Genomic DNA, 113,924 nt, shown 5'->3' on the forward strand with positions numbered 1-113,924 from the left:
TCCCGGGGTAACAGTGACCACCCGCCTCCGGGCACGTGCAGCCGCCCTGACGGTTCCGGAGCGGATGCGCCGGAAAGTGGTGGCCGGCAGGCTCACGGCGGCATGGATCTACGGCTGCGCCAACCCTCCGGAGCGCTTGTCGCTCCTGGTGGACGCAAAGCATCGTATCTCCAGCCTGCGGGGCGCGGGCGGATGCAGTCTCCACGAAGTCCGGCTCGGCCAAATGGATGTCGTAAGTCTCGGCGGCATGCTGGTGAGCAGCCCGCTGCGGACGGCTGCTGATATCGCGTTACACGTCGAGGCACCACGGGCGCTGCCCGCGCTCAAGCGCCTGCTGGATCGTCAGGACCTCGGAGTCAGGCTGCGGCTGCTGACGCTAGCCGTTGAAGCCGCCCCGAGGGTACCCCACAAGAAGCGTGCGCTGGCTACGCTCGCGCAACTGGCTTCGGCGGAAAACCGGCCGCCAACAGTGCTGGAAGGCAGGCCCTAGTTGCGGCGCCGGTTTCCCGTGGTTCGGTATACATCGAAGACCCCGTCGATCCTGCGTACTGCGCTCAGGACGTGGTGCAGGTATTTGGGATCGCCCATTTCGAAGGCGAACTTGGAGATCGCCACCCTGTCGCTTGAGGTGTGCACCGAGGCCGCAAGGATGTTGACGTGGTTCTCGGACAGAACCCTTGTCACGTCGGACAGAAGGGACTTGCGGTCCAGGGCTTCCACCTGGATTTCCACGAGAAAAACGCTGGATTGCGTGGGTGCCCACTGAACCTCGACGATCCTGTCCGGCTGGTCACGCAGTCCGGAAACGTTGGTGCAGTCTGTCCTATGCACCGATACGCCCGATCCCCGGGTGACAAAACCAAGGATAGGGTCCGGTGGCACCGGAGTGCAGCACCGGGCGAGCTTGACCCACACGTCCCCTACACCGCGGACGATGACCCCGGAATCGGAGAACTTGGATTTCGCCACTTGCGTGGGGATGCTGACCTCGTCAAGGTCTTCGTCAGGCGTCTCCTGGCCACCGAGGTGCTCCATGAGCTTTTCCATGACCGACTGGGCGGAAGTGTGGCCGTCCCCAACGCCTGCATAGAGCCCTGAGATGTCGACGTAGTGGAAGTCCTCAGCCACCGCTGACAGAGCATCGTGCGTCATGAGCCGCTGCAACGGGAGGTTCTGCTTCCGCATCGCCCGCGTCAGCATGTCCTTGCCGCGATCTATGGCTTCCTCGCGGCGTTCCTTGGTGAACCACTGGCGGATCTTGTTGCGGGCACGTGCCGATTTAACGAAGTGCTGCCAGTCTTGGCTGGGGCCGGCTCCCTCTGCCTTGGAGGTGAAAATTTCCACCCAGTCGCCGTGGTTCAGCTCGCTGTTAAGCGGAACGAGCTTGCCGTTGACGCGGGCGCCTATTGTCCGGTGTCCCACCTCCGTATGCACGGCGTAGGCGAAGTCCACCGGAGTCGACCCGGCGGGAAGGGCCATCACCTCACCCTTGGGCGTGAAGACGAACACTTCACGGGCATTGATCTCATAGCGCAATGAATCCAGGAACTCGCCCGGATCGGATGTCTCCTGCTGCCAATCCACCAAGGAGCGCAGCCATCCCATGTCGCCATCACGCGGGCTTCCGGGACCCACTGCCGTCCGGTTGGGCTGGTCCTTGTACTTCCAGTGTGCTGCAACGCCGTACTCTGCCCGGCGGTGCATCTCGTGTGTGCGGATCTGGATTTCCACGGGCTTGCCGCCCGGACCGATCACCGTGGTGTGAAGCGATTGGTACATGTTGAACTTGGGCATGGCGATGTAATCCTTGAACCGGCCCGGAAGCGGGTTCCAACGGGAATGCAGGGTGCCAAGCGCCGCATAACAGTCGCGCACGGAATCAACCAGGACGCGGACACCCATAAGGTCGTTGATGTCGTCGAAGTCTTTGTCCCGGACGATCATCTTTTGGTAGATCGAGTAGTAGTGCTTGGGCCTGCCCGTGATGGTGGCCTTGATCCGCGCAGTCCTCAGATCATCGGCAATTTGGTTGCGGATGACGCTGAGGCTCTTTTCGCGCTCGGGCGTCCGATCACCCACCATACGCACGATTTCCTCATACACCTTGGGGTAAAGAGCCGCGAAGGAAAGATCCTCAAGCTCCCACTTAATGGTGTTCATGCCCAGGCGGTGTGCCAAAGGGGCGAAGATCTCCAAAGTCTCCCGGGCCTTACGCGACGACGACTCAGCAGAAACGAAACGCCAGGTGCGGGCGTTGTGGAGACGGTCAGCCAACTTGATCATCAGGACACGGATGTCCTTCGCCATGGCGACCACCATCTTGCGGACAGTTTCCGACTGCGCTGCCTCGCCGAAACTGACTTTGTCCAGTTTGGTGACACCATCCACCAGCATGGCAACTTCAGGGCCGAAGTCACGGGTCAGGTCCGCGAGCGTATAGGGCGTGTCTTCCACGGTGTCGTGCAGCAACGCAGCAGCCAGCGTGGTTCCGGTCATACCGAGTTCCGCCAAGATCGTTGCCACGGCCACAGGATGGGTGATGTAAGGATCACCGCTCTTGCGCTTTTGCCCCTGGTGGCTGCGCTCCGCCACAGCGAACGCGCGCTGGATCAGGTCGAAGTCCTCTTTGGGGTTGTTTGCCCGCACCGTGCGGAGCAGGGGTTCCAGGATCGGCGAATACGGCGCAACGCCGCGCCCCGTCAAACGGGCAAGCCGCGAACGGGTGCGTTCCCTTCGTCCCGGAAAGGTCGGACGCACGCCGGGAGTGTCCAACGGGACGGCAGCAGCCCGTCCAGCCACACTCGTTGCCGGAACAGCCACGCCCTTGTGACTGTCCTCCCCGCCCGTCGGTGGTGCCGACGTCGCACGTTCTTCCACAGAAGTACCCCTCACGACCGATTTAATTCTCCCAGTCTATTCCCGGAAGTGAATGCTTCCGCAACCGGGCTGCACATGACGGACAAGAGTGGCAAGTCAAAGAGCCGGCCTCCGCTGTGATACGGAGACCGGCTCTTTGTCGCATGAGGTGCGTCCAGCCCCTAAACAGTGGCCCCCGACTTGCGGTGGGCGACTTTCCTGGCTTGCTTGACGAGCTCAGGTTCGCCTTGGCGCAGCCAGGCATACAGCGGCGCCGCAATGAAAATCGTGGCGGCCGTGCCGATGAGGATACCCACGAACAACGCCAGCGAAAGATCCCGCAGGGTGCCGGCACCCAGCAGCCCTGCGCCAATGAACAGGATGGCAGCTACGGGGAGGACAGCCACCATCATGGTGTTGATGGAGCGGACCAGCGTTTGGTTAACCGCCAGGTTAACCTCCTGACCGAAGGTCCGCCGGGTGGATGTTGCAATGTCAGCCGTGTTTTCCCTGATCTTGTCGAAGACCACCACGGTGTCGTAAAGCGAATAGCTGAGGACGGTCAGGAAGCCGATAATGGCCGACGGCGTCACCTCGAAATCGCTGAGGGCGTACACGCCCGCGGTGGTGAACATGGTGACGATCATTCCGGCCAAGGCCGACAAAGACATCTTCCACGTCCTGAAGTACAGCGCCATCAAGACGGCAGCTATGCCAACGAACACCACGAGACCGATGAGAGCTTGACGGGTCACGTCCTGGCCCCACGTCGGACCGACGAAGGTGGACGTCACTTCGTTGTCGGTGACGCCGTAGGCACTGGTGAGGCCTTCCTTGATCCGAAGGGTTTCCTCGTCCGTCAATTGATCCGTCTGGATCCGCATGGTGTTGCCCGCAACGTTCGCCACGCGCGGTACGGCGCCTGCTACGACGTCGTGCACAGCCTTCTCGCCGAGGCCGGCATCGGTGGTCTTGACATTGGACACTGTGAATTCCGAGCCACCGCGGAATTCGATCCCAAGGTTGAAACCGCCCTTCAGGACGGGAATCAGGATGGAGAGGGCAACAGCGACGGCGGCAATGATGAACCAGATTTTCTTGGAGTCAACAAAGTTGTACGATCTCTTACCCGTGTAGAGCTCGTTGCCAAAGGTAGCGAAGCTCGTAGTCATTACTTCTCCTCCTTGGTGCCGTTGGAGGTGCCCGTCAATTGGCCCTTCTCGGCAAGTCGCCTTTCGGCGATGGTCATCCGGCGTTCAGCTTCCGCTGCCGCTCCGGCGTTTCGGGTGCGGACAGTGGCGGGCCTTTCAGCAGGCGTACGAAGCCGGCCCGCGCCCCTGTACAGAGGCACAGCGCCGAGTCGGTCAGGTGAGAGACCCGAGAACCGGTGACCGTCGCCGAAGAACTTGGTACGCGCAAGGAGCTGCAGCATGGGGTGTGTGAACATGAAGACGACAATGAGGTCGGCCACAGCCGTCAGGCCGAGCGTGAACGCGAAACCGCGGACGTTGCCGACGGCCACGAAGTAAAGGACGAGGGCAGCCAGCAGGTTGACGGCCTTCGAGGCCAGAACGGTCCTCTTGGCCCGCTTCCAGCCGTTCTCGACAGCTGAAACGAGGCCGCGGCCTTCACGAAGCTCGTCGCGAATACGTTCGAAGTACACGATGAAAGAGTCCGCCGTCTGGCCGATGGCCACAATCAAACCTGCGACGCCGGCAAGGGACAGCCTGTAGTTTTCCGTCCAGCCCAGAATGGCGATGGCCAAATAGGTCAAGGCGCCGGCCACCACGAGGGAAGCAATCGTGACGAAGCCCAGGGCCCGGTATTGGAACAGCGAGTACACAACAACCAGGAGGAGGCCAATGAGGCCTGCCAAGAGGCCGAGGCGGAGCTGGTCACCACCGAGTGTGGCCGAGATCTGCTCCTGTGACTGGATCTCGAACGAGATAGGCAAGGCGCCGTACCGAAGCTGATCGGACAAGGCCTTCGCCGTCGCCTGGGTGAAGTTGCCGGTGATCTGCGGCTTGCCATCCGTAATGACGGCCAAGGCCCGCGGCGCGGAAATGACTTTGTCGTCCAGGACGATGGCGAACTGGGCCTTCGGATCATCTGTTCCCTGCGCTTGTGCAGCGGCGTAGAACTGGTTCAGGCGCTCGGTGACCTGTTTGAACTTCTCCGTGGCCTCGCCGTTGAAGACGATGTTCACGCCCCACGAGTTGGTGACGGAACCCTGCGCACCCTGAACCTGCGAGAACGTGGAGTCGCTGATGTCCTGGCCCTTGACCTCAACGGGGCCAAGAATGTACTTGATCGCAGGAGTCGTGGCAGTGGCGGCCTCACACGTTACCAACGGCTTGGCCGGATCCGAGCGTTCGCGCTTTTCGGTCGAAGGATTGACGCAGTCGAGTGCTTCGAATTCCTTCTGGACCTCGGGCGTGATCCAGTTGGTGTCGCTCGCGTTGGTCGGTTCAGCCGTGGGCTTGTTCAGTTGATCGTCAGGGGTACGTGACTCGGCAGGGACGGCTGCAGGATCGCCGTAGGTGATAACAGGCCGGAAGTTCATATCCGCAGATGCCTGGATCAGGTCACGGGTTTCCTTGGAAGGAGTTCCGGGAAGGCTGACTACGACGTTCCTGCCCGACTGCGTGCTGATTTCCGCTTCCGCAACACCGGAGCCGTCCACGCGCTGGCGGATGATGGCCACCGCTTGGTTAAGCTGTTCCTCGTTGATCTCGCTGGAACCCTCCACCCTGGGAGCCAGGATCATCTGGGTTCCGCCTTCAAGGTCCAAAGCAAGTTTGGGAGCCCAACTGGCATTGCCACTCATGACTCCACCACCCAGGACGGCGGTGAGTACGACGAATATTGCTCCAAGCCAAGTCAGCACCCTGCGGGCTGGGTTTTTAGGGCCGGTCCGTGCCATTATCGATCTTCCTGTTATCGCCGGACAGCCGCCGGCGGACGCTGGTAAGCGTCTGCCGGCGGCTCTCCGCTGCCGTAGAAGTTATCTTGCGCGGTGTTGCCGCGACTGACGGTGCTAGTTGTCCTTCTTGTCCTCTTTGTTGAGGCGCGCGATGGTCTCCTCCGGAGTCTCAGTCGCAGCAGGCTTCTCGGTGTCAGCAACAGTCAGCGAGGAAGCGTCATCCGGAACAACCGGGGCTTCCTCTTCGGTCTGTTCGATGACCTTGGTGACAGCCTGGCGGTGGACCGTGGCTTCGTTGCCCGGGGAGAGTTCAAGAACGACCTTGTTCTCGGCGTCATCGATGGACACGATGCGGCCGAAGAGACCAAAACTGGTCATAACGTCGACGCCCGGGGCAAACTTGGCCTGCATTTCGGCCTGCTGCTGCTGGGTCTTCTTGTTTTTGCGGAACATCATGAAGACAAAGAGTCCAAGCATGACGAACAGCAATATGGTCATTGGATCCACAGGGAAGTTCCGTTCTGTACTTACGTTGTGTTCACGGCAACATCCTGTGCCGAGCGTCATACCAGTCTAGAGGGAAAAGCTGAACACAGCGTGTTAACCGACGGTATCTACGCTTTCGGCGTGGTTTTCGTCCTGGTCAAAGAGGGACAACGTCTCCTGTCCAAAGACTCCGGCGGGCACGGCGTAACCCAAATGCGTCCACGCAGCGGCCATCGCGATGCGTCCACGCGGCGTCCGGCCCAACAGTCCTTCCCGCACCAGGTACGGCTCCGCTACGGTTTCAACAGTCTCCGGCTCCTCGCCAACGGCGATCGCCAACGTTGACAAACCTACGGGGCCACCGTTGAACTTGGTGATCAGGGCCTCCAGCACCGAACGGTCAAGGCGATCCAGTCCCCGCTCGTCCACCTCGTACATGTCAAGGGCGGCCGAAGCCGACCGCGCGTCGATTTGGTCGATCCCGTGGACAAGCGCCCAGTCACGGACGCGGCGAAGCAGTCGGTTCGCGATACGGGGCGTACCACGCGACCGGCCCGCGATCTCGGTAAAGCCCGCGGAATTCACTTTCAAGTCCAGAAGACCGGCGGAGCGGCGAAGGACAAGTTCAAGCTCGGCAACGGAATAGAACTCCAGGTGGCCGGTGAATCCAAACCGGTCGCGCAAAGGACCCGGCAAGAGTCCTGCACGGGTGGTTGCGCCCACGAGGGTGAACGGAGGCAGCTCGAGGGGGATCGCAGTGGCCCCGGCGCCCTTTCCTACAACGATATCCACCCGGAAGTCTTCCATGGCCATGTAGAGCATCTCTTCGGCCGGGCGCGACATGCGGTGAATCTCGTCCAGGAACAATACTTCACCTTCGGACAGCGAAGAGAGGATTGCGGCGAGGTCGCCGGCGTGCTGGATGGCGGGCCCACTGCTGATCCGCAACGGGGCATTCATCTCCGCAGCAATGATCATGGCCAGCGTGGTCTTTCCCAGCCCCGGAGGACCGGAAAGGAGGACGTGGTCAGCGCTGCGGCCCCGGAGACGCGACGCTTCGAGGACCAGCGAAAGCTGTTTCCGGACCCGATGCTGACCAACGAAGTCGTGCAGGTTCTTGGGCCTGAGGGCGGCCTCGATGACCCGCTCCTCCGGCTCCTCTCCCCCGGCTACAAGTGACTGCTCAGCCACGGCTGCCTACGCGGCTTCCCGCACGCGCACCGTCCTGGCCGAGCCAGCGCAACGTTGCCCGAAGGATTTGGGCGACGTTTCCTGCATCAACCAGCTCAGGAGAATCGGCCATGGCTTTGTCGATGCTCCCGTTTGCGTCTTTCTCGGACCAACCGAGGCTGGTCATGGCGGCAACCACCTGGGGCTTCCACTCCGTATTCGCGGCAGCAGCGGGAGCGGCACCGGTGGACGTACCGTGAGGTACCAGCTTCCCCGCCAGTTCAAGGACTATCCGGCCGGCGACCTTGGGTCCGATCCCCGGCACCTTGGTGAACGCCTTGCCGTCGCCGGTATGGGCGGCAACGCGGATCGCCTCGGGTTCATGCACGGCAAGCACCGCCAGGGCAAGCCGGGGGCCAACGCCGCTGACGCTGAGCAGGACATCGAAGACGTCACGTTCGTCGTCGTCGGCGAAACCGAAAAGAGTCAGGGAATCTTCACGAACGATCATGGAGGTGAAGAGCTTGGCTTCAGTGCCGACTTTGAGGTGGCTCAAGGTCTGGGGAGTTGCATAGACACTCATGCCTGCCCCGTTGAGGTCGATCACTGCGGTGGACAGACCAACGTGGGCGACTGTTCCACGAAGAAAACTGATCAAAACCCGGCTCCTGAATTCATGCCTGCCGCCTGCACCTGGCGGCGAAGGAGACGGGCGATCCGAACATATCTACGAATACCCTAGCAAGGGCCCGCGGGATTCACCGTGCGCGGCGCGCTTTCGCTTCGGCTTCAGCCCATGCTCTTTGCGCGGGAGTCAACGCATCCTTCGCGGAAGAGCCGTTCCCTGCGCCCATGCTGTTACCCGCCCGCCAAGCATGTGTAAGGGCAAGCGCCAAAGCGTCTGCGGCATCGGCAGGCTTTGGCGGAGCATCCAAGCGGAGGATCTTGGTGACGAGTTTGGTGACTGCGTCCTTGTTCGCGCTGCCGCTACCGGTCACCGCTGCTTTCACCTCGGAGGGCGTATGCAGCGCGACCGGAATGCCCCGGCGCGCGGCCGCGGCAATCACGACGCCCGAAGCCTGGGCGACGCCCATCACGGTGCTGACGTTCATCTGGGAAAAAACCCGTTCAACTGCAACGACGTCCGGTTTGTGCAGGTCAAGCCATTCATCAATGGCTTTGGCAATGACCAGCAGTCGTTTATCCAACGTCAGTTCAGCCGAAGTCCCAACCACACCTACCGCCACCATCGTTGCCCGGCGGTTGCGTTCAATATCGACTACGCCGATGCCGCAACGGGTGAGGCCCGGATCGACTCCCAATACGCGAAGAGTCAAGTCCGGGCCTCCTTGTTTGATGTCAAATGTTCTCTGCCCGGCCTACTCGGCGTCGAGGGCAGCCTGCACTTCCTCGCTGAAGTCGGCATTGCTGTAGACGTTCTGGACATCGTCCAGGTCTTCCAGGGCGTCCACAAGCTTCATGAACTTCTTGGCGCCGTCAAGGTCGAGCTCCACCTGCATGGACGGCACAAACTCGGCTTCATCCGATTCGTATTCGATGCCTGCTTCCTTCAAGGCGTCGCGGATGGCCTGCAGGTCCGAGGGTTCGGAGTGAATTTCCCAGTTCTCGCCGCTGTCCTTGACTTCTTCGGCGCCGGCTTCCAGGACGGCCATCAGGATGTCGTCTTCGCTGAGACCGTTCTTGGGCAGCGCTACGACGCCCTTACGGGTAAACAGGTAACTGACCGAGCCGGGGTCTGCGATGGTTCCGCCGTTGCGGGAAATGGCAAGCCGGACTTCGGAGGCTGCGCGGTTCTTGTTGTCGGTCAGACACTCGATCAGCAGCGCCGATCCCTGGGGACCGCGGGCTTCATACATGATCTCCGTGTAGTCGACGACCTCGCCGGTCAGGCCCGCGCCGCGCTTGATGGCGCGGTCGATATTGTCGTTGGGTACCGAGGTCTTCTTTGCCTTGGTGACCGCCAGTTCCAGGCCAGGGTTGCCGGCAAGGTCCGGGCCACCCATGCGGGCCGCTACTTCGATGTTCTTGATCAGCTTTGCGAACGACTTTGCACGCCGCGCGTCAATGACGGCTTTCTTGTGCTTGGTGGTCGCCCATTTGGAGTGGCCTGACATGCTTTACGCTTCTCCTCTGATCATTCGAATAAAGAGTTCATGCACGCGCTTCTCGCCCGTCACTTCCGGATGGAAGGAGGTAGCCAACAGGTGGCCGGAGCGCACTGCAACAATTCTAGCCAATCCATGCAAAGTGGCCGTGTGGCTCGCATGGTCCGGATCCACCTGCGCCAGGACGTCAACGCCCGGCCCAACGCGTTCCACCCATGGGCCACGGATGAAGACGGCGTGCACGGGATCAACCCCGGACTCGCCCGCACTGAAGTCAAGGCCCTTGAAGTCGAGGTCGATTTCAAAGGACTCGCGCTGGCGTCCAAATGCGTTGCGGCGCACAGTGATGTCCAGCCCGCCGAAGGTCTGCTGCGGGTTCCCCTCCAGGTCGGTTGCCGGATCTGCGATCTCGTCGGCCAGGAGAATCATTCCGGCACACGATCCATACACGGGTAGGCCATCGGCTATGCGCTTGCGGAGCGGGTCAGCCAGCTCGAAGATCCTGGCAAGCTTGTCAATGGTGGTGGATTCGCCACCCGGAATTATCAGGCCGTCAACGTCATCGAGCTCTGCCGGGCGACGGATGCCTACGCCAGTGGCGCCGGCCGCCTCCACGGCATGGAGGTGCTCACGGAAATCGCCTTGAAGCGCCAGCACGCCGATCCGGAGTCCGGCACCCACGCGTGATGAAGCGTCGGAAAGGGGGTTGGTCATTCGACCATCATAGTGGCCCGCTCCCCCAAACACCTCCCGCGGACAGCCCCGGAGGTGCCCGGACGGGGTTCCATGCGCCGACTGGGATATATTACAGAGCATGTTTTCCTTCAGCGTTCCCCTCGGCAAGCTGGTCCGGTCGCTGACGCGGCTCCGCGGTGGAGGTTCAGCTTTCCCTGGTCTGGTGGTCGAGAAAATCGACCCGGGTTTCATGCAACGAACGCTGGCCTCGCTTCCCTATGGCGTGGCTGTGGTCAGTGGCACTAATGGCAAGACCACCACAACCAAGATGGTCGTGGAACTGCTGGAAAGCCAGGGACTGAAGGTCTTTACCAACCGGACGGGCAGCAACTTCACCCGCGGGGTGGCGGCTTCCCTTCTGGGCGACGTGGACTGGCGCGGACAACTCGATGCCGACGTTGCGGTTCTGGAACTCGATGAAGCCCACGCTGTGCATTTCGTGAACAAGGTCGAACCGCGGTTCAGCCTCCTGCTCAACGTCCTGCGCGACCAATTGGACCGCTTCGGTGAAATCGACAAGACAGCACGCTTGCTCGAGCACATCGCAGTCAAAACCACGGACACCGTGGTCCTGAACCGGGAAGATCCGCGTGTGGCAAGGATCGCCGACACACTGAACGGCCCTACCGCCGTTCATGCCCCAACCGTCCGCTACTTCGGGCTGGACGAATCACTCCGCAATACTTTCCCCAACGATGACGACATGCGGACCGCCACCGGCACCGCCTCACCCGGAACAACGGTGGGTGGCAGCGCCGCTGAGCTTCCAGACGCCCCGGCCGCCGACGTCGTACTTCGTCGCGTAGGTGCGCAGGACGCGGACTTTGAGTTCGACGGCGAGACGACCACCACCACCATGAAACTGCGCGGCGTGTACAACATCTTCAATGCCGCGGCGGCGCTTTCGCTGGCCCGGTCCATCCTGGGTACCGGCGCCATTGACACACCCAAGCTCGTGGAGGCACTTGGTAACGTCGCCCCCGCGTTCGGCCGCGGCGAAAGCCTCACAGTCGACGGCCAGCCCTTGGAGTTGGTCCTCGTCAAGAATCCCAGCGGCTTCCGGCTGGGACTGAAGTCCTTTCCTGCCGGTGGATATGCCACCATGATCGCCATCAACGACAATTACGCAGACGGCAGGGACATGTCCTGGCTGTGGGACGTTGAGTTCGATTCCCTCCGGGAAGGCGGCGTTGAGGTCCTCACGGGGGTCCGGGCCTATGATATGGCACTGCGCCTGCAATACGACGACGTGCCCTTCGGCGCCGTCGAGACTGACATCACCTCAGCCCTGGGCACGTTCATCGACGGTTCGCGGGGAAAGCCCAAGCGCATCTTCTGCACCTACACAGCCATGCTCGCCATCCGCCGCGAACTGGCCAAAATCACCATAGTTGAGGTGGTCTCATGACCTCGGAAGCACAGCCCGCCAAGGGAACCATCCGGGTACTCCAGCTGTACCCGAAGGACATGAACATCTACGGGGATTGGGGCAATGCCTTGGTCCTCCAGCAACGCATCAAGTGGCACGGCTACACACCCGAGCTCCTGGAATACAACGTGGGTGACGACTTCCCCGAGGACATCGACATTTTTGTTGGTGGCGGCGGCCAGGACAGCGGGCAGCTGGTCATCCAGGAAGACCTTCAGGCACGCGCGGACCTCTTCCGTGGACTCGCGGACGGCGGCGCACCCATGCTCGCCATCTGCGGCCTGTATCAGTTGTTCGGGAAGTTCTTCAAGACAAGCGCCGGACGCGTCATCCCGGGCATCAGCATCCTCGACGTCGAGACGCATGGGACTGACGAACGGTTGATCGGGAACGTGATCCTGAAGTCCCCGGAGTTTGGAGAAATCCTGGGCTACGAAAACCACAGCGGGCAGACCACTCTGGGCCCCGGCGTCGAACCTCTCGGGACAGTCACCAAAGGTGCCGGCAATAACAGCAAGGACGGCCACGAGGGCGCCCGGTATCGGAATGTCGTTGCCAGTTACCTCCACGGCTCGTTGCTGCCCAAGAATCCGGCAATCGCCGACTTCCTGATCAGGACAGCGGCGGAACGCAAGTTCGGCAGCTTCGTACCGGGAACGCCCGACGACGAATACGCCCGCCTCGCGCGCGAACACGCAGCCCGCCGGCCGCGATAGGCGCTATTTCTCCTTCGTGATCAATAGTTCATGGGCTCCCGCGGCGGCGGCGCCCATCGATTCAACAACGCTCTGGGTGCGTAGCCGGGTTTCAGCGTCTGCCGCAGGTGACGCGCAGACGCCCTGTGGTGCATCGCTGGCTACAGAGCACCAGCGGTAGGGATCGCGGACAATGACGGACGGCGCCCAGGCCAAATCCGATGCTGTCCACACTCCTGCAGCGTTCTCGCTGAACTGCGCCCGCACCAGCAGGCCCTCATTGTTCACCACATACCACGGCGAAAGTTCCGTCACACCGTTGCCCAGCCCGTAGACAATCCACGTGCCCTTGTAATTTTCGATGGGCAAAACCGAGTGCGTGTGGTGTCCGTAGATCATGGTGAACTGGCCGCTGTCCACCAACGCATGCGCCACTTCCTGCTGCTGCGCATTAGGCTCGCTGGCATACTCGTCACCGGCGTGCATGACGCCAAGGACGATATCTGCTCCCGCGGCACGGGCCTGGGCCGCCTTCGCGATCATCACGGCCGGATCCAATTCATCCACAAGCCACGGGTATTCGGGGATCTGGCCGTTGTGGCCGTAGGTGCCAATAATGACGGCGACCGTGGCGGCCTCAGTCTTGAGCATCAGAATCTCTTTGGACGCAGCTTCCGTACGGTATGAACCCGTGTGCTTCAGCCCGGCAGCATCCAGCGTGTCAAGCGTCCGGAGCAGACCCTCGGTGCCGCGGTCAATGGTGTGGTTGCTCGCCGTAGTGCAGGCTTGGTAGCCAACGTCCTTGGCCGCAGTGATGATCTGCGGCGGCACATTGAAGGAGGGGTACGCGGAGAAAGGGCCATCGGGAACGGCAACCGGCGTTTCCTGATGGCAGATACCAAGATCACTGTTGCTGATGTAGCGCCGCTGCCCTTCAAGCAGGGGCACAAAGGTATAACCCGGTTGTCCCGCAGCGGCGGCATCAGCGCGGGCTTGCTGCCACAATTGCGTGTGGACCAACATGTCCCCCGTTACCGTGATCGACGTACAACGCAGCCCGGGACATGCCGGTCCCTTTCCAGGCGTAGGGGTTGGTGCAGGCGTTGGTATGGGCGTCGCCGTCGGGGACGTTATAGCAGCGCTGCTTTGTTCACGGGATTCGTTTTCGGCGATGACCCCGCAGGCATTAACGGACAGAAGCAGGGTTAGTGCTGTCAGCAGGACTGCGGTTCTGCTGCGAAACGCGCTAGCAGCCGAAGGTGTGATCTTGCCCATAACGGCAATCCTACGGCGCCAAGCCCGAGGAAAGCCGCACGGCTCTCCAGGCAAGGAGAATATCTTGAGCCCCGGGAAAACGACGTCGGGCGCTGATCCTGGAGAGGATCAGCGCCCGACATCCTAGGGCTGCCTTTTACCAGCCGCGTTCTGCGAGGCGGTGGGGTTCGGGGATTTCGTCGACGTTGATGCCGACCATCGCTTCACCGAGGCCGCGGGAGACCTTCGCGATGACATCCGGGTCGTCGTGGAACGTGGTGGCCTTCACGACGGCGGCGGCCCGCTGGGCGGGGTTGCCGGACTTGAAGATCCCGGACCCGACAAAGACGCCGTCGGCGCCGAGCTGCATCATCATCGCAGCATCGGCCGGGGTGGCGATGCCACCGGCGGTGAACAGCACCACCGGGAGCTTGCCCGTCGCGGCGACTTCCTTGACCAGTTCGTACGGCGCCTGCAGTTCCTTCGCGGCGACGTACAGCTCGTCCTCCGGGAGGGAGGAGAGTTTGGCGATCTCGGCACGGATCTTGCGCATGTGCCCGGTCGCGTTGGACACGTCCCCGGTGCCGGCCTCGCCCTTGGAGCGGATCATCGCAGCACCTTCGTTGATGCGCCGCAACGCCTCACCGAGGTTGGTGGCACCACACACGAACGGGACGGTGAAGTTCCACTTGTCGATGTGGTTGATGTAATCGGCCGGGGTCAGGACCTCGGACTCGTCGATGTAGTCCACGCCGAGGGACTGCAGGACCTGGGCTTCGACGAAGTGGCCGATGCGGGCCTTGGCCATCACGGGGATGGACACGGCGGCGATGATCTGATCGATCATGTCCGGATCGGACATGCGGGACACGCCGCCTTGGGCGCGGATATCGGCCGGGACGCGTTCGAGGGCCATGACGGCGACGGCACCGGCGTCCTCGGCGATGCGGGCCTGCTCGACGTTGACGACGTCCATGATGACGCCGCCCTTGAGCATCTCAGCCATGCCCCGCTTAACGCGGCTGCTGCCCGTGACGCTGTTCGCGGACGAACCGGCTTCGTTGCTTACATCTGGTGTAGACACAAAAACCCCTATGGGTAGATAAACGACCTTCTTGCCGGAGGCACACGCAGCCACACGACCGCTATCAGCGCACACCGGATTTTCAGGTCAAGGTGACCAAGTACTAGTAATAGTAGTCGCACGCCGCCACGTGGCAGTACTTTCGTTACCGTCTATCGGGAGCAGGAAGAGGCTCTGGTAGGACACCTGCACAACTGGCTTTCACCAACTCTGGTCAGATGGCAGTTCCCTGGTCTGGGAACGGGTCCAGTGGCTTACGCTCCGGCCGTTCCCGCGGCACCGGCCCCGTTTGCCTCCGCCATGGCTTGCCTGCGGACCGCGGCTACTCGCTGGACTATCGTGACCAGGCTCGCGAGTGCCAGAAGGACCAACGTAGCGAAGAGCACCACCGGCGGAAGTCCCAATCCTGTGAGCCCCGCGACAAGGAGCACGGATGCCAGCCGTTCGGCCCGTTCAGCAATACCTACGCTGGCTTGATAGCCCAGGGACTCGGCTTTTGCGCGCGCGTACGAGACCACCATGCCCAGCACAAGGCACACGACGGCCGCCGAACCAATGGCGTGGTCCGCCCCGCCTGTGAAGAACCAGATGGTGAGGCCGGCGAAGATTGCGCCGTCTGCCAAGCGGTCCAGGGTGGAATCGAGAAAGTTTCCCCAACCGCCCACGCGGCCTTGAAGCCGGGCCATGATGCCATCCACGACGTCGGAAAACGCGAAGAAGGCCACTATCACCGAACCCCACCATAGGTGTCCCAACGGATAGAGAACCAAGCCACCCAAAATGACGCCGGCCGTCCCTGCAATGGTTACGGCGTCGGGGGAAACGCCGATCTTCAGGAGCCAACGTGCCAGGGGTGTGAAAAGGGAAGTGAAAAAACCGCGCGCATGCCTATTGAGCATTCGTCTCCCCAGGCCAGGCTTCGGCCACCAGCTTGCGGACTTCGTCGAGCGTCTGCGTGATGGCCTTGGTCTGCGCGATGATGGGGAAGAAGTTCCCGTCTCCACCCCACCGCGGAACCACATGTTGGTGCAGGTGTGCTGCGATTCCGGCCCCACCGGTGACGCCCTGGTTCATACCAAGATTGAAACCGCTCGGGTTGGAAACCTTGCGTAAAACACGCATGGCAGTCTGCGTGAGATCGGCAAACTCCATGGTCTCTTCCGCAGTGATGTCCGTGTAATCCGGTACATGGCGATAGGGGCAGATGAGCAGATGGCCCGGGTTATACGGAAAAAGGTTGAGGACCACATAGCATGTCCGCCCACGGTAAACGATGAGCGATTCTTCGTCGGTTCGTGTTGGACCTACACAGAACGGGCAGTCGTCCTTGTTCTTGAACTGGTCCTGCCCGCCCTTGATGTAAGCCATGCGGTGCGGAGTCCACAGGCGCTGAAACGCGTCCGGAACGCCTGCAAGGCCGAAGTCGTCGGTTACTTCGGCATCGCCCGGAAAGTCAGCTGCGCCTGTGTTCTCCTGCACCGTGATGTCCGTTCCGTCAGCTCTCGCGGTTCTTGACGGCGTCGACGATCCTGCGTACTGCCTCTTCCACCGGCACACCGTTATCCTGGCTGCCGTCGCGGAACCGGAACGAGACGGCACCCGCCTCGGCATCTTCACCGCCGGCAATCAGGACGAAGGGAATCTTGTCCTTGCTTGCTGTCCGGATCTTTTTCGGGAAGCGGTCCGAGGAGATGTCTACCTCCGCGCGGATACCTGCTGCCTTCAGGCGGTCCACGACGTCGAACATGTAGTCGTTGAATGCCTCGGCAACAGGGATACCCACCACCTGGACCGGAGCCAGCCACGCCGGAAAAGCACCGGCGTAGTGTTCGGTCAGGACGCCCATAAAGCGTTCAACGGAACCGAAAAGGGCGCGGTGGATCATGACGGGGCGCTGCCGCGTTCCATCTGCCGCCTGGTACTCCAGTTCGAAGCGCTCCGGAAGGTTGAAGTCGAGCTGGATGGTGGACATCTGCCAGGTCCGGCCGAGGGCATCCTTTGCCTGCACGGAAATCTTGGGGCCATAGAAGGCTGCTCCACCCGGATCCGGGACGAGTTCCAAGCCTGACGCGGCAGCGACCTCGGAAAGTGTCCGGGTTGCTTCCTCCCATGCGGCGTCGTCTCCCACGAACTTTTCTTCGTTCTTGGTCGAAAGTTCCAGGTAGAAATCATCCAGGCCGTAATCCTTGAGCAGGCCGAGCACAAAGTTGAGCGTAGTGGTGAGCTCGTCCTTCATCTGTTCACGGGTGCAGTAGATGTGCGCGTCGTCCTGGGTCATGCCCCGAACGCGGGTGAGTCCATGAACAACGCCGGACTTCTCGTAGCGGTACACCGAGCCGAATTCGAAGAGGCGCAGCGGCAGTTCGCGGTAGGAACGCCCCCGGGAACGGAAGATCAGGTTGTGCATGGGGCAGTTCATCGGCTTCAGGTAATAGTCCTGGGCAGGCTTGCGAACTGTGCCGTCTTCGTTGAGCTCGGCATCCACCTGCATCGCGGGGAACATGCCGTCCTTGTACCAGTCAAGGTGGCCGGAAACTTCGTAGAGGTGGCCCTTGGTGATGTGCGGCGTGTAGACAAACTCATAGCCGGCATCCACGTGGCGCTGGCGGGAGTAGTCCTCCATGGCCTTGCGGATGATTCCGCCCTTGGGGTGGAAGACAGGCAGGCCGGATCCAAGTTCGTCGGGGAACGAGAAGAGGTCCAACTCGACACCCAGCTTGCGGTGGTCCCGGCGCTCGGCTTCGGCAATGCGCTCCTGGTACGCCTTGAGGGCTTCCTTGGTGGGCCACGCCGTGCCGTAGATACGCTGCAGCTGCTGGTTGTTCTGGTTGCCAAGCCAGTATGCGGAGGAAGAGCGGGTCAACGCGAAAGCGTTGGAGATGATCTTGGTGTTGGGCAGGTGCGGTCCCCGGCAAAGGTCGCACCAGACGCTGTCACCGCTCTTGCGGTCCACGTTGTCGTAGATTGTGATATCACCCGCGCCAACCTCGACATTGACGCCTTCAGCGGCGTCGGTGGCGTCATTCTTCTTGCCCAGCAGCTCCAGCTTGTATGGCTCGTTGGCCATGGCGTCGCGGGCTTCGGCTTCGGTAACCACGCGGCGAACGAACTTCTGGTTCTGGTTGATGATCTTTTGCATCATCTTTTCCAGCTGGCGCAGGTCTTCCGGAGTGAACGGGTCCGCGACATCAAAGTCGAAGTAGAAGCCGTCTGTGATGTAGGGGCCGATGCCAAGCTTCGCGTCAGGTCGCAACTGTTGCACTGCCTGGGCCATGACATGCGCGGTGGAGTGCCGCAGGACGTTGAGGCCGTCGGGCGATTCAATGGTGACACCTTCGACATTTGCACCCTCGGTGAGGACTTGGTCCAGGTCCTTGAGGACACCGTCAACCCGGGCAACAACAACATCGCGGCGCTCGAAGAAGAGTTCCGCGCCGGTAGTCCCTTCCGTCACCTTTGTCTCTTCGCCATCGACGATGAGGGTGATCTGTTGGGCATCTGACACGGGTGTCTCCTATTCATAGTTAAGGCTTCATAGCTTGTGGCATACGGGGACCACAGCCAGCCACCGTCAATCGTATCTGCTTCGGCGAGGGCGGCCAAAGCAGCCCGCCGCGCCCGTGATCCTGCTGCCTGAACCCGCGAATCAGCTGCCCAAACCAGTAATTGCCAGGTTCCTTGAGATGCCGTCCAAGGGACCGGCGTGGGCGGATTCCTGCGGGAGATCCGCCCCGGGAGGGAGGAACTCCGCGTATGGCAAAGTCTCCGGCCGGCTGAGATCCCACGCTTTGCTTGCGCTCAGGCTGATGCCCTTGGGTCCTGTCCTACGGGTAGTTCCACGGATAAGCAGCAATCGGGTACCGAACAGGAGGGACCCCGATTCTTCCTGGGCTTCATGGAAGAAGACACTGTCCACGCAGCCTGTTCCGTCGTCGATGCTGATGAAGACCACCCGGCGACCACCCCGCATCGGCGGTGTCTGCGTGGCAACCCGCACCCCCGCCACGAGGACCTCAGTACCGTTACGCAACCCCAGGAGCTTGTCGGCCGTAGTGACACCAAGCTTGTCCAGTAGCGGACGGTGGCTCTCCATCAGGTGTTCACTGACATCCACAGCCATGAGGTCAAGCTCCGCCCTGACGTTGTCAACGCTGCTAGGCTCCGGCAATTCCGGGACCAGGTTGCGCAGTTCAACATCACCGAACTGGAAGGCGAGCTGGCCTTCGATTACTTCGGTGGTTTTCCTGGAGGGACTGCTTTGCAGCGCCTGGAGGTGGTGGACCAGATCGGCACGGTTCGCGGCTCCCCCGGAATCCTTATGCAAGGCATCAAAGGCTCCAAGTTGGGCAAGCCTCTTGATATTCGGTTTGCTGACCTTGGCCCTGGCCCTGAGGTCTGCCAAGGAATCATAAGGCTGCCCCGAAACTATCCGCTTTAATTCGGCACCCGATAAACCATAGATACCTGCGAGGCTGAGGCGGATGCCAAGCTTGCCGGCGTTCTGCCCTTCCTGGATTTTTTCCACCCTGTACTCCGATTGGCTTCGATTGATGTCCAGCGGAAGGATCGGGATGCCTAAGCGCCGCGCCTCGGCCACCAGCAGTCGTTTGGGGTACATGCCGGGATCGTGCTCCCACAGACCTGCCAGGAAAGCTTCCGGGTGGTGCGCTTTGAGCCAGGCCGATTGATAGGTGGGTACGGCAAAAGCAGCCCCGTGGGCTTTGCAAAAGCCAAAACTGCCAAAGGCCTTGAGGGTTCCCCAAACCTTATCCACTACATCGGGCGGATAGTTCTTGATCGCTTCCTTGCGGAAGAACGTCTCTACTTCCGGTTCATGGACTTCGTCCCCCAAGGCCCGGCGGAATTCGTCGGCCATGGCCAAGCCGCACTTGGTCATCACGTCAAAAGTCTTCAGGATTTGCTCATGGAAAACCGTGACCCCATGGGTCTCTTGAAGCACGGGTTTCAGGTCCGGATGGGGATAGATTTCAGGGGCGAAACCATGGCGGTGTTCCAGGAAAGGCCGCACCATGTCGGACTTCATGGGGCCCGGCCTGAACAAGGAAATGTCGATGATGAGGTCGTTGAATTCCCGGGGGGCCATTTTCCCGATGAGCTCCCGCTGGCCCGGGGACTCGATCTGGAAGCAACCGAGGGTATGGGTGCTTCGGATCAGCTCGAAGGTGGGCTCGTCGTCGAAAGGAACTGCGTTGAGATCAATCCTGCCATCAGGTGCAATGTAGTCCGGCCCGGCACTTCCCGGCTCCACGGGATGATGACCCGCTGCTACAACCTCCGCTTTGGAAGGGTGCAGCCGAATGACTTCACGAACGGCAAAAGCCATGGCACTTTGCATCCGGACGCCCAGCACATCCAGCTTGAGCATGCCCATGGGATCCATGTCATGTTTGTCGAACTGGCTCATGGGAAGCCCCAGCCCACTGGGTTGCACAGGTGTTCTATCCAGAAGCGTGGCATCCCCCAGGATCACGCCGCAAGGATGCATGGAGATGTGCCTTGGCAGGCGATCCAACCTTTCGGTAAGGTCCACCAGCAAGTCCAGTTGCTGGTGATCCCCCTCAGCGCCCGGTTCTGTACGTGCAGCTTCAACACGCCCGGCAAAATCGCGAAGTTCAGGTTTCTCCACCAACGCCTCACGAAACTTTCGGGCTGAAAAGCGCCACAACTGTTTGGCGATTTCGCCGATCTCCGTGTCATCCATACCCAGCGCCAATCCGGCGTCCCGGACAGCACCCCTGGCCCTGTAACCGTTCTGCATGCTCATGAGGGTGACCCGCTCGGCACCAAAGCGTTCGAAAATCTTCCTGTATACGTTGTGCCGCTCAGCACTTTCAACGTCAATATCAATATCGGGAAGGGTGGAACGGTGCCCTGAGAGGAAGCGTTCAAAAATGAGGTCGTGCCGGATCGGATCCACTTGGCTGATGTCAATCAGGTAGTTCACCAGGCTTGAGGCTCCCGAGCCGCGTGCTGCAACCCTGACTCCCATGTCGATGATCATCCGGGATACTTCAGCCACGGTCAGAAAGTACGACGCAAAGCCCAAGCGCGCGATGATTCCCAACTCGTGCTCCAGCCGCGAGCGCACCCGTTGTTCGGCTTTGCCGTTGATGCCGGGGAACCGCCGGATGATTCCGGCTTCGCATCGTTGGGTGAGTTCCATCATGGGGTCTTGGTCGATTCCAATGATGGATGCTTCAGGGACTACCGGTTTCTTCCATCCCATGTCCAGCACGGGATCCATCCGGCATTTGTCGGCCAGTGCTTCGGTGTTGGCGAGCAGTTTGTTCAGGTCCGCCGCTCCCTGGCCTGCTGCGTTCATGATTTCTTTTCCGAGTTGCAGCATGTGCGGGGCGCTTTTAAGCCAGCCTTGCCCGGTGGGCTGAAGCATAGGAGCTGTTGAGAGTTCAGGGAGTGACTTCAGGGTACGTGCGGAGTCCAGGACGTCGGCGGTGGGCGCACCGTCCTGCGCGCAGTATCTGACGGCGTTGCTGAGGATGGCCGGGATGTTGTATTCGAGGGCGAGCTTGAGCATCCGGACTGCGTGGGATGTGCTCAGTGGCTCTCCGGGTGCGCTGAGGTGGGAGACGATTTCCGTGACGATCGTCCCGGGGGGCATGGCGTCGATCCATTGTTTGAAGAGGGTCCGTGGCCGGAGGTATTTCCGTCCTCCCATGGCGACGCCGACGTCGGAGTCCGGACCGATCAGGACGGTGAGTACGGGTTTGAGGGTTTTTGGATCGAGGGTCCGTGAAGCAAGCTCTCCCCTTGTGACGGCTGCGGGTACAACACCACCGGCTTTGCCCGTGGTGCGGGCGTGGGCGTCCGAGACAAGACGACACAGGGCGCGGTAGCCGGCTCCGTTGTTGTTGCCGTGGGCGAGTACGACGACGCGGCCCGCTACCTGGGTGCGGTGGTCGCCGTCATCGTCGAAAACGGCGAGGTCGACGCCGACGATGGGGTCTATCCCGGCGTCCATGCACGCTTTGAGGTGTTTGACGGTTCCATAGAGGCCATCCCTGTCAGTGCATGCGAGCGCAGTGGCGCCGTCTGCTGCTGCTGTTTGGGCAAGCTCGTCAGGCCAGGAGACTCCGTAGTGGGCGCTGAAGGCAGTGGAAACGTGCAGGTGTGTAAAGCTCAAGGTTAGGCGGCTTCGTCGGGTTCAACGGCGCGGGCTGGTGCTGCGTCATGGATTCGGAGCAGCCTCCAACGTCCGCTGCCGAGGTGCCTTGCAAGGTCAAGGGTGATGCATTGTGCGTCGTCTTGTGTGGCCTGGAGTTGAACGCGCCAAATTTCATGATCAACGAGCCCTGCACCGCTTCCCAAGGGTGCACGGCTTTCTTCGACCCACCATTGGCGGCGTTCGTACCATCGGACAGGTTCGTTGCAGACGAAGTAGCTTTGTCCTTTCCAATTGATGGTCCGCGGCTGTCCTGCGTCTGTGCAGGTGACTTCCACCGACTCGCTGAACAAGCCCATTTTCACGCTCCTCACCGGCGGATAACTATTCGAAGATATATTCGAATAGTTCCAGTTTACGACGGTGGGGCATCAAAACCTACTCCGGAGTTCATGCTCCCTTACGCTTGCCTGCCACACGCTTTCCGACCTGCTTGAGCAGTCCGTCCCTGACGGGTTGCATGGTTTCTGCGAGCGCCACTTTGCCCATCATCGAGGAGGCCAACCGGAGCTGCTGGGTTCGCAGGACCCGTTGTCGGTTGTACTTGTGGAGCGCTTCTTGGCGTGGCAGGTCGTTGATGAGTCTTCCCAGGGTTACTGCATCCACCAGGGTCTCGCACGCGCCGCGCCCCAGGTTGGGGGTCATGGCGTGGGCGGCGTCGCCCAGCAGTACAACGTTTCCGCGGGTGTACTTGGCCAATGGAGGGGCGGTCCAGATCCGCTGCGCGAGGCTTATGTCGGGGGTGGCTTGGGCGAGGACGCCTTGCACGGCTGCCGAATGATGGGAGTAATGTTGCTGCGCTTCTTTCAAGGCCTCGGCGACATCAACACGTTCCGGACCGAGTTGGGAGCGGTAGGAGGCATACCAGTTGGTGCCTCCTTCGGTCGGTGCCAGGCCGAAGAGGGTTCCCCGCCCCCAGTACTCCCCCACATCTTCAGGCGAGGGCCGGCTGGGCACTACTCCCCTGACGGCGAGGAAGGGGGTGGGTCGTGCCGCAGCCCGCGCACCCCAACAGGTCCTTCGAACGGTGCTGTGGACGCCGTCGGCTCCCACCACCAGCCAGGAGTCCGACGGCAGCAGCTCAACCCGTTCCCGCTTGCGTCGCACACTCACTGGAACGGCCGAGTCCAGCAGCCGCAACAGCGCGGGTCGGGTGACACCCACCAGGCCGCCGCCTTCCATGGTCAACATGGGCTGACCGGAGGGTTTGCGGAGCGCGCCGGCGGCGAGGAAGGTCCCCTGCTCGTTGATGGATTCCAGGAGGCCGAGTTCTGCCAGTGCTTCTCTGGCTCCTGGCCACATCGCCAGGGTTGTTCCCACCGTTGGAAGTTCCGGGCGCTGCTCATGGACGGTGACGTCGAATTGTGCTGGATCCAGTTTCGCGGCCAGCGCCAGGCCGGCTATTCCGCCGCCGATGATGTCGACTTTTTTCATGAGCCAACAGTATTACTACATTTGTAGTAGTGCCAGGGGTTGGAGCTAAAATTTCGCCATGCCTGACAGACGAACTGAACTAGCCGATGCCGCGCTCGCGGTCGTCGCGGCGAAGGGCCTCAAGGGCCTCACCCACAGGGCAGTCGACGCGGAGGCCGGTGTTGCCATCGGAACCACATCCAACTATTTCCGCAACCGTGCCGCGCTGGTGGCTGCCGCAGTCGATCGCGTTGAACAGCGCGATAGCCTTCTGCTTCAACACCAGGCAGACGCAAGGGTCCCGACGTCGGTCGCGGAGTTATCGGAGCAGCTCGCCGGAGCCCTGCTTGCACTCGCGGATGACCACGAAGGCCTCACGAGGGCCCGATTCGCCTTCGCCTTGGACCAACCCGACGTTGTGGCGCCCGGGCACGAGAGGATGCTGTCCGCTTTGGAGCAACTCCTGCGTGCCATGGGAATCAGCGATGCCCGGGCACGTGCGGAGGCGGTATCGGACTACGGGGACGGCCTCGCGCTGCACCTCCTGACCGCCCGACGCGGACAGCAAGCCAAACGGACAGCAGTGGCAGCCAGCATTCAACGGCTCCTTGAAGGATGATCCCCAAGGGGTGGACGGCGGCGGGTCCACAGAGCAGGATTGTGGCATGAGCAACCATGACGCACTCCTGAAGCAGGTCAGCATCACCGCCACGGATGACAACCTCGTGGCAAGGTTCGAGATCGAAGGCAACATCCCCGGCTCCGGCGCTTACGTCGTGGGCCTTGTTGCTGCCAGCGAGGACTATTCCTCACAGCGCAGGCTCGGCATCGAGTTCATGAACGGCGAGGCGATCTCGTTCTACTCCTTCAACCATTCCCTCAGCGCCGAGGAAAACTACGACGTCAAAGGCGTAGAGCACTCGGGCAACGTCATCACCGGCAATTTCCCCAAATCAGCCATCCACGGACTCAGCGAAGGCCACGTCATGACGGCCTTCAGCGAAGCGGACGGCCGCGACTTCCAGTCGGGCGTACCGGTCAACGAATCCCTTTAGATTTCCGGTACGACGGCCGTTAGAACAGGCCCTCCACCGGTTCAATGAGTTCCGGGCCATTATTGCGGACATTCCCGACGGCGGCACCCACCGCGTCGAGCGTCCAGTCGGCTGCGGCGTCATGCGCCTTTGACCGTACGAGGTCCACGAGGCCGGCCGCATCGTCGTGGCGCGGATCCAACCAGGTCTCCATCGTCTCCTTGCTCATGGGCAGGGGAACACGGTCATGCAGCGCAGTCAACTCGTCGAATACCGAGGCACTCCGCCGGGTCTTGGCCGACTCCGCCGTGGGGGTGTCTGCCGTGAGGATCGACATGGACAGCAACCAACGGGCCGGATCGTCAGGGGACGCCGCCTGGTCCCGCCACCATTCGTACAGCCCGGCGAATACTACGCCCCCGCCATCTCCGGGATGCACGTAATAGGGCTGCTTGCTTTTCCCCTCGCCCTTTTTCCACTCGTAGTAACCGTCAGCCGGGACGGCACACCTGCGGGCAACCGCGGCCTTGCGGAAGGACGGCTTCTCCAACAGCGTTTCGCTACGGGCATTGATGAGGCGGGCACCGCCTGAGGGATCCTTCGCCCACGAGGGCACCAAACCCCAACGCGCCACGTGCAGCTGACGCTTCAACGCGTCGTCGACAAGCCTCTCCAGAACGATCGGAACAGCGTCTGTCGGCGCGACATTCCACGATTTTTCGAGGGCGATCTCGTTTTCAAGTTCGGCATCGAAGTCGGCCAACAGGTCTCCCACGGCACGCGCCATGACATAGCGTCCACACATGGGAACAGTCTGCCGTGTCCGTGCAGAAGGCACCAGTGCGGTGCATGTGACGTAACGCTGGTTCGCCTTCCCACGGGAATTATTGGGCGGCAGGTTACCGTTGGTACCAACGAAACACCCGTAAGAACACCAAGCTTAAGGAGAGCTCTGTGGACTTCACTCCCGAATCCGGCACCATCACCATGTTCTCGACCACCTGGTGCGGTTACTGCAACCGGCTGAAGAAGCAACTGGACGCCAAGGGCATTGGCTACACCGAGATCAACATCGAAGAAATCGATGGCACTGCCGAGCTCGTCGAGCAGCTCAACGGAGGCAACCGCACCGTCCCCACCGTCCTTTTCCCGGACGGAACGGCAGCGACCAACCCATCTGCCTCCGAAGTGGAGAGCCGCCTCGCCGCCTAGGCATCGCGGACGCCGGAAAAGGGTCTGCCCCGTGTGATAGACAGAATGGGAATGCCGTTGCGGGCTCCGGCCTGCAACGGCATGTCCTGCTATCCGCGAGCCCGAAGGGGAATATCCATGGCCCATGCAGTCAAAGGCGTTGTCGTACGCTCCAAAGGGGCACCAGCAACCCTCGAAACCATCCTGGTTCCCGAACCTGGTCCCGGCGAGGCCCTCGTCGACATCCTCACCAGTGGCGTCTGCCACACGGACCTGCACTACAAACTCGGTGGCATCAGCGACGATTTTCCGTTCCTGTTGGGCCACGAAGCCACCGGCGTCGTCAGCGCTGTCGGCCCTGACGTCACGGACATCGCCCCCGGCGATCGCGTCGTCCTCAACTGGCGAGCCGTGTGCGGTAACTGCCGCGCGTGCAATCGCGGCGAAGCCCAGTACTGCTTCAACACCCACAACGCCACGCAGAGGATGACCCTTGAGGACGGCACGGAATTGTCGCCCGCCCTCGGCATCGGCGCCTTTATCGAAAAGACCCTCGTCGCCGCCGGCCAATGCACCAAGGTAGACCCCGACGCCGATCCCGCCGCCGTCGGCCTGCTCGGCTGCGGCGTCATGGCAGGTCTGGGTGCCGCCCTGAACACCGGCGGAGTCAAGCGCGGCGACTCCGTGGCCGTGATTGGTTGCGGCGGAGTTGGTGTCGCGGCAATCGCCGGGGCCGCCTTGGCCGGTGCCACCACCATCATCGCCGTCGACATCGATGCCAAGAAGCTCGAACGCGCCAAGGAACTCGGAGCCACGCATATTGTGGACTCTTTGTCCACGGACCCCGTCGAGGAGATCCGTGCCCTGACGGGCGGCTTCGGCGCGGACGTCGTCATCGACGCCGTGGGACGGCCTGAAACCTACAAGCAGGCTTTCTACGCCCGCGACCTCGCCGGAACCGTCGTCCTTGTGGGCGTTCCCACCCCCGACATGACCCTCGAACTTCCCCTGCTGGACGTCTTTGGCCGTGGGGGATCACTCAAATCATCCTGGTATGGCGACTGCTTGCCTTCCCGGGACTTCCCCATGCTCGTGGACCTCTACAAGCAGGGCAAGCTGGACCTGGACGCGTTCGTCACCGAACGCATCACCATTGACCAGGTGGAAGAAGCCTTCGACAAGATGCACCATGGCGCCGTCCTGCGATCGGTGGTTGAACTGTGAGCCTCGCAATTGATCGCGTTGTCACGTCGGGGACGTTTTCCCTAGACGGAGGCACCTGGGACGTCGACAACAACGTTTGGATCGTTGGCGACGACAAAGAATGCTTCGTGATCGACCCGGCACACAACCCGGGGGCGATCTCCGAGGCCGTCAAGGGACGGACGGTGCGGGCGATCCTTCTGACGCACGGCCATGACGACCATATCCGCTCTGCCGTGGAATTCCGTGACCTCGTATCCGCACCGATATACCTGCACAAGGACGACTGGATGCTGTGGCGCGACGTCCATCCGGACGCCGATCCTGATCAGGCGATTGCCGACGGCGACGAATTCGTTGTTGGCGGAGTGGCGATCAAGGTGCTGCACACCCCGGGGCACTCACCCGGTTCCGTCTCGTTCCACGTGCCCGGCGAGGGGACCATCTTCAGTGGCGATACGTTGTTCCAAGGCGGGCCCGGTGCCACGGGACGCTCCTACAGCGACTTCCCCACCATCATCGAATCCATCCGCACGCGCCTCCTGACGCTGCCGCCGGAGACGGTGGTACGGACGGGCCACGGTGACACCACCACCGTTGGCGAGGAAGCGCCGCACCTTGACGAGTGGATCGCCCGGGGACACTAGAACCACTCAAGACTCTGGAACGCCGGGCTCAACCGGCTGCCGCAGCGAAATCGGGTGCGGCAGCCGGTTCCAGCCTGACTATCACGGCTTTCGAGACGGGCGTGTTGCTTCCTTCGGCCGTCGAGTCCAGCGGAACCAGGACGTTCGCCTCCGGAAAGTACGCGGCCGCACAGCCCCTCGCGCTGGGGTACGCGACCAAACGCAACTGAGGCAGGACCCGGTCCACGCCGTCGTCGGCTTCGCCATGGACATCAACGTACTGGCCGTCCGCGAAACCCAACTCAGCCAGATCGGCGGGGTTCACCAGCAACACCATGCGGCCCTTCTTGATGCCCCGGTAGCGGTCGTTCATGGTGTAGGTAGTGGTGTTGAACTGGTCGTGGGCCCGGATGGTTTGCAGGAGCAGGCGACCCCTCGGCACGCCGATGGTTTCCAGCTCATTGACCGTGAACATGGCCTTCCCTGTGGACGTAGGGAACGTGCGCGAGTCCCGTGGGGCATGAGGAAGAACAAACCCGTCGCGGGCCCGGATCCGGGCATTGAAGTCCTCGAACCCGGGCACCACCCGGGAGATGTGCTCACGTATGGTGTCGTAATGACGTCCCAGCCCGGACCAATCCACCGGTACCTTGCCATTGAGAACCGTTTGGGCGAGCCGACTGATGATCGCCACTTCGGACAGGACACCCGGCGCGATGGGTTCAAGGGGACCTGCCGAGCGATGAACCGCGCAGACGGTGTCCTCCACCGTCACAAACTGCTCAACGCCGTCCTGCCTGTCGATTTCCGTTCGACCGAGTGTTGGAAGGATCAGCGCCTGCTCGCCCGGGACTACATGTGACCGGTTCAGCTTGGTGGAGATCTGAACCGACAGTCGGGTTTTCCTCACGGCTGCCTCCGCAACAGACGTGTCCGACATCGCGTGAACCAGGTTGCCGCCCAGCGCCACCAGGACCTTGATCCTGCCGTCCCGCATCCCCCGGATGCTGTCCACCGAATCTGCCCCTGGCTCACGTGGCGGATCGAAGCCGAATTCCCGCTGCAAGGCGTCCAGGAAGCGCGGGGGCATCTTCTCCCAAATGCCCATGGTCCGATCTCCCTGCACGTTGCTGTGGCCACGGATCGGGGATGGCCCGGCGCCCGGCTTGCCTATATTTCCACGCAACAGCAGGAGGTTGATGATCTCCTTGATGGTGGGCACGGCTTTCTTGTGCTGAGTCAGTCCCATGGCCCAGGTAATGATGACACTGTTGGCCCGGATGTACCGTTCCGCGAGCTCGTCTATTTCGGCGCTGGTCAGCCCGGTAGCGGCGAGGACATCCCGTTCCTGGAGGGTTGCCAGGTGCGCAGCGAATCCCACGAATCCCTGGCAGTGTTCTTCGATGAAGCCGCGGTCCAGGACGCTACCGGGTGCCCTGCGTTCTGCGTCGAGAACGCGTTTGGAGACGGCCTGCAGGAGAGCCATGTCCCCGGCCAGCCGGATTTGGAGGAACTGGTCTGCCAGATCCGTGCCCTTGCCTGCCAGCCCCCGGACTTTCTGCGGGTTACGGAAGTTCATCAGACCGGCTTCGGGCAGCGGGTTCACTGCGACGATCGACGCCCCTGCCCGCTTGGCTTCTTCCAGGGCCGTGAGCATCCGTGGGTGGCAGGTGCCGGGATTCTGGCCCATGACGATGATCAGCTCGGACTTGGCGAAATCCGTGTAGGTGATGGCGGACTTTCCCACGCCGATGGTCTCCCCCATGGCAACGCCTGTGGACTCGTGGCACATGTTGGAGCAATCGGGCAGGTTGTTTGTCCCGAAGGCACGGACGAAGAGCTGGTACAGGAAGGCCGCCTCGTTGCTGGTCCTGCCGCTCGTGTAGAACGTGGCTTCGTTCGGATCATCAAGGAGATTCAGTTCCTTGGCCATGATCTCGAAGGCACGGTCCCAGTTGATGGGCGCGTAGTGGTCCGACCCTGCTGCCTTGTACACGGGTTCCACCAAACGACCCTGCTGGCCAAGCCAGTGCTCTGACCTTGTCTCCAGGGAGCTTAGCGGGTTTTCGGCCCAGAACCTGGAGTCGATCCGCAGAGGCTCGGCCTCCCAGCCGATAGCCTTGGCGCCGTTCTCACAGAATTCGGCCGCCTTGCGCTCCGGCGGGTCAGGCCAAGCGCAGCTCATGCAGTCGAAGCCGTCTTTTTGGTTGACGGCCTTGAGCGTCTTCCACGTCCGGGATGGCCCCATGCCCGCCAAAGCATGAGGCAAGGTCTCGCTGATGCTGGGCAGGCCTGCAGCAAACCGCTTGGGTTCGCTGACGGTCAACTCCGCCTCTGACTCCTGAACTGGGTGCTTCTTTTTCCGGTTCACTGGCCCACCACGATTCACTGTCCCGCCACGACTTCGGCATTGGGGATGCTATGTTTTTCACCCTATGCCTTCACGAGTCAGGGCAGAAGTGTTCGGAAGTCGCCGTCGATGACATCCGCATACCCGCGGTACGCCTCAACCACAGCTTTCTCCACCGTCTCCACGTCCAAGTGCGGAAGGAGGTCGTTGGCGGCTCCGGCCGTTGCCGGGTCCCAGTCCAGTCCGAGCGCGGCGTAGCTTGCGGTGAGGACGTCCCGGATAGGCGCTGAATCCTCCACAACAATGACGGAACTGAAAAGCCAGCCGCCCGAAACCACACGCTGGGCCGTGCCGATCAGCTTGATGCGGTGGGCGGGAAAGTCGGGGTCCTCCCCGTGGACACTGAACTCGCCAGGGCAATACTCCCCCGGGATTTCCCCGACGGCGGCATGGACGCCCACGCTGCGGAGCGCACCGGCCAGCAACTCACCAAACTCGGAAAAACGGGCCTTCGCCCGGACGATCGCATCCGGATGCGGTTCAATATGGTCGATGACCAAGGTGCCCTGGTGGTAGGCGGCTGCCCTGCCTCCGGCTTTCCGGACCAGCGGTTCAAACCCTCTCTCGCGGCAAGCGTCCGCTGCCGCGCTGAAGCCCGGCAGGTTTGCGTCCCGCTGGCCAAAGGCCACCGTAGCCTGGGGCCTGTAAAGCCGGAGCGAGGGGCCCAGTTGTCCGGTGCGGGCGCGCTTGAGCAACTCCAAGGCGAAATCAAGATCCTCCGCGGCACCCAGTGATTCCAGTTGGCGATACACAGTAAGGCCAGGATGGGAGGCACTGCCTGTGGTCATCAGCTTTTCCTCAGCGTCAGGATCTGCTCGGCCCTGCCGAAGGGTCCTTCAACGTCATGGAGGACGCTGGACGTCAAGCCGATGCCGTCGGCCCCGAAGGACACCTTGTTGTCGAGGCCGAGCCATTCTCCGGAAGGCGCCCTGTACATGTGGATCTGCAAGTCGACGTTGGGAAAGATGTAGCTGTTTTCACCCGGTGGTACGCGGGCGGCGATGCCGTTGGCTGTATCCACCAGCCCCATGAGGCGCGCGAGGTCGCCGCTGTCTTCCCTGTCAGTCAGAGGATGCATGGTACGGATCCACACCTTGCCCGATCCGGGGCGATGTCCTTCCGCCATCCTCATTTCCAGGGACCGGATGTAGCCGCCCGGCCATACGCTCGCACCATCCCAGGGCTTGCATTCATCCGGCGCGGGCATCGGGTCGTCCTCCACGGCAGCGACGGCGCTTGTATCGCTGGTGATCATGCGCCAGGCCGTGGCCCGGATGGCAACGCGGCCTCCTGCGGAGAGCTCAGCCTGGATGAGCTCGATGGTCCTGCCGGGCCTCAACGTTGAGGTGGCAACCTGGAACTCTCCGCCGGGAATCAGGCCGAGGATCTCGTAGCTGATCCTCGCCAGGCGGACGTCCTTGCGGGGCTCGTGCCGAACGAGGGCGTCGGCGATGATGCCCGAGGCCGGGGCCATGTGTTGCTCGTGCGGATTCCAGGCGCCTTGGGCGTGGATCGTGGAGCGGTAGCGGCCTTCCCCCAGGGTTTCGTAGTAGAAGTTGCCTTCCGCAAGTTCCGGTAATGCAGTAGTCAACCCGAGCCTTTCGCCGATCCAGCAGTAGAACTCAGACCACTGTATCCGCTGATTTGACCGCTGCCCGACGACGCCGGGCCACAATGACCCAGACGACCACCAAAGCCACCACAGCGACACCCACAGTCGCTCCCACAGGCGACGCTGCAGCAACAGCCAACCAGGCCTCCAACGCGGCGAGCCCGATAGTTGCGTAGAGCAAGGCCCAGAGGACAGATCCAATGGTGGCGGCCGGCAGATACCGGCGCAAAGGCATCCGGCCGGCACCGGCAGCCAGGTTTACTGCAGTCTGAAGGCCCACGGTCAGGAACGAAAGAACGACGGCGTACGGCCCCCAGCGCTGGATCAGGGCCTGCGCGCGGGCTGCTTTGGGACGTTCCAAAGCATTGCCGAAGCGGGTGTGGGAAAAGCCGGCCACGGCTCCGCGGCCCAGCCAATACGTCACGTTCACGCGGATCATGACAATGGCGAAAAGCGCCGCCAGCGCGACGCCAAAAGGCAAGCTCATGATCTGGTCCACGTGACTTAGGCTACCCTAAGAACCAGTGCGCCGCCGACGGCGCCCTCTGCTGCCAGGCCAAAGTCCCGCTGCCCGTCGGGTGCCCCTCTAGGATGAAGGCATGGATCTGCGCGATGCCGCCCAACAGCTGTATGCGGTGCTGCCGCGCGACTTCACCTCCGAACGGACTGCTCTTGCCCGCCGTGCCAAAGACTCCGGTGACAAGGATCTCGCCAAGGAGATTACAGGCCTGCCAAAGCCTGCCGCAGGAGCTTGGGCGATCAACATGCTCGCCGTTCACAAGCCCGAGGTGATCGACGCCGTCGTGCGTTTTGGCGCTTCCCTCCGCGCTGCGCAAGAAGACGGTGACGCAGAGGCCTTCCGCGAACTTGGCCAGCAGCGCCAAGGCCAGTTGACGTCGGCTGTCCATTCAGCCAAGGACTTGGCCAGTGAGCTGGGAGCTGTGCTAAGCGCGGCGGCCGCTGCCGACGTCGAGCAGACCTTCAGGGCGGTAATGGCCGACGCCGGTGCTGCCGCCGCTGTTGGTACCGGCCGCCTGGTACGGGCGTTGAGCGGGAGCGGTTTTGAGTCCGTGGACCTAACGGACGCCGTGGCTGCCGCAAGTCCCGAAGACACGGAGGTCAGCGAAGCGCCGACGGCTGGGAAGTCGGTCCCCCGGGCCGAACGTCAACCGTCAGTACGCGCGAGCAAGAAAAAAGCTCCGGAGCCGGTGCAGAAGAAAGAACCCGAAGAAGCCGCTACCTCCTTGGCTGAGCGTCGCGCAGAAAAGCGCCGGGCTGCCTTGGAGGAAGCCCGCAATGAGTTCGAGGCAGCCGACACCGAGGCACGGGATGCGGAGAACGCCGCAGCCCGCGTCTGGGACGACGTCAAAGAACTGGCTGAACGGCGATCCGAACTGGAGGCCGGGATCGCCGACGTCAAGAAGCGCCTGGCCGCCATGGAGGCCGAGCTGATCGGAATCACCAGGGACGCCGAAGCTGCCGAGTCGAAAAAGAAACTCGCGGTCCGGGCAGCCACACAACAACGACGCGCCGCGGACCAAGCCCGGCGGCGCGTCGATCGTCTGTCCTAGTCCTTCTTCTTTCCGGGAGACTTTTGCAGATTGTGCGTTGCCGGCCCTTCCAGGTATTTGCCGTCAGGCGCAAACCTGGATCCGTGCAACGGGCAGTCCCAGGACTTTTCAGCGTCGTTCCAGCTCAGCAGCCCACCCAAGTGGGCGCAACTCGCAGACACCATGCAAACATTGCCGTCCACCGTCGAGACAGCTGCAGGCTCACCTTGATAAAGCCCGACAACTCCGCTGCCCTCGGGCGGGCGCGTCTGGTCAGTAATTTCCGGGTTGCTCCTGACCCTGGCTTTATCCTCGACCATGCGCTTGGCCACACTGGCGTTCAGGCGAATGGTCTGGGCAGCGCCTTGGGGTGATGTGACGCGGTGATGGATGACGCGGGCCCAGTCGGAATGTCCTCCGAGGATGTCGGAGGTAATGGACAAGGCCGCGGCTACGCCGTTGCTCATTCCCCACTTGTTGTAACCCGTGCCAAAGAAGATCCGGCCGTGCCCCCTGGGGAGCTTGCCGAAGAAGGGAACCAGGTTGGTCGCCTGGTAGTCCTGGGCAGACCACGTGTGCGTAACTTCTGCCCCGGGATAGTGCTGGTTGGCCCAACCAAGGAGGTCATCCAGATGCGCCTGTGGCGACTTCGCCCTGCCGCCGGGATGCCCGTAGCCGCCGACGAGCAGCAACTCACCATCGGGCGCCGGGTACGTGCGCTGCGAACGGGTAGGTGGATCGATACTCAGGTACATTCCGCTTGGAATCGTGGCTTCGGCGGGAAGCCGGAGCGCGGCCGCGTAGGAACGGTTGGGTTCAAGTTTGGCGAAGTAAAGGCCGCGGTCGAGGATCGGTGTGCCGGTGGCTATGACTACCGTGTCTGCCGTAAAAGAGCCCTTACGGGTGGAAACCTCCAGCGGCTGCTCCGACCCCACGTTTTGCACCTGCACACCTTCGACAACCAGCCCGCCATGTTCCCGGATATCCCTGGCCAACGTATCCAGGACTTCCATCGGGTGTATCTGGGCCTGGTCCTCAAGTTCCAGTGCCTCCACCACGGAAAAGGGCAGTCCCGCGTCCCGGCTGAAGTGGACATCCAAACCTGCGTCCCGCGAAACCGCAGCTTCCTTGCGAAGCCGCTGCGCGCCGTCGTCGCTGGTTGCGAAAGTGACGGCAGTCCTGCGCTGGAACGGGATGCCTTGCTGCTCCATGTACTGCATCAGCCACGCCTGCCCGGTTCTGTTGGCCTCCACATAGGCTTGCACAACCTTCAGGGAGTACTGGCCGCGCAGGGCTGACAAGGCGCCTCCCTGCAGGAGGCTCAGCTTGCCGGTGGTGTGGCCTGTGGTGACGGCGCCCAGGGTCCTGGCCTCGAAGACCACAACACGTTGCCCGGACCTGGACAAGAGCAAGGCGGTAACCATGCCGGTCAGGCCGGCACCGACAACAATCGTGTCAAAATGCTTCTCGTCGGGGATTGCGTCGGACGTAAAGCGGGATTCGCGATCCAACCAGAGCGACTTCATCAAGACAACCTGCCTCTCAATTCACGGAATTGGCATGTGGCATGCGTTGCTGGAAACGCTAGGCGCGTCTGTGATGCTAATCAAGGGGTGGGGCCACCGGTAGCCAAGGCCGCAGCGCGTCGGAGCCAGGGATCCGGATCATTGGACCAACGCTCCAGGACCCTGTCTGCGCGCTCCCTTGCCTGTCCTTCCAGCCGCCCCAGCAAGGGTGCCACGACGTCAACCGCCAAGGGATCAACCAGTTGCTCAGTCCCCGATTGCCGGATGAAACCCTCGAGTCGGGTCAGGTCCGTGTTGACCAGGATCTTCACCTTGGTCTGCAGCAGGACCACTGCGGCGAGACGCCGCTCGAAAACAGGTTCTGACCAAAGTTCCGAGCTCAGGGCTGTGACATCGTCATGGCTGAGACCCTTATGCCGTTTCAGCGCGTCCCTGATGGTTCCCCGGACGGCACCCACCGAGGCACCGTACACCTTCAATCCGCCGAGGTGTTCGTTTGCTTCTGCGGCCTTCTCCCATGAGGACTCACGCTGAAGCGTGTAGTCCACAAATTCGCCGGCGTCACTCATCCGCCTATTTTGTCAGTGCCTCCGCATAGCGTGCTGCCATCAGCAATCGATAGGAGTCACATGCCCTCGCAGGAACTCTCAACCGACACCTCGGCATCATTCCCGGGCGTACCGGCGGCCTCATCCATGCCGGAGTGGTACCCCACCCTGCTCAACACGGTGGCGCAAGAGGTTCGTGTTGGCCGCACCCGGGCGCTCGCGGCGGCCAACAGCGAGTTGCTGAATTCGTATTGGAGTATCGGCCGCCGGCTGGCCGAGCGGGAATCCGAGGAGGGGTGGGGCGCCAAGGTTGTCACCCGGTTGTCAGCGGACATCCGCACGCGCTTTCCCGGCGCGAAAGGCTTCTCCCCCAGGAACCTTCGGTACATGAAGAGCTTCGCCCAGGCATGGCCGGAGTTCCCGATGTTGCAAGCGCCGCTTGCAACATTGCCGTGGTACCACCAGATAGCGCTGCTCGAGAAGCTCGACGACGCCGCCACACGACTTTGGTACGCTGCGGCGGCTGCCGAACACGGCTGGTCGCGCAACGTCCTGACGCACCAGATACAGACCCGGCTTCATGAACGCTCCGGGCAGGCCATCACGAATTTCAAGTCCACCATGGTGCGTGCTGATTCGGATCTCGCGCAGCAGGCTACCAAGGATCCGTACGTCTTTGATTTCCTGGCCATGTCCGAGCGGCACACCGAGCGGGAATTGGAGCTGCAATTGGTGAAGCACGTGGAGAAGTTCCTGTTGGAACTGGGACAAGGTTTTGCGTTTGTTGGCGAACAGGTGCGGTTGGAGATTGCCGGTGACGAGTTCTTCGCCGACCTGCTTTTCTATCATTTGAAGTTACGTTGCTACATGGTGATCGAGCTGAAGGCAGTCAAGTTTGAGCCGGGCTTCCTGGGGCAATTGGGCATGTATATGGCAGCAGTGGATGACCTCATGGCGCACCCCGACGATAAACCCACCATCGGCCTGCTGCTGTGCAAAGAGAAGAACAGCGTGGTGGCCGAATACGCCTTGCGTGGATTCAATACACCAATTGGCATAGCAGAATGGCGCACCTCATTGGCCGACTCACTGCCTGATGAACTGGTCTCAAGCCTGCCCAGTATTGAAACCCTCGAAGCCGAGTTGGCAAGTGAGGCGGAGCGGCTGGGCGGATAGGGTTCAGACGTTCACACGTTCGCTTTGAACCACGCCAAGGTGTCGTTCCACGCCGCCGTTGCCTGGACTTCGACGTACCGCTCGCTGGTGTCGTTGTGGAAGGCATGGTCAACGCCGGGATACACCTTGAGTTCGTGTTTGACGCTCGTCGCGTCCAGGGCTTCTTTGAGCTGCGGCATCGGGCCCGTGATCCGCGCGTCGTTTTCGGCGTAGACCCCGAAAACCGCGGGCTTGATGGTGGGCACTTTGGCCAGCTCCGGGGCAGGGCCATAGAACGCGGACGTGACTTTGAGTCCGGGGATATCGGTGGCCGCCTGCCAGGTGATGCCGCCGCCGAAGCAGAAACCGACCATGCCTATCCGGCTTTCCTCTACGAAGTCTTGTCCGTTGAGGTACTCGAAGGCGGCTGCGAAGTCGGAGACGTGCCGTTGCGCACCCGCCTGGGTCAGAGCCCCGGAGACTGCATCCGGGTCAAGTGAAGCCGTGCCGCCCTCCCTGCTGAGGAGGTCCAGGGCCAACGCGGCGTAGCCCTCCTTGGCGTAACGCCGGGCTACATCCTGGATATGTGGAGTGAGCCCGCGATTTTCGTGACAGATCAAAATGCCCGGTCCTCGCTGGCTGCCTTCCGGCCGGGCCAAATAGCCGCTGATCTCGGTGCCCCCGGAGTCGAATTTCACCGTTTCCGTGACTAGCCCCGCGGCGCCCTCAGGTACGGACAAAGGGCTCTTGGCATTGGGGACAGCCGTAGTCGCCGTCCCGGGTGATGTTGCCGCGGACGTGGGCGAAGGCGTGGGCATCGGATCCGTGCTCCTGGGGACTTCATCCGGTGTGCAGCCGACCAGAGTCATGGCTGCCGCGGCTGCGGTCATGCTTCCCATGATGAACGCGACGCGTCGGGTGAACGTCTTGTGGGACATATCGCCGGAGCGGTAATCGTCGTAGAACTCTTCGATCAGGTACTTTTCGAACTTGCCGAGCTGAGTCATGGTCGCTGTCCTTCCCGGAAAGATGGCAGATATCGCCCTCTGATGTAAGGACGTGTGGCAGGGCTGGAAGGTTCAGCCGGCTGCCCAAGGAGACCAATGTCAGCTCGCCGGATCGTACTGGAACTCCCTCAGTTCCTGCGGGCACCGGCACGCCACTGCAATTTTTGCTGCCCACTCCACTGCGTCGTCGCGGGACGGCAATTCGAGGATCGTGTACCCGCCGTTAGGTACGTTGTGCCCTGGATATGTACCCCGTTCCACTTTGCCATCACCCGCTACGCGCACGGGCTTCACGTCTTCGTTGATTCCGCCACCGAAGACGTATACACCGGCTGCTTTGGCTTCCTCGATCACGGCATGGGCGGCATCTGCCACCGCTTGGAACTGCCCTTCCGGAATGACCATGGCTTCGCTGGGGAAGGAGATCAAGTACTTGGTCATGCGGCACTCCAGTATCTACTCGGTTCGGCTCTACGTGGGTTACAAGCAAAACCCTACTCTCGCTTTTCCGCCCCGCAGAGCGCGAGCGACCAACTTCCCGCTTCAGTCTGTGTTTCTCAAGCAGGTTACGGCGGGACGCTAAATTGTCGGTGCCCCCTGACAGAGTGGAAGCATGAGCCGAAGTCAGCAAGTCCAAGCCGCCAAAGCGGATGTCTCATTGCCTGCTCGCGCTCCCGCCAAGGGTTCATCTGTCGCCGAGTATCAACCCGTTCCGGCAAAGCACGCTGCTCTCGCACCAAGCGGCAGTGTGAGCACCGACCTCATCAAGCAGTTGCGCATGCTTGAGGACATGAAGTCGGCCATTTCAAGTTTGCAGGCCAAGATCGCGGTGGCCTTTGACCTGGCTCAACGTGAGGAACAGACATCAGCCGGAATTCCGGCCTCGGAGCGAGGCCAAGGCGTAGCGGCGCAGGTGGCCTTGGCCAGGCGTGAATCTCCGAACAAGGGCTCGCGGCTCCTTGGCCTCGCCAGAGCCTTGGTGACCGAGATGCCCCACACCATGGCTGCATTGCAGAACGGCCGGCTTAACGAATGGCGGGCAACGCTGCTGGTGAAGGAAACAGCCTGCCTCTCGATCGAAGACCGCTGTGCTGTCGACGAAGAACTCTCCGCCGATACCGGAACCTTCGACGGCGCTGGCGACCGCGCCATCATCGCCGCTGCTAAGGCGGCCGCCTACCGCAGGGACCCGCGTTCCGTCACCCAACGCGCCGCCCACGCCGCCTCGGAACGTCACGTCAGCCTCCGCCCCGCCCCGGACACCATGACCTACCTCACCGCACTCCTACCCGTCGCCCAAGGCGTCGCCGCGTACGCTGCCCTCACCCGGGACGCCGACACCGCCCGCTCCCGCGGCGATGACCGCTCCCGGGGCCAAGTCATGGCCGACACCCTCGTCGAACGCATCACCGGCACGCCCAACGGCTACACCGGCATTGACCTACAGATCGTCATGACCGACCGCACCTTGTTCCAAGGCGACACCGAACCGGCACGCCTCGCAGGCTACGGAATCGTCCCGGCCGGCTGGGCACGGTCATTCATCGGAGCCGCAGGAACTGACCCCGGACCCGAGCCAGGCAACGCAACGCAGCTTGAAGCCGCGTCCGTAGCTCCCCAGGAGCCGGGCTTTGACGTCTGGTTACGCCGCCTCTACACCGCACCAGGGACCGGCGAACTAGTGGCCGCCGACTCGAAAGCGCGTCTGTTCCCGGCAGGCATGCGCCAATTCATCGAAACCCGCGACCATACCTGCCGCACCCCGTACTGCGACGCACCCATCCGGCACATCGACCACATCCTCCCCTGGGCCAACAGCGGACCGACAAGCCTGAGCAACGGCGCCGGACTCTGCGAACGCTGCAACCACACCAAAGAAAACCCAGGCTGGAATGCGAAACCTGCAGCTGGGAGCAGACACACAATCCACGTCACAACCCCCACCGGACACACCTACCAATCCAAAGCCCCACCCCTACCCGGGCACATACGTACCACTACTGCACAAGCCTCTGCCGGCACCCCCTCACCTCCAAGGACTGCACCGACGTAGGCTGACCTTCCCCTGGAGCGTTGCCGTGCATGCATCCGTTTGCCGGAAAAACACAGAAAAGGCGGGCAGCTATACGCTGCCCGCCTGATCAAAGGTGGCTTAATGCCGGAAGTCCTTAGAACTCCCAGTCCTCATCCTCCGTGTTCACGGCCTTGCCGATCACGTAGGAAGAGCCCGAGCCGGAGAAGAAGTCGTGGTTCTCGTCAGCGTTCGGGGAAAGCGCTGAAAGGATCGCCGGGTTCACGTCGGTGACGGATGCCGGGAACATGGCCTCGTAGCCGAGGTTCATGAGGGCCTTGTTGGCGTTGTAGTGGAGGAATTTCTTGACGTCCTCGGCCAGGCCAACACCGTCGTAGAGGTCGTGCGTGTACTGGACCTCGTTTTCGTACAGCTCGAAGAGCAACTCGAACGTGTAGTCCTTGATTTCCTGCTTACGGGCCTCGGAAACCTTTTCCAAGCCCTTCTGGAACTTGTAGCCGATGTAGTAGCCGTGCACGGCCTCGTCGCGAATGATCAGGCGGATGAGGTCGGCAGTGTTCGTGAGCTTGGCACGGGAAGACCAGTACATGGGCAGGTAGAAGCCCGAGTAGAACAGGAAGCTTTCCAGCAGCGTGGAGGCAACCTTGCGCTTCAAGGGATCGTCGCCCTGGTAGTAGTCCATGACGATCTGCGCCTTCTTCTGCAGGTTCTCGTTCTCGAGCGACCAGCGGAAAGCGTCGTCAATCTCCTTGGTGGAGCACAACGTGGAGAAGATGGACGAGTACGACTTCGCGTGCACCGATTCCATGAAAGCGATGTTGGTGTACACAGCTTCTTCGTGCGGGGTCAGCGCGTCCGGAATGAGGGAGACAGCGCCCACGGTGCCCTGGATGGTGTCCAGCAGGGTCAGGCCGGTGAAGACGCGCATGGTCAGCTGCTGCTCTTCCGGCGTCAGCGTGTGCCACGACTGGACGTCGTTGGACAGCGGCACCTTCTCCGGAAGCCAGAAGTTGTTAACCAGGCGGTTCCAGACTTCCACGTCTTTGTCATCCTGGATCTTGTTCCAGTTGATGGCTTCGACGTGGCTCAGCAGCTTGACCTTCTCGGTCATGTCATCCCCTTTAGCGTTGGGTTCTTTAAGGTAAGCGTACGACGGCGGGTGGGAACCCGCCGTCGTAATCTTCAGTTTTGTGTGCGGCAGTGGCCGCAATACATCAACCGCTTTCGGTTGATTAGAGCATGCAGCTGACGCAGCCCTCCACCTCAGTCCCTTCCAGCGCGAGCTGGCGGAGACGGATGTAGTAGAGCGTCTTGATGCCCTTGCGCCATGCGTAGATCTGCGCCTTGTTGATATCGCGGGTGGTGGCGGTGTCCTTGAAGAACAGCGTCAGGGACAGGCCCTGGTCCACGTGCTGCGTGGCGGCGGCGTAGGTGTCGATGATCTTCTCGTAGCCGATCTCGTACGCGTCCTGGTAGTACTCCAGGTTGTCGTTGGTCAGGTAAGGAGCCGGGTAGTACACGCGGCCGATCTTGCCTTCCTTGCGGATCTCGATCTTCGCGGCCACCGGGTGGATGGACGACGTGGAGTTGTTGATGTAGCTGATCGAACCGGTGGGCGGAACGGCCTGGAGGTTCTGGTTGTAGATGCCGTGCTCCATGACGGAAGCCTTGAGCTCGCGCCAGTCGTCCTGCGTAGGAATGTGGTGACCGGCAAACAGCTCACGCACGCGCTCCGTTTCCGGAGCCCATTCCTGCTCGGTGTACTTGTCAAAGAACTCGCCGCTTGCGTAAGCGGACTTCTCAAAGCCACCGAACTTCTGGCCCGTCTCGATTGCGAGCTTGTTGGAAGCACGCAAAGCGTGGAACAACACCGTGTAGAAGTAAATGTTGGTGAAGTCCAGGCCCTCTTCGGAACCGTAGTGGACCCGCTCACGGGCAAGGTACCCGTGGAGGTTCATCTGGCCCAGGCCGATGGCGTGGCTCTGTGCGTTGCCCTGCGCAATGGAGGGAACCGAGTTGATGTAGGACATGTCCGACACAGCGCTGAGTGCACGGATGGACGTCTCAATGGAGAGACCGAAGTCCGGCGAGTCCATGGTCTTGGCGATGTTCATGGAACCGAGGTTGCAGGAAATGTCCTTGCCCACGGTTTCGTAGCTCAGGTCCTCGGCGTAGATGGACGGCGAGGAAACTTGCAGGATCTCCGAGCAAAGGTTGCTCATGGTGATCTTGCCGTCAATCGGATTGGCCCGGTTCACGGTGTCCTCGAACATGATGTACGGGTAGCCGGACTCGAACTGGATCTCGGCGAGGGTCTGGAAGAACTCGCGGGCGTTGATCTTGGTCTTCTTGATCCGGGAATCATCCACCATCTCGTAGTACTTCTCGGTGACGGAGACGTCGGAGAAGGGGATGCCATACACGCGCTCGACGTCGTACGGCGAGAAGAGGTACATGTCCTCGTTCTTCTTGGCCAGCTCGAACGTGATGTCCGGGATCACGACTCCAAGAGACAGCGTCTTGATGCGGATCTTCTCGTCCGCGTTTTCACGCTTGGTGTCCAGGAAGCGGTAGATGTCCGGGTGGTGCGCGTGCAGGTACACGGCACCGGCACCCTGGCGGGCACCGAGCTGGTTGGCGTAGGAGAAGCTGTCTTCGAGGAGCTTCATCACAGGGATGACGCCCGAGGACTGGTTCTCGATCTGCTTGATCGGTGCGCCATGCTCGCGGATATTGGTGAGGGACAGTGCCACACCGCCACCGCGCTTGGAGAGCTGCAGTGCGGAGTTAATGGCACGCGCGATCGATTCCATATTGTCCTCGATACGCAGCAGGAAGCACGAAACGAGCTCACCGCGCTGGGCCTTGCCGGCATTGAGGAAGGTGGGGGTGGCCGGCTGGAAGCGACCGTCGATGATCTCGTCCACCAGGCGGGTGGCGAGCTCTTCGTTGCCGCGGCCGAGGTGCAGCGCAACCATGCAAACGCGGTCTTCGTAGCGCTCAAGGAAACGCTTGCCGTCGAACGTCTTCAGGGTGTACGAGGTGTAGAACTTGAAGGCACCGAGGAAGGTCTCGAAGCGGAACTTCTTCTTGTACGCCCGGTTGAAGAGGTCCCGGATGAAGTTCATCGTGTACTGGTCGAGGGTTTCGCGCTCGTAGTACTGGTTCTTCACCAAGTAATCGAGCTTCTCTTCCAGGTCGTGGAAGAACACGGTGTTGTTGTTCACGTGCTGCAGGAAGTACTGGTGCGCGGCCTCGCGGTCGGCCTCGAACTGGATCTCGCCGTTTGGACCGTAAAGGTTCAGCATGGCGTTCAGTTCGTGATAGCCAAGACCTTTATAGGCCTCCGGCAGTGGCTTCTTGGCCGTGTCCACAGTGCCCCCGGCTACTTCTGATTCTGCGACAGTCGTGTCCAAAACTTTTCCAATCCGTCGTTGACACGGATGACGTCTTCCGGCGTCCCCATGAGTTCAAACCTGTAGAGATGCGGAACTTTGCATTTCACGGAGATGATGTCTCCGGCTGCGCAGTAGTTGTCCGCGAAGTTGGTGTTCCCCGCACCGATCACACCACGGATCAGTTCCCTGTTCCCGGGGTTGTTCAGAAACCTGATGACCTGTTTAGGCACGGAACCCTCCCCGTTGGTGCCGCCGTAGGTAGGCAAGACGAGGACGAAGGGTTCAAGAGCCTGAAGCGGTGCATCCTGGGCGTAGAGAGGGATGCGCGCCGCATCCCTGCCCAGTTTCTGGACAAAGCGCTTGGTGTTCTCGGAGGTGGAGGAAAAGTAGATGAGGTGACTCCTCGTGGTGACAGCTTCCGTCTCATTGCGAGCGGTTGCCGCTGCCAGCGGTGCCATGGGAGTCACCTCGACTACATAGGAATTCTTGCTTGATGTGGTGGCGGAGTCAGTTAACGAAAACTAGGCCACGGAGGAAGCGGCCTGTGCCAGTTCCTCGATCTTGTCCGGGCGGAATCCAGACCAGTGATCCTGCTCGGTCACGACGACAGGAGCCTGCATGTAACCCAGTGCCTTGAGGCGCTCGAGGGCCTCGGCGTCCTGGGAGATATCGACACTCTGGTAGGCAATGCCCTTCTTGTCGAGTGCGCGGTAGGTTGCGTTGCACTGAACACAGGCCGGCTTCGTGTAAACCGTTACGGTCATGATCCCTGTCCCCTTAGTTGAAGTCTGTAGCTCTTCGTATCTGGCGGGCTCAACCGGAACTAATTACTGAATCCGATAACGGCCCGCAGGCTGCTGTGGCAGCCAACACGCTCTGTTTGGTCTTGGGCTGGTTTCCCGCTCAATCCGTAAATCGATACTACATGTAGTGCAAGCTTCTCTCCGGAACCCCAAGATGATGTATTACAAGTATGTCATTCAATCCACCGTCCGTCCACAGGTGAGGGCCCTCAAAATGTCCGTGATTCCGCCAAAGTGAGAGATGAAATCCACACCCTGTGGACTACTTAGCCACATTTAATCTCCAGCGTGTCGCCCGTTTCCGGCGTGTCGCGACACTTTGAAAATGTGGCGTGGCGAACAGTACGGTGTGCTGATGGTCAACCTTCTCCACCTCCGTACATTGATGGAGGTCACCCGGTTGGGTTCGTTCGCGGCAGCGGCAGCCCAACTCGGTTACACCGCCTCGGCCGTGTCCCAGCAAATGGCAGCCTTAGAACGGGACACCGGCGTCGAATTGTTCCTGCGCTCCGCAAGAAGCGTGGTACCGACCGAGGCGGCCGTCACCATGACGCGGCACGCATCCAAAGTGCTGACAGACGTCGAAGCGCTCCTCGCCGCAGCATCAAGGACCAACGATGCCCCCGCACAGGAACTGCGGCTGGGGATCTTTCCCAGTCTCGCCACGTACGTACTGCCCGATATCCTGCGCAATGAGCGATGGAACGGCCTCGGCATTGAACTGAAGGTGTCCGTGGCTGAGCCGGCGCAGACCATTCAGGGCCTGCGCAGCGGCGGCGAGCTGGATGTGGCCCTCGTGTACCAGGTGGGCCAATCCGGATTGGCGTGGCCGCACTCGCTGGAGCGGCAATGGATCGGCGACGACGACTTCCGTGTGGTGCTCCCTGCTTCCTGGAAGATCCGGGAGGATGCCGAAATCGAGGCTGCGCATCTTTCGGACATGCCGTGGATCATCCACCATCCCGGTACCAGTGACGCCTTGGTCATCGAGCGACTTTTCGCCAGCTGCAACCTGCACCCCCGCGTCGTTGCCTACAGTGACGACTTCCACGCCAGCCTGGAGATGACGGCGGCGGGTCTTGGTGCGTCGCTGGTGCCGGAACTGGCGCTGCGGAACCGGCCACCCGGCGTCGTGGTCCTTGACGTTCCGGACATCCGGCTGGCACGAAACGTGTTCGCCCTGCTCATCAATGAAAAGCGCACGGCCCAGGTGCAACTGTTCACGCAGTTGCTCGCTGACACGCTTCGGGGCACGACCGAAAAGAGCGGCCTGCATCCCCTGAAAGCCACGCCCGTCAAGGGTCCGCAGCGGAGGAAGTGAAATATCCCCAATTGCTGGAACACGCCGGAGGTTGGGGTTAGATTGATCACATGGGCAAGGTAGCGAGCAAACATTTTGGGGAGATCGAGCTCAACCACGGGCGTGAACACTGCTTCGTCGCCCAGCATGAACTCGGCGGGAACCAGCTTGAGTTGGACCTCAACGTCACGGCACATGACCATTTCGACGAGGCCGCCATGCACAAGGTGGACTACCGCTTGAGATTCCTCCCGGAGCTGGTTGACCAGGTCCGGGAGATGATCGCCGACGAACTGGACCAGGACGGGACGAACCCCCAGCAGTTCCTGCATTTCCATAGTTCGCAGCTGAAGGAAGAACAACTGGAATCGGTCTTCGGCGTGAGGGACAAATCCCAGCTCACCAATGATGTGTTCCTGAATGCCCTCAAGCTCGGTCATGTTGCCATCTACCCTGGCCAACCCGAACGCTACTTCGTGCTGGACTTTACCCTCGGCTCGCATTTCACCGACGAGACACTCGTGGTCGCCGCAGACGAAGACGGCGTAGTGGACGACGAAATCCTTTGGGAGTAGCACCCACCCGTAGAACCACGACGCCGGCCGGTCACCTTTTCAGGTAACCGGCCGGCGTCGTTTATGCCTGGCCTACTTGGCGGTTTCAGCCAACGAATTCCTGGGGGCGGGCCATGGTGCTCACCCGGTTCGTTGGGCGGGCAGGCCGCAGAAGCGCCAGTTTGTCCAGCACATCCAGGGCATGCGCGTGCTCATTGAACGTGTAAACGTGGATGCCGGGGGCGCCGGCGTCCAATGCCGCGTTGGCGATGTCAACCGTTGCGGCCACGCCAAGGTTGCGGCGCTCGGCTTCGGTGTCCGCGGCAGCCAGGCGCTCCATGAGAACAGGTGAAGGGTCGACGTCGGCCAGCTCGCCAAGGCGCTTAAGGCGCCGGACGCTGGTGAGCGGCATGACGCCGGGGATGATCGGGATGGTCACTCCTGCACGGCGCGCCCTTGTGACCAGGTCCGAATACTCGTGGGCGTGGAAGAAGACCTGGGTGATGGCAAAGTCCGCACCGGAGCGCTGCTTGGCCAGGAGGACTTCCACATCGTGCCCGATGCTGGGCAATCGGTGAACTTTCTTTGCCGAACCCCACCGGGAGTCGCACGCACATTACCCCTACCAAGGACGGTCCACGCCGGTACCCTGATCGGGGCTCCGCAAGTATTCTTCCCGTTCCTGGCCCTCGGCCCGTTCCTGTTGGGCTTTGTGCGCACTCTCCTGGAGCTTGTGGAGTTGTTCCTGCTGGGCGGGAGGAGGTGCTTCCGCAGAATCTCGTCCACCCTCGCCGGGCGTGGAATCGTTGCCGATCTTGGCTGTGAGGCGCTCCCGTGCCGCGTCCAGCCGGTCACCCTCACCGGCAGCGTTCGCAGGCCCCTCGTCACGGCATTGAACCGGAGACGCTTGGCCGGCGTCCAGCGCTTCCCGGAACAGGCCATCCGCCGTAGCGCTCCCGGCAGCTTCAGCGGCATCGCCCAGTTTTTCGATGGTGAGGACCAGGTTCACCCTCACCTTGCACTCGTCCATGCCCGGGCTTGCTGCGAGCGCCGCCTCAAAGTCGCTTCGTGCCGCTTCGAAGTCCCCCGCAAGCACGTGGGCGTCGCCTGATGCGAAGTGTGCTTTGTGGGGTTCAACGATGTTCGCGATCTCCAGCCAGGCAGCTGCCGCGGCCACGCCGCCTTGGTTCCCTGATTCAAAAGCGTGAAGTGCAGAGCCGCCAAAGCCTGCCACTGTGAGGAGCTTGGCTGCCAGGGCGAGAGCAGCCAGCGATGGCAGGGCGGACCACAGCGCAAGTTGGCGTCTCCGCCGTCGGGCTTGGTCCATTCGGCGCGTGTGGCCGCCCGGTTGGTCGAAGCTCATCGAACGGAAGCCTTGCCATCGTGGGACTGGTGCAGGGCAGGTGTCCCCCGCAAGTCCCTTAGGGCTGCCAGCTGCCGGAGCGGTTCATGCATGGCCAGGAGGAATGCCGCCAGTGCAAGTAGCCAGTAAAGTTCGGCGCGGCCCGTTGCGTCGTCGTGAGTTGCTGCCAGCGTGCCGGGTTGTGCCTTGCCGAGCATCGCTGCTGTCGTTTCCGTTCCGCTCCGGTGGACGTACGGCACGTTGAGCTGCGAGGCAATGGTCCGCAGTTGACCTTCATCGATCCGCGACACGGCATCCTGCGAGGAGTCACCGCTCCTGTCCTGCACGTAATCACCGTCGTCCTTGGCCGGGTCTTTCATCCGTCCGCCTTGGGAACTGCCGTACCCCAGCACCGCTCCCCCGGCCACAGTGGCAGGGTTGATGGGCAGGGGCATAGGTGTGCCGGAGCTGGTGTTCTCACCGTCGCCGGCGTAGAACACCAGTGCCGGACGCCCGGGGTGCTGTTCCTGGGCGGCGGCCAGCCTTTCCTGGAGTATCTCCCCGGCACCGGTCACGCTGCTGCCGTTGGCGTAGCGCGGATTCTGCGGCTGGAGTGTGACAATGGCGGTCTGCAGGGCGGTGGCGTCCTGGCTCAGTGGCATGCGGACGGTCGCTTTGCTGTCGAAAGTGATCAAGGAGAACTTCGCACCCGCCAACTCTTTGGCAACTGCCATCACGTCCTGCTTGACCCCGGAAAGCCGGGTGTGGGTTCCGTTGTAGTCTTCCGCCGCCATGCTGGTGCTCGTATCAACCACGAAGAAAACGTCCAGGTCTGCCACGGCGCCCCTTGCGTCGTTGCCCGCCCAACCGGGGCGGAGCGCCGCCAGGACAACAAGCACGACGGCGGCACCCCGGAAGGCTGCGGATCGGGAGGCCCGCTTGGGCTGGCGGCCCCGAACCATGAGCCAGACGGTAAAGGTAACCACGGCCAAGGCAAGTGCAGCCAGGAACGGCCAGGGAAGAAGCGGCGCGATGGTCACGTTGTTCATGGCTGCGCCCTCCATCCGAGCAGCACTATTCCCGTCCCTGAAATCAGGGCAATGCCGATGGGCCACGCCGGGGCGTCCGCAACAACTACCTGGGGTGCGGCAAGATAGCTTGTGGCCTCGGTCTCCTGCACCTTACGGACAATGCCGGGAACGGTTTCCGGGCTGTCCAGGGTGTAGTAGCTGCCGCCCGTCATCTCCGCTGCCGCCCTGAGCCGCGCACCTGGCTGCTCAGGATCGTCACCATAGTCCAAATCTCCGGGGTTCAGCGCATAGACCCTCACATCCTTGCTCTTGGCCAAGGCGCCGGCCTGCTCCAAGGTGAAGATCGGGTTGCCGGAAAGGAAGTTGTCCGTAGCCAGCACCACAGACCGCGAGCGCTTGGCGTCATTGGTGGCGGGTCCGACGTCGGGGAAGCTTTGGACACAGGACACAAGGCCGTCACCGATCAGTGACGAGCCGCCTCCGTTCCAGGTGCCGTCGAAGAAGGACCCGGCGCCGCTGTCCAAGGCCTCTTGTGCTGCCGTCAGTTGCTCGGCGGCGTACTCGTAGTCGTCCGTGAGCGGGAAGAGGTGGACGCTGCTGCTGTCGAAGATCACCATGCCGATGCGCTCGCCGTCGAATTCGCGGGCAAGGTCCTTGAACACCCCGGTGATGGCGGCGTCAGTGCTGGTCATGGAGCCGGAAACATCCAGGCACAGCATGATGTCCCGGTTACGGATCTCAGGTTGATCGGTGGTCCTCTGGGAGGGCCTCGCTGCGGCTGTTGCCGTGGCTGCGAGGAACACGGCTCCCAGGGCAACAGCAAGGATCAATCTTTTCCGATGCCGGCGGAGTGCCTGCTGGTACGCGGGAAGATCGGTGAGCCGCTCCCCGTGTGCCACCGGCCTTGTTGTTGGGCGAACCCTGCGGCGGAACAGCCATGCGGCCAAGAGCAGGGCTGCCAGCGCGAGTGGAAGAACCCACCAATAGGTCAATTCCACGCCTCTACCGCCTCTCGTGCTGCGTTCGCAGAATCACGAACCGATTGAACTGCGACAGGAGCGAACTCGTTCGGGTAGATTCGGGCGATCCGCACAGCAAAATGATCCAGGCCGTGACGCCGTAATTCCTCCAGGGTCATGGAAGCGGCCGGCAGGCCCGTCGCCGCGGCTGCGAACTCCCGCACGAGGAGACTCAGCCTCTGGTGGGCGTCGCGCTCAAGCATACGGCCGCCGTCGACGTCCAACTCGATGGCGCCAATGGCGCGCAGGCAGGCTGCCCGGACTGATTCCAGGTCGTGCGTCGTCTCGGACAGTATGGCTGACCGCTTTATTGCACGCGGCAACAGGAGCCACGCATACCAGCCGGTAACGATCAGGAGAAGTGCCAACCCCAGCCACAGCCAGTGCTGCTGGTACACGAGGGGCGCGTAGAACGAAGCCTCATCATCCATGGCGTCCACCCCTGCGAGCGCCTGAAGACGAGGGTCCACCGGATCTATGCTTATCCAGGAGTGCGAAGACAGCAGGAAGCAGGTCCGCGGTGCCCCGCGTTTGCAACTCTGCGATTCCAAGCCTGCGGAAAATCGCTTGGCGGTCTTCTTCCCTGTGCTGCATGGCGTCCGCGTAGGCGTCGCGTACCGTGACGTCCGTCGCTAAAGCAGCAGGAATGGAAAACCCGCTTCCGACGTCCGTGCTGTCCGGATCCGAAGCCAGCTCCGCGTCCCGGATGGTGAGCCAAAGGACCTCGTGGCGGACGCGCAGCCGCCGCAGCAGATGTTCCGCATGGGCGTCGGGCATGAACTCGTCCGCGATAACAACGATCAGCAGGCGCCCCTTCACATACCGCAGCGCATAGTTGAGTTGTTGCGTGATCGCGCTCGCAGGGCCATCAAGGGAAATGGTCGCATCCAGTTCGCGGAGCAGCCGTTCCAGGTTCTCCTCGCCGCCACGCGGTGCCAGGTATCGGGAGGCAGTGGCCGAACCGTGCAGGAGTCCTACGTCGTCGCCGTGCCGGCAGGCGAGGTACCCAAGAACTCCGGCGGCTTCGATGGCTATGTCCTTCTTGGCTTCACCGGAGGCAGCCTGGGCTGCCATGGTCCGTCCGGTATCGACGAGCAGCAGGACGGAATGGCGGCGTACAGCAACGTAGCGCTTGACCAAGGGCGAACCATGACGCGCGGTGGCCTTCCAATCAATGTCCCGCACTTCATCCCCGGGGACGTAGGCCCGCAGTTCGTCGAAATCCAGGCTGCGGCCCTTGAATACGGATCCATACTCGCCATCCAGCAGGGTAAGGGTCCTGCGATGCGCGAAGATGAACATCCTGGACTTGACGCGGTGGAGGAGGCTGGGCACCTGCGGCCCCCGCTACGGCGTCTGTACGGATGCAAGGACGGCGTCGATCACCGTTTCCACAGGAACTCCCTCCACCACAGCGTCGAAACCGAGGACGATGCGGTGGCGAAGGACGCGGTGGGCGAGTTTCTTGACGTCCTCCGGAATGACGTGGTCCCGGCCATTGAGCAAGGCGAGAGCCCTGGCCGCCTGGCTGAAAGCGATGCTCGCCCTGGGGCTTGCACCAAATTCGATGAGGTTGGCCAAGCGCGGTTCGAGGTACTGGGAGGCGTTGCGGGTGACGTAGGCCAGGCCCACGATGTACCTCACGATCGCCGGGTCGATGTAGACCCGCCGTACGAGTTCCTGGACTTGGACAACAGCATCCAGGGAGGCAGCCGCGGGTGGTTTTTGAGCTGCGCTGAACACACCGGCATCTATCCGCCGGATCACTTCGGCTTCCTCGGCCGGGCTGGGATAATCGAGGACGTCCTTGAGCATGAAGCGATCCATTTGGGCCTCAGGCAAGCGGTAGGTGCCCTCCTGCTCAATGGGGTTCTGGGTTGCCAGCACCAGGAACGGCTCGGGTAGTGGATACGATTCGCCACCGATCGAAGTTTGCCTCTCCTGCATGGCCTCCAGCATGGCGCTTTGCGTCTTGGCGCTGGACCGGTTGATCTCGTCGAGCAGCACGATGTTGGCGTGGACGGGACCCAACTGGGTGACGAAGGTGCCCTTGGCCGCATCGAAAATCTGTGTCCCGGCGATATCGCTGGGCAGGAGGTCCGGGGTGCACTGGATGCGGCGGAACTCGGCACTCACCGACTCCGCTATGGTCTGCGCGGCCGTGGTCTTCGCCAGGCCGGGAACGCTTTCCAGGAGGACGTGTCCGCCCGTCAAAAGTCCGATGAGCAGTGTCTCCCGGAGCCGGCCCTGGCCCACCACCTTGGCCTCGAAACTACGGATGATGCTGCCAACGAGTTGCTGGGCACGGGCCATGTCCGGTGCGTCGATTCCGGCCGTGGCTGTGGTCTGCTGCACTCGTGGTCCCCTCGCTGGTGTTTGTTTCGCCGCTGCCGGGACCCGGCGTCCTGCGCCCCGGCCCTGCAACGGCCACTCTATCCAAGCCTCCCCCGTTTAAGGACGCAATGGGGAGCCCTCCCCATGGAGGCTTCCGAGGTCTATCCTTTTGCCATGCCACAGCTACCAGCCCGTTACCAGGAGTACCTCGCCGGCCAGACAGAGCATGTCGCCTTGGCCGTCCGGCCCGTCTTGCAGCAGTCCGCTGCGGAACAACGGCACGGTGTCCGGATCACGTATAACCCCGGCCCCACGGGCCATCAGGCCCACCTTGATGAATCGATTCCCTACGGCGAAATCGTCGAGGACATCGACTAGCCTCGCATGGCTCCAATCAGCCCTTCATAGCTCCGGACAGGGCAAACGAGCTGCCCATGCTCCTCGACACCACGGCGTAGAGCACCAGTACCGGCAACGAGTACAGAATCGAGAACGCCGCGAGCTGTCCGTAGGCGATCGCCCCGTGCTGGCCGAAGAAGCTGAAAATGGTGACCGCGGCGGGCTGCTTCGCGGTGGAAAGCAGCAGGATGAAGGGCACGAAGAAGTTGCCCCATGCCTGGATGAACACGAAAATAAACACCACGCCCAAGCCCTGCCTCATCAGTGGCAACACAACGGTCCGCAACGCCGCCATCCCCGAGGCACCGTCCACCCATGCGGCTTCCTCCAAATCCAACGGCACGGAATCCATGAAGTTTTTCGTCATCCAGATCGCCATGGGCAACGTCGTGGTGGCCATGAAAAAAATGGTGGCCGCCATCGAGTCCAACAGGTCCAACTGGACGAACAATCCATACACGGGCACCATGATCGCCGTCACGGGCAACGAGGTCCCAAACAGCACGGAGTACATGAAAGGCTTATTGAATCTGGACTGGTACCGGGATAACGGATAAGCCGCGAGCACGGCCGCCAAGAGGTTGACCACCGCCGTTCCAGCGGACAGCACAAAACTGTTGGCAAGGGGCTGGAAGAGTAACTCCGGCGTGAAAACCGCAGTGAAGTTCAGCATCGACGGCGCCGCCGGCACCTTGGTCTGGTACCCGGCTTGAGGGTCGACGGCGGCCAGCAGCAGCCAGAGCAGGGGCGCCACGAAGCAGAAGCCAATCAAAGCCAGGGAAACGTCGGCGCCGAGCCTTGCCCTTGATTTCCGGTTCCATGACGTCACAGCCGCCGCTCCCGTGATGCCAATGCCCGGGGTTCCTGCTCCCTGAGAAGCCGGACGTACACCCCGCCAAAGACCAGACCGAGGACAATCAGCACCGAAGCAACCGCAGTGCCGTAGCCGATGTCGCCAAACTTGAACGCCTCCTGGTAGGCCAGCACCGGCAGCGTCGTACTGGCATTGGCCGGTCCGCCGGCCGTCATCACCCAAATCAGGGTGAACACGGCCAAAGTCTGAAGCGTGATCAGCATCAGGTTCGTGGCAATGCTGCTCCTGATCAACGGCAAAGTAATGAACGCCAGCCGCTGCCACCCCCGGGCACCATCCATCAAGGCAGCCTCGGAGACATCGCGCGGCACATCGGACAGGGCGGCACGGTAAACCAACATCGAAAACGCCGTCCCACGCCACGTGTTGGCCAGGACGATGGCCACCAAGGGAAACGAATACAGCCAGTCCGGCCCCTGGCCACCGAACAGGCCAACAGCCTGGTTCAACGTCCCATCGCGGTTGAAATAGGCGTAGGCGGCAAAAGCCGCCACGATCTCCGGCAGAACCCAGGCGGCCACTACGGCCGTTCCAACCCATGAGGACACTGCCCGTCGCGACCTCGTCATGAGCAGCGCGATCAACAAGCCCAAAACGTTCTGGCCCACCACCGCCGAGGCCACCACAAACACCACAGTCAGCCATGCAGCCACCGGAAACGAGTCGTCGCCGAGCATCCGCGCATAGTTCTCCGCCCCCACCCAGCGGGGGTCCCGGGCAGCACGGCCGGATAGGGCAGCGTCGGTGAACGAAGCATAGAAAGACCACACCACCGGCGCCAGCATGAAGAGGAGCAACAGGAGGATCGCCGGTACTACCGGTAACAGCCGCAGGTAGCGGCGGATACTCATTTCTCGATGACCTTGTCCTCACCCACCAGTTTGCGGACAGTGGCGTCGTACTCGGCCGCCGCGTCCTCGGGGCTCTGCGTGCCAGTGATCACGGACTCAGTAGCAACCTGGACTGCTGTTGAAATCCGCGGATAGTCGGCTGTGGCCGGACGGTAGTGGGTTACTTTGACAAGCTCCGAGACGTCCTTCACGAACGGATTGGCGGCAAGGTAGCTCGGTTCGGATGCGACGTCGGAACGAACAGCGATCTGTGAGTTGTTGATGTCGAAAGCCAAGGCGTTTTTCTTGTTCAAGGCAGTGGTAAGGAACTGGAAGGCCAGGTCCGGGTTCTTGCTCTTTGCGCCGACAGCCAAGGTCCAGCCGCCGGACATGCTCACACCGCCGGGCTCCTGCCCGTTCCTGGTGGGAAACATGGCAACGCCCATGTCCTGCTCGTAGCCCGCCCACTCGTAGGCTCCACCTTTTTGCCAGAACGACGGCGAGTAGGAGCCTTCCACGGTCGCCGCGAGTTTGCCCTGCGGGAACCACTCGCCAAACACCTTCTTCCACACGTTGGGATCAAGGGCTTCAGCGGGGCTCACAGCGAGCTTCTCGTCATAGAGGGTTTTCAGGAAGGCCAGGGAATCAGTGAAACCTTGGGATCCGACTACCCACTTCTTCTCGTTCTCGTCGTAAAGGGTACTGTCCGTCCCGTAGAGGAGTTCGTAAAAGCTCTGCATGACAGTGCCCTCGCCGGTCCCCTTGCCCGCATACATGTTGAAGGGAATGACCCCGGGATCCGAGGCCTTTATGGCTCGGGCCGTGGAAAGTATGTCCTCCCACGTTTTGGGCTGCCAGGGAACGGGAATCCCGGCCTTCTGGAAAACCACCTTGTTGTACCAGATGGCGCGGGTGTCGGTACCCAGCGGGACGGCGTAGATGCCGCCGTCATCGGCGCGGCCGGCAGCCTTGGCGGCTTCGTCGAATTTCGCCCAGTCGTCCCAATTGCCCAGGTAACTGTCGAGCTTGAGGAGGTAGCCGGCGTCGACGTCGGAACGCACCTTGAAGGTGTCCTCATAGAAAACGTCGGGAGCGGTATCTGCGGAGCGCTGGGCCAAAGCCAGCTTCGTACCGTAATCGTCATCGTTCGCCTGAATGGGCTCAAGGTTGACGGTCACCGACGAGTTAGCCGCTTCGAACTCCTTTTTGGCCTCCTGCATCACGGCGTCCAGGGCCGTAAACGAGTCCGTCTTCTGGTAGACGATCTTCAGCGTCTTGTCCCCGGGCGACTCTGGCGTGGATGAACAAGCTGATGCGGCGAGAAGCACGGCGACGATCGGAATGACGGTGGCAAACCTCGGCGGGCGGCGCATGATGATCCCTTCGGTGAGCGTTGGTGAGTTGCTAGCCCTCCAGCAGGAGCCGTTGGGCACGTGGCGCCAGCGTGTGTTCCAGGACGAGGCATGCCGCACCGATGGCGCCCACATCTTCGCCCACACCGGAACCCACAACATCGATTCCATGGATCATGCGTGCAGCACTGTTCTCGGCAATCAAGCCGGGAACCCGGTCCAGGAAGTACTTGGACATCCGACCCCAGAACGGGCCACCAAAAACCACCCGCTCCACGTCCAGGGTGTTGGTGACCACCGAGACCGCACGTGCTACGAGGGTGGCGGATTTATCGAGAATGGCAATCGCCTTCTCATCCCCCGCGTCGGCTTTGTCGCACAACAGGGCGTAGCGCTCCTGCACCTCGGGACCGTCAGCGTCGTCGCCATGGCCGTCCAACACCCCCGCGGCTTCGGCTTCGGCAACCAGCACCTGTGGAATACACGAGGACTTCACACAGCCTCGAAGTCCACAGTCGCACTGCGGCCCTTGGGGATCAACAATGATGTGGCCGATCTCGCCGGCGTTTCCCGACGTCCCGCGGACCACTTCGTCGTTCAGGACAATGCCGCAGCCAATACCGGTGCCCATGTACATGAAAACAAAACTGCCGGCGCCGCTTGCGCCACCGGCCCAGGTTTCAGCCACCGCTGCACTCGTGACATCCTTGTCCACCAGCGTTTCAAGTCCAGTGGCTTCCGTCAGTGCCTCACGGATGCGAACCCGGTTCCAGCGGGTCAGCAGGGGCGGCTCCACAACAGAACCTTCATCAAGGTCGATCGGGCCCGGAACCGCCACACCGAGTCCCGCGATTTTTGACGAATCGACGCCCGACTCTTCAATGAGGACCGTAATCTGCTCGGCAATGCTCTTGATCACGGCTGCCGGTTCCCCGCCGGGGGTAGCCATGCGTGAATGCCGGACGACATCCCCGAGGAGATCCAGGACAACAAACGTGATAACCGCAGGATCAAGATGAACGCCGACTGCGTACATCCCGGAAGGATTGAGCCGCAGGATGGTGCGTGGCTTACCCGGGCCGCTGCCCTCTTTGCCTGCCTCGATGATCAACTGCTGGTCGAGAAGCCGACGGGAAATGTTGGAAATGGTTTGGGGGGACAAGCCGACGATCTGGGCCAACTCCACCCTGCTCAGTCCACCGGAAGACCGCCGGATCGCTTCCAGGATGACGGTCAGATTGAAGTCCCCCATTCGGGGTAGATTCGTTCCGCGCCTCATGGTCGGCTGCCGGATCTCAGTCACTGAATCCCCTCGTCATTCGGAAATACTCCATCGAACTTCATATGTGTCTGAATCGTACGATACCTACGACCCCACGCCTACGCGCACACGCAGCCATCAGGGTCAGGGCTTGGTAACGATGCCAATGAATTGTATGCGACACCGTCCGCACTACTTCCCCGCGCGTCGGCTCCTCGTCACGGTGAACTTCGGATTACGGCCCTCCACCACCGTGGGTCCGATGATCTTTTCCAGCGCCGTCCGGTACTGCAAGTGGCTGTTGTACACGGTCCACAGTTCGCCGCCCGGTGCCAGGACTGTCGCTGCGGCCTGGAACATTTTCAGCGCAGCCCCTGCATGCACGCTGGACCCCAGATGGAAAGGCGGGTTCAGCATGATGAGCTCCGCGCTGGCCGGCTCGAGCGTGGACATGGCGTCGTCGTGGACCACGCTGATCCTGTCCTCAAGACCGTTGGCCAAGGCGGTGCCTAGGGCGGACGCCACAGCTGCGGCCGACTGGTCGGTTGCCACGACGCGCGCGGCAGGCCGCTGGCGGGCATACATTGCTGCGAGGATACCGGTACCGCACCCAAGGTCCACAACCCGGGTGGCATCGGGCATGCTGTCCAGGAAAGTCAACAGAAAGCGGGTGCCGATGTCCAGGCGCGCTCCGGAGAACGCGGCGCCGTGAGCGCACACGCTCAGGCCGAGTTCCGGAAGGTAGTCGAGGAGGGGGTAGGGAGCCATTCCTGTAGTCGGGATGGGGTTCCGTGCTACCAGCACCCTCGACTTCTGCCGCGCGAGTTGCGGTTGTACCGACTCGAAGTATCGTGCGAGCACTGCATTCATGCCCAGGGACATGTGCTTGACGCGACCGCCTGCAAGCAGGACCGCATCCGGCCCGGCATGCCGGGCAACGGCGTCGACAATTTCCTCCAACTCAGCCAGCGACTTAGGCAGCTGCAGAAGTACTGCATCTGCACCCTCCAACAGCTCCCTGCCGAGTTCATGTGCCGTGAAAGAGGTTTCCAGCCCCGCCCTCGAGGCGTTGCGCTGCAACGCAAGCCTTCCGGTATACAGGTCCTGGTGGACGCGGACATTTTCGACGCCGAGCCCCGCCACAGTGCCAAGCGTTAGGGCTCCGTAGCGGTCGCCGATAATAACCACCTTGGCACCGGACCCAATGATGTCCCTGGCGGTCTCCAGAAGGAGCCCGTCCGTGGCGTCATAGGCATGCAGGTTGTCCGCTTCGACGTCCGGAATCCTGCTGAGCGTGCCGAACAGTGTATCCAGGTCCTGTACGATCACGATGCGGGCTCTCGCTTTCCTTGGTTCAGTTCTCCGGGGGCGGTACACCCCTCTAAGAGTTTCCCGCAGAAACAGAAAAACCCCGCTCTACCGAGCGGGGTTCTCATCCGAAGTGGAGCTGAGGGGACTCGAACCCCTGACCCCCTGCATGCCATGCAGGTGCGCTACCAGCTGCGCCACAGCCCCGGAAAGTTGCTGGTCCGGTGAGGAAGACTTCCCTTCCTGCCGAAGCAACTCGTCAATACTAACCACATTCCCTCGAGAAGCGAAATCGAGGCAGAGTGAACTGCATCACGCATCCGGGTGAGCTCGAAGTGCCTCTGCGCCGCCCGGATATGCGTGGAAACGACAAAGGTCCTGCTTTCCGGATGACATGTCTTCATCACGAAAGCAGGACCTCAAAGTGGAGCTGAGGGGACTCGAACCCCTGACCCCCTGCATGCCATGCAGGTGCGCTACCAGCTGCGCCACAGCCCCATATCCTTGCCGTTTCACCGGGAGTTTTTCTACTATTCCCGCCGAAGCAACTCAAATATCTTAGAACAGCGAATCCGATAATTCCAAATCGGGCATATTCGGACGCCGCGCTCCTGCTACTGCTCAATATCCTCGGCAGAAACAGCATTGGCGGAGGCTTCGTCACCCAGTTCAAGGTCTACCACCGGGCAGTCCTTCCACAACCGCTCAAGCGCGTAGAAGACACGGTCTTCCGCATGCTGGACGTGGATGACGATGTCGGCATAGTCCAACAGAACCCAGCGGCCTTCCGACCGGCCCTCGCGGCGGACCGGCCGGAGATCCTGCTTCAGCAGTTCTTCCTCGATGCCATCGACGATGGCGTTGACCTGGCGTTCAGTCGGAGCAGAGGCGATGAGGAACACGTCAGTCAGGGCAAGCCTTTCGCTGACATCCAGGGCGACGATGTCTTCTGCGAGCTTGCCTGCAGCGGCACGCGCGGCGTGACGGGCGAGGGTGATGGATTGTTCATGTGCAGACACGGGGACTCCTTGTTATGGCCGATGGCCTTGATGTGGCGTAAGCCGTTTCCAGCGGAACTAACCGCTCGTAATCATGATGATGCCGACAATGAGCGCCACGATGCCCAACGCGAGGACACCGTATTGCAGCAGCCTGTTGCGCTGCGCCCTGGCCAGGCCCGCAGTACTCGCGTCGAGGGGATCGAGACCGTAGGCAGTGCTGGCGGAAACGGGGGGACGTTGGGCTTCCTCGACCGGTTGGTCGGCGGTGACAGGACGTTTCCGGGCATTCCGGGCAAGAGCTTCGGCCCTGGCCAGGACACCCGCACGGCCGCGCGCACCCTTTCCGGGGGCAGCAGGAGAAGAAGTCTCAAGTTTTGGTCCAGAAGACGTCACTACCGGCACGAAAGTTGTGCTGGGACGCTTCATGACGGGGCGCTCGATGCCCGGAACCTTCACGAACTCCAGCGGGGTGACCATGGCGAGGTTATTTGCCGTTGAGGGGCCACCCGCAGCGGCAGGCGTTTTGGCGTTGCCGGCTTGGTGCTGTTCAGCCTGGTTCTGCTCCGCGAGCTTTTGCTTGGCCGCAGCGCGCTTGTTCAGGACCGCGGCACGTTCGGCAAGCGCAATCTGCTGCGCCAGGACTTCCGGATCCACTGCAAGCGGATCCTGCTCGGCGATATGCTCCAGCTTGGCTGTCTGGTTCTGCACCTGCGCCGCAATCAGTTCGCGGACTGCGAGAGCCTGCTCTACTGACATCTCCTGGCCATTCGCCGCAGGCTGCTTTTCGCCCTGGGTGGTGGCTTTGACTGGAGGTGCCTCGCCGGATCCTGAGGAATCAGGCGATCCAGCCGGTGAGGAGGGTGAAGACGTGGACGGTTGCAGCTTGGCACCGGGTGCGGGAATAATCGGGTTGGCCGACGTAGCGACTTCAGCCTGCAGCTGCTGCAGGCGCAGTTGCCTGCGCGTAGGCGGACCGCCCCCGGACAGTTGCTCCTCTTTGTCCGCCAGCTCCTTGATGGTGCGAAGGGCTGCGCGGTCCCGTGCGCGGATTTGGGAGGACCGTTCCTGTGCCGCTGACCCAAGGGCGTCCACAGGTGCGTCGGCAGCACGCCGATTACGGGCGCTTCCCTGGGCATCGGGTCCTTGAGCCTCGGATCCTTGAGCAGCGGCGACTTTCTGGCCAGCAGGAGGTGCCGTAGCCGCTGCGGCGTCTACAGCCACTGTCGCTTGGGCCGCTTGTTGCTGCTCTTCGCGGGCCCGGCGAAGCTCACGCCGGCTACGGATGGGTCGCTGTTCCTGGCTGCTCATTCAAAACTCATTCAGTACGTGCTTGGTCGTCTGATCCGGACAATGACGGCGCGAACTCATTTGCCGCAGGCTTCGCGGCATACAGTCCATACTTGGCGATGTACTGCACCACGCCGTCAGGCACGAGATACCACACCGGGTTTCCTTCATTCACGCGGTTTCGGCAATCCGTGGAGGAAATAGCCATGGCCGGCACCTCCAGAAGACTCACGTCATCCGTGCGACCCAAATCATTCAGTTCGTGTCCGGGACGGGTAACACCGACGAAGTGCGCCAGCGACCAGAGCTCGTCCACGTCTTTCCAGGAAAGGATCTGGGCCAAGGCGTCAGCACCCGTGATGAAGAAGAGGTCCGCATCGGGACGCTGCGCCCTCAGGTCACGCAACGTGTCAATGGTGTACGTAGGGCCCGGGCGGTCCACATCCACACGGCTTACCGTGAACCGGGGGTTCGAAGCGGTAGCAATCACCGTCATCAAATACCGGTGTTCCGGCCTGCTGACCTTCTTGCTTGACTTCTGCCAAGGCTGGCCGGTGGGCACGAAGACCACTTCGTCCAAGTCAAACTTGGCGGCGACCTCACTGGCAGCCACAAGGTGGCCGTGATGGATGGGATCAAACGTGCCACCCATCACGCCCAGCCGAAGCCTGCGCTCCGATTCCCCACGCGGTGTTGCGGCGATGATGTTAGTGGCCCTGCTTGTGGGTGTGCTTGTTCGGGTGCTGGCGGTGCGGATCCGAGTGCTCTTCCACGGCTTCGTGGCGGTTGCCCAGGTTGGTGTAGGAGAGGGTGACGAACATGAGAACCAGCAGGAGGGCGAACATCACAACACCGAAGACCCACGGCTCTGCCCACAGCGGAGCAAGTTCCTCGTGGCCGCCTTCGGTTTGGGCGGCAATGGACGTGGCGATCTGCTGAAACAGCATCTTCTCCCCTAGTTGGTTCTCAAAGGATTCTTGACGGCGGACCTTTCCACCGTTCCGGACTTCTGTTCTATGTTACAGCGTTGCTAGCCGCGGATCTGGCCTTCACCCTGGACGATCCATTTGGTGGTGGTCAGCTCGGTCAGGCCCATGGGGCCGCGGGCGTGCAGCTTCTGGGTAGAAATTCCAACTTCTGCTCCCAAGCCAAGCTCGCCGCCGTCGGTGAACCGCGTTGAGGCATTCACGATCACCGCAGCAGAATCGACCTCGGAGATGAACTTCTCGGCGTTGGCCAGGTTGTTCGTCAAGATTGCCTCGGTGTGCCCCGTCGTCCACGTACGGATGTGCTTGACGGCGTCGTCGAGGCTGTCAACCATGGCGACCGCAAGGTCAAGGTCCATGTACTCCGTTGCCCAATCCTCATCGTCGGCAGGAACGGTTTCCACGTCCTTGCCCAAAGCCGCGGCAATTCGCTCGTCCACATGGAGCCTGACTCCGGCCGAGCGCAGGGCGGCAGCAACCGCGGGAAGCACAGGTGAACCGGAGTGGACCAGCAGGGTTTCCACCGTGTTGCACACACTCGGCCGCTGGGTCTTGGCGTTCAAGAGAATATCCACTGCCATCTCTTCGCTGGCCGACTCATCGATAAAGATATGGACGTTGCCCTCGCCGGTTTCGATGACGGGCACGGCAGAGTTGGTGACCACGGTCTGGATGAGTTCCCTGCCACCACGCGGAATCAGGACATCCACCCGCCCACGGGCACGCATCAGCACGTTGGCGCCCTCGCGACCGTACTGGTCTACCGTCTGTACAGCGTCCGCGGGCAGGCCTACGGAATCGAGGGCTTCGCGGAGGATCCGCACGAGGGCTTCGTTGGTGTTGGCTGCAGCAGAGCCGCCACGCAAAATAACGGCATTTCCGCTCTTCAAGGCCAGCCCTGCGATGTCCACGGTGACGTTGGGGCGGGCTTCGTAAATGGCCGCCACGACGCCCATGGGAACGTTGACCTGGCGAAGGCGCAGGCCATTGGGCAGGGTTTGTCCACGGACCACGTTGCCCACAGGATCCGGCAGCCCCGCGAGGTTCTCCAGTGCAGCTACCAGGCCATCAATGCGGGCAGGAGTAAGGGTAAGCCGGTCCAGCAGCGCGGCCGACGTACCGTTGGCACGGCCGGCAGCAACGTCCTTGGCGTTCGCGTCCAGTATGTGCTTTCGGTTGTCCAGCAAGGCCTGGCCAATCGCGTGCAGGGCCCGATCCTTCCACGCGCGGTTGGCCTGGCCCATGCGCCTGGCGGCATTCCGGGAGCGGTCTGCAATGGAATAGACGGCAGCTTGAAGGTCCTCCGGAGACAACGGAACGCCGCCTGCCACGGGGCTCTCCGGCGTAGCGGCGGCAGCACCGGAAACGTCGGAAATCACAGGGGCGTCAGGGGTCAGCGCTTCAGTCATGCTCCAAGTTTAGATGAGCGGGCGGCCCGGAGGAGCACGAGGTCGTCAACATGAACAACTTCGCGGTCGTAGCCCCGGCCCATCGCCTGTCCGAGTTCCTGGGTGGAGCGTCCCAGCATGCGCGGCAGCTCCTCCGAGGAGTAGTTCACCAGGCCACGGGCTATCACGGTCCCGTCCAGGGCAACCATCTCGATGGCGTCCCCGGCCTCAAAGTCACCGGCGATGTCTGAAATTCCAGCGGGAAGCAGTGACCGATGCCGGTCGCGCACGGCTTTCACCGCGCCGTCGTCGAGCACCAACCGCCCGTGGACCGTGGCGAGGTGGGCCAGCCACAAAAGGCGGACGGGCTTCCGGTTCCCGTTGACGGCAAACCAGGTTCCCACATCCTCGCCCGCCAGGGCAGCGGCGGCATTGGCCGTTGACGTGACCAGGGCATGGATCCCGGAACCGGCGGCGATGGACGCGGCCTCGACCTTGGTCATCATCCCGCCTGTACCCACACCGGCCTTGCCGGCCTTGCCAATGGTTACCCCTTCCAGGTCCTGCGGACCTCGCACCAAGGGGATCCGCTGTGCTCCTTGCGACGGTGGTCCGTCGTAGAGCGCGTCGACGTCGGACAACAGTACAAGGGCGTCGGCGCGAACCAAGTGAGCCACCAAGGCTGCCAGGCGGTCATTGTCCCCGAAACGGATTTCATGTGTGGCCACGGTGTCGTTTTCGTTGACTACGGGCACCACGCCAAGGTTCAGGAGACGGTCCAGCGCCCTGAAGGCGTTGGTGTGCTGAGTCCGGCGCATGAGGTCGTCCGCGGTCAGCAGCACCTGGCTGACAGTGACCCCGTGAGCGCTGAAGGCCTGCGTGTAGCGGGCCATCAAAAGGCCCTGCCCTACGCTGGCCGCCGCCTGCTGGGTGGCAAGGTCCTTGGGTCGCTTGGCCAGGCCCAACGGCGCTAGACCGGCTGCGATGGCCCCCGACGAAACAAGGATGATCTCCGTGCCAGCGTTGCGTTTGTCCGCCAAGGCGTTGACCAGCCCTGTCAGCGACCTCTCCGAGATCCCGCCCTTGATGCTGGTCAGCGAGGACGAACCGACCTTGACCACAATCCGCTTGGCTGCGGCCAGCGCCTGCCGCTCAAGAACTTCTGCGTTCGGAGCTTCGGCAGTCCTAGTCGTCATCACCGGTATCCAGGGTGCTTTCCTTTACGGGTTGGGCGCGACGGCGGCTGACGGACTCGGTCCAAATCCCCGCCTTGCGCTCGGCTTCGAGCTCTGCCCGCGCTGCGGCTTTGGCTTCGCGTCGCTCGATCTGCTCTTCACGCTTCTGCGAACGCGTGGGACGATCCCCGATATCAGCGATGCGGATATCGGTGCCACGCGGAGTTGCCAGAAGCTCGGCTCCGGCCATCATGGTGGGCTCCCAGTCAAAGACCACGCCGTCATCTTCACCGATGACCACGGTGTCCCCGGGCTTGGCGCCGACCTTGAAGAGCTCCGTCTCAACACCGAGCTTGGCAAGGCGGTCAGCGAGGTAGCCAATGGCTTCCTCATTGGTGAAGTCGGTCTGCTTGACCCACCGGACAGGCTTCTCGCCAAGCACGCGGAAGAGCGGTTCGAGGTTCTTCTCCTCGCGGCGAATGCGGAAACCGGTCTCGTTGACGGCACGCGGACGCAGTACGGGCGGGGCAACCTTGGGAGGTGCGGTCTCAACGGCATCCCGGGCCGCTTTAACGATCTCAGCCATGGCGAAACCGAGCTGGCGCAGGCCCTCATGGCTGGTAGCAGACACCTCGAAAACCCGGTAGCCGCGGGCTTCGAGATCGGGGCGTACGAACTCCGCCATATCCTTGCCGTCCGGGAGGTCCACCTTGTTCAGGACCACCAGTTTGGGCCGCTCGTTGAGCGGAACCACTTCGCCATCGGCACCTGCGTAGCTCATATCGACGGCGTACTTCTCCAACTCCGCCTCGATGATGGCAAGGTCGGAAAGGGGATCACGGTCGGATTCCAGCGTGCCGCAGTCAAGGACGTGCACCAACGCGGCGCAGCGCTCTACGTGGCGGAGGAAGTTGTGGCCAAGGCCTTTGCCCTCACTGGCGCCCTCGATCAGCCCGGGGACATCGGCAATGGTGAAGCGGACGTCACCGGCCTGGACCACGCCAAGGTTGGGAATGAGGGTAGTAAACGGGTAGTCGGCGATCTTGGGGCGTGCAGCCGACATGGCAGCAATGAGGCTCGACTTGCCCGCGGAGGGGAAACCGACCAGTGCGATGTCTGCAATCGACTTCAATTCCAGGACGATGTCGCTGGATTCACCCTCAATGCCGAGAAGGGCAAAACCGGGCGCGCGTCGCTTCTGCGAGGAAAGCGCGGCGTTTCCGAGGCCGCCCTGGCCACCGGCGGCAGCAACAAATTCCGTGCCTTCACCCACCAGGTCAGCCAGGACTTCCCCGTCCTTGGTTTTCACCACGGTGCCGTCCGGCACGGGAAGAACCAGGGTTTCGCCGTTCTTGCCGCCCCGCCAGTCGCCCATGCCCGGGCCACCGTTGGTGGCGTGGCGGTGCGGGGCATGGTGGTAGTCCAGCAAAGTGGTGGTTTGGGCAGACACGCGAAGGATGACGTCTCCTCCGTTGCCGCCGTTTCCGCCGTCGGGACCACCCAAGGGCTTGAACTTCTCCCGCTTGACAGAGACACAGCCGTGGCCGCCGGTTCCGCCGGATACGTGCAGGACTACCCGGTCTACAAAGCTGGCCACGTGAATCTCCTCTGGTGCTGCGTTCAGCACAATTGCTGTTTCCAGGGCCCACGGCGGCGCCCTAGTAGATTGTAATGCTGTTAAAAGAACGGTGGAGCGGGCCGTTTGGCCCGCTCCACCGGTTCAGAACTTGTTGTTACTCTGCAGCTGCAGCAGCAACGATGTTCACCACGCGACGGCCGCGGCGAGTACCGAACTCAACCGCACCTGCCTGCAGGGCGAACAGGGTGTCGTCGCCACCGCGACCGACGCCTGCACCGGGGTGGAAGTGGGTGCCACGCTGGCGAACGATGATTTCGCCTGCGGAAACTACCTGACCGCCGAAACGCTTGACGCCGAGGCGCTGTGCGTTGGAGTCACGACCGTTGCGAGTGGAGCTCGCGCCTTTTTTGTGTGCCATGTGAAATGCCTGCCTCTAAATTTCTGGGGAAACTGAAAACCTGAACAGCGGTAACGAAAGTTACGCGATGCTCGTGATCTTGATCTTGGTCAGTTCCTGACGGTGACCCTGGCGCTTCTTGTAGCCGGTCTTGTTCTTGAACTTCTGGATGACAATCTTGGGACCGCGGAGGTCTTCCAGGATTTCAGCCGTGACCTTTACCTTGGCCAGGTCCGCAGCTGCGGAGGTGACCTTGTCGCCGTCAACCAGGAGCAAGGCGGGCAGCTCAAGCGTGCTGCCGGCTCCACCGGGGACGCGGTTCAGCGTTACGTAGTCTCCAACGGAAACTTTTTCTTGGCGGCCGCCTGCGCGGACAATCGCGTACACCACTTGGGTACTCACTTCTCTCGACGTTTCTTACTAAATTTGCGTGCGGAACCTTGAACCGGAATTCGGGCCTGATTCGCGCTGTGCCTCAACGCCGTGGACTTCGGATCGAAGCCCGCGAGTCATCCCATGAACAATTCCAAGGGGCATAACCCAAGTGTTGGCGTAAGCACCGAAGATCAAGATTACGCTAGTTTGACCTTCAGCTGCAAATGAGGCCGGGCCTGGAGGCCGCCAAGTGACGTTTGTCACCAGCTTGAAAGGGGCTCGCCCGGCACCGTGCCCCTACAGCTTACAGCGCCCGGACCCGCATGACGGGATCTGCGAAACGACGCGCGGCAACGGACAACGGAACGGGCAATGCTTCCTTCGAGCCTGAACCTCAGGCGTACAACCTGGGTGCGTCAAAGAAGGCTGTTTCGTAACGGCAGGATTGCGCGAAGGCCTCCACCATCGCAGCGCGCTCGGCGCCGGAAGCCATGCGTGCAGCGACGTCCGTGAAGTCGATGGCTTTCCTGGTTGCCGCGGCAAAGTCCTCGTCGGCGTAGGTCTTGAGCCACTCGGCATACGGGTGGTCGCTGGACGCGCCGGCAGCCACATAGGCTGCGTGGAGTTCCTGGCCTACCTCTGCGTACAACCAGTAGCACGGCAGGATCGCTGCCAGCAGTACCGCGTAACTGCCCGCGGCCGACGATGCCACGAGATGATCAACATACGACTTGGTGACCGGTCCTGTCCGGGTGGAAGCCTGGCGGGTACTCAGCCAGTTCCTGTGCAGTTCCGACTCCACTTCCAGGCATTGCTGTGACGACCGTGCCCAGAACAACTGCTCTTCCTCCGTCGGGGCAAGTGCTGCAGCCCTCGCCAGGACCCTCGAATAGCCGTTGAGGTAGATGGCGTCCTGGGCAAGATAGTAGTTGAACCCGCTTTCCGGAAGAGCGCCCGACTGCAGTCCTTGAATAAAGGGCAGGCCGTAGATGGCCTCCAGTTCCGGCGTCGCTTCCTGCCACAGCCGCGCCGCGAAGTCGCCGGGCCGCAAGGTGTCGGTGAGGTGGTGGAAGTGATTGATCGGTCCGCTGCCGCTGCCGACTTCCAGCCGGTCCGCCGTCGTGAGGGCCTGCAGCAGCCATGGCTTCACCTCGCGCAAGGAAGCTTCCCAGTCACCTGTCCGGGCTTGGACCGTAGCCAGCGCGGAAGAGAGCGAGCAACCGGTACCGTGGCTGTTGACCGTCGCCACGCGGGGACCGGCCACCTCTATCACGTCCTGCCGCAAGAGTCCGCTTGTATTGATCAAGGCATCAGGGCATTCGCCGCCTGCAAGATGTCCTCCCTTCACCAAAACCGTGGTGCCGCATTCAGCTGCGAGCCGTTTCCCCTGGTCGAGCGCCGAGGCCCAGTCTCCGGCCTCGGACTCCCCGAGCAGCATGGCCAATTCGGGAAGGTTGGGAGTGATCAGGTCAGCCAACGGCAGGAGCGTCCGCAATGCGGCCTCGGCAGATTCCCGCAGGAGGCGGTCGCCGCTGGTGGCCACCATCACCGGGTCAACAACCACGACGGCGGGACGTACCTCTTCGAGCCAGGTGCGGACTTCGTGGACAACAGCCGCGTCACCCAGCATCCCGATCTTGACGGCATCGATGGCGACGTCGCTGCTGATGGCAAGCAATTGCTGACGAAGGAACTCCACGGGTGGCACGTGCACCGCGGTGACACCCAGGGTGTTCTGCGCCGTGAGCGCCGTGATCGCCGCCATGCCATAGCCGCCATGGGCAGCGATGCTCTTGAGATCCGCCTGGATGCCGGCGCCGCCCGAGGGATCAGAGCCGGCAATGCTGAGCACCCGGGGATGGGGCCGGCCCACGGCAGCCAGGGGGTAGACAGGAGAAAACGACGATGAAGTCATCAGGACATCCCTTCGCCGGTGCTAACCGGACAGGTTCAACGGGTCTGGATCTCAGCCCGGCCCTTCGCCCGGCACCCCGTGTCAACCTCCAAGCCTAGCCGGGAAGCAATGGCGCCCTGCAACCCATACACCGTTCGGGTCCGGATGTGACCGGCGGCAAATCGGCCGGAGCCGCCTCCCGGCTTGTCCGCACGGCAAAAGGCCCCGCGTTCGCCGCAGTGAGCGGTGAACGCGGGGCCCTTCTGTTCTGGCTCCCATGCCACACGTGCGCTTCTTAGCCACGTGCTTAATTTCCGGGCTAGAGTTCGGAAGCGGGTACTCCGACCCCGAGGATGATGGGCTCTTCCGCCACAGTCTTCTTGACGGGTTCCCCGGGGGCCTTGGCCTCGTGCGATGACCCACCCGCCGCGGAGGCTGCTACCTCGTGGTGCTCAACGCTCGTCTCGTTGGCGGCGCCCTGTGCCCTGCTCGCGCTTCGGTTCCTGCGTCCGCGGCGCCCCCGGGACGGCGATGCGGCCTCGGACCCGGCAGGACGAGAAGCCTCTTCCTCCGGGGCGGGTGCGCCGAGGTGCGAGAATGCTTCGGCCAGAAGATCCAGGCTCATGGCCGGCTTGCTCGCTGCGGGCTCTTCGTGGTGCTCAACGAACGGCAGGGCAACCTCTTCCCCGCCAAAGCGAAGGACGGGAGTGGTCCGCCCTTGCCGGGTGGCGCCTGCCTCATGGGAGTCAGGAGTGTCCGCTCCGCCCGCCTCGGACGATGATTTAGCACTGCCTGTGGTTGCACCAGCGGCATCGGCGTGCTGCTGGCCGGCCGCAGCGCGTGCTTGCTCCTCCGCGCGATGAATCTCGTCGTCGTGCAGGTGGGCCGCATGCGCCGCAGCGGCGATGGTTGCCAAAGCGGCCCTGGTTGCTTCGGCTTTGGCCTGGCGAACCGGGTCAACGGCCTCAACGCTTGCCGTAGGTGCCGGCGGAGCGGAAGAGGTGTGGACCGGCGTCGAAGACTCTGCGGGGCCCTGTCCGCCACCCTTGCCGCGGCGACGCTTGCGTTCCGTCCGGCCTGCGGGTTGTTGAGGTTCCGCATGCGGACGGTGGTGCTCGGCGGCCACGGTGTTTGCGCGGCGGTGTTCCACGGGTTCGTCATGGGTTACGACGCCACGGCCGGCACAGTGCTCGCACTGCTCCCCGAACACCTCAAGCAGGCCGGTGCCCATACGCTTTCGCGTCATCTGGACGAGGCCCAGCGATGTCACTTCCGCCACCTGGTGCTTGGTGCGGTCACGGCCGAGGCACTCCACCAAGCGCCGAAGCACCAGGTCCCGGTTGGACTCCAGGACCATGTCGATGAAGTCGATCACGATGATGCCGCCGATGTCGCGCAGCCGCAGCTGGCGAACCACTTCCTCGGCAGCCTCAAGGTTGTTCTTGGTGACCGTCTCTTCCAGGTTTCCGCCGCTGCCGGTGAACTTACCGGTGTTGACGTCCACCACTGTCATGGCCTCGGTACGGTCAATGACCAGGGAACCGCCCGACGGCAGGAACACTTTGCGCTCCAACGCCTTGTGGATCTGCTCATCAATGCGCCAGGCAGCGAAAATGTCCTGATCCTTGGTCCACTTTTCGAGGCGGCCCACGAGATCGGGGGCAACGTACGTAACGTAGGCCTCGATCGTGTCCCACGCATCGTCGCCGGAAACGATCAACTTGGAAAAGTCCTCGTTGAAGACGTCACGGACCACCTTGATGGTGAGGTCGGGTTCGCCGTAGAGCAGTTCCGGCGCAAGCACCTTGGTGGACGAGGCCTGGCCCTCAATTCCTTCCCATTGTGCCCGGAGGCGGTTGATGTCGTGCGTGAGCTCTTCCTCGGACGCACCTTCGGCCGCCGTGCGGACGATGACACCGGCGTTTTCGGGCAAACGATCCTTGAGGATCCGCTTGAGGCGGTTCCGTTCGACGTCGGGCAGCTTGCGGGAGATGCCGGTCATGGATCCACCCGGCACGTAGACGAGGTAACGGCCCGGGAGCGAAATCTGGCTGGTCAAGCGCGCACCCTTGTGGCCAACCGGGTCCTTGGTCACCTGGACGAGAACCGAATCGCCGGACTTCAGGGCGTTTTCAATACGCCGCGGCTGACCCTCGAGGTTTACCGCGTCCCAATTGACCTCGCCGGCATAGAGCACCGCGTTGCGGCCGCGTCCAATGTCAACGAAGGCGGCTTCCATGGAGGGCAGGACGTTCTGGACCTTGCCCAGGTACACGTTGCCGATCAATGAGTCCTGCTGGGTTTTGGACACAAAGTGCTCAGCCAGCACGCCGTCTTCAAGGACGCCGATCTGTATTCTGTCGTCACGCTGGCGGACGATCATCTGCCGGTCAACCGACTCCCGGCGGGCCAGGAATTCAGCCTCGGTGATGACCTGGCGCCGGCGTCCCGTTTCGCGCGATTCACGGCGCCGCTGCTTCTTCGCCTCAAGACGGGTCGATCCCTTGACACTGGCTACCCTGTTGGAGCTGCTGGAGTCGGTGATCGGCCGGGGCGCGCGCACGCGGGTTACCGTGTTGGGCGGGTCGTCATCCGAGCCGCCGGTCAATTCAAGGTCCTGGTCACCACGGCGGCGCCGCCGACGACGACGTGAGGTCACCCCTTCTTCAAGGGGTTCCTCCGCGGGGGCTTCTTCATCCTCTGCGACGGAACCGTCCTCTGCTTCGGCCTCTTCGCGCTCGGCACCCCGGCGACCACGGCGACCACGGCTCCGGCGACGGCGGCGACTTCCCGAATCATCCGCGTCGCCTTCGGCACGGGCTTCGGACGTCTCCTCTTCGTCCTCGGCCTCGTCCGCGGCGGGGCGAACCACGGTGCTCAGGTCCGGGGCCTGGAAGATCATGGACGTGATGGACACCGGCTCCAGGAACAAGGCGGTGGATCCGGGCGCGGCATCCTCCTGCCCAGGTTCCGCTTCAACGGGCGCGACTTCTGCTGCTGCCTCAACCGACGGCTTTTCGGCGGCAGGCGTCCCTTCGACTGCTTCGGCTTGATCGTCGACCGGAGTCTCAACTGCGACCGGTGCGTCAGCCGCATCAGGAACAGGCTGTTCTTCCGGCGCCATTTCCGGCGTCGAAGTCTCCTCGACCGCCGCCACTGGAGCAACTTCCGCTGCTGCTTCAGCCTTGGGCTCTGCCGCTTCAGCCTGAGGCTTGGCAGTACGACGACGGCGGACCGGCTTCTCCGGGGCGGCCTCCGCGGACGTCGCGGGGAGGGCTTCAGCGGTGGTTTCCGCGTCCAGACCGGGCAGGGTCTCCGCAGGCTCAGTCTTTTTGCGGGCGCGGCTGCGGCGGACCGGCGTGGCGGGTGCTTCCGTTGCCTCTTCCGTTCCGGCAGTCCCGGCCGGAACGGTCCCGGCCTCGGATGCCGGGCTTTCCTCCGCTGCGGGCACAGCCTTTCGTGGCGTTCGTGTGGCCCTGGTCCGGGTGGTCTTCTTGGGCGCTTCCGCAGTCTCCGCGGGAGCTGCCTCATCATTAACGGCTACAACCTGGTCATTATCCATATGTGGCAACACTCCTGCCCCGGCGACGCCGCCACATCCGGCGCCCTATGGGGCAAATATTGTCAAAACCCTCAGGCGTTGACAGAAGTCGGTAGTATTCCTCCCGGTTCGCACCATCATTGGGGTGCGGCAGCCCTGGAAGGCCAGTGGCATTGCTCTGGAACCCGTTGTTCTGCTGCCACAACCAGGTGCCGTCCATTGTCATGGCGGGCCTACCGAGGATCCTTTGTGATCCGGGCATGCCCTGCTCATGCTGGCGGTCTTGGGAACAAGTCACCGGACCGGATTCCGAATGTGGATCGGCGTCCGGCCATGTTCATTCTCTCACACCCCCACGCATACGACAGGTAGGCCCCTGTGTCGGGCAGCATCCACCCGGGGGCTTTGCCCAGCCTGCGGCGTTACAATCCTCCCAAGAGCCGTTCCCGGGACCACCCCGGCTACCTGTCGAAAAGGACTAAACCCGCGATGCCAAGCACCGCCAGGGGAAACCTGGCCAACCATGACTCCACCCCGGTGGAGGAAACCGTCATCCAACCAGGATCCCTGCCCAGGACGGTCCGGGATAGGCCGTTCGCCTGGCTGCTTCTGATCACGGGCGTCATCGGGTGGTTGGCTTCGGGCGCGCTCGTCCTTGAAAAGCTGGAGGTGCTCAAGGATCCGAACCATGTCACGCTGTGCGACGTCAATCCTTGGGTGTCCTGCGGCACGGTGATGCAAACGCCGCAGAGCTCAGTGTTCGGGTTCCCCAACATGTTCATCGGGATTGTTGCTTTTGCCGTGATCATCACCACTGCGATGGGCATCCTTGCCGGTGCAAGGTTTTCGCGCTGGTATTGGTTGGGGCTCCAGGCGGGCGTAACGCTGGGTTTCGCTTTTGTTGTCTGGTTGTGGTCGCAGGCCCTCTATGTCATCCATGTGCTGTGCCCCTTCTGCATGGTGGTATGGGCAGCCATGATCCCGTTGTTCGTTTGGGTGACCATCCGCAACGTATCCCGTGGCGTCATCAAGGCGCCCCCGGCTTTGACGAAGCTCCTGGGTGATTCGGGATGGATTATCGTAGCGCTGCTCTACGTGGCGGTCATCGCCACGATCTTCTTCTCTTTCCTCCATGTCTTCGCCGGGACGTCCGGCTACTAAACAGAAAAACAGCAAAGGCCAATGTTCGCGACGAACATTGGCCTTTGCTGGTTCCCGTGTGGCTTTCAGCCAGCGAACCAGATCTTGATCTCGCGCTCGGCGGATTCGGTGGAATCCGATCCGTGGACAAGGTTCTGCTGCACGGCCAGACCCCAATCGCGGCCGAAGTCGCCGCGGATGGTGCCGGGTGCTGCGGTGGTGGGGTCCGTGGTGCCGGCCAAGGAGCGGAAGCCCTCGATGACGCGGTGGCCTTCGAACACCGCCGCGATGACCGGTCCACTCAGCATGAACTCAACCAGGGGCTCGTAGAACGGCTTGCCCACGTGTTCCTCGTAGTGCAGCTCCAGCAGTTCGCGGGTCGCGTTGACCTTCTTCAGCTCAGCCAGGGCGTAGCCCTTCGCTTCGATGCGGGCGAGGATGCTTCCGCTGAGGTTGCGGGCGACGCCGTCGGGCTTGATCAGGACAAGGGTCCGTTCAATGCTCACAGTTGCTCCAAACGTGGTGGTTGGTGGGTTTCCCAGCCAGTTTACGGGGTTTGCGGACCTGTTTCGTCACGGTGGGCCGCGTCCCATTCGGCCTGCTCGCGGTCGCGCTGCGCAACTTCCCGGTCGATCCGCATTCCCGTCCGGATCCCATACCACCAGCAGATTGCGAACAAGATGCCGACGATGAACATCATCGGTTCAGCCAGTCCCGTCAGGATCAGGAGTACCTGCAGCCCCCAGCCAACACCGATTCCCCACGGTTTGGACAACACCGCGCAGGCCAGGACCAACAGAACGCTGAGCGCGATCCCGATGCCAAGAATGATTCCTGGCGCCACTTCGCCGCGCTTCAGGCCGAAAACCACCAAGGTGCCGAAGAACGCTACAAAGGCTTCAAGCAGCAGCACAGTGGACCCGAACATGACCTTGGTTGAGCGACGCTTCCTGGGCATGCCGGGCCGCCATTCGCGTTGGGCCTTGGTCAATCTCGCCATGGTCAAATACCGGCCTTTCCGAGCAGGATCCGGGCCTCGGCAACCACGGTAATGGAGCCGGTTACCAGCACACCGCCAGCGAGGTCCTCGTTGGACTCGGCACGCTCAACAGCCCATTCAAGGGCGTCGTCCAGCTTCTCAGCGATGTGGACGTTTTCCTCCCCGAACCCAAGGTCCACCGCCAGTTCGGCGAGTTCCGCAGCAGGTATTGCCCGGGGTGAATTGGACTGAGTGAAGCAAAATTCTTCGGCGAGGTCACCCAAGGACTCTTTGAGCGTCCTCAGGATCTCCTCGGCGTCTTTCTCCTGCAGGATACCGATGACCACCACCAGCTTGCTGAAGCTGAATGCCTCGTTGATGGCCTCCGCAGACACCCGGATGCCATCCGGGTTATGGGCAGCATCCACCACAATCGTGGGGGCAGTCCGCACTACCTCCAGACGACCCGGGGAGGTCACGGTACCGAGTGCCTCGCGCAGGACGTCTGCATCAAGCTCTTTCCCTCCCCCGCCAAAGAACGCCTCGAGCGCTGCGATTGCCACAGCGGCATTCTCCGCTTGGTGGGCACCATGCAAGGGCAGGAGCAGGTCTTCGTAGCGCCCGGCCAGGCCCTGGATGGTCAGCACCTGGCCGCCCACGGCCACACTCCGCGATTCGACTCCGAACTCGACACCTTCGAAACGGAAGGGTACGTCTACTTCCCGGGCCTTCTCCAAAAGCACCTGAGCCGCGTCAACAGGCTGGGCCGCACTGACCAGGAAGCCTCCCGGCTTGATGATCCCGGCTTTCTCGTAGGCGATGTCCTCTGTGGTATCGCCCAGCAGGTCCGTGTGGTCCAGCGAGATCGGAGTGATGACCGAGACCTGGCCATCGCCGACGTTGGTGGCATCGGTAATGCCGCCAAGGCCGACCTCGATCACCGCCACGTCCACCGGCTGGTCGGCAAAGATCGCGAAGCCGAGGATGGTGACGCACTCGAAGTAGGTGAGCCGCGGTTGGTTTTCCGCGAGAAGTTCGTTGTCCACGATCTCCAGGTATGGCCGGATCTCGTCCCAGATGCGAACGAATGTCTCGTCCGGCACAGGCTCACCGTTGATGCTGATGCGCTCGGTGACCTTGGACAGGTGCGGGCTCGTGTACCGCCCGGTGCTCAGCCCATGGGCGCGCAAACCTGCCTCGATCATGCGGGCCGTGGATGTCTTTCCGTTGGTTCCGGTGATATGGATGATCGGAAAAGCCTTGTTCGGTTCCCCCAGCACATCCATTGCGCGGAACAGCGGAGCCAGGCGCGGCTCCATCTTGTTTTCCGGCGCCCGGCCGAGGAGCTCGGCGTAGACGCTTTCCACCGAGAATTCGTCACTCATGGATCAGGCTCCTGCCTTGGCTACGGTGACCTGCGGTTCGTCGGCGCTTGACAGCAGAACCTCCAACTCCAGGGTCAAGGTCTCGGTCTTGACGAGTTCAGCATTGGCGTTCAAGGCATCCACGACGTCCTGTCCAGCCTCGACCGACGTGCGGATCCGGTCGCTGACGTTGAGCCCGGCGTCCTTTCGGGCCTGCTGGATGGCACGGACCATATCGCGGGCCAATCCCTCGGCTGCCAGTTCAGGGGTGACCTCGGTGTTGAGGACAACAAATCCGCCGCCGGGCAGTACGGCAGCCGCGGCGGCAGCACCGCCGTCGGCCGCTTCAGCCACGACTGTCTCCAAGGTGTATTCCTGGGGCTCAAGCTCAAGACCACCTGCCACAACGACGCCGGCATCATTTACCGACCAGTCACCGGACTTGGAACCCTTGATGGCCTGCTGGACGTTCTTGCCGAGGCGCGGACCGGCGGCGCGGGCGTTGACCACCAGCTTCTGCTGGATGCCGAACTCTTCCGGCGAAGCCGAGGCGGCGTCCAAGAGACGCACGGAGCGCAGGTTCAGTTCATCAGCGACGACGGCGGCAAAGCCTTCCAGCGCATCTGCCCCGGGTGCCACGACAGTCAGCTCCTGCAGCGGCAGGCGGACCCGGAGGTTGGCAGCCTTCCGCAGGCTGGAACCCGTGGAGCAGATCTGCTGGACACGGTCCATGGCCTCCACGAGTTCCGGGTTGGCCGGGAACAGGGAAGCCTCCGGCCACTCGGCCAAATGCACAGAACGGCCGCCCGTCAGGCCACGCCAGATTTCCTCGGTGACGAGTGGCAGCAGGGACGCAGATACACGGCATACAGCTTCCAAGGCTGTGTACAGGGCATCAAAGGCGTCCACGTTCTCGTCGAAGAAGCGCTGGCGGCTACGCCGGACGTACCAGTTGGTGAGCATGTCCAGGTAGCTGCGCAGTTCATCGCAGGCACCGGAGATGTCGTAGGTGTCCAGGCTCGCGGTGACGTTCCGGACAAGGTCCCCGGTGTTGGCCAGAAGGTACTGATCGAGGGTGTCCGCGTAGCCGTCGTACCGCAGCTTCGCGTCGTAGCCTTGACCGCCGTTCGCGGCGTTGGTGTAGAGCGTGAAGAAGCTGTACACGTTCCACAAGGGCAGGATGACCTGGCGGACACCGTCACGGATGCCCTGTTCGGTGACGACCAGGTTGCCACCGCGCAGGATCGGGCTGGACATGAGGAACCAGCGCATCGCGTCGGAGCCGTCACGGTCCAGGACCTCGGAAACGTCCGGGTAGTTCCGCAGGCTCTTGGACATCTTCTGCCCGTCGGAGCCCAGGACGATGCCGTGACTGATGACGTTGCGGAACGCGGGCCGGTCGAAGAGGGCCGTGGACAGGATGTGGAGCATGTAGAACCAGCCACGGGTCTGGCCGATGTACTCAACGATGAAGTCCGCCGGGTTGTGGGTGTCGAACCATTCCTCGTTCTGGAACGGGTAGTGGACCTGGCCATAAGGCATGGAACCGGAGTCGAACCATACATCCAGCACGTCTTCCACGCGGCGCATGGTGGACTGGCCCGTGGGGTCGTCCGGGTTGGGACGGGTCAATTCGTCGATGAACGGACGGTGCAGGTCCACCTGTCCCTCATTGTTGACGGGCAGGCGGCCGAAGTCGGCTTCGAGGTCAGCGAGGGAACCGTACACGTCCGTGCGCGGATACTCGGGGTTGTCGGACTGCCACACCGGGATGGGGGAACCCCAGTAGCGGTTACGGCTGATGGACCAGTCCCGGGCGTTCTCGAGCCACTTGCCGAACTGCCCGTCCTTGACGTTGCCGGGGATCCAGTTGATCTCCTGGTTCAGCTCGGACATGCGGTCCTTGAACTTGGTGACCTCAACGTACCAGGACGATACTGCACGGTAGATCAGCGGGTTGCGGCAACGCCAGCAATGCGGGTAGCTGTGCTCGTAGCTGGCCTGGCGAACCAGCCGGCCGTCGGCACGCAGGACCTGGGTGATGGGCTTGTTGGCATCAAAAACCTGCAAGCCGACAATGCCGGCCAGTTCGCCGTGCCCGAACAACGGGAGGAACCTGGCGCCCTCGTCGACGGACAGGACAACAGGGATGCCGGCGTCTTCACACACCTTCTGGTCATCTTCACCAAAGGCGGGGGCTTGGTGGACAATACCGGTGCCGTCGGTAGTAGTGACGTAGTCCGCCACCAGGATGCGCCAGGCATTCTGCGTTCCGTACTTTTCCGTGTCCGCGAAGTCTTTCCACAGCGGCTCGTACTCCAAGCCTGCGAGCTCGGAGCCCGCGAAAGTGGAGGTGACGGCGGCAGCGGCGGCAGCAGCGTCGTCGTACCCCAAATCCTTGGCGTAGGAGGCCACAAGGTCAGCTGCGAGCAGGAAGCTGCCGGCAACCGGCGCGTCCGCGGAAGCGGCTTTGATACCGTTCGGACCAGCCGGCAGGACGGCATAAGAGATGTCCGGCCCCACGGCGAGCGCAAGGTTGGTGGGCAGGGTCCAGGGCGTGGTGGTCCAGGCGAGTGCCTGGACGCCTGCGAGCGCCTTGGAAATCTCGGAGCTTCCGGCCTTGATGGGGAACGTAACGGTGACGGTCTGGTCCTGGCGGTTTTTGTAGACGTCGTCGTCCATGCGGAGTTCGTGGTTGGAGAGCGGTGTCTCGTCCTTCCAGCAATACGGGAGGACGCGGTAGCCGTTGTAGGTCAGGCCTTTTTCGTGGAGCTGCTTGAAAGCCCAGAGGACCGACTCCATGTACTCGACGTTGAGGGTCTTGTAGTCGTTGTCGAAGTCCACCCAGCGGGCCTGGCGGGTGACGTACGCCTTCCATTCGTTGGCGTACTTCATGACGGAGGCACGGCAGGCGTCGTTGAATTTGTCGATGCCCATGGCTTCGATCTGGGTCTTGTCAGTCATGCCCAGTTGCTTCATGGCTTCGAGCTCTGCGGGGAGGCCGTGGGTGTCCCAGCCGAAGCGGCGTTCGACGCGCTTGCCGCGCTGGGTCTGGTAGCGGCCTACAAGGTCCTTGGCGTAGCCGGTGAGGAGGTGGCCGTAGTGCGGGAGTCCGTTGGCGAAGGGAGGGCCATCGTAAAAGACGAATTCGTTGCTGCCGTCATGGCCGGCTTCGCGCTGGTCGATGCTCGCCTGGAAGGTTCCGTCTTCGTCCCAGTACTTGAGGATGCGCTCTTCGATTTCCGGGAACTTCACGGAAGCGGACACGCCATGGGTGCCGGAAGGCGATGCTGAGGCCTTGGGGTAGTGGGTCATCTCATATCCTGGTGATAGCTGGTTGACTGTCAGGATGCGAGGACGGCTCCTGTGCCGCCTTGCGGCGACACGGGTACCGCGGTACCACCTCACTTACCGGCTCACGAAGATCCGGCCTCTCATTAACTGCTGTGACGGGCTTACCCGTCCGGTTCTACTGGGCCGTGTTTCCTTTGGGGTGTCCCGCTGGTGGGTGTCCCGCTGGGTCCAGGGCTGTTCTTCCGGAAACTCACCGGTGATGGCCGGGTCGATGCTGGTTCCCCAAGTCTAGCCGCAGCTTTGCTTCCTGCTCCACCTGCAGGTTCATCCTTAGGGTGGACGGGCAGCGCAGGAGGGCCTGAATAGACTCGGGCCATGAGCAAACCCGTTCCCGCCGCTCCGGCCGGCCGCCCCGTACGACGCCGCGCGTCGCCTGTTTGGTCTGTCCTGGCCTTGCTTGTGGCGCTGCCGGTGGCCGGGTTTTCGATGTTCAGGGCCATACCCGTTGAGTGGCCGTTGATTGTGGTCCAGTTGGTGTCGTTTACTCCGTGGCTCGTGGTGCCGGCTGCTGTGGCCTTTGTTCTTGCGCTGACGGGTCGGCGGCCGTTCCCGGCCATCGCGACGGCGGCCCTGCTGGCTGTGCAGTTGTTCTGGCTGTTTCCGCTGGACTACGGCCGTCCGGCTGCTTTGCGTGCCGATGCTCCCCCACCGGTACCGGTGAAAGTCATGACGTTGAATGCAGAGTTTGGCGAGGCCGATGCCGGCGATATTGTGCGGCTCGTCCGGGAGAACGACGTGGACGTACTGACCATTCAGGAGCACACCCAGGGTTTGGAGGACCGGCTGGGTGCCGCCGGGCTTTCCGGGATTCTTCCGGAGCTGTTGAGTGATCCCAACGACGACGCGTCAGGCAGTGCGCTTTATTCCAAGTTCCCGCTAGAGGCAGTAGGCCAGCTGCCGGACACTCCGTTTCGTATGCCGGTGGTCCGCGTTGCCGTCGGTTCATCCAGCGCCAAAGCAGTGCTGACGGTGACCAGCATTCATGCCCTGCCGCCTGTTGACGAAAGGATTGAGCAGTGGCGCAGCGACCTGGCTGCCATTGGGCTTCAGGCTTCCCGGCCCGGCCACCAGCTGCTGATGGGCGACTACAACGCAACGTACGATCACGCAGAGTTCCGGCAACTGCTGGACGGCGGGACGGACGGCGGGAAGCTGGTGGACGTGGGCGTCGCTTCAGGCGGCAGGCTCCAACCGACGTGGCCGATGGAGGGGCCGGCGCTTCCGGGAATCGTCATCGACCATGTGGTGACGAGCCCGCTGGTCGGCAGCACCGGTTACTCCGTCCACCGCGTGCCCGGGACGGATCATGCTGCCATCGTGGCAACGCTGACCGTCCCGGTCTCGTAGGTATCGGCTCAGCCTTCCTTGCGGATGAGCTTGTGGTTGGCAGCCTGGGCTACGGGCCTGATGGTGATGTGGTCAAGGTTGATGTGGTGGGGCAGGGAGACCGCGTACTTCACAACGTCCGCCACGTCCTGCGCTGTCAAAGGCTTTTCGACACCTGCGTAGACCTTGGCTGCGGCGTCCTTGTCGCCCAGGCGGTTGAGGGCGAACTCCTCGGTGTGGACGAGCCCGGGAGCGACCTCGATCACCCGGATGTTGTTTCCTACCTCTTCGAGCCGGAGCGCATTGGTCACGGCGTGCTGGGCGAACTTGGCGGCGTTGTAGCCGCCACCACCTTCGTACGCAGCCAGGCCCGCAGTGGAGGTCAGGTTAAGGACCGTTCCTTCGCCATTGGCCCGAAGCATCGGCAGGAAAGCGCGCGTGATTTTCATGGTGCCCAGGACGTTGACCTGGTACATCCAGTCCCAGTCTTCCGTGTTGGCGTTGCCGATGGTATCCGCACCGCGGGCGCCGCCGGCGATGTTGATGAGGGTATCGGCTCCCCCGTCCCGGGTGACGGCTGCCAGCAAGGCCGTGACGTCGTCGTCCACTGTGATGTCAGCCGCGAACGGGATGGCGCCGGTTTGCGCGCCGAGGGCTTCAAGCCTGTCTGCCCGACGAGCCACCGCGTAGACCTTCCAACCACTTGCTGTAAGCGCCCGCACTGTCGCATCGCCGATGCCCGTGCTCGCGCCCGTCACTACTGCCGTTTTGTTCTGCGTCTCTTCTGCGGAAGTCATGGCACCACACTATAGAGGGCCGGACCCTGGCCGAAGGCGGCCTGTAACTGCAGGCCATGAAACAATTGGTCCATGGCTGAATCAACGCAGGGTACAGACACGCCCGCCACCGCCCCCATTAACGTTCCCGACAAGCCGGCCCTCGAAGGCCTCGAAGTTGCCTTGACGCAGCGCTGGCTTGAGGAGGGAACCTACAAGTTCAACCCGGACACCACCCGGGAGCAGGTCTACTCGATCGACACTCCCCCGCCGACCGCGTCCGGCTCGCTCCATGTCGGCCACATGTTCTCTTTCACCCAGACCGACGTGCAGGCGCGCTACATGCGGATGACCGGAAAGAACGTCTTCTACCCCATGGGTTGGGACGACAACGGCCTGCCCACCGAGCGCCGCGTCCAGAACTACTACGGTGTGCGTTGCGATCCCGCCATCCCCTACAACGCTGACTACCGCCCGCCCGCACAGCCGGCCAAGAACCAGCGCGATTTCGACGTCGTTTCCCGCCAGAACTTCATCGAACTGTGCGAGGAACTCGCGGTTGAGGACGAAAAAGTCTTCGAGAACCTGTTCCAAACCCTCGGCCTGTCCGTGGACTGGGACCTGACCTACCGCACCATCGACGACACCTCGCGTGCCGTATCCCAGCGCGCCTTCCTGGCAAACCTCGCGGCCGGCGACGCCTACATGGCCGAGGCTCCCACACTGTGGGACGTTACGTTCCGCACCGCCGTCGCGCAGGCCGAACTGGAGGACCGCGAGGTCCCCGGCGCCTACTACCGCTACCCCTTCTTCACCGAAGACGGTGAAAAGATCTTCATCGAGACGACCCGTCCGGAACTGCTTGCTGCCTGCGCAGCTTTGGTGGCAAACCCCGACGACGAACGGTACCAGCCGCTGTTCGGCAAGACCGTGAAGTCCCCGCTGTTCGAGGTGGAGCTGGAAGTCAAGGCACACCCCCTCGCCAAGGCGGACAAGGGTTCCGGCATCGCCATGGTCTGTACGTTCGGTGACCTCACCGACGTCACATGGTGGCGCGAGCTGCAGCTGCCGACGCGGGCCATCATGGGCCGCGACGGCCGCATCATTGCCGAGACTCCCGACTGGATCACCACTGAAGCCGGCAAGGAAGCCTATGCGGCCATCGCCGGGAAGACTGCCTTCTCCGCGAAGGAAGCAGTGGTGGAACTCCTCAGCGCAGCGGACCTGCTGGATGGTGAACCCAAGAAGATTACGCACCCCGTGAACTTCTTCGAGAAGGGCGACAAGCCCCTCGAGGTTGTGACCTCCCGGCAGTGGTACATCCGCAACGGTGGCCGTGACGAGGACCGCCGCGAACGGTTGATCGGCCGGGGCCAGGAAATCAACTTCCACCCGTCCTTCATGCGCTCCCGCTACGAGAACTGGATCGCCGGCCTGAACGGCGACTGGCTGGTATCCCGCCAGCGGTTCTTTGGCGTGCCCATTCCCGTCTGGTACCCGTTGGACGCCCAAGGCAATCCGGATTACGACCACCCCATCCTTCCGTCCGACGATATGCTCCCCGTTGATCCAGCCGCCGACGCTGCCCCCGGCTTCGATGAAGCACAGCGCGACCAGCCCAACGGGTTCACTGGCGACGCCGATGTCCTGGACACCTGGGCAACGTCCTCCCTGACGCCGCAAATCGTGGGCGGGTGGAGCCGCGACGAGGAACTGTTCTCGAAGGTCTACCCGTTCGACCTCCGGCCGCAGGGCCACGACATCATCCGTACCTGGCTGTTCTCCTCGGCCGTGCGTGCCGATGCACTGCAAAAGAGCGCGCCGTGGAAGCACGCCGCAATCTCCGGTTGGATCCTGGACCCCGACCGAAAGAAGATGTCCAAGTCCAAGGGCAACGTCGTGGTCCCTACGGACGTGCTGAACGAGTATGGTTCAGACGCCGTGCGCTATTGGGCGGCTTCGGCCAGGCTTGGCGCGGACACCGCCTACGAAATCGCGCAGATGAAGATCGGACGCCGCCTCGCGATCAAGCTTTTGAACGCTTCCAAGTTCGTGTTGAATCTGGGCGCTACCGAGAATTCGGTGGTTTCCACGGACCTCTCGGGCCTGACGAACCCGTTGGACCGTGCCCTGCTGGCGCAGCTTTCGGAGGTCGTTGCACAGTCCACCAAGGCGTTCGACAACTACGACTACGCCCGGGCGCTCCAGATCACCGAGTCATTCTTCTGGCAATTCACGGACGACTACGTCGAGCTCATCAAGGACCGCGCCTACGGCGCCGCCGGGGAGGCTGAACAAACATCCGTCCTGGCCGCCCTGGCCACAACGCTGGATGCGCTCCTGCGCCTGTTCGCCCCCTTCCTCCCCTTCGCCACGGAAGAGGTATGGAGCTGGTGGCGGGCAGGCTCGGTTCACCGTGCCGATTGGCCGGCAGCCCTGGAGATCGCCGACGGCGACACGACGATGCTGGGCACAGTGGGCGTCGCCCTCAGCGGCATCCGTAAAGCCAAGTCCGAGGCCAAGGTCAAGCAACGGACCGAGGTGCTCTCAGCCTCCATCACGGCCACCGAGGTGCTCGTTGCCCAACTGAAGGCCGGCCTTAACGACCTGAAGGCGGCAGCCAATGCCCAGGAGATCACCCTTCAGTCGGGTGAGGGTGAACTGACTGTGAGCGACGTCGTCCTGGCGCCGGCCGAGGAATCGCCCGCGCCATAGCCCTTGTGGGAGGTCGCAGCCCCTTGAGGGCAAAGGGGAAGCCCCATCAGCGTTTTGCCGTTGGTGGGGCTTCGACTTTTCGGCTGTCTGGTGACGTCTTGACAGTCTGGCGGAATCCTTGGAGTTTCAGGTCTTCCTACCTCGTCACTGGTAGCCTGCTTCCGGCTTTGCCAAAGGCTGCGTCGGTTGCATATCACTGAATCTTTGGTTTCCGTGTCCCTCTTCTTTCGAAGTGGGTAAGAACCATTGTTGTCCCGCTTCGGCAGATGCACAAGGCCTTCGGAGGAACTACAAACTTGTAGTTCGCAGAGCCTTTTTGTGCGTCTTATGGCAGAGTATGACCATGCCCGAACTCCCCGAGGTGCACGGGCTGTGCATCTATTTGGATACCCAACTTCGCGGGGCTGTGCTGACCGAAGTCCGCATCAACTCCATTGCGGCTCTGAAAACGGCTGACCCGCCCTTTACCGACCTCGAAGGCCGGACGATCCGTTCCGCACGGCGATTCGGCAAGTTTGTGTGTCTTGACGCCGACGGCTTGTACTTCGTGTTCCACCTCGCCAAGGCCGGATGGGTCCGCTACACCGAGCATCCGTCTGCGGCAGGGTTACGGATGGGCAAGAGCAATATCGCCGCACGGCTTCTTCTGCACCGGCCCAGCGACGACGCCCACATCGGTTTGGATCTAACGGAAGCCGGAACAAAGAAAAGCCTGGCCATCTATGTCGTCCGGGATCCGCAGGACGTTGCGGGCATCGCAACCCTCGGACCGGAACCATTGAGCCCGGACTTCGATCTTGAGGCATTGGCCGGCATCGTCCGCGCAAGCCCCCAACAGATCAAGGGCCTCCTCCGCAGCCAAAGCGTCATCGCCGGAATTGGCAACGCCTATAGCGACGAAATCCTCCACGCAGCCCGCATCTCCCCCTTCGCCATCGCCAAATCGCTGGACAAAGAAGCAATCGCGCGGCTCTATGAGGCGATGCAGGAAGTGCTGGTAAATGCCGTGGTGGCTGCTGCCGGCAAACCGTCCAGCGAGCTGAAAGATACGAAGCGCAGCAATTTCAGGGTCCACGCAAGGACCGGCCAAGCCTGCCCGGTGTGCGGAGACACGGTCCGCGAGGTGTCATTCGCAGACACGTCCCTGCAGTACTGCCCGACGTGCCAGACCAACGGCAAGATCCTCGCAGACCGACGGACGTCCCGGTTCCTCAAGTAAGGGATTTCCTCAAATAACCGGGAACTGTCCGTCGCCCGGTCGGCTAGTTGAATTCCGGGCGTTCCGTGCGGCTGCGCTTGAGTTCGAAGAAGTGCGGATACTCCGCCAGCGCCACGGTTGCATCCCAGATCTTTCCGGCTTCCTCGCCACGCGGAACGCGCGTGAGCACCGGGCCGAAGAAGGCCGTGCCGTTGAAGGCAACCACCGGCGTTCCTACGTCCTGGCCAACAAGCGAGATGCCGGCCTCGTGGCTCGCACGCAGCTGGGCATCGTACTCCTCCGAGTCGGCAAAGCGTGCCAGCTCGGCAGGGAGGCCTACCTCGGCGAGTGCCTTCTGGATAACGGAAGGGCGGTCCTTGTTGCCCTCGTGATGGATTTGCTCCCCCATGGCGTCGTACAGCGGCTTGACGTAGCTGCTGCCGTGCAGTTCCTGCGCGGCGATGATGACGCGTACGGGTCCCCAGCTCTCGGCCATCAATGCCTGATACTCCTCGGGCAACTCCCGTCCCTCGTTGAGGACGGAAAGGCTCATGACGTGCCACTCGGTTTCGATGCCGCGGACTTGCTCGACTTCGCCGATCCAGCGGGACGTGATCCAGGCGAACGGGCAAGCGGGATCGAACCAGAAATCGGCCTTGTTTACGGTCTGATCGGGTGCAGTCTGTTCGGACACGGGAAACTCCTCGCCAAGGGTGGGAAAACGGGCACGTACCAGCGGCAAGCAGTGAACCGCCGTTGCTTAGGCCAACAGGGGGCTAGGCCGACTTATTCCGGCGTTTCGCCACGACGTCATGGGCAATCATGGTGGGCTGAGCCTTCTTAGCCACCACATCAGCCGTAATGACGACGGTCGCGATGTCATCCCTGCTGGGGAGATCGAACATGACGGGCAGCAGCACTTCTTCCATGATGGCCCTCAGGCCACGCGCTCCGGTGCCCCTCTCAAGGGCCTGGTCGGCGATTGCATCCAAGGCGTCGTCATCGAATTGGAGGTCGACGCCATCCAGCTGGAACATCTTCTGGTACTGCTTGACCAGCGCGTTCTTGGGAGTCGACAAGATCTGGATGAGGGCAGGACGGTCCAGGTTCGAGACGGTGGTGATAACGGGCAGGCGCCCGATGAACTCCGGGATGAGGCCGAACTTGAGCAAGTCCTCAGGCATGACTTCCCCATAGGTGTCCACGTTGTCACGGACTTCATTCAGCTGCGCACCAAAGCCGATGCCCTTTCGTCCGGAGCGCGAACCGATAATGTCCTCGAGCCCAGCGAAAGCGCCGGCCACGATGAAGAGGACATTGGTGGTGTCGATCTGGATGAATTCCTGATGCGGGTGCTTCCGCCCTCCCTGCGGCGGCACGGAAGCGACGGTCCCTTCCAGGATCTTCAGGAGTGCCTGCTGCACGCCCTCGCCGGAAACGTCCCGGGTAATCGAAGGATTTTCACTCTTCCGGGAGATTTTGTCGATTTCGTCGATGTAGATGATGCCCTGTTCGGCCTTCTTTACGTCGTAATCGGCAGCTTGGATGAGCTTCAGGAGGATGTTCTCTACGTCCTCACCCACATAACCGGCTTCGGTGAGCGCCGTAGCATCGGCAACTGCGAACGGAACGTTGAGTCGCCGGGCCAGAGTCTGCGCCAGATAAGTTTTGCCACAGCCCGTGGGGCCGATAAGCAGGATGTTCGATTTGGCGATCTCCACATCCTCGTGGTGCGCTCCTTCGCCAAGGCTTCCGCTCTTGGGAGCGTGGCCGGCCTGGATGCGCTTGTAATGGTTGTAGACCGCTACCGCCAGCGACCGCTTTGCGGGTTCCTGCCCGATGACGTATTCCTGCAGGAAATCGAAGATCTCGCGCGGTTTGGGCAGTTCGAAACTGCCAAGATCGGAAACTTCCGCGAGCTCTTCTTCGATGATCTCGTTACAAAGCTCGATGCACTCGTCGCAAATGTACACGCCGGGCCCGGCAATCAGCTTCCGTACCTGCTTCTGGCTCTTTCCACAGAAAGAACACTTCAGCAGGTCCGTGCTCTCGCCAATCCGAGCCATGTGGAAATCCCTTCGTTGCATGCGGGTGATGCGGCTCCGCGCCGTACTCAAGTGTGCGGCTTCGCCGCGGTTGGCACCACCGTGACAACTTCCACTCTAGGTCACAATGGGCTTCTTGGGCGGAAACAGAACGCCGGTGCGGTCCATATTTCTCGAACCGCACCGGCGTCGACTTCCGGATGCTACCTGGCGATCGCCTGGGGCTTGATCTTCCGGGAGTCCAGTACCTGGTCGATCAAACCATAGCTCTGGGCCTCGGCAGCGGTAAGGATCTTGTCGCGCTCGATGTCATTGTTGACCTGCTCGGACGTGCGTCCCGAGTGGTGCGCCAGCGTGTCCTCGAGCCACGTGCGCATGCGCATCACTTCGGCTGCCTGGATCTCCAAGTCGGATGCCTGGCCGCCCTGGCCGCCCGACAAGGCCGGCTGGTGGATCAGGACACGGGCGTTCGGGAGGGCGAGGCGCTTGCCCGGCGTTCCCGCTGCGAGCAGGACCGCCGCCGCGCTGGCCGCCTGGCCAAGGCACACCGTCTGGATCTCGGGACGGATGTACTGCATGGTGTCGTAAATGGCCGTCATCGCCGTGAACGAGCCGCCCGGCGAGTTGATGTACAGGGTGATGTCGCGGTCGGGATCCGTCGACTCAAGGACCAGCAGCTGGGCCATGATGTCATCAGCTGATGCATCGTCCACCTGGACGCCGAGGAAGATGATGCGGTCCTCGAACAGCTTGGTGTACGGGTCCTGGCGCTTGAAGCCATACGGCGTGCGCTCTTCGAACTGGGGCAGGACGTAACGGCTGGACGGGAGGTTACCGGCAGACCATCCGAAGTTGTAGTTCATTTTCATTGCTCCTGGGTTTCAGTGGTTCTTGGTGCCGGCTAGTTTTCTGAGTTCGACTGGTTGGCCGTTCCGCCGCCACCGGCTACGGAGCCGGCATGTGCCGAAATTTTGTCGAAGAAGCCGTATTCCAGGGCTTCGGTGGCCGTGAACCACTTGTCGCGATCGTTGTCCTTGAGGATGGTTTCCACGGTCTGTCCAGTCTGCTCGGCCGTGAGCTCCGCCATGACCTTCTTCATGTGCAGAATCAGTTCCGCCTGGATCTTGATGTCCGACGCCGTACCGCCGATGCCACCCGAGGGCTGGTGCATGAGGATGCGCGCGTTGGGTGTTGCGTAGCGCTTGCCCTTGGTCCCGGAGGAAAGGAGGAACTGGCCCATGGAGGCCGCCAGGCCGGTGGCTACGGTCACGACGTCGTTCGGGATGAACTGCATGGTGTCGTAGATTGCCATGCCGGCGGTCACGGACCCGCCAGGGGAGTTGATGTAAAGGTAGATGTCCTTCTCGGGGTCTTCGGCCGAGAGGAGAAGCAGCTGCGAGCAGATGGCGTTGGCATTCTCGTCACGGACTTCAGAGCCGAGCCAGATGATGCGCTCTTTCAGCAGACGGTTGTAGATGTAGTTGTCCTGGGCTGCGGGATCGACAGTTGCCATCCGGGGAGCCTCTGATTGCTGTGACATAAGTGCTTACCTCTCGCTGGTGCCAGTGACCTCACTGAACTTCACTACTTGGACACTAACCGTTTTCACAGGCGTTTTGTTCGCCGGAATCGCACTGTTCGCTGACGGCGCACGATTGGACGGATGCGTTTGAGTGGTTAAAGAAAACCGACCCCGGATCAAGGAATCCGGGGTCGGTTAACGCTTTGGCTAGAACTTCACTGCCGCGGGGTCATCGCTGGCGACAGCCGGTGCTTCGTCCTCGGCCTCGACTGCAGCAGCGTCGTCGGCGGCGGCTTCGCCTGCGGGGCGGACAAAGTCAGTCAGGTCAACCTTGTTGCCCTCGGTGTCGACAACCTCAGCCTGGCCCAGCACAACGGCAAGGGCCTTGCGGCGGCGGACTTCGGAAACCATCATGGGGACCTGGCCGCTCTGATCGATGATCTGCGCGAACTGGTTCGGGTCCATGCCGTACTGGCTTGCCGTCGTGACGATGTAGTCGATCAGCTCGTTCTGGCTGACGTTTACTTCTTCCTTATCCGCGATGGCGTCAAGGATTACTTCGTTCTGGAAGGCGCGCTCGGTGTTGGCCTTGACCTCTGCGCGGTGCTCTTCGGTGTCGTGGTCGCCTTCGCCGTGGGCGTTCTCCTGGTTGAAGTGCGCTTCGATCTGCTCCTCGACGACGGAAGCCGGGACGGGCACCTCAACGAGCTCAACGAGCTTGTCCAGGACCTTGTCGCGGGCTTCGACGCCCTGTCCCACAACCTTGGAGTCGGCAGCCTGCTTGGCGAGGTCCTCACGGAGCTCGGCGAGGGTGTCGAACTCGGAAGCAAGCTGGGCAAAGTCGTCGTTGGCTTCGGGGAGTTCGCGCTCCTTGACGGCCTTGACAACAACCTTCACCTGGGCAGCCTCGCCGGCGTGGTCGCCACCGACCAGCGTGGTGTCGAAGATCGCTTCTTCATCGGCGGACAAACCGGTTACGGCTTCGTCGAGGCCTTCGAGCATGGTGCCTGCACCGACCTGGTAGGACAGGCCGGAAGCGGAGTCGATCTCTTCGCCGTCGATCGTGGCGGTGATGTCGATCGTGAGGAAGTCGTCGTTCTCCGCCGGACGGTCAACGGACTTCAGGGTTCCGAAACGTCCGCGGAGCTCGTCAAGGGCCTTGTCGACGTCGTCGTCGGAGGACTCGGCAGCCGCGACCTCAACCTTGATGCCTGCGTAGTCAGGCAGTTCGATCTCGGGACGGACGTCAACCTCAACCTGGAACTTGAGTTCGCCGTCGGTCGCGGACGGATCCGGAACCTCGGTGATTTCAACTTCAGGGCGGCTCAGGGGACGGACGCCGGTTTCCTGGACTGCCGCCTGGTACCAACCGTTGAGGCCGTCGTTGATGGCGGTCTCCAGGACGTAGCCGCGGCCAACGCGCTGGTCGATCAGCTTGGAGGGAACCTTGCCCTTGCGGAATCCGGGAACCTGGATCTGCGAAGCAACGGTCTTGTAAGCGGCATCGATGCTCGGCTTCAGTTCCTCAAAGGGAACCTCAACGTTGAGCTTGACCCGCGTGGCGGTGAGGTTCTCGACAGCGCTCTTCACAGTCTAAGTACTCCTGATTTTGTGGGTATGGGGTTCTGTCGTGCCCCTGAAGCGAACACGAAACACAGAGTCGGGGTGACAGGATTTGAACCTGCGACTTCCTGCTCCCAAAGCAGGCGCTCTAGCCAAGCTGAGCTACACCCCGAATGCACAGGACAGTCTACGGGCAAGCGGGGCCGGAATGCACATTTGACACCGCCGCCGGAATTAGGTTTAGTTGTACCCGGCTTCAACAGCCGCCGGGAAGATGTCCTGAACAGGAGATCCATCCGGGGACGTAGCTTAATGGTAAAGCCTCAGTCTTCCAAACTGATTACGCGGGTTCGATTCCCGTCGTCCCCTCCAAGAACAGCAAAGCACCCCGATCCCATGGATCGGGGTGCTTTTGTATCTTTCCGTCCCGCCTACAACTGGCAGCCGGGACACCAATACAATTTCCGAGTGCCGATTTCGGCCATGCCCACCAGCGTCCCGCAGGCGCGGCAGGGCAATCCTTCCCGCTTATAGACAAAGTGGGCATCGGCGTCGGGCACCGTTCCGTTTGCGACGGTCCAGAGCCTCGGCGGTGTGGTCACGATGCGGCCGTCGCGGACGCCGTCCGACATGGCCTGCACTGCGTCGTCCCACAGCCGCCCGGCCGTGGCAGCATCGATGGCGTTGCCAGGGGTCCAGGGATCGAGAGCCTGGCGGAACAAAACCTCTGCCCGGTAGATATTGCCCACACCGGCCAGCACCGATTGGTCCATCAGCAGCAACGCGACGGCGGTCTTGCGCCGGCTGAGTCGCCGGATGAACTCGTCCCGGTCACCCGGGAGGTTTCGAAGCGGATCGGGGCCAAGGCGTTTGAGCACTGCTGCCGCTTCATCGGACGTAATCGCTGCGCACGTCGTGGCGCCCCGGAGGTCTGCCCAACCGTGGTCGGACACCAATCGGACGCGCACGGCACCTACGGGCTCCGGAGGCCCGGCATAATCATGGTCTTCCCCCGTCGAGGCTGTTTCCGACTCGCCGATACGGCGCGGGGCGCCAATGCTTGACGCGCCACGGAAGGAGCTGTCTCCCCCGAAATTCCACGCGCCATACAAGCCCAGGTGGACATGGAGGAATACGTCGTGATCGAACCTCAGGAACAACTGCTTCCCGTGGGCCGCAGCTTCCGTCATGACGTGTCCGTTCAGGAGTTCCGCGCCGGCCGTAAAACGACCCTGCGGACTGGATACGGCCAAGCGCCGGCCGCCAAAAACGTCCTGGAATTGGCGGGCCAGCCTATGGACGGAATGCCCCTCAGGCACTACTCGACGATCTCGCCGGTGGTCTCGTAGACCGCGATCTTGCCGATGCGGCGGACGTGGCGCTCGTCGTTGCTGAACGGCTCTTGGAGGAACGCTTCAATGAGTTCGGTTGCTTCCTCCACCGTGTGCTGGCGGCCGCCCACGGCAATCACGTTGGCGTCATTGTGCTCACGGGCGAGCTTGGCCGTTGACAGGTTCCAAGCCAGGGCTGCCCGGACACCCTTGACCTTGTTCGCCGCGATCTGCTCCCCGTTGCCGGAGCCGCCAAGGACAATGCCCAGAGCGTGGACGCCTGCTGCCTGGTCGGCGACGACCGCAACCCCCGCGTTGATGCAGAAGGAGGGGTAATCATCCAGGGCGTCATATTCCTTGGGGCCGTGATCAACAACCTCGTAACCCTTGGCAGTGAGGTGGCTGACCAGGTGGGCGCTGAGTTCCATGCCGGCGTGGTCCGTGGCGATGTGGACGCGGGGAGTAGTCACAGGAAGTCCGTTCTTTTGGCGCGCCGGGACGGCACCTGGCCGGGCGCGGCGATGAGGGATGCGCTACCTAGGTTACCTTTTACCCCGGGTTACCGGCCTGCCCGCCTCCATGGGCACGTTCTGCTGCCCGGTTCAGGATTCCGGCGAGTTTGTCTGCAGTGGCGGCTGTCCCGGCGCTGAGCGCCACACGGCGTCCGTTGAGTTTTCTGACGACGACGGCGGGCCCGCTGCTGACGAGCATCGCCGTGGCGTCATCGTGGTGGCGCCAACCCCAACCACCGAAGTCCGCCGCTTTGACCTCTGCGGGGGCAGCGGCGTCGATATCGACGGCGGGAACTGCCAGGACGCGCACGATGCCACCCGCAAAGACCTGCAGCCCTCCCCTGTCGGCACGCACGCGGGCGAACAGGAACCCTGCACCAACGAGCGCTGCCGCGGCTACCAGGGCTCCCAGCCACGGGACGGCCACTGCAATGAGGGCGGCGGGGAACAGGGCCGAGACGATGATCATGACGAACACGGAACTGCGGGCATGAACCCATAGCCGGAGACTGTCCCGTGAGAGGTCCGGGTCAGCGGCCCGAAGCCGTTCGAGCTCAAGTGCAGCGTCGTCTTCGCGCGTCCAGCGGGGATCGGGTTTGAAGGCGAACATCAGGACAACGCCCAGGGACACGGCTGCACCACTGCCCATCGCAAGGACAATGGGATCCACGTGGGAGGAGCGGGCGTCATCGAGCCCTGTCTGTCCAACCAGTCCGGCGGCGAGGACGGTGGTGATGAACAAGCTCACCATGAGCCCCACCCCCATCATCACGCGCCGCATGACCACAGGGCGCGAAATGGGGACGGCCTGAAGGAAGGCCGCCCAACCGCAAAAGGCGATGAGGGCTGCGCCGCCACCAACGTAGGCGCCGAAGGGCGCAAAGGAACTGCCGCCGTCGGGGTTCCACATGACTGCAACAGGGTCCGGGAGGTCGTTCCGCAGCATCTGGGCACATACGGCGAAGCCAAGGGCGAGGAGCAGCGGAAAGGCTACTGCAAACCGGAGGGCCCGGAGATCGAGAGAGTCGCGGATCGTTCCCATATTCCAAAGCTACTCCGGAACCAGCGACACTGGGGTGCACCTGCTTGCCATCAGCGCTCGGAGTGAAAGAATGGCTTCACACTAAGGACCGGACCCGACCGGCCAGCCACCCCAATCTTCTGGAGGCACCACTTTGCCAGGCCTGAACCTGACGCGCGAAGAAGCCGTACAGCGCGCTGAACTGCTTTCCGTCGACTCATACGACGTGACGCTGGACTTGACGAAAGGCCCGGACGTTTTCGGGTCCACGACGGTGGTGAGATTTTCGGCCGAACCGGGTGCCTCGACGTTCATCGACGCCATCACCGAGTCGGTGCACCGGGTCACCCTGAACGGCACCGAGCTGGATCCGGCCGAGGTATCCGACGGCGTCCGCATCCAACTGCCGGACCTGGCGGCGGCGAACGAACTCACCATCGTGGCGGACGCTCCCTACATGAACACCGGAGAAGGCCTGCACCGCTTCGTTGACCCCGTTGATGGCGAGGTGTACCTCTACACGCAATTTGAAGTTCCGGATTCCCGCCGCATGTTCGCTGTGTTCGAGCAGCCGGACCTGAAGGCGAGCTTCACATTCACTGTCACGGCGCCCGCCCACTGGGACGTGATCTCCAACTCCCCCACGCCTGTTCCCGTTGCGGCACCAGCCGGCGAGGACGGCGGGGCCCGGTCAGTGTGGACCTTCGCCCCCACTCCGCGTTTGTCTTCCTACGTCACGGCGTTGATAGCCGGCCCGTACCAGTCCGTCCGCTCGGAGGTGACCAGCAGCGATGGCAGGGTCATTCCACTTGGGGTTTTTGCGCGCAAGTCCCTGATGCAATACCTGGACGCAGACAACATTTTCGATTTGACCCGGCAAGGCTTCGAGTTCTTCGAAGCGCAGTTCGGTTGCCCCTATCCGTTTGAGAAGTACGACCAGCTGTTCGTTCCCGAGTTCAACGCCGGAGCCATGGAGAACGCCGGTGCCGTGACGATCCTGGAAGGTTACGTCTTCCGTGGGAAAGTCACGGGGGCGCAGATTGAGCGGCGTGCCATCACGGTCCTTCACGAGCTGGCGCACATGTGGTTCGGCGACTTGGTGACCATGCGTTGGTGGAATGACCTCTGGCTCAACGAATCCTTCGCCGAATACATGTCCCACCTCGCTGCCGTGGACAACACTGAATTCGACCGCGCCTGGACCACCTTCGCCTCCGTGGAGAAGTCCTGGGCGTACAGGCAGGACCAGCTCCCGACGACCCACCCCATCTTCGCCGAGATCAACAACCTCCAGGACGTCGAGGTCAACTTCGATGGAATCACCTACGCCAAGGGGGCCTCGGTGCTGCGGCAGTTGGTGGCCTGGGTGGGGCCCGAACAATTCATGGAAGGCGTCCGGACCTACTTCTCCAAGCACGCCTGGAAGAACACCGAACTCACCGACCTCATGGTGGAACTCGAAGCGGCAAGCGGCCGCGACCTCGATCTTTGGGGCAAGCTATGGTTGGAAACGGCAGGGGTCAACACCCTGGCCCCCGCGATTGATGTAGACGGGACCGGAACCATCACGGACTTTGCGATCGTCCAGACCGCGATCGAGGAACAGCCCACGCTGCGCCCGCACCGCCTGGCGGTTGGCTTCTACAGCCTGGGCCACGAAGGGAGACTCGAGCGTACCCACCGCGAGGAACTCGACGTCGACGGCTCCCGCACCGAGGTTCCTGCCCTGGTAGGCCTCCCCCGGCCGGACCTCATCCTGATCAACGATGACGACCTCGCCTACGCCAAGGTGCGACTGGATCCGGAGTCATGGGCCACGGCGAAAGCGCACCTGAAGGACTTCGCAGCCAGCCTGCCGCGGACCCTGGTGTGGGGCTCGGCCTGGGACGCGGCCCGGGACGGCGAGACCCCCGCCCGCGGCTACGCGGAGCTCATCCTGGCCAACATCGCCGAGGAATCGGACTCGTCCGTGATCCTGGTCCAGCTCCGCCAACTGGCCACGACCCTTACGTACTTCGTCGCTGCCGACCACAAACTGGACGCCACGATTGCTGCTGCGGACAAGCTGTGGGAACTGGCTTCAGCGGTCGAGGCCGGTTCCGACGCCCAACTGCAGTTCGTCAAATCCTTCGCCCAGCTGTCCCGCAGCGAGGCCCAACTTGACCGCATCCAGTCGCTCCTTGACGGAACGGACACCCTTGAGGGCCTCACCGTGGACCAGGACATGCGCTGGGAACTCCTGACGGCCTTGGTGGCCGGTGGCCGGCAAGGGCAGGAACGCATCGACGAAGAACTCGCCCGGGACAATACCTCGAACGGCCAAAACGCGGCCGCCCAGGCAAAGGCCGCCATCCCCACTGCGGAGGCGAAAGCTGAGGCGTGGGACTCGATCGTGGTCAAGGGCGAGCTCTCCAATGCACTGCAGGCCTCGGCGGTGGCAGGATTCACGCGCGTCGCTGATACGGCGCTGCTGGAACCCTACGCGGAGAAATACTTTGAGGCTGTGCCGGGCATCGTCAAGGAACGCACCCACGCGTTGGCGCAGCAGATCGTCGTCGGCCTCTACCCGGCACAGCTCACCACCCAGGCCACAGTGGACCGCACGGACGAATTCCTCGCCGGATTGCCTGAGGAAAGCGCGGCGCTCCGCCGCATGATGCTCGAAAACCGGGATGCCGTGGCACGCGCACTTCGTGCCCGGGCAGCTGACGTCTAGCGCCTCCGCGCCCATGCGGACAGTCTCCAGCCGGTGGCTAGACTGTCCGCATGGGCCTCAACGAACACCACTACGCGCTGACCGTCCGCTGGACCGGTAACCGCGGCGAAGGCACTGCGAGCTATCGCGGGTACTCACGTGACCACGACGTCGACATTCCCGGGCTCCCCACCTTGCAGGGTTCAGCCGACCCCACTTTCCACGGTGACAAAACGCGGTACAACCCCGAGCAACTGCTGCTTGCCGCGTTGTCGCAGTGCCACATGCTCTCTTTCCTCCACGTCGCCGTCAAACATGGCGTCGTAGTGACCGCGTACGAGGACAACGCCGAAGGCCTGATGAAGCTCAACCGGGATGGCAGCGGGCAATTCGAGACCGTGACGCTGAAGCCCCGGGTCACCATCAGCGATCCTGCGCATAAGGGTTTGGTGCCGCAACTTCACCACGAGGCCAACCAGCTTTGCTTCATCGCCCGCAGTGTCAACTTCCCGGTTCTGCACGAACCAAGCACGACGACGGCAGTCGCCTAGGGCCGGCCCGCCCGCCACAGTGCCACGAGCCTGCGTTCAGTTTCCCTGCTGAGGCCTGCCTTCCGTTCCCTCTCCAAACCCAGGCGGCGTTCGTACGCGAGAGTATCCCTGAGCGTGTGCTGCCATGGTCTTAGGACCATCCCCTGACTTTTCGCCGCCCGGTTGGACCGTGCCTGGAATCCTTCGTGGCCCGGTGGCAGCCAGAGCGGAAGGGAATCCGGCCCGGCCCAGTAATCGACCCCCTGCTCCGCGAGCCATTTTTCGTCTGCCACCACTGCTTCGATGGTCGTGGCTGCCACCCGTTGGGATTCCGCGATGTACTCGCTGAAGGGAACGACGTCGCCCAGCGCGTTGTAGGTGCCTGTCAGTCCGCGTTCCGCCGAGCGGACAACCCACGCAGCGAGGTCCCGGACGTCGATGATCTGCGTTGCGTGGTTGGGGATATCGGGCACCAGTACCGGCTCAGGGTCGGCTGCAAAGCGGGCCGGCCAATAACCGTAACGGTCCGTGCCGTCTCCGGGTCCCCCGATGAGCCCCGCCCGCACGATGTGCGCCTTTCCGCCCGCCAGTTCCCGGGTCATCTGTTCGATGGTTGATTTGGATTCGCCGTAGGTTTCAGGGGTGCCGGCTTGTCCGTCAGGCAAGGGCGCAAGGAGTTCGGCGCTTTCATCGGCGCCGGGAACTGAGTGGTCGGCGTACACCGAGCAGCTGGAAACAAACGTCCAGTGCTTTGCCTTCGCCGCCTGTGCCTCCAAGGCTGCCCGTGCCTGCACAGGATCCCGGGAGACATCGACCACTGCGTCCCACGTGCCGCCAACGTCCGCATAGGCCCCGGCACCCAAGGCGCGGTCCGCGCGGACCCAAGTGACGCCGTCGGGCGCTTTCCCGGAACTGCCCCGGGCGAGACAGGTGACGTCGTGCCCGGAGGCGAGTGCCTGCCGGGCGATTTCTGCGGACAGGAAGGCGGTACCGCCGAGGACGAGGATGCGCATACGGTCACGCTACGGCGCTAGGGTTAATAGTGGACAGAGTGTTCCGCGCCCGGCGAACACGGGCCGACCACAAGGAGTTATTCCACCTTGACCTCCATCCCTTCAGCGGAAACCATCACCATCGAACCCGAGAACATCGACGTCGTTTCAATCCTCATCACCGTGGGCGTGGGCCTGCTGGTCTGGATCGTGGCGCGCTTCATCATCCTGCGCATTACGCGGCGCGTAGCAATCGGCAGTTCCTTCTTTAAGAAGCCGCACTTCAAATGGGTGCAACCGGCAATCCGCGCGTTGGACCACGAACGTCGCTCGCAACGTGCCGAGACCATCGGCTCGCTCCTCACAAGTTTGGTGAGCGTTGTGGTCGTGGTGATCGTGATCATCTACGTCCTCAAATACATGAACGTGGACGTCGCACCCCTGCTGACGAGCGTGGGAATCCTGGGTGTTGCCATAGGTTTCGGTGCCCAACAGCTCATCCGCGACTTCCTCGCCGGCATCTTCATCACCATCGAAGACCAATACGGCATCGGAGACGTGATCGTCACGAGTGAGGTCATTGGTACGGTTGAATCAGTGGGCCTGCGCATCACGCGGGTCCGCGCCGAAGACGGAGCCATCTGGTACCTGCGTAACGGCGAGATCCTTCGCGTGGGCAACCGCTCGCAGGGAGACTACGTTCCCCTGGAGTCGCCGGAAACCGACGACGACGGCGAAGGCAGCACAGTCCCGGCCGGGGCGGCAACCGGCTCCGGCAAAAAGGCCGAGGAGAAGGCAAGTGAGTGACATGACGGCTGGACAGGAAACCCCCGCGACGGGGACGTCTGCTCCCGCGGCCGGGGGACGTCGGCAGCTGATGCAGAATGATCCCTTCAGCCAACCTGCGTACACGGACAGCTTCTACGCAGCCGTGGGCGGTCACGAAACTTTCGTGAAGCTGATCGATGTGTTCTACGACGGCGTCGCGCAAGACCCGCTGCTGCGGCCCATGTATCCCGAAGAGGACCTCGAACCGGCCAAGCGGCGCTTCCTCATGTTCCTGGAGCAATACTGGGGTGGACCCACGACGTACGGCGAAGAACGCGGCCATCCCCGGCTTCGCATGCGGCACATGCCCTTCCGGGTCACCCCCGAGGCGAAAGACCGCTGGCTGTTCCACATGCGTACCGCCGTGGACTCACTCGGTTTGTCGCCCCTGCACGAAGGCACCCTGTGGGACTACATGGAGCGGGCAGCGCTCACCATGGTGAACAGCCCGTCGGCAGTTTGACGGTTCCCGGTTAGGAACCCAAGCCCAGCCCGGCCCCCGTGCGCACTACTACATGCCCGCGGGGGCCGCTGAGGCGAAACCAACGGCCGTTACGAAACACCTGCTGCTCACCGTCGCCGAGGAAGCCCAACGCGAACGCGGCAAAGGCCGCCCCTGCGGGCATCCCGTCAAAGCCCGGCAGCGCACGTCCCCATACAGCCGCACGGGCAGTACCCACGACGGCGGCACCCGCCATGGCGGGCACCACGCCGGCCACCTCCGCTATCCCGGCTTCCGCCGCGGACTTGAGGTCGGCGTCGCGGACTGTTCCCTGGGCCTCCCAACCGCTTCTCGGTGCGCCCACGCCCGCCCATGACTCAGAAACGGTCGACGGCGGGATGGGCAGCTCGACGTCGTCGGCACCCGAGCGCGCCAAGCGGTCCATGACGGACGCCAAGGTGACAGTGACATCCGCTTGCGCAGGTTCCGCAAGAGCCATGGTTCGCAGCCCCAGGATCGTCGGCGTTGATTCGCCCAGAATCCGCGGCCTCAGGACACAGACATAGGCCGCCAGCACCTGGCCGGCTGCCTGAAGCCGGATCGCGCCGTCGTCGATGCTTTTGGCCCTCATGATGAAGGTCCGGAGATCAGTGAGGTCCCGGGGATCGGTAAAGCGGAAGGACTGGGTTAGAACGTCTGTCACATGATCGACTCTACCGGCATGTCCGCGGTTGAGAGGGGTCGGGGCGCCGTCTAGAGTCGAATCATGACTGAGACGAACGCTGGCCTCGAGGTAGAGGCGCCTCCTGAAGACCCGATGGAAGTCCTGATCGGCCTGCTCGACTTGGGCGACTTCGACGGAGCGCGGACCAATGAGGACATCTTCCTGGGTCCGTCCCAGAAACAGCCCCGGCACCGTGTCTTTGGTGGCCAGGTGCTGGCCCAATCCATGATGGCGGGCATGCGGACCGTGGACCCCGACCGCGTCGCCCACTCAATGCACGGCTACTTCCTGCGGCCCGGCGACGCAAACAAACCCATCACCTTTGGAGTGGAAAGGCTGCGGGACGGTCGTTCCTTCTCCGCCCGACGCGTCCACGCCTACCAGGACGGGGTGCCGATTCTCTCCATGATTGCCTCGTTCCAGGTTGAGGACGAGGGCCTGGACCACCAAGCGGTCATGCCGGCAGGGATACCGGATCCGGAATCGTTGCCCAGCACCGCCGACCTGCTGGCACGCTATGACCATCCGATGGCGCGCCACATGTCCTCGGAACGCCCTTTCGACGTCCGCCACGTCGACCCTGCCCTCTATGTCACCCCGCCGAGCGAGCACGTGGCGACGAACGCCGTCTGGATGAAAACCATGGGTCCCCTGCCCGGCGACCACAACCTCCACCGGGCGGCCTTGGCCTACGCAAGCGACTACACGCTGCTGGAACCCATCCTCCGCAAACACGGCCTGGCGTGGATGACTCCGGGTATGAGCGTAGCCAGCCTCGACCACGCCATGTGGTGGCACCGACCCGTACGCGTGGACGAATGGATGCTCTACGTCCAGGAGTCCCCCAGTGCCCAAGGTGCCCGCGGCCTCGCGACCGGCCGGATCTTCAACCGCGAGGGCCTGCACGTTGCAACAGTCGCACAGGAAGGCATGGTCCGCATTCCGTAGCACCTGGCAAAAAGATGGCCGGTCCTGGAGGGACCGGCCATCTTTCTTTTATCGCTGCCTTGCGACTAGCTGCTGCTTCGTGGCCGGAACTAGTCCCGGGTCAGGCGGCGGTGCGTCACACGGTGCGGCTTCGCGGCGTCAGGGCCGAGTCGCTCCACCTTGTTTTCTTCGTAGGATTCGAAGTTGCCCTCGAACCAGTACCACTTGGACGGGTTCTCATCGTCACCTTCGTAAGCGAGGATGTGGGTTGCCACGCGGTCGAGGAACCAACGGTCGTGGGAGACCACCACGGCGCAACCGGGGAACTCCAGCAGCGCGTTTTCCAAGCTGCTCAGGGTTTCGACGTCGAGATCGTTGGTCGGTTCGTCGAGAAGCAAAAGGTTGCCACCCTGCTTCAGCGTCAGCGCCAGGTTCAGGCGGTTACGCTCACCACCGGAAAGGACACCGGCTTTCTTCTGCTGGTCCGGACCCTTGAAACCAAACGCCGAAACATAGGCGCGGGACGGCATTTCCACCTGACCTACCTGGATGTGGTCCAGGCCATCGGACACTACTTCCCAGAGAGTCTTGTTGGGATCGATGCCACCACGTGACTGGTCAACGTAGGAGATCTTGACGGACTCGCCGATTTTGAGGTCGCCGTCGTCCAACGGCTCCAGGCCGACGATGGTCTTGAACAGGGTGGACTTGCCAACACCGTTCGGACCGATAACGCCCACAATGCCGTTGCGCGGCAATGAGAAGGACAGGTCCTCGATCAAGACGCGGTCATCAAAGCCCTTCTTGATGTCCTTGGCCTCGATCACCAGGTTGCCCAGGCGGGGACCCGGCGGGATCTGGATCTCTTCGAAGTCCAACTTGCGCGTCCGCTCCGCTTCCGCAGCCATCTCTTCGTAGCGGGCCAGACGGGCCTTCGACTTGGTCTGGCGGCCCTTGGCGTTGGAACGGACCCACTCGAGTTCCTCGGTGAGGCGCTTGGCAAGCTTGGCGTCCTTCTTGCCTTGCACCTCAAGGCGGGCCTTCTTCTTCTCCAAGTAGGTGGAGTAGTTGCCCTCGTACGGGTAGAGGTGTCCGCGGTCCACTTCAGCAATCCACTCAGCAACGTGGTCAAGGAAGTAGCGGTCGTGGGTGACGGCAAGGACAGCGCCGGGGTACTTGGACAGGTGCTGCTCAAGCCAGAGCACACTTTCGGCATCCAGGTGGTTGGTGGGCTCGTCAAGGAGCAGCAGGTCCGGCTTCTGGAGAAGAAGCTTGCACAGTGCCACTCGGCGGCGCTCACCACCGGAGAGCACGGTGACATCGGCATCTGCCGGCGGGCAGCGCAGCGCGTCCATGGCCTGCTCCAACTGGGAGTCGATGTCCCATGCGTCGGCGGCGTCAATGGCCTCCTGGAGCTTGCCCATCTCCTCCAGCAGGGTGTCGTAATCGGCGTCCGGGTTGGCCATCTCTTCGGAGATCTCATTGAAACGCTGGATCTTGCCGTAGATCTCCCCGACGCCCTCCTGGACGTTGCCGAGCACGGTCTTTTCCTCGTTCAGCGGCGGTTCCTGCAGGAGGATGCCCACGGTGTACCCGGGGCTCAGGCGGGCCTCGCCGTTAGAGGGAGTGTCCAGCCCCGCCATGATCTTCAGGATGGTGGACTTACCAGCACCGTTCGGGCCGACGACGCCAATCTTCGCGCCGGGATAGAACGACATGCTGACATCGTCCAAAATAAGTTTGTCGCCAACGGCTTTGCGAGCCTTGGTCATCGTGTAAATGAATTCCGCCATGCCCTTAAATCTAGTGGCTAGGTGTGCAGAACTCACATTCGGAAGGTGCTGCCGCCCTTATCGGACGTCTCCGATGAAGCATTTTCCCGTGGAGAGGACGGGAAGGATCGATACGACCACCCCGCCATCGCGGATCTGTCCGAAAACACATTGTTCACCTGTGAGGGCGGCGGCTTCCAACGCATCCACGTCCAGGCCCGTTGGAGTGCGGCTCACGGACACTTCGACGTTGGCCTCCGGAATACCCGCAGCGGCCAATGCGGCGCGCAACGCCTCCCGCTCCGGCTTGGGATTGGCGGCTGCGAGCTTCTTGAGAGCGGCCTCTACTGCAGTGGAGGTTGCAGCCAAAGCCGGGTCCGTAACTTGCTCCGCACCGGGCGCTTGGGAGGGACGTGGCGCTTCCACGACGGTCTGCGGCGAGGTTCCCGTGCAGGCGGCCAGGGCAGCGGCCAATGCAGCACCACAACATGTGGCTGCGAACTTCCGCACAACATCCCGGCGTCGCCCTGATGCGCTCGACTGCTTTGCCTGCTCCACTGTTGTTCCCCCGCTCATCACATTGACATTCTGCCATTCACTTGGAGCGCCACGAGGTATAGCGTGGCCAGATGCCGAGCTGCGGCATGGGCATCGACGCTTACGGAATGAAATCGACAAGGTAAATCGACAAGGAGCCCCCCATGAGTGGACAAGTACCCGACGCCCAGGCATCCACCATCATTCGAGCTGACCGTGACGTCGTGTGGAAAGCGCTGACAGAGCCATCCCTGATCAAGCAATACTTTCTCGGAACCACCGTCGAGTCGTCGTGGAAGGTGGGCGAGCCGATTACGTACTCCGGTGAATACAACGGCAAGCGCTACGAGGATAAGGGGATCATCCTCGCTTTTGAGCCGCCCACCGTCCTGAAAACGAGCCATTACAGCCCGGCTTCCGGCCTGCCGGATGTCCCCCGGAACTACCACTGGGTGGAATACCGCCTTGGTCCGTCCAGCGAAGGGACAACAGTAACGATCACGCAGGGCAACAACAAGGGGGCCGAGGAGGTCGAACAATCCAAGGCGACATGGCGCCTTGTCCTTCAGAACCTGAAGGAATTCCTTGAATCAGGCAACAACAAGTAATCCCCCTGGAACCATGCGGTTCCAGGGGGATCCTGCGCCCCAGGAGGGAATCGAACCCCCGACCGGCGGATTAGAAGGCCGCTGCTCTATCCCCTGAGCTACTGGGGCTGGTGGCATCACGTCCAGCCTAAGCCGTTCGCGCCACAAAGAGTTTACAGTGCATTCGGGACCACCTCGGTCAAACCACCCGGCACCTTTGGCGCGCCGTCACTGTCCCTCCACACCAGGAATCTTTGCGGGGTTATGCACATAGCCCAATACCGGGCTCGTTTGTGGACCGTGGTTGGCCGAAGCTGAAGTAGCCGGACAGGCACTTCACAGAATCGGGAAGGACCACCCATGAACGACACCATCACTGTCCGAGGCTTCGTGGCTTCGGAGGTCAAAAGCTCCACCACGCCGCGCGGAACGTCCACTGCCTCCTTCCGCCTGGGCACTACGGAACGGCGCTTCGACCGCGCCACCAATACCTGGGTGGATGGCAACACCAACTGGTACACCGTGCAGTCTTTCCGCTACTTGGCGGGACACGTGGGATGCAGCATCAAGAAGGGCCAACGCGTCATTGTTATGGGAAGGCTCCGGCTGCGGCAATGGGAGCATGAGGGACGCATTTACCACGTAGCCGAAATCGACGCCGAGTCCGTTGGGCACGATCTCATGTGGGGTTCGGCAAACTTCACGCGGATGAACGGCACCGGTGCGCCGCTTGATTCAGCACCTTCGGGGGAACAGGCCCCCGTGCAGCTTGCAGATTCCGGTGATTGGCCGGTGGGTGGGGACGAGGGAGCACCGCTCGACGATCCCCGAACAGATGATGGACACCCTGATGCTGCGGAAACCCTCATGGTGGACACTGCCACAGGCGAGTTGATGGATGCCGCCGCTTGATAGTGAGCGGAAGGAATTGTTCGGGGCCGAGGGCGGGCTACCGGGCAACGACGGCCCGCTGGTTCGCCCTCCCCGCAACGAGCTTCCGGAGCCGGATGGACCTTGAAGGTGCGCAACCTAAGGTTGATGCATGGAGAACAGGGAACTGGTGGAGGCCATACGTTCGAGGCTGTTGGCCGCGGCCGATGGAGTGCGGGCACAAGGGGCCCAAGCCTACATGAAATCGGATATGCCTTCCCTGGGTGTCCGGGTCCCCGAAGTCCGGAGAATAGTCAAGGCAGCGCTGAAGCAATTTCCGGTGGCCTCGCCGGAAAGCCTCAGGGCAACTGTGCTTGACCTGTGGCGTCAAGCAAAGGCAAGGGAAGAGCGTTACGCGGCAATCGACCTGACGGACTTGCGCCTGGTCAGAACGGACGTGGACATGCTCCCTGTGTATGAAGAGATCATCCGGACAGGCGCATGGTGGGACCTTGTGGACGGGGTTTCGAACAGAATCTGCCAGCTTCTCATGGCCCACAAAGCAACCATGACTCCCCTGCTGCTTCAATGGTCTACGGATCAGGACATGTGGATCCGGCGGGCCTCCATCACCTCGCAGCTCGGCGCCAAAGCCAACACTGACGCCCAACTGTTGGCGGCCGTGATCAAACCCAACCTCGCCGACAATGAGTTTTTCATCCGGAAGGCCATCGGCTGGGCATTAAGGGAGTACAGCAAATCGAACCCCGAGTGGGTCAGGTCCTTCGCTGCGGAGAACGCTTCTGCCCTCAGCCCGCTATCCGAACGCGAAGCCCTGCGCCTCCTCAAATGACTGCGCCTCCTCAAATAATGGGGCGCAATCCAGGTTCGTCGCGTTTGCGGAACAAACTCTTGGTTTTCGGATCCCCGAAGATCAGATACACGGCGAAAAGAAGCGCAATGATTGCGGCGGCGTTCCTGGCCAAGGTCAGTGCAAGGCCAAGATCCTCGCTTTGGAGGTACGGGAACACATCAAGCTGGTCCGAGATGGCGTAAACCATGAAGAACGAGACCACGAAGTACACAGCCTTGACCTGCCAGTCGTTGCGGATGCCGGTCACGGCGAACAGGGGTATCAACCACACCACGTACCAGGACTGGATCATGGGGGCGAGCAGGACGATCGCTGCGAAAGCCAAGGTGAGCCGGCGCATCAAACGGTCGTATTCTCCCCGGAAGACCTGCCAAGCGACTGCGCCCAGCATCAGCACCTTGCCGGCGTCGTAGACCCATTTGGCCATTCCCCAGCCATCCAGCCCAAAAACGTTGAAGATGGAGGCAACAACCAAACCTATCAATCCGACCGGGGCATACCAGATCCATACGCTGCCGGGCGCCGACAGGCCCTTCACCCACCCAAAGCCGAATCCGTTGACCAGGCCCATGGCGTACAGGAGCCCAAAAGTAAGGGCCGCAGTCAAGAACCAGAAGAGGAACTTTCGTGGCCATGAAGCACCCTTCCCCGCCCAGAGAAGACCGATGAACGGCAAGAAGACCAGAGTGATCGGCTTGACCGAGATGGAGAGCGTGACAAGGACGATGCCGAGGATGACCCGACGCGTCGCACAGTAGTAGAGGCCTGCAAGCGCCAAACCAATCATGAGCGCGTCATTGTGGACACTTGCGATGAAGTTGGTGAGGAACAGCGGGTTGGCTGCAGTCAGCCACAACGCCCTGTGCGGGTTCACCCCGTGCAGTTCTGCCAACTTGGGTACGTAGACAATGCAGAGAATTACACCAACCACCGCGACGAGCCGGAACAGCATGATGCTCGCTTCAGGCTGGACGTTAGTGACCCATACGACGAACTGTTCAATCCACAAAAAGAACTGGCCGTACGGTACGGGGGCCTCCGTCCACATCTTGTCCGCACCAAGTTGGAAGTAGTTGGGTAGGGCGGATATCCCGTTTTCGTACGGATTCATCCCCTCAACCATCAGCCTGCCCTGGCCGATGTAGGCGTAGACGTCCCGGCTGAACAGCGGCACGGTGAACATCATTGGAAGTCCCCACGCCACAACCGCTTGGAGCGTTGCTTTGCGCGCTTCAAGCCCCCACACCCTGACGCGCTGCCCTAACCGCAGCCATGCCCGGACCAGCAACATGCCTCCCACGGCCAGCAAGACAATGGAGAGGCCGACGCCGACGCCTTCGGTTCGCATCCAGATAAAGAGGGGGAGCCGCCGAAGCTCTGAAACCGGTGCAAGCCAGCCCACCCCGAGCGAACCGATCACCAGGAACATGGAACCGATGAAGCCTGCAATCAGCGGCGAACGGGCGTTGTCCACCTCGCCCTCAAAAGCCTCCGCAGCCGGCGCTTCTTTCCCAGCCTTCTGGTCGGCGGGTACAGGCACCGTCATGTGGTCTTCATCCAATCGTTTGCCCGTTGTTCTGCGGGGCGGAAATCTGAATCGTCAGGGCTTTATGCGGCAGGAAGAAACGACACTGCCGCGCTCAAAAATCGTACCATCGGAGCACTTGGAAGAGCCCGAAGGATAGGCTAGGCGCGTGCCTATTACTAATGAACGCATTGTCTGGATCGACTGCGAAATGACCGGCCTGGACCTGAAGAACGATGCCCTGATCGAGGTCGCAGCACTTGTGACGGATTCGGAACTCAACATCCTCGGAGATGGCGTGGATGTCGTCATCAAGCCGGACGACGCTGCCCTCGAGCAGATGAACGACTTTGTGCGCGACATGCACACGCGCTCAAAGCTCCTCGACGAACTTCCGCACGGGAAGACCATGGCTGAAGCCGAAGCCCAAGTTCTGGAATACATCGAAAAATGGGTCCCGGATCCCCGTAAGGCTCCCTTGGGGGGCAACTCGGTAGGGACGGATCGGATGTTCCTGGCGCGCGATATGCCCAACATCGTGGAGCACCTGCACTATCGCGTGATCGATGTCAGCACCATCAAGGAACTCTCGCGCCGCTGGTTCCCCCGCGCATACTTCCAGTCGCCTGCCAAACACGGTGGACACCGCGCCCTCGGAGACATCAAGGACTCCATCGACGAACTCCGGTACTACAGGGAGGCCGTCTTTGTTCCCTCGCCCGGGCCGGACACTGCCACTGCCCAACGGATTTCGAAGGGGATCACGGCAACAGCTGAGACGTTGGGGGCCTCCGAAGAAGTGTGATCTGCGCCATTTTCGAAGATTTTTTTCTCGAAAGCGGCAAAAGTGGACGTAGCACCCCCAAACAGCAGGTAAGCTATTTGTCGTTGCCTTCACGGATAGCCGGTCAAACGGAATTCCAACAGGGCACATGGTGGGCGTAGCTCAGTTGGCAGAGCGCCTGGTTGTGGTCCAGGAGGTCGCGGGTTCAACCCCCGTCGCTCACCCCACCGGGATTGGCGTCAAGCCGGTTTCCACTAAGGCCGCACCGGTTATCCGGTGCGGCCTTAGTCGTGTTTGCCACGCTTGCGGTCCCATCGGTCCGCTCCCGATATCAGCGATCGAACGAGGAATTACTGAGATGACAGTCCTGCCAGTCACCATTTGGGGCGAACCTGTCCTGCACCGCCGGGCAAGTGAAGTCGAAGTGTTCGATGACGAACTCCGGAGTCTCATTGCAGACATGTTTGAAACCAATGACGCCGCCAACGGAGTCGGGCTCGCCGCACCCCAGGTAGGCATCGGGAAGCGCATCTTTGTCTACAAGTACGCCAACGATGACGACGTTCCTGAACAGGGCGTCCTGGTGAATCCCGTCCTGACGCTGTCCAAGGTTTCCGGTGCCCTGCCTGACCCGGACGAGCACGTCGAGGGCTGCCTGTCCTTTCCAGGCGAGCACTATCCCCTCCAACGGGCCGAATGGGCACGGGTGCAGGGGTTCGACGGTAACGGGAATCCTGTGGACTTCGAGGCGACCGGCTGGTTCGCGCGGGTCATGCAACACGAGTACGACCATCTGGACGGAAAGTTGTACGTCAATCGTCTGGTGGACCGCTACGCGAAGAAGGCACTGAAGCAGGCCAAGAGAAACGGCTGGGGCGTTCCCGGCCTGACGTGGATGCCTGGTGTGGACCCTGATCCCTTTGGCCATTAGTCCAATGACACCATCCACTCCCGAGCTCTTCGCGCTCCTCGACATCACGGGGGACGACGCTGCCGAATGCGCGGTCCTCCTGGCACGCGAGCCAAACGACCACGTGCAGTCCGCCTTGGAAACCATGCGCCGGCGGCTCGGCACTTTCCCTGTAGACAGTGTCGCCACGAGTGATATCACCGAGCCGGACTGGATCGAGGCCCTGCTCCGCTTTGCACCCGTCGTTCATGATTACCACGCAGCCATCGGCATCGAGGATGCGGTGTCTGCTGCTTCCCTCGCCGACGTTGGCCTGCAAATGCGCATCAACCGGCGGGTCCACGGCCGTTTCGGCCTGGATACGTGGGGTTGGCTCACGTTGCACATGGCCGGCAATCTCTTCCGTCTGGGGCGCCTGCAGTTCCACCTGATCCGGGATGTCCGCAATGTAACCACACCAGGCACACCCACTCCAGCATCCGCTTGGGTTTTGGGTGTCCACATCCCCGAGGACGGCAGCCTCTCCCCTGACGCCGTTGACGCGAGCTTCAATCAGGCACGCTCGTTCTTCAGCCGCCATTTCCCCGACAAGCGGGCCACCGTGGCTACATGCGAATCGTGGATGCTGGATCCCTACCTTGTTGAGCGGTTGCCGAACAGCAACATCGCGTCGTTCGCGCGGCGTTTCACGCTGGATCGCTGCACGGATGCCCCTACCGATGCCATCTACTTCACCTTCCGCCAACGCGGACTTGAAAACTTGGACAAGCTTCCCCGGGAAACGTCACTCCAGCGCACGGTGCTGGAAAGAATCGACGACGGCGGCACCTGGCAATTGGGACACGGTCACCTGGAATTGTGAATGGTTTGCTGCTCCGGGCAGCCGTCCAGAACACGCTTCATGGCATCTTTCTCCGCCGGGGTCACCCATAGCTTGTAGACCGTCTTCACCGAGATCTGCCGGGCGACATAGTGGCAGCGGAAATTCTTATTGGGCGGCAGCCAGGTGGCGGCATCGCCGGCACCCTTCTTGACGTTTGCCGGCCCATCCGCAGCGATCAGGTTGAGGGGATCGTTGGCCAGCCGTTGGCGCTGCTGCACCGTCAGTTCCTTTGCGCCTTTTTGCCATGCATCGGCCAGGGCCACCACATGATCAATTTGGACTGCGGCGCTGGTGTCCTGTCCTCGCTTGAAAGTCACTTGGGCGCCCGTATAGGGCTCATGGAACCGGCCACCAGCAACTTTGCATCCGGACCCGCTGGTGAACTCCACTCCGGTGAGATCCCGGCGGAGGATGTCGTTCCTCGTGTCGCAGCCGTTCCTATCGGCGTCAAACCAGGCTTGACCGAATTCCGTACGCTCATAGTCGTCTTGTCCGGCACGGCCCTTGACGTCAAGGCCATCCAGGGCGGTTACTGCCTTCTCGGCGGGAACAGGATCAGCCCCCGCCAAGGGCCTCATCCAGGCAGAATCGAAGACCGGAGCCTCACTGGGGCCGGCCGCCCAAGGCTCAACTACTGTGAACTGGCCGGACGTGAAGAACCAGGACAATCCGGCGGCAAAGGTTACGGCTGCCACCACAAGAATCGTCCATGCCTGCCGCGAGCGTCGGCGGGCGCGTTTGTAGGCTGACCAGGTGATACTCAAAGGGCTCCGTCCTGTCGGTTTGTTGCTGTCCTTCGAGCGTAGGACAACGTACCGACAGGCAGAGCCGTATCCACAGTGTGGAGGGGAAGTCACACCTCCACGGTGGCGGGATGTGTCAGTTACTGCTCACGCATCACGCGCTGGAGGTCTTCCGCAGCCAGTGCCAGGAGTCCGCGCAACTGCTCTACGCGTTCGTCGGAGACGTCTCCGGCCGCATTGGCGGCGACGGCTTGGTCGAGCAGCTTTTGCGCTTGCTTGTGGTTGGCCTTGGCGACGTCCAAGGCGTGTTCAAGGGTGGTCTCGTGCTGCATTGTTGATTCATTTTCCATGAACCAATTGTGATCAGGTTTCCCGGCTGAGGCCAGTAAATCAGCCGGGAAACCTGCTACTGCCTGCGAACTTAGGCGTTGGCGCCTTCCAGCACTGCGATGGGAGCAACAACATCGCGGGCCGGGAACGACGGCGGGTTTACACCAGCCATCTCTTCCATGACCCTGACAACCTGGCAGGAGTAGCCGAACTCGTTGTCGTACCAGACGTACACCACGAGGTTCTTGTCGTTGGAGATGGTGGCCAACCCGTCGACGATGCCGGCGCGGCGGGAGCCGACAAAGTCCGTGGAAACAACATCCGGCGAGTCAATGTAGTCGATCTGCTTGCGCAACTGGGAGTGCAGGGACATCTCGCGGAGGTAATCGTTGACTTCCTCACGCGTGGTGCCGTTCTCAAGGTTGAGGTTGAGGATGGCCATCGATACATCGGGGGTAGGAACGCGGATGGCGTTGCCGGTGAGCTTTCCCTGAAGTTCCGGGAGAGCCTTGGCCACTGCCTTGGCCGCACCGGTTTCCGTGATGACCATGTTCAATGCTGCAGAACGGCCACGACGATCTCCCTTGTGGAAGTTGTCGATCAGATTTTGGTCGTTGGTGAACGAGTGCACGGTCTCGACGTGGCCGTGGATGATGCCGAACTTGTCGTTGAGCGCCTTCAGGACCGGAGTGATGGCATTGGTGGTGCAGGAGGCCGCCGTGACGATCTTGTCTTCGTCCACGATGTCCGTGTGGTTGATGCCGTGAACGATGTTCTTGAGGTCGCCCTTGCCCGGCGCGGTCAGCAGGACGCGGGCAACACCCTTGCTCTGCAGGTGCTGGGAGAGGCCGTCAGCGTCACGCCAGCGACCGGTGTTGTCCACTACCAGTGCGTCCTTGATGCCGTAAGCGGTGTAGTCCACGGTTGCCGGGTTGTCCGAGTAAATGACCTGGACCTGGACACCGTTGGCGGTGATGGTGTTGGCTTCCTCGTCAACGCGGATGGTGCCCTCGAAGGAACCGTGGACCGAGTCGCGGCGCAACAGGCTGGCGCGCTTGACGAGGTCGTTCTCGGCGCCCTTCCGGACCACGATGGCGCGGAGGCGAAGGCCGTGGCCGCCACCTGCCTTTTCAATCAGGAGACGTGCCAGGAGACGGCCGATGCGGCCGAAACCGTAGAGCACGACGTCGGTGCTGGTGCGGTCATCCGCGCCGCGCTTTCCGACAACCTCGGCCAGCTCGGCACGGAGGAACTCATCGAGCGAAGTGCCGGCGCTTTCTGCACGGTACTTTTCCGTGAGGCGGGCGATGTCGATTGCTGCTGCACCCAGTTCCAGCTCAGCCAGGGCGTTGAGCAGGGGTGCGGTTTCTTCGAGCAGGAGCTCGGTGTTGCTCATCCGGCGCGCAAAGCGGTGGGCCTTCAGGATGTTCATGGTCGACTTGTTGATCAGGCTCCGGCCGTGGATGCTCGTCACCACGTTGTTTTCCCGGTACAGCCGGCCGATCACCGGAATCATGGCCTCGGCGAGAGCCTCCCGGCCCATCCACTTATCAAGACAAGAATCTGACGTCTGGCTCACAGAACTACCTTCCTTGGGTCAACCACATACGTCCTCGTATGCAGATGGCTTTGGCCGCCGGGAGTAGTCCTGCGGCACCAGCGTTACCGGGCTTCGGTCTGCCGGAACGCCTTATTGATTGCAGAGAAAAACCGCCGGCTGCGAACGCAGTTCCGGCGGCAGAACATCTACGTTCACCATCCATTCTAGGCTGGGCGGAAGGCCGAAAGGCAGCCCGGGAGCGTGAAGTCACTCACATGAGCGTCACAAACGCCCCGGGAAGTGGATGGGTTGACCGATACGCCGGGTTCTGTCATCCCCTGCCGTTGCCGGCAAAGGAGTGGCGGCCATCCATCTACGAGCGCCGTTGCCGACGCCCTCCAGCGGCCTACCCGGACACTCGGGCGAGCAGCCCTCGAACGCGCCCTGTCTGGCCTTGCTCCGGGTGGGGTTTACCTAGCCTCCCCGGTCACCCGGGGAGCTGGTGGTCTCTTACACCGCCGTTTCACCCTTACCTGCTGCAGGCCGATGCGGACATCGGCAAGCGCAGGCGGTCTGTTTTCTGTGGCACTGGCCTGCGGGTTACCCCGAGTGGGCGTTACCCACCACCCTGCTCTGCGGAGCCCGGACGTTCCTCGAGCCACTTTCGTGGCGCGCGGCCGCCTGGTCAACCCATCCGCCCTACAGTCTACCGGCGCCATCGGGACCCTTGGTCCCCGGTAATATCGACTGGTGCTGATTCTGCTGCCGCCTTCCGAAGGCAAGACCCCCGCCGCCAAAGGTCCCGCCGTCGAGTGGGACTCGCTGAGCTTCCCCGAACTGAACCCCTACCGGGCAAAGGTGCTTGAAGCGTTGGGAACTGTCAGTGCGCACGAGGACGCGTTGGCGTTGCTGGGCGTCGGCGCCTCACTGCGGGACGACGTCGAACGGAACACCCGCCTGCACTCAGAACCGGCCGCCCCCGCCCATCAGGTGTATTCGGGCGTCCTGTATGACGCGCTCGGCTTCGACTCCATGACACCGACTCAGCGCCGCAAGGCGGCGGAATCCATCCTGGTGGTGTCCGCCCTGTGGGGCGCCATCGGCTTTGGTGACCACGTCCCCGCCTACCGGCTGTCCATGGGAACCGGACTGCCCGACGTCGGACGCCTTGCCTCTTTTTGGAAACCGCACCTGACGGCTGCCCTCGCCAAGCGCTCTAAGGGGGAACTCCTGGTGGACTGCCGCTCCAGCACTTACGCGGCCGCCTGGGCCCCGCCTCCGGCGCAGACAGTCGCGGTCAATGTGTTCAGCGAGGCAAACGGCAAGCGCACGGTTGTGAGCCATTTCGCCAAACACACCCGGGGTGAGTTGGCGAGGCATCTGCTGACGAGGCGCGGCAAGGCACCTGCCACACCCGGCCAATTGGCAAAGGCTGCAGGCGAAGTGTGGACCGTTGAACTGGTTGAGGGCACAGCCAGGAAGCCCCATGCCCTCAACATCGTCCTGGCCGGCTAGTTCCACTCCGCGGAGCGGACGAGGATGCAGCCCGAATCGGGGCAAAAAACGATGTCGTCATCAGCGGCTGCCCTGACTTCGGCGAGGTCGCCCGGGCTCAGCGTCATCCCGGAACCCTCGGACTTGCCGTGGAACAGGCGGGCCGCACCCACACCGCGTTTAGCGAGGGTTTTTTCGTAGACGGCCAGCATTCCTTGGTCGAGCGAATCCGCGAATGCTGCCCGCTGGCCGCGGACGGTGGTTTCCTCGGCCGTGATTTCTGCGATTGCCTGGTCAAGTTCGGCGCGGATGCTTCCGAAGGAACTGCGGATATCGTCCACGATTGCCTGTTGGGCGGCCTGCCGCTCCCGCAACGTATCCAGCCGCTCCAGGATCTCCAGTTCAACGTCTTCCAGGTCCGAGCGCCGCTTGGTGAGCGAGGCGATGTCATTTTGGAGGGCCACCAGGTCCTTGGACAGGCCCGTGCCGCTGTTAAGCCTGGCTTCGTCGCGTTCGATGCGCCCCGTCACCTGCTCCACATCAGCTTCCGAGCGGCGGAGTTCGGCTTCGGCATCCTGAACAGCCAGCTTTGCGGCGCCGAGTTCACCGTTGGCTACGCGCAGCGCGTCCTCAAGGTCAACGATGCGCGGATCGTTCTCCAGCACCTTTCGTCGGCCGGCCAGGGATTTGAGCTTGGCGTCCAGCCCCTGCAGGTCAAGCAATTTCAATTGTTCTGCCGGTGCTGCTTTCGCCACGCTTACCTCCGCCTGTAGTCGCCGGCGCTGGGGGTCAGCACCGGAAGGGCCTTCCGGCCACTGTGTTCTTGATGCTAGTCCCCGCCGGGAGTCAGGATGAAGTCCCACGGATCGCTGTTGGTTGTGCTGACCCGGATTTCGACGTCGTAGCCCTGGTCCGTGAGCACGTTGCCGAGCGCTTCGGCCGCCACCGGCAACCACAACCATTCGCTGGCAAAGTGCGAAACGTCGATGAGGTACGGGCGTCCGTTGACTGCGCCTTCACGTGCCTCGGAGGCCGGGTGGTGCCGCATGTCCGCCGTCACGTACACATCCGCGTGGCTGGCCCTGACGGCCTCGAACAGGCTGTCGCCTGCACCGCCGCAAACTGCAACCCTTCGCAGCAGGCCGTCCTTGTCCCCGGCTACGCGCACTCCCCCGGCAACGGCAGGAAGCATTTCGAAGACGCGCGCTGCGAAGTCGCCCAGTGTCATAAGCTCGGGAAGGTCGCCGACCCTGCCGATTCCCTCTTCGGGAAGCCCGTTGGCAGCCGTAGTGAGCGGCGAAACATTCTCGAGGCCAAAGGCGTCCGCCAAGACGTCCGAAACGCCACCGACGGCTGAATCACCGTTGGTATGAACGGTGAGCAGCCCTGTCCCGGCTTCGATCAGCCGGTGGACGGCCAAGCCCTTTGCCGATGTGGCAGCCACCGAATTGACGCCTTTGAGCAGCAAGGGATGGTGGGTGATCAGAAGTTCAGCGCCCCACTCTATGGCCTCGTCGATAACAGCCAGGGTGGGATCAACGGCAAACATGACCTTGGTGACCGGGGTGTTGGGACGGCCCACCACAAGACCCACTTCGTCCCAGTCTTCAGCCAGCGACTCAGGCCAAAGTTCTTCTACGGCCAGCAGCACCTGGCCAAGGGTAGGGTCCCCGCTGGCTTCGGCTGTCGCGGCATCATCGCCGGAGTCCGCATCAGAAATGGCGGTGTTTACTGCTTCCATACTCTTATTCTTACCTACCGGCCGGGTTGGGGCGGATCAGCACCCGCCACGGACCGTCATCCTCCCGTAAGGTATTGGGGGAATCATCAGACCCTCCGATCCATTGAAGAGATCATGAAAACTTTCGTACTTGGCGGCGGCTGCTTCTGGTGCCTGGACGCCGTATACCAAAAAACACGAGGCGTCAGTTCGGTCGTCTCCGGCTACACCGGCGGCCATGTCCGCGACCCCGATTACTACGAGGTCTGTTCCGGCACGACGGGGCACGCCGAAGTCGTGGCCGTGACATTCGATGAGAGCGTGATCCCGGAGGAAGTCATCCTTGACATGTTCTTCGCCCTGCACGATCCCACCACGTTGAACCGGCAGGGGTACGACGTTGGCACGCAGTACCGCTCATCGATGTTCTACTCCACCACCGAGGAGAAGATCCTCTTCGAAGAAGCCATCGAGCGTGCCCAAGCATTGTGGTCGGACCCGATCGTGACCGAAGTAGCCAGGCTTCCCGAGTTCTACGAGGCGGAAGAGGTCCACCAGAACTACTACGCCAAGTTCCCGTACCAGGGATACTGCCAGGTGATCATCAACCCGAAGCTGGCCAAAGCCCGGAAATATTACTCTGCGTGGCTTAGTGCTTAACAGGGTTTCTTCGCCTC

At 62.2% G+C, this 113,924-nt stretch carries 107 protein-coding genes, 6 tRNA genes, 1 other RNA gene and 1 riboswitch (1 of these 115 running past the window's edge); of the genes, 33 read left to right on the forward strand and 81 right to left on the reverse strand.

Annotation, left to right across the window (positions count from 1 at the left end; genetic code table 11):
* A protein-coding gene (locus AB0N65_RS03370) for a hypothetical protein (protein WP_364157678.1) crosses the window boundary here: on the forward strand, window positions 1-490 show its 3' portion. Its footprint begins 146 nt before the window's first position; the window shows 490 of its 636 coding nt (coding positions 147-636); its start codon lies beyond the left edge, outside the window; it ends in the stop codon at window positions 488-490.
* Here AB0N65_RS03370 and AB0N65_RS03375 read toward each other — a convergent pair.
* The 9 genes from AB0N65_RS03375 to pdxT form a co-directional block, all read right to left on the reverse strand.
* The gene (locus AB0N65_RS03375; RefSeq protein WP_364158003.1) at window positions 487-2,877 is read right to left on the reverse strand and encodes a bifunctional (p)ppGpp synthetase/guanosine-3',5'-bis(diphosphate) 3'-pyrophosphohydrolase; all 2,391 of its coding nucleotides are present in this window, start codon (window positions 2,875-2,877) and stop codon (window positions 487-489) included. The two genes, AB0N65_RS03370 and AB0N65_RS03375, sit on opposite strands and share 4 nt — an antisense overlap.
* 161 nt (window positions 2,878-3,038) lie before the next feature.
* Window positions 3,039-4,028, reverse strand: coding sequence for a protein translocase subunit SecF (gene secF / locus AB0N65_RS03380; protein WP_364157681.1), 990 nt, complete (start codon window positions 4,026-4,028; stop codon window positions 3,039-3,041).
* The gene (gene secD / locus AB0N65_RS03385) at window positions 4,028-5,779 is read right to left on the reverse strand and encodes a protein translocase subunit SecD (protein WP_364157684.1); all 1,752 of its coding nucleotides are present in this window, start codon (window positions 5,777-5,779) and stop codon (window positions 4,028-4,030) included. The genes secF and secD overlap by 1 nt, the downstream gene beginning before the upstream one ends.
* Window positions 5,780-5,893: 114 nt before the next feature.
* Complete coding sequence (gene yajC / locus AB0N65_RS03390) at window positions 5,894-6,277, reverse strand: preprotein translocase subunit YajC (RefSeq protein WP_364157686.1); 384 nt, start codon at window positions 6,275-6,277, stop codon at window positions 5,894-5,896.
* 102 nt (window positions 6,278-6,379) lie between these two features.
* Entirely contained in the window at window positions 6,380-7,456 is a 1,077-nt protein-coding gene (gene ruvB, locus AB0N65_RS03395; RefSeq protein WP_364157688.1) for a Holliday junction branch migration DNA helicase RuvB, read from the reverse strand.
* A complete protein-coding gene (ruvA, locus tag AB0N65_RS03400; protein WP_364157690.1) occupies window positions 7,449-8,093 on the reverse strand; it encodes a Holliday junction branch migration protein RuvA in 645 nt (214 codons plus the stop codon). Before ruvA ends, ruvB begins: the two co-directional genes overlap by 8 nt.
* Window positions 8,094-8,193: 100 nt before the next feature.
* Complete coding sequence (gene ruvC / locus AB0N65_RS03405; protein ID WP_364157692.1) at window positions 8,194-8,772, reverse strand: crossover junction endodeoxyribonuclease RuvC; 579 nt, start codon at window positions 8,770-8,772, stop codon at window positions 8,194-8,196.
* A gap of 42 nt (window positions 8,773-8,814) precedes the next feature.
* Entirely contained in the window at window positions 8,815-9,570 is a 756-nt protein-coding gene (locus AB0N65_RS03410) for a YebC/PmpR family DNA-binding transcriptional regulator (RefSeq protein WP_364157694.1), read from the reverse strand.
* A 3-nt stretch (window positions 9,571-9,573) separates the two neighbouring features.
* On the reverse strand, window positions 9,574-10,275 hold the full coding sequence (pdxT, locus tag AB0N65_RS03415; RefSeq protein WP_364157696.1) for a pyridoxal 5'-phosphate synthase glutaminase subunit PdxT: 702 nt from the start codon (window positions 10,273-10,275) through the stop codon (window positions 9,574-9,576).
* 100 nt (window positions 10,276-10,375) lie between these two features.
* Here pdxT and AB0N65_RS03420 point away from each other — a divergent pair, with 100 nt between their 5' ends.
* Window positions 10,376-11,704: a MurT ligase domain-containing protein gene (locus tag AB0N65_RS03420; RefSeq protein ID WP_364157698.1), complete on the forward strand. Its 1,329-nt coding sequence runs from the start codon at window positions 10,376-10,378 to the stop codon at window positions 11,702-11,704.
* The gene (locus AB0N65_RS03425) at window positions 11,701-12,441 is read left to right on the forward strand and encodes a glutamine amidotransferase (protein WP_364157701.1); all 741 of its coding nucleotides are present in this window, start codon (window positions 11,701-11,703) and stop codon (window positions 12,439-12,441) included. Before AB0N65_RS03420 ends, AB0N65_RS03425 begins: the two co-directional genes overlap by 4 nt.
* A 3-nt stretch (window positions 12,442-12,444) precedes the next feature.
* Here AB0N65_RS03425 and AB0N65_RS03430 read toward each other — a convergent pair whose 3' ends face one another.
* The 8 genes from AB0N65_RS03430 to AB0N65_RS03465 form a co-directional block, all read right to left on the reverse strand.
* A complete protein-coding gene (locus AB0N65_RS03430; protein ID WP_364157703.1) occupies window positions 12,445-13,695 on the reverse strand; it encodes a CapA family protein in 1,251 nt (416 codons plus the stop codon).
* Window positions 13,696-13,831: 136 nt separating this feature from the next.
* Window positions 13,832-14,758: a pyridoxal 5'-phosphate synthase lyase subunit PdxS gene (pdxS, locus tag AB0N65_RS03435; protein ID WP_364157705.1), complete on the reverse strand. Its 927-nt coding sequence runs from the start codon at window positions 14,756-14,758 to the stop codon at window positions 13,832-13,834.
* A 254-nt stretch (window positions 14,759-15,012) separates the two neighbouring features.
* On the reverse strand, window positions 15,013-15,657 hold the full coding sequence (gene pgsA, locus AB0N65_RS03440; RefSeq protein WP_364157707.1) for a phosphatidylinositol phosphate synthase: 645 nt from the start codon (window positions 15,655-15,657) through the stop codon (window positions 15,013-15,015).
* Entirely contained in the window at window positions 15,647-16,237 is a 591-nt protein-coding gene (locus AB0N65_RS03445) for an HIT domain-containing protein (RefSeq protein WP_364157709.1), read from the reverse strand. Before AB0N65_RS03445 ends, pgsA begins: the two co-directional genes overlap by 11 nt.
* A 16-nt stretch (window positions 16,238-16,253) precedes the next feature.
* On the reverse strand, window positions 16,254-18,263 hold the full coding sequence (gene thrS, locus AB0N65_RS03450) for a threonine--tRNA ligase (RefSeq protein ID WP_364157711.1): 2,010 nt from the start codon (window positions 18,261-18,263) through the stop codon (window positions 16,254-16,256).
* A gap of 141 nt (window positions 18,264-18,404) precedes the next feature.
* The gene (gene dnaE, locus AB0N65_RS03455) at window positions 18,405-21,920 is read right to left on the reverse strand and encodes a DNA polymerase III subunit alpha (RefSeq protein WP_364157714.1); all 3,516 of its coding nucleotides are present in this window, start codon (window positions 21,918-21,920) and stop codon (window positions 18,405-18,407) included.
* 2 nt (window positions 21,921-21,922) lie between these two features.
* On the reverse strand, window positions 21,923-22,258 hold the full coding sequence (locus AB0N65_RS03460) for a DUF6504 family protein (protein ID WP_364157717.1): 336 nt from the start codon (window positions 22,256-22,258) through the stop codon (window positions 21,923-21,925).
* A gap of 91 nt (window positions 22,259-22,349) precedes the next feature.
* Entirely contained in the window at window positions 22,350-23,393 is a 1,044-nt protein-coding gene (locus AB0N65_RS03465; protein WP_364157720.1) for an FAD-dependent monooxygenase, read from the reverse strand.
* Window positions 23,394-23,451: 58 nt separating this feature from the next.
* Between AB0N65_RS03465 and AB0N65_RS03470 the strand changes: the two genes are divergently transcribed.
* On the forward strand, window positions 23,452-23,991 hold the full coding sequence (locus AB0N65_RS03470) for a TetR family transcriptional regulator (protein WP_364157723.1): 540 nt from the start codon (window positions 23,452-23,454) through the stop codon (window positions 23,989-23,991).
* A 46-nt stretch (window positions 23,992-24,037) separates the two neighbouring features.
* The gene (locus AB0N65_RS03475) at window positions 24,038-24,427 is read left to right on the forward strand and encodes a hypothetical protein (RefSeq protein ID WP_364157726.1); all 390 of its coding nucleotides are present in this window, start codon (window positions 24,038-24,040) and stop codon (window positions 24,425-24,427) included.
* Window positions 24,428-24,446: 19 nt separating this feature from the next.
* Here the strand turns inward: AB0N65_RS03475 and AB0N65_RS03480 are convergent, their stop codons facing one another.
* Window positions 24,447-25,193, reverse strand: coding sequence for an SOS response-associated peptidase (locus tag AB0N65_RS03480; protein WP_364158005.1), 747 nt, complete (start codon window positions 25,191-25,193; stop codon window positions 24,447-24,449).
* A 167-nt stretch (window positions 25,194-25,360) separates the two neighbouring features.
* Here AB0N65_RS03480 and AB0N65_RS03485 point away from each other — a divergent pair, with 167 nt between their 5' ends.
* The 3 genes from AB0N65_RS03485 (at window position 25,361) to AB0N65_RS03495 (ending at window position 27,447) form a co-directional block, all read left to right on the forward strand.
* On the forward strand, window positions 25,361-25,618 hold the full coding sequence (locus AB0N65_RS03485; RefSeq protein ID WP_364157729.1) for a mycoredoxin: 258 nt from the start codon (window positions 25,361-25,363) through the stop codon (window positions 25,616-25,618).
* 117 nt (window positions 25,619-25,735) lie between these two features.
* Entirely contained in the window at window positions 25,736-26,821 is a 1,086-nt protein-coding gene (locus AB0N65_RS03490; RefSeq protein WP_364157732.1) for an S-(hydroxymethyl)mycothiol dehydrogenase, read from the forward strand.
* Window positions 26,818-27,447: an MBL fold metallo-hydrolase gene (locus AB0N65_RS03495; RefSeq protein WP_364157735.1), complete on the forward strand. Its 630-nt coding sequence runs from the start codon at window positions 26,818-26,820 to the stop codon at window positions 27,445-27,447. Before AB0N65_RS03490 ends, AB0N65_RS03495 begins: the two co-directional genes overlap by 4 nt.
* Before the next feature lie 28 nt (window positions 27,448-27,475).
* Here the strand turns inward: AB0N65_RS03495 and AB0N65_RS03500 are convergent, their stop codons facing one another.
* From AB0N65_RS03500 to AB0N65_RS03515, 4 genes are all read right to left on the reverse strand, one after another.
* Window positions 27,476-29,752, reverse strand: coding sequence for an FdhF/YdeP family oxidoreductase (locus AB0N65_RS03500; RefSeq protein ID WP_364157738.1), 2,277 nt, complete (start codon window positions 29,750-29,752; stop codon window positions 27,476-27,478).
* Window positions 29,753-29,874: 122 nt separating this feature from the next.
* Entirely contained in the window at window positions 29,875-30,624 is a 750-nt protein-coding gene (locus AB0N65_RS03505; RefSeq protein WP_364157741.1) for a lipoate--protein ligase family protein, read from the reverse strand.
* Window positions 30,624-31,427 (reverse strand): thioesterase family protein, encoded by an 804-nt coding sequence (locus AB0N65_RS03510; RefSeq protein WP_364157744.1) that lies wholly within the window; start codon window positions 31,425-31,427, stop codon window positions 30,624-30,626. The genes AB0N65_RS03505 and AB0N65_RS03510 overlap by 1 nt, the downstream gene beginning before the upstream one ends.
* Window positions 31,428-31,458: 31 nt before the next feature.
* Complete coding sequence (locus AB0N65_RS03515; protein ID WP_364157747.1) at window positions 31,459-31,935, reverse strand: VTT domain-containing protein; 477 nt, start codon at window positions 31,933-31,935, stop codon at window positions 31,459-31,461.
* Between the two features lie 112 nt (window positions 31,936-32,047).
* On the opposite strand from AB0N65_RS03515, the gene AB0N65_RS03520 reads away from it, so the two are divergent.
* The gene (locus AB0N65_RS03520; RefSeq protein ID WP_364157750.1) at window positions 32,048-33,019 is read left to right on the forward strand and encodes a hypothetical protein; all 972 of its coding nucleotides are present in this window, start codon (window positions 32,048-32,050) and stop codon (window positions 33,017-33,019) included.
* On the opposite strand, the gene AB0N65_RS03525 is transcribed toward AB0N65_RS03520, so the two are convergent.
* Together AB0N65_RS03525 and AB0N65_RS03530 are read right to left on the reverse strand one after the other, a co-directional pair.
* Window positions 33,016-34,524, reverse strand: coding sequence for an FAD-dependent oxidoreductase (locus AB0N65_RS03525; protein ID WP_364157753.1), 1,509 nt, complete (start codon window positions 34,522-34,524; stop codon window positions 33,016-33,018). The genes AB0N65_RS03520 and AB0N65_RS03525 overlap by 4 nt on opposite strands.
* 80 nt (window positions 34,525-34,604) lie before the next feature.
* Window positions 34,605-35,093, reverse strand: a complete 489-nt coding sequence (locus AB0N65_RS03530; RefSeq protein ID WP_364157756.1) for a DNA alkylation repair protein — start codon at window positions 35,091-35,093, stop codon at window positions 34,605-34,607.
* Between the two features lie 60 nt (window positions 35,094-35,153).
* Between AB0N65_RS03530 and AB0N65_RS03535 the strand changes: the two genes are divergently transcribed.
* The gene (locus AB0N65_RS03535) at window positions 35,154-36,248 is read left to right on the forward strand and encodes a PDDEXK nuclease domain-containing protein (RefSeq protein ID WP_364157759.1); all 1,095 of its coding nucleotides are present in this window, start codon (window positions 35,154-35,156) and stop codon (window positions 36,246-36,248) included.
* Between the two features lie 11 nt (window positions 36,249-36,259).
* Here the strand turns inward: AB0N65_RS03535 and AB0N65_RS03540 are convergent, their stop codons facing one another.
* Both AB0N65_RS03540 and AB0N65_RS03545 read right to left on the reverse strand, forming a co-directional pair.
* Window positions 36,260-37,234, reverse strand: coding sequence for a dienelactone hydrolase family protein (locus tag AB0N65_RS03540; protein ID WP_364157762.1), 975 nt, complete (start codon window positions 37,232-37,234; stop codon window positions 36,260-36,262).
* Between the two features lie 99 nt (window positions 37,235-37,333).
* A complete protein-coding gene (locus AB0N65_RS03545; RefSeq protein WP_364157765.1) occupies window positions 37,334-37,675 on the reverse strand; it encodes a transcription initiation protein in 342 nt (113 codons plus the stop codon).
* A gap of 307 nt (window positions 37,676-37,982) precedes the next feature.
* Between AB0N65_RS03545 and AB0N65_RS03550 the strand changes: the two genes are divergently transcribed.
* Window positions 37,983-39,287: a DUF222 domain-containing protein gene (locus tag AB0N65_RS03550; protein WP_364157768.1), complete on the forward strand. Its 1,305-nt coding sequence runs from the start codon at window positions 37,983-37,985 to the stop codon at window positions 39,285-39,287.
* A 115-nt stretch (window positions 39,288-39,402) separates the two neighbouring features.
* Here the strand turns inward: AB0N65_RS03550 and nrdF are convergent, their stop codons facing one another.
* From nrdF to nrdH, 4 genes are all read right to left on the reverse strand, one after another.
* On the reverse strand, window positions 39,403-40,377 hold the full coding sequence (gene nrdF / locus AB0N65_RS03555) for a class 1b ribonucleoside-diphosphate reductase subunit beta (protein WP_216925513.1): 975 nt from the start codon (window positions 40,375-40,377) through the stop codon (window positions 39,403-39,405).
* A 121-nt stretch (window positions 40,378-40,498) separates the two neighbouring features.
* On the reverse strand, window positions 40,499-42,640 hold the full coding sequence (gene nrdE, locus AB0N65_RS03560; RefSeq protein WP_364158008.1) for a class 1b ribonucleoside-diphosphate reductase subunit alpha: 2,142 nt from the start codon (window positions 42,638-42,640) through the stop codon (window positions 40,499-40,501).
* Between the two features lie 11 nt (window positions 42,641-42,651).
* Window positions 42,652-43,122, reverse strand: a complete 471-nt coding sequence (gene nrdI, locus AB0N65_RS03565; protein WP_364157772.1) for a class Ib ribonucleoside-diphosphate reductase assembly flavoprotein NrdI — start codon at window positions 43,120-43,122, stop codon at window positions 42,652-42,654.
* 63 nt (window positions 43,123-43,185) lie between these two features.
* Entirely contained in the window at window positions 43,186-43,428 is a 243-nt protein-coding gene (nrdH, locus tag AB0N65_RS03570; RefSeq protein ID WP_144658986.1) for a glutaredoxin-like protein NrdH, read from the reverse strand.
* 394 nt (window positions 43,429-43,822) lie between these two features.
* Between nrdH and AB0N65_RS03575 the strand changes: the two genes are divergently transcribed.
* Together AB0N65_RS03575 and AB0N65_RS03580 are read left to right on the forward strand one after the other, a co-directional pair.
* Complete coding sequence (locus AB0N65_RS03575) at window positions 43,823-44,788, forward strand: LysR family transcriptional regulator (protein WP_364157776.1); 966 nt, start codon at window positions 43,823-43,825, stop codon at window positions 44,786-44,788.
* 50 nt (window positions 44,789-44,838) lie between these two features.
* Entirely contained in the window at window positions 44,839-45,342 is a 504-nt protein-coding gene (locus AB0N65_RS03580) for a DUF2004 domain-containing protein (protein ID WP_364157778.1), read from the forward strand.
* Window positions 45,343-45,427: 85 nt separating this feature from the next.
* Here AB0N65_RS03580 and AB0N65_RS03585 read toward each other — a convergent pair whose 3' ends face one another.
* From AB0N65_RS03585 to AB0N65_RS03615, 7 genes are read right to left on the reverse strand one after another with little or no spacing between them, the layout of a single operon-like run.
* Window positions 45,428-45,892, reverse strand: coding sequence for a methylenetetrahydrofolate reductase (locus tag AB0N65_RS03585; protein WP_364157781.1), 465 nt, complete (start codon window positions 45,890-45,892; stop codon window positions 45,428-45,430).
* Window positions 45,893-45,943: 51 nt separating this feature from the next.
* Complete coding sequence (locus AB0N65_RS03590; protein WP_364157783.1) at window positions 45,944-46,684, reverse strand: hypothetical protein; 741 nt, start codon at window positions 46,682-46,684, stop codon at window positions 45,944-45,946.
* Window positions 46,681-47,712 (reverse strand): VWA domain-containing protein, encoded by a 1,032-nt coding sequence (locus AB0N65_RS03595; protein ID WP_364157785.1) that lies wholly within the window; start codon window positions 47,710-47,712, stop codon window positions 46,681-46,683. Before AB0N65_RS03595 ends, AB0N65_RS03590 begins: the two co-directional genes overlap by 4 nt.
* Entirely contained in the window at window positions 47,709-48,692 is a 984-nt protein-coding gene (locus AB0N65_RS03600) for a VWA domain-containing protein (protein WP_364157787.1), read from the reverse strand. Before AB0N65_RS03600 ends, AB0N65_RS03595 begins: the two co-directional genes overlap by 4 nt.
* Window positions 48,683-49,144, reverse strand: coding sequence for a hypothetical protein (locus AB0N65_RS03605; protein WP_364157790.1), 462 nt, complete (start codon window positions 49,142-49,144; stop codon window positions 48,683-48,685). Before AB0N65_RS03605 ends, AB0N65_RS03600 begins: the two co-directional genes overlap by 10 nt.
* On the reverse strand, window positions 49,137-50,048 hold the full coding sequence (locus AB0N65_RS03610; protein WP_364157792.1) for a DUF58 domain-containing protein: 912 nt from the start codon (window positions 50,046-50,048) through the stop codon (window positions 49,137-49,139). Before AB0N65_RS03610 ends, AB0N65_RS03605 begins: the two co-directional genes overlap by 8 nt.
* A 12-nt stretch (window positions 50,049-50,060) precedes the next feature.
* Window positions 50,061-51,068 carry a MoxR family ATPase gene (locus AB0N65_RS03615; RefSeq protein WP_364157795.1) on the reverse strand — a complete coding sequence of 336 codons (1,008 nt, stop codon included), beginning with the start codon at window positions 51,066-51,068 and terminating at the stop codon, window positions 50,061-50,063.
* A gap of 123 nt (window positions 51,069-51,191) precedes the next feature.
* Between AB0N65_RS03615 and AB0N65_RS03620 the strand changes: the two genes are divergently transcribed.
* A complete protein-coding gene (locus AB0N65_RS03620; RefSeq protein WP_364157798.1) occupies window positions 51,192-51,425 on the forward strand; it encodes a hypothetical protein in 234 nt (77 codons plus the stop codon).
* A gap of 16 nt (window positions 51,426-51,441) precedes the next feature.
* Here AB0N65_RS03620 and AB0N65_RS03625 read toward each other — a convergent pair whose 3' ends face one another.
* The 18 genes from AB0N65_RS03625 to AB0N65_RS03710 all read right to left on the reverse strand — a co-directional run bounded on the left by AB0N65_RS03625 (window position 51,442) and on the right by AB0N65_RS03710 (window position 70,715).
* Complete coding sequence (locus tag AB0N65_RS03625; RefSeq protein WP_364157801.1) at window positions 51,442-52,275, reverse strand: carbohydrate ABC transporter permease; 834 nt, start codon at window positions 52,273-52,275, stop codon at window positions 51,442-51,444.
* Window positions 52,272-53,171 (reverse strand): sugar ABC transporter permease, encoded by a 900-nt coding sequence (locus tag AB0N65_RS03630; RefSeq protein WP_364157804.1) that lies wholly within the window; start codon window positions 53,169-53,171, stop codon window positions 52,272-52,274. Before AB0N65_RS03630 ends, AB0N65_RS03625 begins: the two co-directional genes overlap by 4 nt.
* Window positions 53,168-54,523: an extracellular solute-binding protein gene (locus AB0N65_RS03635; protein ID WP_364157807.1), complete on the reverse strand. Its 1,356-nt coding sequence runs from the start codon at window positions 54,521-54,523 to the stop codon at window positions 53,168-53,170. The genes AB0N65_RS03630 and AB0N65_RS03635 overlap by 4 nt, the downstream gene beginning before the upstream one ends.
* A 31-nt stretch (window positions 54,524-54,554) precedes the next feature.
* Entirely contained in the window at window positions 54,555-55,754 is a 1,200-nt protein-coding gene (locus AB0N65_RS03640; RefSeq protein ID WP_364157810.1) for an ROK family protein, read from the reverse strand.
* A 201-nt stretch (window positions 55,755-55,955) separates the two neighbouring features.
* Window positions 55,956-57,092 (reverse strand): methyltransferase, encoded by a 1,137-nt coding sequence (locus tag AB0N65_RS03645; RefSeq protein ID WP_364157813.1) that lies wholly within the window; start codon window positions 57,090-57,092, stop codon window positions 55,956-55,958.
* 113 nt (window positions 57,093-57,205) lie between these two features.
* Window positions 57,206-57,278: transfer RNA gene (locus AB0N65_RS03650), tRNA-Ala, on the reverse strand.
* Window positions 57,279-57,496: 218 nt separating this feature from the next.
* Window positions 57,497-57,569: transfer RNA gene (locus AB0N65_RS03655), tRNA-Ala, on the reverse strand.
* 116 nt (window positions 57,570-57,685) lie between these two features.
* Window positions 57,686-58,090 carry a ribosome silencing factor gene (gene rsfS, locus AB0N65_RS03660; protein WP_364157816.1) on the reverse strand — a complete coding sequence of 135 codons (405 nt, stop codon included), beginning with the start codon at window positions 58,088-58,090 and terminating at the stop codon, window positions 57,686-57,688.
* A gap of 57 nt (window positions 58,091-58,147) precedes the next feature.
* Window positions 58,148-59,380, reverse strand: coding sequence for a hypothetical protein (locus tag AB0N65_RS03665; RefSeq protein ID WP_364157819.1), 1,233 nt, complete (start codon window positions 59,378-59,380; stop codon window positions 58,148-58,150).
* Window positions 59,381-59,387: 7 nt separating this feature from the next.
* A complete protein-coding gene (gene nadD, locus AB0N65_RS03670) occupies window positions 59,388-60,062 on the reverse strand; it encodes a nicotinate-nucleotide adenylyltransferase (RefSeq protein WP_364158010.1) in 675 nt (224 codons plus the stop codon).
* A gap of 4 nt (window positions 60,063-60,066) precedes the next feature.
* Window positions 60,067-60,306 (reverse strand): hypothetical protein, encoded by a 240-nt coding sequence (locus AB0N65_RS03675; protein ID WP_364157821.1) that lies wholly within the window; start codon window positions 60,304-60,306, stop codon window positions 60,067-60,069.
* 83 nt (window positions 60,307-60,389) lie between these two features.
* Window positions 60,390-61,754: a glutamate-5-semialdehyde dehydrogenase gene (locus AB0N65_RS03680; protein WP_364157824.1), complete on the reverse strand. Its 1,365-nt coding sequence runs from the start codon at window positions 61,752-61,754 to the stop codon at window positions 60,390-60,392.
* Entirely contained in the window at window positions 61,751-62,929 is a 1,179-nt protein-coding gene (proB, locus tag AB0N65_RS03685) for a glutamate 5-kinase (protein ID WP_364157826.1), read from the reverse strand. The genes AB0N65_RS03680 and proB overlap by 4 nt, the downstream gene beginning before the upstream one ends.
* Window positions 62,919-64,505, reverse strand: coding sequence for a GTPase ObgE (gene obgE, locus AB0N65_RS03690; protein WP_364157829.1), 1,587 nt, complete (start codon window positions 64,503-64,505; stop codon window positions 62,919-62,921). The genes proB and obgE overlap by 11 nt, the downstream gene beginning before the upstream one ends.
* A gap of 136 nt (window positions 64,506-64,641) precedes the next feature.
* Window positions 64,642-64,905 carry a 50S ribosomal protein L27 gene (gene rpmA, locus AB0N65_RS03695; protein WP_070347479.1) on the reverse strand — a complete coding sequence of 88 codons (264 nt, stop codon included), beginning with the start codon at window positions 64,903-64,905 and terminating at the stop codon, window positions 64,642-64,644.
* A gap of 60 nt (window positions 64,906-64,965) precedes the next feature.
* Window positions 64,966-65,274 (reverse strand): 50S ribosomal protein L21, encoded by a 309-nt coding sequence (gene rplU / locus AB0N65_RS03700; RefSeq protein WP_021470684.1) that lies wholly within the window; start codon window positions 65,272-65,274, stop codon window positions 64,966-64,968.
* Window positions 65,275-65,653: 379 nt separating this feature from the next.
* Window positions 65,654-67,174, reverse strand: coding sequence for a bifunctional hydroxymethylpyrimidine kinase/phosphomethylpyrimidine kinase (thiD, locus tag AB0N65_RS03705; RefSeq protein WP_364157832.1), 1,521 nt, complete (start codon window positions 67,172-67,174; stop codon window positions 65,654-65,656).
* Window positions 67,165-67,263, reverse strand: a riboswitch (TPP riboswitch). (Overlaps the previous gene by 10 nt.)
* 209 nt (window positions 67,264-67,472) lie before the next feature.
* A complete protein-coding gene (locus AB0N65_RS03710; protein WP_364157834.1) occupies window positions 67,473-70,715 on the reverse strand; it encodes an Rne/Rng family ribonuclease in 3,243 nt (1,080 codons plus the stop codon).
* Between the two features lie 468 nt (window positions 70,716-71,183).
* On the opposite strand from AB0N65_RS03710, the gene AB0N65_RS03715 reads away from it, so the two are divergent.
* A complete protein-coding gene (locus AB0N65_RS03715; protein ID WP_364157837.1) occupies window positions 71,184-71,855 on the forward strand; it encodes a vitamin K epoxide reductase family protein in 672 nt (223 codons plus the stop codon).
* A gap of 65 nt (window positions 71,856-71,920) precedes the next feature.
* Here AB0N65_RS03715 and ndk read toward each other — a convergent pair whose 3' ends face one another.
* The 4 genes from ndk to ileS are packed head-to-tail and all read right to left on the reverse strand — an operon-like array spanning window position 71,921 to window position 77,492.
* A complete protein-coding gene (ndk, locus tag AB0N65_RS03720; protein ID WP_364157840.1) occupies window positions 71,921-72,340 on the reverse strand; it encodes a nucleoside-diphosphate kinase in 420 nt (139 codons plus the stop codon).
* Window positions 72,341-72,381: 41 nt separating this feature from the next.
* On the reverse strand, window positions 72,382-72,834 hold the full coding sequence (locus AB0N65_RS03725) for a DUF4233 domain-containing protein (RefSeq protein ID WP_364157843.1): 453 nt from the start codon (window positions 72,832-72,834) through the stop codon (window positions 72,382-72,384).
* 2 nt (window positions 72,835-72,836) lie between these two features.
* Window positions 72,837-74,198 carry a folylpolyglutamate synthase/dihydrofolate synthase family protein gene (locus AB0N65_RS03730; protein ID WP_364157845.1) on the reverse strand — a complete coding sequence of 454 codons (1,362 nt, stop codon included), beginning with the start codon at window positions 74,196-74,198 and terminating at the stop codon, window positions 72,837-72,839.
* Between the two features lie 3 nt (window positions 74,199-74,201).
* Window positions 74,202-77,492 carry an isoleucine--tRNA ligase gene (ileS, locus tag AB0N65_RS03735; RefSeq protein ID WP_364157847.1) on the reverse strand — a complete coding sequence of 1,097 codons (3,291 nt, stop codon included), beginning with the start codon at window positions 77,490-77,492 and terminating at the stop codon, window positions 74,202-74,204.
* Window positions 77,493-77,846: 354 nt separating this feature from the next.
* Here ileS and AB0N65_RS03740 point away from each other — a divergent pair, with 354 nt between their 5' ends.
* Window positions 77,847-78,878: an endonuclease/exonuclease/phosphatase family protein gene (locus AB0N65_RS03740; RefSeq protein WP_364157850.1), complete on the forward strand. Its 1,032-nt coding sequence runs from the start codon at window positions 77,847-77,849 to the stop codon at window positions 78,876-78,878.
* A gap of 8 nt (window positions 78,879-78,886) precedes the next feature.
* Here AB0N65_RS03740 and AB0N65_RS03745 read toward each other — a convergent pair whose 3' ends face one another.
* On the reverse strand, window positions 78,887-79,654 hold the full coding sequence (locus AB0N65_RS03745; protein WP_364157853.1) for an SDR family oxidoreductase: 768 nt from the start codon (window positions 79,652-79,654) through the stop codon (window positions 78,887-78,889).
* 72 nt (window positions 79,655-79,726) lie between these two features.
* On the opposite strand from AB0N65_RS03745, the gene valS reads away from it, so the two are divergent.
* The gene (valS, locus tag AB0N65_RS03750) at window positions 79,727-82,348 is read left to right on the forward strand and encodes a valine--tRNA ligase (protein ID WP_364157855.1); all 2,622 of its coding nucleotides are present in this window, start codon (window positions 79,727-79,729) and stop codon (window positions 82,346-82,348) included.
* Window positions 82,349-82,691: 343 nt separating this feature from the next.
* Complete coding sequence (locus AB0N65_RS03755; protein ID WP_364158014.1) at window positions 82,692-83,567, forward strand: DNA-formamidopyrimidine glycosylase family protein; 876 nt, start codon at window positions 82,692-82,694, stop codon at window positions 83,565-83,567.
* Window positions 83,568-83,610: 43 nt separating this feature from the next.
* Here the strand turns inward: AB0N65_RS03755 and AB0N65_RS03760 are convergent, their stop codons facing one another.
* The 6 genes from AB0N65_RS03760 to AB0N65_RS03785 form a co-directional block, all read right to left on the reverse strand.
* Entirely contained in the window at window positions 83,611-84,240 is a 630-nt protein-coding gene (locus tag AB0N65_RS03760) for a DsbA family protein (RefSeq protein ID WP_364157858.1), read from the reverse strand.
* Between the two features lie 82 nt (window positions 84,241-84,322).
* Window positions 84,323-85,612, reverse strand: coding sequence for an ATP-dependent Clp protease ATP-binding subunit ClpX (gene clpX / locus AB0N65_RS03765; protein ID WP_364157860.1), 1,290 nt, complete (start codon window positions 85,610-85,612; stop codon window positions 84,323-84,325).
* A 182-nt stretch (window positions 85,613-85,794) separates the two neighbouring features.
* Window positions 85,795-86,454, reverse strand: a complete 660-nt coding sequence (locus AB0N65_RS03770) for an ATP-dependent Clp protease proteolytic subunit (protein WP_364157862.1) — start codon at window positions 86,452-86,454, stop codon at window positions 85,795-85,797.
* A gap of 38 nt (window positions 86,455-86,492) precedes the next feature.
* Complete coding sequence (locus AB0N65_RS03775) at window positions 86,493-87,104, reverse strand: ATP-dependent Clp protease proteolytic subunit (protein WP_315973345.1); 612 nt, start codon at window positions 87,102-87,104, stop codon at window positions 86,493-86,495.
* 216 nt (window positions 87,105-87,320) lie between these two features.
* Window positions 87,321-88,703: a trigger factor gene (tig, locus tag AB0N65_RS03780; protein ID WP_364157864.1), complete on the reverse strand. Its 1,383-nt coding sequence runs from the start codon at window positions 88,701-88,703 to the stop codon at window positions 87,321-87,323.
* Between the two features lie 70 nt (window positions 88,704-88,773).
* Window positions 88,774-88,848 (reverse strand) — tRNA-Pro (locus AB0N65_RS03785).
* Window positions 88,849-88,974: 126 nt separating this feature from the next.
* On the opposite strand from AB0N65_RS03785, the gene AB0N65_RS03790 reads away from it, so the two are divergent.
* A tRNA-Gly gene (locus AB0N65_RS03790) sits at window positions 88,975-89,048 on the forward strand.
* 59 nt (window positions 89,049-89,107) lie between these two features.
* On the opposite strand, the gene AB0N65_RS03795 is transcribed toward AB0N65_RS03790, so the two are convergent.
* From AB0N65_RS03795 to AB0N65_RS03805, 3 genes are all read right to left on the reverse strand, one after another.
* Window positions 89,108-89,995 carry a DNA-formamidopyrimidine glycosylase family protein gene (locus AB0N65_RS03795; protein WP_364157866.1) on the reverse strand — a complete coding sequence of 296 codons (888 nt, stop codon included), beginning with the start codon at window positions 89,993-89,995 and terminating at the stop codon, window positions 89,108-89,110.
* On the reverse strand, window positions 89,995-90,477 hold the full coding sequence (locus AB0N65_RS03800) for a ribose-5-phosphate isomerase (protein ID WP_364157868.1): 483 nt from the start codon (window positions 90,475-90,477) through the stop codon (window positions 89,995-89,997). Before AB0N65_RS03800 ends, AB0N65_RS03795 begins: the two co-directional genes overlap by 1 nt.
* 79 nt (window positions 90,478-90,556) lie before the next feature.
* On the reverse strand, window positions 90,557-91,561 hold the full coding sequence (locus tag AB0N65_RS03805) for a hypothetical protein (protein ID WP_364157871.1): 1,005 nt from the start codon (window positions 91,559-91,561) through the stop codon (window positions 90,557-90,559).
* A gap of 133 nt (window positions 91,562-91,694) precedes the next feature.
* On the opposite strand from AB0N65_RS03805, the gene pepN reads away from it, so the two are divergent.
* Both pepN and AB0N65_RS03815 read left to right on the forward strand, forming a co-directional pair.
* Complete coding sequence (gene pepN, locus AB0N65_RS03810; RefSeq protein WP_364157874.1) at window positions 91,695-94,256, forward strand: aminopeptidase N; 2,562 nt, start codon at window positions 91,695-91,697, stop codon at window positions 94,254-94,256.
* A gap of 50 nt (window positions 94,257-94,306) precedes the next feature.
* Window positions 94,307-94,786 (forward strand): OsmC family protein, encoded by a 480-nt coding sequence (locus tag AB0N65_RS03815; RefSeq protein ID WP_364157876.1) that lies wholly within the window; start codon window positions 94,307-94,309, stop codon window positions 94,784-94,786.
* Here AB0N65_RS03815 and AB0N65_RS03820 read toward each other — a convergent pair.
* A complete protein-coding gene (locus tag AB0N65_RS03820; protein ID WP_364157879.1) occupies window positions 94,783-95,778 on the reverse strand; it encodes an NAD-dependent epimerase/dehydratase family protein in 996 nt (331 codons plus the stop codon). The two genes, AB0N65_RS03815 and AB0N65_RS03820, sit on opposite strands and share 4 nt — an antisense overlap.
* 87 nt (window positions 95,779-95,865) lie before the next feature.
* Between AB0N65_RS03820 and AB0N65_RS03825 the strand changes: the two genes are divergently transcribed.
* Both AB0N65_RS03825 and AB0N65_RS03830 read left to right on the forward strand, forming a co-directional pair.
* Window positions 95,866-96,564: a mechanosensitive ion channel domain-containing protein gene (locus tag AB0N65_RS03825; RefSeq protein ID WP_364157882.1), complete on the forward strand. Its 699-nt coding sequence runs from the start codon at window positions 95,866-95,868 to the stop codon at window positions 96,562-96,564.
* A gap of 70 nt (window positions 96,565-96,634) precedes the next feature.
* The gene (locus tag AB0N65_RS03830) at window positions 96,635-97,048 is read left to right on the forward strand and encodes a globin (RefSeq protein ID WP_364158016.1); all 414 of its coding nucleotides are present in this window, start codon (window positions 96,635-96,637) and stop codon (window positions 97,046-97,048) included.
* A gap of 10 nt (window positions 97,049-97,058) precedes the next feature.
* Here AB0N65_RS03830 and AB0N65_RS03835 read toward each other — a convergent pair whose 3' ends face one another.
* On the reverse strand, window positions 97,059-97,730 hold the full coding sequence (locus AB0N65_RS03835; RefSeq protein ID WP_364157885.1) for a hypothetical protein: 672 nt from the start codon (window positions 97,728-97,730) through the stop codon (window positions 97,059-97,061).
* A gap of 63 nt (window positions 97,731-97,793) precedes the next feature.
* Between AB0N65_RS03835 and AB0N65_RS03840 the strand changes: the two genes are divergently transcribed.
* Complete coding sequence (locus AB0N65_RS03840) at window positions 97,794-98,699, forward strand: acyl-CoA thioesterase II (protein WP_364157888.1); 906 nt, start codon at window positions 97,794-97,796, stop codon at window positions 98,697-98,699.
* Window positions 98,700-98,788: 89 nt separating this feature from the next.
* Here AB0N65_RS03840 and ettA read toward each other — a convergent pair whose 3' ends face one another.
* Both ettA and AB0N65_RS03850 read right to left on the reverse strand, forming a co-directional pair.
* Entirely contained in the window at window positions 98,789-100,471 is a 1,683-nt protein-coding gene (gene ettA, locus AB0N65_RS03845) for an energy-dependent translational throttle protein EttA (protein ID WP_364157891.1), read from the reverse strand.
* A 57-nt stretch (window positions 100,472-100,528) separates the two neighbouring features.
* Window positions 100,529-101,026, reverse strand: coding sequence for a hypothetical protein (locus tag AB0N65_RS03850; RefSeq protein WP_364157894.1), 498 nt, complete (start codon window positions 101,024-101,026; stop codon window positions 100,529-100,531).
* Window positions 101,027-101,151: 125 nt separating this feature from the next.
* Between AB0N65_RS03850 and AB0N65_RS03855 the strand changes: the two genes are divergently transcribed.
* On the forward strand, window positions 101,152-101,595 hold the full coding sequence (locus AB0N65_RS03855) for an SRPBCC domain-containing protein (RefSeq protein WP_364157896.1): 444 nt from the start codon (window positions 101,152-101,154) through the stop codon (window positions 101,593-101,595).
* Between the two features lie 35 nt (window positions 101,596-101,630).
* Here the strand turns inward: AB0N65_RS03855 and AB0N65_RS03860 are convergent.
* A tRNA-Arg gene (locus AB0N65_RS03860) sits at window positions 101,631-101,703 on the reverse strand.
* Between the two features lie 231 nt (window positions 101,704-101,934).
* On the opposite strand from AB0N65_RS03860, the gene AB0N65_RS03865 reads away from it, so the two are divergent.
* Entirely contained in the window at window positions 101,935-102,486 is a 552-nt protein-coding gene (locus tag AB0N65_RS03865; RefSeq protein ID WP_364157898.1) for a single-stranded DNA-binding protein, read from the forward strand.
* Window positions 102,487-102,616: 130 nt separating this feature from the next.
* Window positions 102,617-103,297: a DNA alkylation repair protein gene (locus tag AB0N65_RS03870; protein ID WP_364157901.1), complete on the forward strand. Its 681-nt coding sequence runs from the start codon at window positions 102,617-102,619 to the stop codon at window positions 103,295-103,297.
* Between the two features lie 10 nt (window positions 103,298-103,307).
* Here AB0N65_RS03870 and mptB read toward each other — a convergent pair whose 3' ends face one another.
* Window positions 103,308-104,864 carry a polyprenol phosphomannose-dependent alpha 1,6 mannosyltransferase MptB gene (gene mptB / locus AB0N65_RS03875; protein ID WP_364157904.1) on the reverse strand — a complete coding sequence of 519 codons (1,557 nt, stop codon included), beginning with the start codon at window positions 104,862-104,864 and terminating at the stop codon, window positions 103,308-103,310.
* A gap of 148 nt (window positions 104,865-105,012) precedes the next feature.
* Between mptB and orn the strand changes: the two genes are divergently transcribed.
* The 4 genes from orn to AB0N65_RS03895 all read left to right on the forward strand — a co-directional run bounded on the left by orn (window position 105,013) and on the right by AB0N65_RS03895 (window position 107,399).
* A complete protein-coding gene (gene orn, locus AB0N65_RS03880) occupies window positions 105,013-105,648 on the forward strand; it encodes an oligoribonuclease (RefSeq protein ID WP_364157906.1) in 636 nt (211 codons plus the stop codon).
* Window positions 105,649-105,778: 130 nt separating this feature from the next.
* A tRNA-His gene (locus AB0N65_RS03885) sits at window positions 105,779-105,854 on the forward strand.
* Window positions 105,855-105,985: 131 nt separating this feature from the next.
* The gene (gene def / locus AB0N65_RS03890) at window positions 105,986-106,558 is read left to right on the forward strand and encodes a peptide deformylase (RefSeq protein ID WP_364157909.1); all 573 of its coding nucleotides are present in this window, start codon (window positions 105,986-105,988) and stop codon (window positions 106,556-106,558) included.
* Between the two features lie 4 nt (window positions 106,559-106,562).
* The gene (locus AB0N65_RS03895; protein WP_364157912.1) at window positions 106,563-107,399 is read left to right on the forward strand and encodes an acyltransferase domain-containing protein; all 837 of its coding nucleotides are present in this window, start codon (window positions 106,563-106,565) and stop codon (window positions 107,397-107,399) included.
* Here the strand turns inward: AB0N65_RS03895 and AB0N65_RS03900 are convergent.
* The 4 genes from AB0N65_RS03900 to rnpB form a co-directional block, all read right to left on the reverse strand.
* Window positions 107,384-108,184: an HNH endonuclease family protein gene (locus AB0N65_RS03900; RefSeq protein WP_364157915.1), complete on the reverse strand. Its 801-nt coding sequence runs from the start codon at window positions 108,182-108,184 to the stop codon at window positions 107,384-107,386. The genes AB0N65_RS03895 and AB0N65_RS03900 overlap by 16 nt on opposite strands.
* Window positions 108,185-108,303: 119 nt before the next feature.
* Window positions 108,304-108,513: a hypothetical protein gene (locus AB0N65_RS03905; RefSeq protein ID WP_364157918.1), complete on the reverse strand. Its 210-nt coding sequence runs from the start codon at window positions 108,511-108,513 to the stop codon at window positions 108,304-108,306.
* 71 nt (window positions 108,514-108,584) lie between these two features.
* Window positions 108,585-110,072, reverse strand: coding sequence for a glyceraldehyde-3-phosphate dehydrogenase (locus tag AB0N65_RS03910; RefSeq protein ID WP_364157921.1), 1,488 nt, complete (start codon window positions 110,070-110,072; stop codon window positions 108,585-108,587).
* A 262-nt stretch (window positions 110,073-110,334) separates the two neighbouring features.
* Window positions 110,335-110,726, reverse strand: an RNA gene (rnpB, locus tag AB0N65_RS03915) — RNase P RNA component class A.
* Window positions 110,727-110,783: 57 nt separating this feature from the next.
* Here rnpB and AB0N65_RS03920 point away from each other — a divergent pair.
* Window positions 110,784-111,548 carry a peroxide stress protein YaaA gene (locus AB0N65_RS03920; protein WP_364157924.1) on the forward strand — a complete coding sequence of 255 codons (765 nt, stop codon included), beginning with the start codon at window positions 110,784-110,786 and terminating at the stop codon, window positions 111,546-111,548.
* Here the strand turns inward: AB0N65_RS03920 and AB0N65_RS03925 are convergent.
* The gene (locus tag AB0N65_RS03925; RefSeq protein WP_364157926.1) at window positions 111,545-112,282 is read right to left on the reverse strand and encodes a C4-type zinc ribbon domain-containing protein; all 738 of its coding nucleotides are present in this window, start codon (window positions 112,280-112,282) and stop codon (window positions 111,545-111,547) included. The two genes, AB0N65_RS03920 and AB0N65_RS03925, sit on opposite strands and share 4 nt — an antisense overlap.
* Before the next feature lie 74 nt (window positions 112,283-112,356).
* The gene (locus AB0N65_RS03930) at window positions 112,357-113,268 is read right to left on the reverse strand and encodes a Nif3-like dinuclear metal center hexameric protein (protein WP_364157929.1); all 912 of its coding nucleotides are present in this window, start codon (window positions 113,266-113,268) and stop codon (window positions 112,357-112,359) included.
* A gap of 114 nt (window positions 113,269-113,382) precedes the next feature.
* Between AB0N65_RS03930 and msrA the strand changes: the two genes are divergently transcribed.
* Window positions 113,383-113,907: a peptide-methionine (S)-S-oxide reductase MsrA gene (gene msrA / locus AB0N65_RS03935; RefSeq protein WP_364157931.1), complete on the forward strand. Its 525-nt coding sequence runs from the start codon at window positions 113,383-113,385 to the stop codon at window positions 113,905-113,907.
* Window positions 113,908-113,924 lie beyond the last annotated feature (17 nt).

The organism is Paenarthrobacter sp. NPDC089322 (genome assembly GCF_040684895.1).
Classification (GTDB): Bacteria; Actinomycetota; Actinomycetes; order Actinomycetales; family Micrococcaceae; genus Arthrobacter.

What these genes read in the sequence shown, in the direction of transcription:
- secF (WP_364157681.1), bottom strand. Translation starts at nt 4,028, where the DNA reads ATGACTACGAGCTTCGCTACCTTTGGCAACGAGCTCTACACGGGTAAG.
- secD (WP_364157684.1), bottom strand. Translation starts at nt 5,779, where the DNA reads ATGGCACGGACCGGCCCTAAAAACCCAGCCCGCAGGGTGCTGACTTGG.
- yajC (WP_364157686.1), bottom strand. Translation starts at nt 6,277, where the DNA reads ATGACCATATTGCTGTTCGTCATGCTTGGACTCTTTGTCTTCATGATG.
- AB0N65_RS03410 (WP_364157694.1), bottom strand. Translation starts at nt 9,570, where the DNA reads ATGTCAGGCCACTCCAAATGGGCGACCACCAAGCACAAGAAAGCCGTC.
- pdxT (WP_364157696.1), bottom strand. Translation starts at nt 10,275, where the DNA reads ATGACCAACCCCCTTTCCGACGCTTCATCACGCGTGGGTGCCGGACTC.
- AB0N65_RS03420 (WP_364157698.1), top strand. Translation starts at nt 10,376, where the DNA reads ATGTTTTCCTTCAGCGTTCCCCTCGGCAAGCTGGTCCGGTCGCTGACG.
- AB0N65_RS03425 (WP_364157701.1), top strand. Translation starts at nt 11,701, where the DNA reads ATGACCTCGGAAGCACAGCCCGCCAAGGGAACCATCCGGGTACTCCAG.
- AB0N65_RS03430 (WP_364157703.1), bottom strand. Translation starts at nt 13,695, where the DNA reads ATGGGCAAGATCACACCTTCGGCTGCTAGCGCGTTTCGCAGCAGAACC.
- pgsA (WP_364157707.1), bottom strand. Translation starts at nt 15,657, where the DNA reads ATGCTCAATAGGCATGCGCGCGGTTTTTTCACTTCCCTTTTCACACCC.
- AB0N65_RS03460 (WP_364157717.1), bottom strand. Translation starts at nt 22,258, where the DNA reads ATGGGCTTGTTCAGCGAGTCGGTGGAAGTCACCTGCACAGACGCAGGA.
- AB0N65_RS03465 (WP_364157720.1), bottom strand. Translation starts at nt 23,393, where the DNA reads ATGAAAAAAGTCGACATCATCGGCGGCGGAATAGCCGGCCTGGCGCTG.
- AB0N65_RS03470 (WP_364157723.1), top strand. Translation starts at nt 23,452, where the DNA reads ATGCCTGACAGACGAACTGAACTAGCCGATGCCGCGCTCGCGGTCGTC.
- AB0N65_RS03475 (WP_364157726.1), top strand. Translation starts at nt 24,038, where the DNA reads ATGAGCAACCATGACGCACTCCTGAAGCAGGTCAGCATCACCGCCACG.
- AB0N65_RS03480 (WP_364158005.1), bottom strand. Translation starts at nt 25,193, where the DNA reads ATGGCGCGTGCCGTGGGAGACCTGTTGGCCGACTTCGATGCCGAACTT.
- AB0N65_RS03490 (WP_364157732.1), top strand. Translation starts at nt 25,736, where the DNA reads ATGGCCCATGCAGTCAAAGGCGTTGTCGTACGCTCCAAAGGGGCACCA.
- AB0N65_RS03505 (WP_364157741.1), bottom strand. Translation starts at nt 30,624, where the DNA reads ATGACCACAGGCAGTGCCTCCCATCCTGGCCTTACTGTGTATCGCCAA.
- AB0N65_RS03515 (WP_364157747.1), bottom strand. Translation starts at nt 31,935, where the DNA reads ATGAGCTTGCCTTTTGGCGTCGCGCTGGCGGCGCTTTTCGCCATTGTC.
- AB0N65_RS03520 (WP_364157750.1), top strand. Translation starts at nt 32,048, where the DNA reads ATGGATCTGCGCGATGCCGCCCAACAGCTGTATGCGGTGCTGCCGCGC.
- AB0N65_RS03525 (WP_364157753.1), bottom strand. Translation starts at nt 34,524, where the DNA reads ATGAAGTCGCTCTGGTTGGATCGCGAATCCCGCTTTACGTCCGACGCA.
- AB0N65_RS03530 (WP_364157756.1), bottom strand. Translation starts at nt 35,093, where the DNA reads ATGAGTGACGCCGGCGAATTTGTGGACTACACGCTTCAGCGTGAGTCC.
- AB0N65_RS03535 (WP_364157759.1), top strand. Translation starts at nt 35,154, where the DNA reads ATGCCCTCGCAGGAACTCTCAACCGACACCTCGGCATCATTCCCGGGC.
- AB0N65_RS03540 (WP_364157762.1), bottom strand. Translation starts at nt 37,234, where the DNA reads ATGACTCAGCTCGGCAAGTTCGAAAAGTACCTGATCGAAGAGTTCTAC.
- AB0N65_RS03545 (WP_364157765.1), bottom strand. Translation starts at nt 37,675, where the DNA reads ATGACCAAGTACTTGATCTCCTTCCCCAGCGAAGCCATGGTCATTCCG.
- nrdF (WP_216925513.1), bottom strand. Translation starts at nt 40,377, where the DNA reads ATGACCGAGAAGGTCAAGCTGCTGAGCCACGTCGAAGCCATCAACTGG.
- nrdI (WP_364157772.1), bottom strand. Translation starts at nt 43,122, where the DNA reads ATGGCACCGCTGGCAGCGGCAACCGCTCGCAATGAGACGGAAGCTGTC.
- nrdH (WP_144658986.1), bottom strand. Translation starts at nt 43,428, where the DNA reads ATGACCGTAACGGTTTACACGAAGCCGGCCTGTGTTCAGTGCAACGCA.
- AB0N65_RS03575 (WP_364157776.1), top strand. Translation starts at nt 43,823, where the DNA reads ATGGTCAACCTTCTCCACCTCCGTACATTGATGGAGGTCACCCGGTTG.
- AB0N65_RS03580 (WP_364157778.1), top strand. Translation starts at nt 44,839, where the DNA reads ATGGGCAAGGTAGCGAGCAAACATTTTGGGGAGATCGAGCTCAACCAC.
- AB0N65_RS03590 (WP_364157783.1), bottom strand. Translation starts at nt 46,684, where the DNA reads ATGAGCTTCGACCAACCGGGCGGCCACACGCGCCGAATGGACCAAGCC.
- AB0N65_RS03595 (WP_364157785.1), bottom strand. Translation starts at nt 47,712, where the DNA reads ATGAACAACGTGACCATCGCGCCGCTTCTTCCCTGGCCGTTCCTGGCT.
- AB0N65_RS03605 (WP_364157790.1), bottom strand. Translation starts at nt 49,144, where the DNA reads ATGGATGATGAGGCTTCGTTCTACGCGCCCCTCGTGTACCAGCAGCAC.
- AB0N65_RS03620 (WP_364157798.1), top strand. Translation starts at nt 51,192, where the DNA reads ATGGAGGCTTCCGAGGTCTATCCTTTTGCCATGCCACAGCTACCAGCC.
- AB0N65_RS03630 (WP_364157804.1), bottom strand. Translation starts at nt 53,171, where the DNA reads ATGAGTATCCGCCGCTACCTGCGGCTGTTACCGGTAGTACCGGCGATC.
- AB0N65_RS03635 (WP_364157807.1), bottom strand. Translation starts at nt 54,523, where the DNA reads ATGCGCCGCCCGCCGAGGTTTGCCACCGTCATTCCGATCGTCGCCGTG.
- AB0N65_RS03640 (WP_364157810.1), bottom strand. Translation starts at nt 55,754, where the DNA reads ATGGGGGACTTCAATCTGACCGTCATCCTGGAAGCGATCCGGCGGTCT.
- AB0N65_RS03665 (WP_364157819.1), bottom strand. Translation starts at nt 59,380, where the DNA reads ATGAGCAGCCAGGAACAGCGACCCATCCGTAGCCGGCGTGAGCTTCGC.
- AB0N65_RS03675 (WP_364157821.1), bottom strand. Translation starts at nt 60,306, where the DNA reads ATGCTGTTTCAGCAGATCGCCACGTCCATTGCCGCCCAAACCGAAGGC.
- AB0N65_RS03680 (WP_364157824.1), bottom strand. Translation starts at nt 61,754, where the DNA reads ATGACTGAAGCGCTGACCCCTGACGCCCCTGTGATTTCCGACGTTTCC.
- proB (WP_364157826.1), bottom strand. Translation starts at nt 62,929, where the DNA reads ATGACGACTAGGACTGCCGAAGCTCCGAACGCAGAAGTTCTTGAGCGG.
- rpmA (WP_070347479.1), bottom strand. Translation starts at nt 64,905, where the DNA reads ATGGCACACAAAAAAGGCGCGAGCTCCACTCGCAACGGTCGTGACTCC.
- thiD (WP_364157832.1), bottom strand. Translation starts at nt 67,174, where the DNA reads ATGACTTCATCGTCGTTTTCTCCTGTCTACCCCCTGGCTGCCGTGGGC.
- AB0N65_RS03710 (WP_364157834.1), bottom strand. Translation starts at nt 70,715, where the DNA reads ATGGATAATGACCAGGTTGTAGCCGTTAATGATGAGGCAGCTCCCGCG.
- AB0N65_RS03715 (WP_364157837.1), top strand. Translation starts at nt 71,184, where the DNA reads ATGCCAAGCACCGCCAGGGGAAACCTGGCCAACCATGACTCCACCCCG.
- AB0N65_RS03725 (WP_364157843.1), bottom strand. Translation starts at nt 72,834, where the DNA reads ATGGCGAGATTGACCAAGGCCCAACGCGAATGGCGGCCCGGCATGCCC.
- AB0N65_RS03730 (WP_364157845.1), bottom strand. Translation starts at nt 74,198, where the DNA reads ATGAGTGACGAATTCTCGGTGGAAAGCGTCTACGCCGAGCTCCTCGGC.
- ileS (WP_364157847.1), bottom strand. Translation starts at nt 77,492, where the DNA reads ATGACCCACTACCCCAAGGCCTCAGCATCGCCTTCCGGCACCCATGGC.
- AB0N65_RS03740 (WP_364157850.1), top strand. Translation starts at nt 77,847, where the DNA reads ATGAGCAAACCCGTTCCCGCCGCTCCGGCCGGCCGCCCCGTACGACGC.
- AB0N65_RS03745 (WP_364157853.1), bottom strand. Translation starts at nt 79,654, where the DNA reads ATGACTTCCGCAGAAGAGACGCAGAACAAAACGGCAGTAGTGACGGGC.
- valS (WP_364157855.1), top strand. Translation starts at nt 79,727, where the DNA reads ATGGCTGAATCAACGCAGGGTACAGACACGCCCGCCACCGCCCCCATT.
- AB0N65_RS03755 (WP_364158014.1), top strand. Translation starts at nt 82,692, where the DNA reads ATGCCCGAACTCCCCGAGGTGCACGGGCTGTGCATCTATTTGGATACC.
- clpX (WP_364157860.1), bottom strand. Translation starts at nt 85,612, where the DNA reads ATGGCTCGGATTGGCGAGAGCACGGACCTGCTGAAGTGTTCTTTCTGT.
- AB0N65_RS03770 (WP_364157862.1), bottom strand. Translation starts at nt 86,454, where the DNA reads ATGAACTACAACTTCGGATGGTCTGCCGGTAACCTCCCGTCCAGCCGT.
- AB0N65_RS03775 (WP_315973345.1), bottom strand. Translation starts at nt 87,104, where the DNA reads ATGGCAACTGTCGATCCCGCAGCCCAGGACAACTACATCTACAACCGT.
- AB0N65_RS03805 (WP_364157871.1), bottom strand. Translation starts at nt 91,561, where the DNA reads ATGGGAACGATCCGCGACTCTCTCGATCTCCGGGCCCTCCGGTTTGCA.
- AB0N65_RS03815 (WP_364157876.1), top strand. Translation starts at nt 94,307, where the DNA reads ATGGGCCTCAACGAACACCACTACGCGCTGACCGTCCGCTGGACCGGT.
- AB0N65_RS03820 (WP_364157879.1), bottom strand. Translation starts at nt 95,778, where the DNA reads ATGCGCATCCTCGTCCTCGGCGGTACCGCCTTCCTGTCCGCAGAAATC.
- AB0N65_RS03830 (WP_364158016.1), top strand. Translation starts at nt 96,635, where the DNA reads ATGCAGAATGATCCCTTCAGCCAACCTGCGTACACGGACAGCTTCTAC.
- AB0N65_RS03840 (WP_364157888.1), top strand. Translation starts at nt 97,794, where the DNA reads ATGACTGAGACGAACGCTGGCCTCGAGGTAGAGGCGCCTCCTGAAGAC.
- ettA (WP_364157891.1), bottom strand. Translation starts at nt 100,471, where the DNA reads ATGGCGGAATTCATTTACACGATGACCAAGGCTCGCAAAGCCGTTGGC.
- AB0N65_RS03850 (WP_364157894.1), bottom strand. Translation starts at nt 101,026, where the DNA reads ATGAGCGGGGGAACAACAGTGGAGCAGGCAAAGCAGTCGAGCGCATCA.
- AB0N65_RS03855 (WP_364157896.1), top strand. Translation starts at nt 101,152, where the DNA reads ATGAGTGGACAAGTACCCGACGCCCAGGCATCCACCATCATTCGAGCT.
- AB0N65_RS03865 (WP_364157898.1), top strand. Translation starts at nt 101,935, where the DNA reads ATGAACGACACCATCACTGTCCGAGGCTTCGTGGCTTCGGAGGTCAAA.
- AB0N65_RS03870 (WP_364157901.1), top strand. Translation starts at nt 102,617, where the DNA reads ATGGAGAACAGGGAACTGGTGGAGGCCATACGTTCGAGGCTGTTGGCC.
- mptB (WP_364157904.1), bottom strand. Translation starts at nt 104,864, where the DNA reads ATGACGGTGCCTGTACCCGCCGACCAGAAGGCTGGGAAAGAAGCGCCG.
- def (WP_364157909.1), top strand. Translation starts at nt 105,986, where the DNA reads ATGACAGTCCTGCCAGTCACCATTTGGGGCGAACCTGTCCTGCACCGC.
- AB0N65_RS03895 (WP_364157912.1), top strand. Translation starts at nt 106,563, where the DNA reads ATGACACCATCCACTCCCGAGCTCTTCGCGCTCCTCGACATCACGGGG.
- AB0N65_RS03905 (WP_364157918.1), bottom strand. Translation starts at nt 108,513, where the DNA reads ATGGAAAATGAATCAACAATGCAGCACGAGACCACCCTTGAACACGCC.
- AB0N65_RS03930 (WP_364157929.1), bottom strand. Translation starts at nt 113,268, where the DNA reads ATGGAAGCAGTAAACACCGCCATTTCTGATGCGGACTCCGGCGATGAT.
- msrA (WP_364157931.1), top strand. Translation starts at nt 113,383, where the DNA reads ATGAAAACTTTCGTACTTGGCGGCGGCTGCTTCTGGTGCCTGGACGCC.